We start from the raw sequence: 98,754 nt of genomic DNA on the forward strand, positions 1-98,754 counted from the left end.
GAATTACGTTCTACCCCGGCTACCGTAATAATAAAACCATATAAAAAATGGTCAACCAGAAATATCTGGCTGACCTTATAATACGAAGCGGAATTATTCCGCTTAACAGCTCCAAATATGGCAAAATCCAACGTTTTTAGTAATATAAGCGGAAAAACTCCTCTTATTTTTAAGGAAATATAGGTATTTCCCAAAATAGACGGAATTTTTCCGTCTATTTTTTAAACATAGTAAAAACAAAGCCGATCAACAATAAAAAAACTACGATTTTTATAAAAATCGTAGTTTTTGTTAATTAATATCCTATATTTGCTTTTCCTTTAAGCTTAGCTTCAGGCCTCTTCTTTCGTATTTACAGGTGCTGTTTGGGGAACATACGCTTTCCATTTAGATAGATCTAAGTTTTCCTTTGTAATCGCTGATTCTGGGAAAACGAATGTCCATGGCTTGCATGTTTGGCTTTTGACTTCTAGATTATTTAATGGGAAGCCTGCCTGTGCGACTGCCTCGCCTGAAGCATCTTCAAATACTAATGGGAGATTCTCGATTTTAATGCTGCGGTTGCTTGCGTTTCGGATTAATAATGTTGCTGCTAATCCTCTGCCTTCAATCATTTTTGCCTCTAGGCCCATAAAGTTCACTTCGCCTTCACGTAAAGGTGGAAGATTCTTTATGATGTTTTCTAAGTGCTGCTTTTGCTCATCACTAAAAGCTTCTTTCCAGCTTTCTTCAAGATCAAGTGGAAGAACGCCTGGCGCTTTTTGCTTTAGTTCAAAAACAACCTTCCAATTATTTTTCGGAATTTCATCAACAAGCTTATTCTCATTTTCGAATAAGAATCTCCAAGGTCTGCAAGAATTAGAAGGAAGTTCGCCGAATAAATCCATTTCAAAGCTCTTTCTTGCTAATCGTTCGTTCTCGCTATTCACAATGACTAAGTCAATGACTTCAAAGCTTATTGACTTAGGAAGGGAGCTCCTTAAGAAAGCGGTAATGACGAAACCACCATCGTATTCGTACAAATTCACACCATTTATTGCAATTTGATTTGGTTGAAGTGTTGGAAGCTTTTGGTGGTTGTATTGGAATACATATTTTTCTTGAACACTCAAGTCCCATTCGGGGTGATAAGAAAGCTCTGTTTTAATGCCCTCTTCATTGTTTGTTTCCTGAATATCTAATGATTTATTTTCTTCTTGCTCGTTTACAGCTTTATTTCCCTTATTAAAAATCCCCATTCGTAGCTCAGTCCCCTTTTATAAAAGGAATAAGGCGTGTTCGCCTTATCCTTTCTCTTTATTCTTTCTCCTCATCAGAAAGAAAATGCTGAATAATCATTCTCGTTTGCTTACTTGCTTGTGCGTCTAATTCTGCTAAGAAATGCTTGAATGCCTCGAAGCCTTCGAATTCATATAAGCGGTATGGATCTTCTTGTCCATAGCCACGTACACCAAAGCCTTCTCTTAAATGCATCATCATTTCCATATGAACAACCCAAGAACGATCCAAATTTTGCAGGTACAATAATTTAACCTGAATTTGGAAATCATCATTTTCCTCAAGTGTCTTTATTACATTGACATAGTTCTCATATAGCTGGTCAATTTTCTCTTTAATGGCTGACTTTTCAAGGTCAATTAAATCCAATACCTCGAATGGCAGCTCTCCAAAAATAAGTGTCAGTTCTTCATACAATCCATCTGCTGCGGAAGAATCGGAAATGATTTCTGCTGGGCAGTATGTTTCTAAAATCACCTCAAGATGGTTTTGTAATGACTGAATAATTAATTCGACGGAATTTGTATTTGCTAGTAATTCATCTCGTTTTGTATAGATGATCTTTCTTTGCTGATTAACGACATCATCAAGCTTCAATAGATGGTTTCTAGCAGAGAAGTGAGCACCTTCCACGATAGATTGAACTTTAAGCACGAATTTCACTGGATTTGGTGAAATAATCAGGCCTGTTTCATCGGTTTTAATTTTCTTTTTCCATTTATCCATTTCTTCTTTATCATAACTATTAAAGATATCATCTTCAATTGATATGATAAATTGAGTAGAACCAGGGTCTCCCTGTCTTCCGGCCCTTCCTCTAAGCTGCATGTCAATTCTTTCACTCTCATGGAGTTCAGTTCCGATAATATGCAAGCCGCCGAGTTCTCTGACAGCTGGATCCAAAATAATATCTGTTCCTCGGCCAGCCATATTTGTAGAAAGCATTACCTGATTCAATTGTCCAGCTTGAGAGATAATATTTGCTTCATCTTCTTCTGTTTTTGCATTTAGAATCCGGTGTTTGATCCCAGCTTTTTCAAGATAAACGGAAAGCTTTTCTGACTGTTCAATGGAGGTTGTCCCAATTAAAACAGGACGGCCGATTTGATTAAGCTTTTCTACTTCACTAACAATTTTCGCTACTTTTGATTCATAATCCTTATAAACTAAAGGTTCTTCATCTTTTCGTGCATTTGGTTTATTTGTTGGTACTTCAACGACTCGTAGATTATACGTTTCGAAAAATTCTCTTTTCGATGGTGCAGCACTTCCGGTCATCCCAGCGAGAATTTTATAGATTCTGAAATAGTTTTGGACAGTAATGGAAGCTTGTGTCTGGTTTTCTTCTTTTACTGTTACGCCTTCTTTTGCTTCGATTGCTTGGTGTAAGCCGTCGCTAAATGTTCTGCCTTCCATGATTCTTCCGGTGAATTGGTCAACAAGCATGATTTCATCTTTTTTCACAATGTAATCAACATCTTTTCTCATAACGACATTTGCTCGTAAGGATTGCATGATGTTATGTAAGAGCTCCCGATGTTCAGCGTCGTATAAATTTGCTAAGCCGAATGCTTGTTCAAATTCTGTTGCCCCATTGTCGGTTAAGACAATTTGCTTTGTTTCAGGATAGAATTCATATTGGTTGCCATCCTCGAAGTTTTTTACGATTTCAGCGGTAATATAAAATAATTCAGTGGCAATATCTGATTTGCTCGCAATGATGAGTGGTGTTCTCGCCTCATCAATTAAAATGCTATCTACTTCATCAACAATTGCGTAATATAAAGGCCTTTGAACACGTTCCTCGAAGCTTGTCGTCATATTATCACGCAAAAGGTCAAAACCAAATTCCGTGCCTGTACCATACGTAATGTCAGCGTTATATGCGTCTCTTTTTTCAGTTTCTGAGATTTGTGATACATTTAATCCAACGTTTAAGCCGAGAAAATTAAATAGTTTTCCCATTTGCTCAAAATCACGTGTAGCTAAGTATTCGTTCGCTGTGATCACATGTACGCCTTTTCCTTCTAATGCTCGTAAATAGGAAGGAAGTGTAGCAACGAGTGTTTTCCCTTCTCCCGTTCGCATTTCTGTGATTCCGCCTTCAAGAAGAACCAATCCTCCAAGTAACTGTACATCATAATGGCGGAGACCAAGTACGCGTTTTGACGCTTCTCTAACTGTAGCGAACGCTTCTTCCTTCATATCAAGAATCGATACGCCCTCTGCGACTTTTTCTTTTAAATATTGAGTGGCCTCTTTCAATTCCTCGTCACTTAAAGCCGCCATTTTTTCTTCTAATTCATTAATTTTCGTTACATGTTTATATAATCGTTTTAGTTCGGCAGAATCCTCATTAAATATGCGCTTCATTAAAGATAGCATGTTGTTCTCTCCTAGAAATTTATTGAAAAGTAGTACGATATGTATAAGATTAGAAACGAATTTGCTTCTACATTTTTCCCTATCTAATTATAGCATATAATGTAGTATAATATAATTTGGAAGGGAAGCAGCAGTTAATTTTTGACAGAATCTATTATTCTTCATTATTTGAAACTTTTTACGATAATATTCGTCAACTTTAGAGGATACTTCCATTTTAGGTCGAAAACTAATAAAGACTTTCTAGTGAAAGAGGTGATACTATACATAAGCAGTTGATTATTCACACGATAGAATATTAAAAAAAATGAAATTAATTGAATTCTTATTGATATATGGTAGTATAAACTTGGCTGCATAAATTCAAAAACTAAAGGTGATATCATTGGATATTAAATTTTTAGCTGCATTTATTGCGGCATTAGTGACGTCCTTGCTAATCACTCCGCTTGTCATTAAATTAGCCATGAAAATTGGTGCAACTGACAAGCCGAATCAAAGAAAAGTGCATGTAAAGATCATGCCTCGACTTGGTGGATTAGCAATCTTTGCTGGTGTAATAATCGGCTATTTTGTGGGCGGGCTTTACAATGAAAAGATAACTGGGATTTCCGTAGGTGCGATTATTATTATTATTACTGGAATTCTTGATGATAAGTATGAACTTTCAGCGAAATATAAGCTTATTGGTCAATTGCTTGCTGCAGCAGCTGTTGTAGGGAGCGGGTTGACAATTGATCATTTGACGATTCCGTTTATCGGTACATTTGATGTTGGTTTATGGACGTATCCGATTACGGTGTTCTGGATTGTAGCGATTACGAATGCAATTAATTTAATTGATGGGCTTGATGGGCTTTCAGCAGGTATTTCTGCGATTGTCATTGCGACAATTGCGATTATGGCAGGAGTGGCAGGCAAACCGCTTATTTTAATGCTGAGTTTAATTTTATTAGGAAGTACACTCGGGTTTTTATTCCATAATTTCCATCCGGCAAAAATATTTATGGGTGATACGGGTGCCTTGTTTTTAGGCTATGCGATTTCTATCCTGTCATTATTAGGCTTGTATAAGAGTGTTACCTTATTTAGTTTTATTGTTCCAATCATCATTCTCGGTGTTCCTGTTTTTGATACGACCTATGCAATTATTCGACGAATTGTAAATAAAAAGCCGATTTCAGCTCCAGATAAATCGCATTTGCATCATCGACTGCTTGCACTTGGTTTATCCCACAGGAAAACAGTGCTATGTATTTATGGATTTGGAATTATTTTTAGTATCAGTGCCATACTATTTTCAACGGCAACGCTTTTGGTTAGTATCTTTATTATTTTTGGGTTATTATTAATCCTCGAAGTATTGGCTGAAACAATTGGCTTAGTGCACGAAAAGTATAAGCCTGTTATTAAAATCTATCGAAAAGTTACTGGAAGACAATAACAATAGGCCGTTTGTGGACGACTCGCAAACGGCCTTTTTCGAAAGATTATTTTGTTTGTCGAGCAGGCAAGTGTTCCATTCGACAGTATCCTTCGAGCGCCTATGTCATTTCTGTTCGAAATTTGTCATTTTACAGCAGTGTTAAAATACTATTTCAATGACTTTTTATGTTAAAATAACTTAGTATTTCATTTAGGAAGTTGGAGGAAATGATTATGAAAATTCCAATGTTAGATTTAAGTGAACAATATCAATCATTGAAGGATGAAATGCTTATAGCTTTAGATCAAGTGATGAGCTCTTCACAATTTATTTTAGGAAATAATGTGAAAAAGCTTGAATCTGATGTAGCAGAGTATAGTCAAGTTCGTCATGGAATTGGTGTAGCAAATGGAAGTGACGCGATACATATTGCATTACAAGCAGCAGGAGTAAAAGCAGGAGACGAAGTTATCACAACACCATTTACGTTTTTTGCAACGGGTGGTTCGATTGTTCGTGCTGGTGCAACTCCGGTTTATGTTGATATTGATCCGATTACATTTAATATTGATCCGAAGAAAATCGAAGCAGCCATTACAGAAAAAACAAAAGCGATTATCCCTGTTCATCTATATGGACAAACAGCAGATATGGAAGAACTTTGTGCGATTGCCGATAAACATCAGTTGGCTGTTATTGGTGATGCAGCTCAGGCAATCGGTGCAAAGCATAAAGGGAAAACAGTTGCTGAATATGGGACTGCTGCAACATATAGCTTCTTCCCAACAAAGAACTTAGGTGCATACGGAGATGCAGGCATGGTTGTAACGAATGATGACCAAGTTGCAGAAAATAGCCGTGTAATCCGTGTTCATGGTAGCAAGCCGAAATATTATCACCATGTCCTAGGCTACAACAGCCGCTTGGATGAGATGCAAGCTGCGGTTCTAAATGTGAAATTCCCTCATTTGGATAAGTGGAGCGAGCTTAGGAGAGAACGAGCTGCCATTTATACAGCGCTTCTTACTGAGCAATTAGGAGACTTAGTAAAAACACCAGTTGAAAAAGAAGGCAATTATCATGTGTTCCACCAATATACAATCCGTGTGGATAAGCGTGATGAATTACAGGCTTACTTAAAAGAACAAGGTGTCCAAACAATGATTTACTATCCGCTGCCACTTCATGTACAGCCTGTATTTAAAGACCTGGGCTATCAGGAAGGCGATCTTCCAGAATCAGAAAAAGCGGCAAAAGAGGCATTATCATTGCCGATGTTCCCAGAGCTTAAAAGAGAACAGCAAGAATATGTAGTAGCGAAAATTGCGGAGTTTTTCAATAAATAAAATATAAAGTGGAACGTCGCCGAGAGAGGGGGCGTTTCTTTACTTGCTTCATGTTCTATCTATAATTTTTAAAGGAATGGTGGTCTTTTTGGCTGAACAAAAAAGGTTTGCGTTATATGAGTATTTAGTATTCTTTTGGAAGAAGAAGGTTTTCTTTCTGATTATTCCTCTTCTATTTGCACTATTAGGATTTGGCGCTTCATATGTCATACCTAAAGATGGCAAATATGTAGGAAGTGCAACTGTTTTTACAGGTTCAATTAAATTAAAAGGTTTAACGAATCCATCTAATGTTGTTGCTACATATGGCAAGGATGTTCATGGCGTAATTGATGCGTATGTATCTAGTGAGAGTTATGTGAAAATCAAAATTTTTGATGACAATCAAGAGCGCCTCGAAAAGGATCTTGAAAAAATGGCAGCAGGGATTGAAAAAGGTTTAGTCGATAATTTTCAACTAAGATATGAGATCACAGAGGATAATATTAAAAACAACGAAACAATATTGGACGAGCTAAGTGATGTATTGAAAGTAAGCACTGATAAGCTTGATAATAATGAACTAACGATAGCCCAGACATCTGATGTAACAAGCTTGCTTGAATGGACTGAAGTCGAGGCATCTAAAGTGAAAACGTCTATCCAAAACATGAAGTCAGATCTGGCCTTTTTTGAAAAGCCAGGCATTGTTTCTCAGGACGTAGGTCCAACAAACACATATAAGTTAGAGCTAACTTTAGCTGGCCTTGTTTTAGGTGTGATCGCTGCAATCCTTATACTTATGCTTTGGAACTACATAAATGAAGCAAGGAGGCATTATAAACATGATTAATTTTGCGATCGTCGGTATGGGGCATATTGCAAACAAACATATAGAAGCAATTGAACAAGCTGATAATGCAAATTTGTATGCCATTTGTGATACAAATGCTGCGCGTCTGGAGATTGACCATCAAAATGTTAAAAAATACACAGATCTAGCACTTATGTTAGAAGAAAATCCAGAAATCGATGTTGTTAATATTTGTGTGCCTTCTGGCTTGCATGCGCGCTTAACAAAGATTGTTGCCGAGCATAAAAGACATGTTATCGTTGAAAAGCCGATGTCCTTAAAGCTTCAAGATGCGGAAGATATGATTCAATATGCGAACGAAAATGGCGTCAAGCTTGCGGTTGTTCATCCAAACCGCTTCCGACCTGCGATTCAAAAGCTGAGAGAGCAGATGGATGCAGGTTCATTCGGAAAACTAAGTCATGCAAACGCAACGGTTCGTTGGAATCGAAATCAAGCATATTATGATCAAGCGGAATGGCGTGGAACGAAGGAATTTGATGGTGGCGTTCTGATGAATCAAGCGATTCATGATCTTGATTTAATGCTTTGGTTAATGGGACCTGTTGAATCAGTTCAAGCAATGGCAGCTACTCGCCTGCGCAAAATTGAAACAGAAGATGTCGCAGCAGCTGTTGTCCAATTCAAAAATGGGGCACTTGGCGTGATTGAGGCGGCAACAACGATCTATCCGAAAAATCTTGAAGAATCACTAGCGATATTTGGTGAAACGGCATCCGTGAAAATTAGCGGCAGAAACGCGAACTTCATTGAAACATGGGATATCGAAGGGGTCACTGAAGAAGAAGCGGATAAAATAAAAAGTGAGATTCAAGCTGATCCGTTTGGCAAACCAGGTCATCAATGCATCATCGAAGACATGGTGCTTGCTGTGAAAGAGAATCGTAATCCAATTGTAACTGGAGATGACGGTCTCGCTCCTGTAAAATTAATATTGGCTATTTTGGAGTCTGCAGAAACTGGAAAAAAAGTCGTTCTATAAAAGGAGAAAGAACATGGACGTATATACTTCATTAATTAATAAAATTGAAAAAAAGGATGCTGTCATCGGTGTAGTTGGATTAGGTTATGTTGGTCTTCCATTGGCAGTTGAGAAAGCAAAAGCAGGATACAAGGTAATTGGCTTTGATGTGCAGGCAGCACGTGTGGAGCAAGTAAATATGGGGATTAACTATATTGGTGATGTCGTTGATCAAGATTTAGCAGATATGATTAAATCTGGTCAATTAGTTGCAACAACGGATTATGCACGTATTCAAGAAGTAGATGCAGTGGCAATCTGTGTACCAACACCGCTTGATGTTTATCAACAGCCAGATACATCTTACGTGAAAAGCTCTTCTAAGGAAATTGCGAAATATGCACATGAAGGCATGCTTGTTGTATTAGAATCAACAACTTATCCTGGAACGACTGAGGAAATTGTTAAGCCTGCACTTGAGGAAAAGGGCTTGAAAACGGGTGAAACGGTATTTATTGCTTATTCTCCAGAACGTGTGGATCCAGGTAATAAGCAATTCAAAACAAAGAATACACCGAAAGTTGTCGGTGGGATTACAGAAAATTGCACAAAAGTTGCAGCTGCTCTATATCGAAACGTTCTAGAAGGGGATGTCCATGAAGTATCTTCTCCGGCTGTAGCTGAAATGGAGAAAATCTTCGAAAATACATTCCGTCATATTAATATTGCCTTAGCAAATGAAATGGCGATTCTTTGTGAAAAAATGGGCATTGATGTATGGGAAGTTATTGATGCAGCAAAAACAAAGCCATACGGATTCATGGCATTCTATCCAGGCCCTGGCTTAGGCGGTCACTGTATTCCAATCGATCCATTCTACTTAACATGGAAGGCTCGTGAATACAACTACCATACAAGATTAATCGAGCTTGCTGGCGAAATTAACAACAGCATGCCTGAATATGTAATTACACGTGCGATGCAAACATTAAATGAAGATGGCAAGGCGCTTCGCGGTGCGAAAGTAGCTGTTCTTGGTGTAGCTTACAAAAAGGATATTGATGATGTGAGGGAATCTCCAGTTCTTAAGATTGTTGAGCTGTTAGAGCATCACGGTGCCGATTATACAGTTGTCGATCCTTATGTGAAGTCATTTAGATCATGCGATCAAATGGTTGAAACAGTTGCATTATCGAAAGAGCTGCTAAATGAAGCCGATCTTGTTCTTGTCACAACAGACCATACTGATTTTGATTATGAAATGATTGCTCAAGAAAGCAAAGTTATTTTCGATACACGTAACGCAATGAAAGACATTGCAAAGCCGAACAAGTATATTAAATTATAATGAATTGGTAAAGGGAGATTTTCTTATGAATTATATTGATCCTTCCGCTATAGTAGATGAAACGGCAAAAGTCGGATATTTTTCCGTCATTGAAAAAGATGTAAAAATCGGTAAAAATGTGATCGTTGGCAACCGCGTAACGATTCATGAAGGAACAGTAATTGGTGATCATACGACAATCGCAGATGGTGCAGTTGTTGGAAAACCGCCAAAACCAGCCAAAACGAGTACAGTCAAGCTAACTGACACGATTCCTGCTTTAGAAATAGGGGAAGAGGTAACAATAGGTGCAAATTGCGTGATTTATCGTGGAGCGAAAATTGGCTCAAGCACGTTAATCGCTGACCTTGCTAGTGTAAGGGAAAATGTAGAAATCGGAAATTTTGTCATTGTTGGCAGAGGGGTTACAGTCGAGAACTTTGTGAAAATCGGTGATCGAACAAAAATCCAATCCAATTCTTATATTACTGCGTACACAACATTGGAGGAGCAAGTGTTTATCGCTCCTTGTGTAACGACGACAAACGATAATTTCATGGGCCGTACGGAAGAACGTTTTGACAAGATTAAAGGCGCTCACGTGAAAAAAGGTGCTCGTGTTGGTGGCGCATCGATCATTCTTCCTGGCATCACAATTGAAGAAGAAACATTTGTTGCTGCTGGAGCATTAGTAACGAAGAATACAGATGCAAAGACTTTAGTGAAAGGGGTTCCCGCTAAGTTCGTCAAGATGGTAGACGAGCGGGAGCTGTTATAGGGTGTTCGCCCAAATTAAGCGTTTAGGAGCGGATTCGCTCCTTTACGCATTTATGAATGTTGGAACGAAGCTAATTGCCTTTATTATGCTTCCGATCTATATGACCTTTCTTCTGCCTGCAGAATATGGGGTGATTGATCTTTTAGATCGGTTTACATCTATGCTCACGTTTTTAATTATATTTGGAACGGATTCTGCATTAGCTTTTTATTACTTTGATACGAAGGATAAGCAGAAGAAGCTTGATTATGTTCGCTCTGTTATGACTTTTCGATTAGTGATTGTGTTTATCATTGCCATCGTCTTACTTTTAGGTGGAAATTGGTTTGCACAATTGATTTTAGAAGATGCGAGCTTATATTATTTATTTTATATAGCGATTGGTGTGCTTGCGTTAGACACGGTTATTGCCTTAATCCTAACTGTCTTACGGTATGACTTTTTTACAAAAAAGGTAGTCATAATGACAGTTTTAAAAATGCTATTAATCGCGCTATTTTCTTATGCGTTTTTAGCTTTTGTTACCCCAACCATTGATAGCATTTTATATGGCCGATTAGTCAGTGTGCTGCTCGTTGTTTTGCTATTAATTAAGCCACTAATGAAATACATTAAGTTCAACTTTAATAAGCAAATTTTAAAGGAAATTCTAGCTTATGCTGTGCCGCTCGTGCCTGCATCACTTGCTTTTTGGGTGATTGTGAATGCTAATTCCTTTATATTGGTGGCCTATACATCTATGCATGAAGGCGGGATTTACGGTGCAGCCGTTAAGTTTGCGTCATTAATTACGTTGTTAACGAGTGGTGTGCAAATGGCATGGCGACCATTCTCGATGTCTCTCAAGGATAAAAAGGATAGTGCAACCTTATTTGCTAAGCTATACTATGGGATTTTATTAGTTGGATCGATTGGAATCCTAATGGTAGCGACAATTATGCCATGGATTTTTAAGCTTCTAAGCAATGACTTTTATGAAGCCTATCAATATGTAGCGATCTTATCTGCTGTTACCTTCTTGAATTTCTTCTATATGATTATTTCAGTTGGGATCTTTTTCACGAAACAAACAAAGATCATTTCGTATGCATTTGGCATAGCAGCAGTCGTCAATATCATTTTGAACATCGTGTTTATCCCTTTCTATTCAATCTGGGGAAGTGTCGCAGCCTATTTGATTTCGTACCTGATCGCAATTACGTATATTTTCTTTAAAAGCCAAAAGCTTTATCATGTCCCAGTGTCATTTGGCAAAATGACCTTTTTATTTATGTCCTCGCTGTTAGCGGTCATTTCGATTATTTATATTCAAGAGAGTGGCTTATCCAATTGGAATATTGCCTATGCTTGGATTGGCTTTATTGTCGTTGTCTTGCTTTCACGGATAGATAAAGATCTCTTGCGGAAAAAATCTGCTGCAAGTTAACATGAAAGCTTGGCAGGTGCAAAGGCATCCCTGGCTTTCCATGTACCTAACCTAACAAAAAAATAGGTGATTCGTTTGTTAAAAGTAGTTATTCAAAACAGTAATCTAATAAAAACAGTAGCCCTCCCATTTGGCCAAGTATACTTTGGAGGCTATATTCTTTACAACGGAACATGCTATGATGCCGAAACGCTTCAGGACGTTCTTAAAGATGAAGAATTTTTCCTGCGTGAGCTGAATGAGATTCAAGGTGAGTTTGTCTTTATACAGGTTGGCAAAAGTGAGATGACTGCAATTGTTGACAGAAAGCGGAGTATTCCGCTTTTCTACTATAAAGATGGATCAGACTGGATTGTATCCGATAAAGTCGCTCATCAAGCAGACAATTCAATGAATCAAACGGCTGTAAAGGAATTTTTACTCACTGGCTTTACCGCAAATGAAAAGACACTTTATGATGGGATTTACCAAGTGGAGGCTGGTTCATACATTCAGCTTCAAGAAGATGGGAAGAGTAAGAGCAAAGAGTATTACCAATTTTACCATCACCCTGTTGAAAAGGATGTAGAACAATTCAGTAAAGAGCTCGAGGGTGTCTTTCATCAAATTTTTAAAGACCTTATCGTTCGTTTAGAAAATAAAGTGCCGATTCTTCCTCTTAGCGGTGGCTATGATTCAAGAATTATTGCCTTATTGCTGAAAGAATATGGCATGGAGAATATTGCTTCCTTTACATATGGGAAACGGGAAAATAAAGAAGCTTTGGTTAGTAAAGATATTGCTGACCGATTAGGGCTGAAGTGGGATTTTGTTGAATACAAGAAGGATGACTGGCATCGCTGGTATCATTCAGATGAGTGGAAGCAATATGTTGAATTTGCTGTCAATGGCTCTTCGATGGCTCATCTTCAGGATTGGCCTGCAGTTAGAGAAATTGTTAATAAGCAAGATCGCGACTATGTGTTCATTCCTGGTCACTCAGGTGATTTCGTTGCAGGGAGCCATTTAGCATATGAAATTACGGAGGACCGCTCGTTTACAATCGAGGATGTCGTCCAGTTTAGCTTGAATAAGCATCATAAGCTTTGGGAGATTGAAAAAGGAATCCACGCCTCTGCTGGGGATGTGCTTGCAGAAATCAGACGATCGTTTAAGGATTTGCCTTATCAAACAAATGAGCAGGCGAGTGCATTATTCGAATATTGGGATTGGAGAGAGAGACAGGCGAAATTCATTATTAACTCTGTCAGAGTATATGAATTTTATGAAAAGGGCTGGGAGATCCCATTATGGGATGACCGGATGATGGAATTTTTCAAAACAGTTCCTGTTGATCTTCGTTTTAAGAAGTATTTATATGATTATACGCTTCACCAGATGTACCCAGATTATTTTCCGAAGCCTGTAAAGCCTGTTGGCAAAGACACTTCTTTGAAAGAGAAATATGGTATTTTTTACAATACAGCAAAGAAAGTATATAACAAGAAGAAGCTTTATCAAAGATATTATACGGAGCCGATGGAATGGTATGGGATTTATAAGAGTTATCCCGAATATGTGGGGGCTTTAACCTTTAAGGATGATCGTCTTAAATACTCGCAGCCGTATAATATTAATTCATTTTTAGCGAAAGACTATATTCAAAGCTTGAAAGGTGAATCTAAATGAAAATAGTAACGATTCTTGGCGCTAGACCACAATTTATTAAAGCTGCTCCTGTATCAAGGGTATTACGAAAGCATATGGAAGAAAAGATTGTTCATACAGGTCAGCATTATGATGCAAATATGTCTGACATATTCTTTGAAGAGCTTCATATTCCAAAGCCTGATTATCACCTAGGCGTAGGCTCAGGCAATCATGGAAAGCAAACAGGTGAAATGCTTGCGAAAATTGAGGAAATTGTTCTTAATGAACAGCCTGATTACTTAATGGTGTATGGGGATACGAATTCAACATTAGCAGGCGCATTAGTGGCTGCTAAATTGCACGTTCCTGTTATTCATATTGAAGCAGGACTAAGAAGCTTTAATAAAAAAATGCCAGAAGAAATTAATCGTATTATGACAGACCATGTATCTGAATTTTTATTCTGTCCGACAGATACAGCGATTGAAAACTTAACAAATGAAAATGTTACACATAATGTGTTTAATATCGGTGATGTGATGTATGATGCCGTTCTTTATAACCAAGAGCTGGCGAAGGAAAAATCAAATATTCTCGCGGAAGCTGGATTAACAGCAAAAAATTATCATTTAATTACGATCCATCGTGCGGAAAATACAGATGATATTGAGAATATGAAAAATATTCTAGAAGCCTTTTCAAAAATCGATGAAGTAAAGGTATGGCCGATTCACCCGAGAACGAAGCATAAATTGGCTGATTATGGTCTTAACTTGGGCGATGTGCCAAACTTGAAAGTGATTGATCCTGTTGGATATTTAGATATGCTGACGCTTGAGGCAAATGCGAAGAAGATCGTGACGGATTCTGGTGGCGTTCAGAAGGAAGCCTATTTCATGAAGGTCCCATGTGTGACGATTCGTGAGCAGACGGAATGGGTGGAAACACTTAGTGGAGAGGCAAATATCTTAACGGGAACAGATACAGAAAAAATCTTAGCTGCTGTGCAAAAAGAGGTAAATCCAGAATACAAGGAAGTATTTGGTGATGGACAAGCCTCTGAAAAAATTGTTGATTTGATCAGCAAAAAGTAGGTGCTGACGGATGTTAGCTATAATTATTTGGATAGCTGTTTTAACGATTTCAGTTATCTTATTTAAAAATGTATCTGGGAGCTTGTCTCTTTTTAAGCCAAATCTTAATTCGTTAATCTTTTACTATTCTTTGTTCGTATCTTGTTATATTGGCAGTTTATTAATTGCGCTTGATATAGACAATTATTATATGATTAATAAATTGGACCATGAGATTTATCGGTATATCGGTTTCGCTGCTGTCTCTTTTGTAATGATCATGCTGCCCCTTTCGATGTTTATTGTCAGTAAGCTGGCAGGGTTTGACGCGAAGAAAGAATTTAATCATTATTTAAAAAAGCCTATAGAGAACACGTTTACCGAGAAAAATGAATTTTACCTTATTTTTCTTGCGCTTTCACTCATCAGTATGCTTGCGGTTGCTTATACGATTTTGAAGACGAGCCAGGTGCCTATTTTTGCACTATTAAAAGGGAATATTTCTGATTTGGGTATGCTTCGTATTGATGCAGCTAGGAATTTCCATGGTCACGTATTAATAAGAAATATTTTTGCACTTGCGTTGACTCCTTTGCTGTCTTTAATTGCGTATGTATATGCGGTAAAAACAGCACAGTTAAAATGGATCTTCTTATTCTTGCCATTATTTGCTTGTGCCGTTTTAATCAGTGTGTATGATTTATCGAAGTCACCGATTATTTTTTACATCATTATGTTTATTTTTGTTCAGCTTTATGTTGGAAAACTCAAGCTTACCCGCAGACGAATGAACTTTTATGTCATATGCGGTGCGACATTAATCATTTTGATGTATGTATTTATTCAAGGTGTAGATGATCTAGGCTCTTATTTGTCTTACTCATCAGGACCAATAGGCCGAATCATCCTTGCGCAAATTTCGCCTACCTTTCTGCATTTAAATCTTTTTGGTGAGTCGATTCCATTTTTGAATGGGAGCAGTCTTCCATCGATACTCATTAGCTGGTTTGATATCGAGCAAGTACGATCCGCTCGATTAGTGATGGCGAATGCATTCCCTAACCGAATTGAAGATGGGACAGGGGGCGTACTGAATACGCTATTCATTGCAGAGGCATATGCGAATTTTGGTTATTTAGGGATCTTATTCGGGACGATTTATGTCGGTGTGCTTATCCAATTTTTGTATATTATCTTTATTAGACTGCCGAAAAACCCGGTATTTCTATGCCTGTTTATATACTTTTCCATTAATATTCCTCGGACATTAGTAGGTGGCTTTGCCGATTTTCTCTTCAATCCAATTTGGATCTTTATCACTTGCTTATTCGCTGGAATTCTACTGTTTATAAGAATTCGTTTGGATCTGTTTTCATTCTATTTCAAGAAGAAAGCGAGAAACGAGCTATAAATAAGTGTTCAAAAAGGAGGACAAAAAGAGCCGAGAAGGTCAAGGAAGTGTAGCTTAGAGCACCGAAGCGTACGTTTTTGGTACGTGAGGAGCGGATAAGCAAACTGACGCAGACATTTGACAGCTATTTTTTCCGGACTTTTTGAATATCCTCTATAAGGAGAAAAAATGATGAAATCAGTTTTACTATACTATCCATTTGAAGTGGCAGAGAATGCGAATAGCGGTTCGAAGCTTCGTCCGAAGGAAATTTATAAAGCATTTCAGCAATGGGGGAGCAGGGAAGGAGTAGACATTCTCTTGCTGTCAGGAAACTCCGCTGAAAGAGAGTCTTTATTCGAGCAATGGAAGACAGAAGGGAAGCTCGATCATCTTTGGTTCTGCTATATGGAGAACCAAACGATTCCCTTTTGGTTGACCGATCAAGGCCATATCCCGAAAAAGCCGTTCATTGATTCGAAGGTCATGAAATTTCTAAAAAAGCGTGATGTGCCTGTTGGTGTTTTTTACCGTGATGTGTATTGGAAATTTGATGAGCTTTATCCTTTAAAGGGTGCGAAGAAAACAATTATGAAAACCATCTACCGGATGGAGGAAAATTTCTACAATAAGTATTGCCACGTGATTTTCCTGCCAAGTGATGCGATGGGGAAATTTGTAGACATTAATAGGGAATTGGTTTCCCTTCCTCCAGGCGGAAAGGAGAGCCCATCCGTTCGAAGTGAACAGGTGAACGAAACGGCTCAAGGCCTATATGTCGGTGGGATTAATAATGAAGATTACGGATTATTTCTCCTGCTTGATGCTCTTCAACAAGCAAATAATGAACACATCATTTGCGAATTGACAGTTGTATGCCGTGAGGATGAATATCAAGGATTGCCCGAGGAAAAGAAAGCGCGCTTGAAGGAAATGAATGTAGCAGTCAAGCATGTGAGCGGAGAAGCATTAAATGAGCTCTATCGTGAAATGGACTTTGCCTTTATTCCAAGATACCGAAGCACATACAATGATTTCTCTGTCCCAGTTAAGCTCGTCGAATATCTTTCCAATGAGCTTCCTGTCATCGCCACATATTGTCAGGCACAACAAGAAATAATAGAAACAGATGGCTATGGCCTAATATGTGAAGACAATGCCGAATCAATGGCAAAAGCAATCGAAAAAATGGCCATCGATGCTCTGCTTTACCGAGAAAACATCCAAAAAACATTCCTGCAAAAGCATTCATGGCTAGCAAGAGTTGAGAAAATAAAAAGCAGCCTTATTAAATAATTCTTTATTGTAGTGGCGGCGTATTTCTAAAAGATTGTTGTTTTAAATGAATGAAAGAACAGGGCCTGCAAAAAAGGTCGGTTGATTGGAGCGAAAGGTGCGAGACTCCTGCGGGATGCGTGGGACAGCTGAGACCCCGCAGGCGCAAGTGCGCCGAGGAGGCTCAGCGCCCACCCCGCGGAAAGCGAGCATCCTGTAGCGGAAATCAACCTTCACTAACTAAATCTTAAATCGCAACAATATTTAGGAATACAAAAACAGTGCTAGAAACATTGCAAGTGGACAAAATAGGCATATTTTTGTCCACATAAATACGTATTTTAACGAAAGACTTTCTGAGGAGGACATATGAAAGTTTTAATTTTGGCTCCAAGCCGATCGATACATACGCATAAGTGGGCCTTGTTTTATAAAGATAAAGGAATTGACGTGAAGGTCGTTACGTTCTTCGATCATTATTCTGAGGAAAATGCGAAAGAGGTAGATACGATTACCCTTCCTAAGCTTTTGCCAGGGAAGCTTTCGTATATTTCAAGTGTTTTTGCCCTAAAGAAGATCTTGAAACAATATAAGCCAGACATTCTGCATGCCCACTATGTTTCAAGCTATGGGTTGATTGGTGCAATGGCAAATTATAAGCCTTATTACGTTTCGGTTTGGGGGAGAGATATTTTCCAATTCCCTCAGCAAGGCAGCCTCAATCGGAAAATGGTCGATTACACATTATCGAAGACCGATGTTGTCTGTTCTACAAGTCATATCATGGCTAAAGAAACGAATAAGTATACAGATAAAAAGGTTTTTGTTACTCCATTTGGGGTTGATATGAACAAATTCAAGCCGCTGCCTGGACTCAAATCAGATGATCAAATTACGATTGGTACGGTAAAGGCTTTATCCGATAAATACGGGATTGGGGATTTAATTAAAGCATTTGCTACGATTTACGCTAGCAAGAAAAATGCCCAATTGCTTATTGTTGGTGATGGACCACAAAGAGCCGAATATGAACAATTAACAAAGGAATTGAAAATTGATCATGTGACTACTTTCACAGGCAGAGTACCAAATGACAAGGTGCCTGAATACATAAATAAAATGGATGTGTTCGGCGTTCCTTCAACAGAAGATAGTGAAAGCTTTGGGGTGGCTGCGGTAGAATCAATGGCATGTGGAGTACCTGTTGTTGTTTCCAATGTGGGCGGCCTGCCTGAAGTTGTTTTGGAAGGTGAGACAGGGTATGTCGTGCCAAAGGAAAACCCAGAACAATTAGCAAAAGCGATCCTCTCTTTAGTAGAAGATAAGGAAAAAAGCAAGGCAATGGGTCTTGCTGGCATTGACCATGTAAAGGCAAATTATAATTGGGTCGATAATGCGAATAGCATGCTAGACCTATATGAACAAACCTTGAAAAAGGGGATGAGATCATGATTAAAAAAGCAGTGATTCCTGCGGCAGGCTTAGGAACAAGGTTTTTGCCCGCAACAAAGGCACAGCCGAAGGAAATGCTTCCAATCGTAGATAAACCGACGATTCAATATATTATTGAAGAAGCAGTGGAGTCGGGAATTGAAGATATCATTATTGTTACAGGAAGAAGTAAACGAGCGATTGAGGACCATTTTGATAAATCAGTTGAACTAGAACTGCTTCTTGAGCGAACAGGCAAACATGAGATGCTTGAAGTAGTTGAAAATATTTCTAACCTCGTTGACATTCACTATGTAAGACAGAAGGAGCCATTAGGCTTAGGCCATGCTGTTCTTTGCGCGAAGAAATTTATTGGCAATGAACCATTTGCTGTATTGCTTGGGGATGATATTGTCGATAGTGAAGTTCCTGCATTAAAGCAAATGATTGATCAATATAATGAAGTACATTCAAGTATTCTCGGCTGTAATGAGGTGCCTCGTTCAGAAGTGAATAAGTATGGGATTGTGAACTATTCTGAAAGTACCGGGGATCTTTTCAAGGTGAAGAGCTTGGTTGAAAAGCCTGCGATTGAAGAAGCGCCATCTACTCAGGCAATCGTTGGACGATATATTTTATCCCCAGCCATTTTTGATTTGCTGGAACAGGTTCAGCCTGACAAAAAGGGTGAAATTCAGCTTACAGATGCGATTGACCGCTTGCTTGGACAAGAATCGATTTACTCGTACATCATTCAAGGCAACCGCTATGATGTTGGGGATAAATTTGGATTTTTACAAGCATCCATCGATTTTGCACTAAAGCGTCCAGATTTAAAAGATAAGCTAGAAGCTTATATTAAACAAATTCATGTTAAGTAATGGAGATGGGAAAATGAGAGTGATCTATCTATGCCAGCATTTTCCCCCTGAAACAGGTGCCCCTCAAATTCGAGTATATGAAGTAAGTAAAGAACTACTAAGCAGAGGACATCAGGTGGAAGTATTGACAGCATTTCCTCATCATCCTCATGGCATTATCCCTGAGGAATATAAAGGAAAATTCTATATGTATGAGGACTGGGATGGGATTCCTGTTCACCGTTCGTGGATATACCCGTCTCCTAAAGGAAGCTTCTGGAAGCGTCTTGCTTCTTATTTTTCCTTTACCTTTAGTGCGTTTTATTCGCTTATGAAAGCAAAGCCAACCGATGTAATTATTTGTAATTCACCGCCGCTTTTTCTAGGGATTACAGGTTATTTAGGGGCAAAAATGAAGCGGGCGAAATTTGTTTTTAACGTGGCTGATATTTGGCCAGAGTCAGCTGTCGAATTAGGTATTTTAAAAAATAAATCGTTTATCCGCTTAGCAGAGTGGCTTGAAAAATTTCTATATAAGAAATCATGGAAAATAGCAACAGCAACAGAGGGAATAAAGGATTATATGATCCGTAAGGGGAAGAATGAATCGGACGTCTTTCTACTTCCTAATGGCGTAAATACGGATACATTTCAGCCGCTCGCTAAGGATGAAAATCTATTAAGTGAGATAGGCATTCAAGGGAAAAAGGTCTTTATGTATGCGGGAGCACTTGGCTATGCACAAGGATTGGATTCCGTATTGGAAGCGGCTCTTTTATTAAAGGACAAGCAGCCTGATGCTCATTTTCTATTTGTTGGAGATGGACAAGAGCGTGAGAAGCTTGTGAAAATGAAAGAAGAGCTTGGCCTAGATAATGTGACCTTCTATGGTTCCGTTCCAGTTTCGGAAATGCCGAGAATGTTTTCAATCGCAGATTTTAGTGTCGTGTCCTTAAGAAATATCGAGCTGTTCAAAGGAGCAAGGCCTTCGAAGATTTTCCCAGCGATTTCTTCGGGTGTGCCTGTTCTGTATTGTGGAGATGGAGAGAGTGCAGCCATTCTAGAAGAATATAACTGCGGGAAAATTGCGCCTCCAGAAAATCCAGAAGGCATTGCACATGCCATTTCTGACTTAATGAAGATTACAGACAGTGACTATCAATTAATGAGTGAAAATGGCCGTAAGCTTGCAATCGAACAATATTCATGGAAAAGCATCGTGGATGAAATCCTTGATAATATTGAAGTGAAGGAAAAAAAGAAAGGGACTGTCTGATAAGTCTCATAGAATAAAAGGGGCATTCAAAAGTCAATACCGTGACTTTTGAATGCCCCTTTTAGCTTTTTATTTCGATACCGTTGTTCCTTGGAAGTAGTGGGTAAGGATTTGTTCAGCAGTCCAGCCCTTTTCTGCATATCCTCGTGCTCCGTATTGGCTCATGCCAATTCGGTGGCCCCAGCCTTTTCCATTTAGGGTGACAGAAGTAATGCCTGTTCCACCTTCATTGGAAACGATCTCGCCAGCTGTTTGAATCGATACGTTTGAATCTGAAAGGGAAACTTCGCCATTGGCTGTTTGCACTTTTTGTCCCTTCAGATCGCTAATTGTTTCAGTACCGTTCACGGTTTGAACAGATAACTCTGTTGGTGCACCTTGTACCTGAATATCAAACCAGTTTGTATATAATTGATTATAGAGATTTGCATCTGGAAGAGGGAATAGTTTTCGAATGACTGATTCGTTTCCAGTGACTGTTTTTTCTCCAGCGGAAGTTTTTAGAGTGACCCCACGAACTTCGCCGTTTGCCCCTGTTTTAGCTAAAGTAATAGTAAGGATTTGAGCTGTTTCAGCAAATCCGAATGATTTTAAGATTTGTGCAGAAGTAAATGTTTCACTCCAGCTGCTATATGGAGAATTTTCATAGGGATCGTCAACAGAAACTAGATATGGAAAATCGGATTGTCTAGAGTTCCATACGTCCCCAACATTTGCTGTTCTGCCGCCACTTGTTGAAAAGAAGAAGGTTTGTATTGGTTTGCCATTATATTTAACTAATAGCCCTTCTGTTTCTTTGATGGCTGCATTTGCTCGAGCATCTTCACCTGAATATCCTCGGTATACTTGACTTGCAGCTGTATTCGTTAACATGAGTAAATTCGCTGCATAGCTTCTTGCAGAAATGGCTTGTGCTTTTAAAGCCTCTTTATGCCATGAGGCAGGCATTTCGCTAGGGACAACGCCCTTTAAATAGTCTTCCATATCGAGCGTGTTGATTACTTCAACTTTGCTGCCATTTGGCTTTAGAAAGAAGCTGCCTCGGTACGTTACGCCATTGCTTACTCTGGCTAATGACTGGCTGCTTGTCACCTGCTCTTGAACATCAAAGCCAGATGCTGAACTTTCGGTAAAACCAGTATAACTTACAGTGATTCCCGCGCTATCCCTTTTCACATTTATTGTCGTGCTTGGTGGAATTTGCGTCACATTTCCTGTATCTTTATTGCTAAGCTGATAAGAGCCATTTAAAGTAAACGTCACATTCGTATTTAAATAAACAGAGACATTTACTTTAGATGGATAGTTTACTAGTTCTGCCGCTTTTGAGTATGTTGGTAAATAGACGAATAGCATGAACAATGCAGCTACTATCGAAATAAATTTTTTCAATTTATTTCACCTCGCTAAGAGTGCCAATTACCCATCCTTTAATTCCAGCTGATGTTTGGACATTATGCCAAACTTCGCCAGCAGCATTTGTGAAGGATGAAATGTATTTTAAGCTTGTCCCTTTTGGAATTACTTGAAGGGAAGCATAGCTTGTTGTTGCTCCTTTACGCAAATTCACATCGCCGAATGTAGTAACAGTTTTCTCTGCATTAGCTGGCTTCTCAACAGACACATCCCCAGAAAATACCCAGCCTTTTAATGTAGAAGAAAGCTCTACTCGATACCAAATGCCAGTACCTGAAGTATGAGAATCGATTACTTTTAATGATGAACCACTTGCTTTAGTCGCCACTACTTTATAGTCCTTTGTTGCACCAGAATGAATATTTACTGTTCCTTTTGCATAAACAGCTGAAGGCAGATCTCCCGTTACTGGTGGAGTAACGACTGGCGGTGGTGTTGTACCTGGATTTGATACTTGAGCTTTAAGATTATTAATCTCCTGCTGTTGTGAGGCAATCTTAGATTCTAGCTCGGTCATTTTTGATTTCATCGGATTAAGCTGTGAAGTTACCCAATCAACACTTGCTAGAACAACATTACTAGATGCCTTCATTACTTGAGGAGTCGAAATAATTGCACCCGCTCCGAGGCCAACTGTTAATACACTAGCCGCAATGATCTTTTTTGATCGATTCATTTTTTTTCCTCCTTTTATATAAAAAACAAATACTATAAGACACTCAATTATGTAAAAAAAATTGGGTAACGATTCATTACCCAATTTATTTACTATAGTAGATTAGCATAAATATTCATATTGGAAAATAGTTTACAAGTAATTAGAAACTGTTAAAGTATTCCTCTAAGCCATTTGTGATTCCAACTGCTGCCTTTTTGCGGAACTCGCTATTATTTAATAGCTTTTCTTCATTTGGATTAGAAATAAAGGCAAGTTCTACTAGAACACTAGGCAATTGGTTCATACGGTTCACATAGAAGTTTTGTTCTTTCACTCCACGATTATAAGTATTTAGAGAAGATACCATGCTTTTTTGAATGGCACTTCCTAATGTCTTGCTTCGAGGGCCGTTAAAGTTCACCGTTGAATTATAATAAGTCGTTGACCCATTTGATGAAGCAGAGAAGGAATCGGCATGAACGCTAATAAATGCATCCCCATTAGAATTATTAGCAATGGCTGTACGCTCAGATAATTCAAGAAAAACATCTGTACTGCGAGTGAGAACTACCGTTGCACCGAATCTTTCAATTTCCTCTTTAAGAGCTAATGCAGTTGCTAGAACAACATCTTTTTCTTTGATGCCAGTTGGTCCTACTGCTCCAGGATCCTTTCCTCCATGACCTGCATCAATAATAATCGTTTTTCCTTTCAAACCGAATGGAACGATTTTAATCGATAACTTGTCATTATAATCTCTCATCGTAAAGGAGTACCCAGGCTCGAAAGTGATAACAATTGATTTTTCAGCACCAGATGTAAAGGTTTCAACAGATTTGACTCCTGGAATCGTGCCAGTTGGTAAGTCAACATCTGTTATTCCGCCTGTTAGTTTTAAACGGTTGGAGGATAATGTTGTGTAAGATACAGAAAAATTGCTAGCCTTTTGCCAATTTAAAAATTGCTCTCCATTTGACGTAGTGACTGTCGGAGATAATAGTTTCTTAGAAACTAATTGGAAGGAAGCCATATCTGAGCTTAGTACCCATCCTTTTTTCCCTGAGGAGCTCATGATGTTTATCCATTGCTGACCAAGGGTATTATTAAATTCACCAAGAATCGTAATGACCGTATTTTTCTTTAACACTTCGACCACTTTATATGATGTAGTTGCACCTGAACGAAGATTTGTATTGGATGTAGTGACCGTATACTTTGAATTAACTGCATAACCAGCAGCCTTTGTGGAGACAATGGTTTCACTGATCCATGCTAATTGATTGGAGCTTGTCAGTACTTGGTACCAAAGGTTTCCATCAGTGCCCTTTTCAGATTTAATTGCTGTTAATTGTGTGCCTTTTGTTGTTTGATCGATGACTGAAGTGCTTGTAGACGGACCGCTTCTCAAATTAGCAACGTCTGCGGTTACATATAAATCAAGATTTAATGACTCGGACGTACTAATCGCATCGGCTGGAACCCAGCCCTTTATTGACGCATTAACTTCTACTCGAAGCCATGCTGTACCATCTGCATGTGTAAAGTGATCAATCACCTGTATTTTTTGATTGTTTGAAAGCTTATAGACGGATGCATAGGAGGTCGTTGCTCCTTTTCTAACATCTAATCCATTTTGTCCACTAAAGACATAGCTGCCAACTTCGGGAAGATTTGGTGTTTCAGAACTAGGTGGACTTGGCGGATTTGCAGTTGAATCAAAAGCATCCTCATGAATCCAGCCTTTTACCGATCCTAAATCTGCTCGGTACCATGTTTCACCAGCAGCATTCTTGAATGTATCAATAATTGTTACTTTTTGATTCTGATAAACATATGAAACGATGGCATAAGACTCTGTTGCGCCCTTTCTAACTGGCGCCTTTGCAGTATAGACTGTTTTGGCTTCTGTGCTTGGCGGAGCGGGCTTATAGTCGTCGGATGGTGCCACATAATCTTGGATGACCCAGCCTTTTATCGAACCATGCTCAATTCGATACCAACGTTCACCTAAGCTATTTGTGAAACTATCAATCACTTTGACTACTGTATTTTTTGAAAGCTTTGTAACTACTTGATAAGAAGTAGTTGCTCCTTTTCGGATGTTTACATTATTTTCAGAAATCAAAGCGTTCTTACCAGTTTGAATAAGGCTGCTGTTTGTTTGTTCTACTAACAACGTACTTGCCGGTGTATCTAGGCTTTCTGCTTGTACGATGGCAGGAAAGAGAGCAGCGGTAGCAAGAACAGATGATGCAATTAGTTTTTTCAAAGTTTTTTTCCCCTCCGTCGACAAAAATTAATTATCCGTATCCTATTCTAGCGAACTTTGTCAAATGTTCCAACTATAAATACGAAATATAGTCATATATTATTAGAAAAATATTTAGGATATGGATTTGAGGGGGTTTTCTTACAAGAAAAAAAAAGCCTGGGCAGCATACACCCTGGCTCTTACTATTCTAATCTACCAATCTTTGTTATCCGTATTTACCTCTGAGTTCTGTGAAGAATTATTATTTGTTACTTTTACTTTTTTCGTATTTGTTAAGCTGTCATTTAAGAACGTGCTCAATTCTTCAATTGAGTCTTCATCAGCAATAAAATAAGAACCGCCATTAATGTATTGATCTTTTCCTTCTAAAGTAAGGTTTTGAATTTCTGAATTCTTTATTTTTGTGTAAAGTTTTACGAAATTTATCAATTCAGACGGGGGAATGTTCGTTTTCACATTCTCTCCTAAATCACCTAGAATATCATTAATTTTTGGAATAGTACTGACGGATGCGCCTTTATCAATAATGGCTTTAATGACTTCTCTTTGTCGTTCATTTCGCCCTTTATCCCCTTCAGGATCCTTTTTTCTCATTCTTACATACGCAAGCGCTTCATTTCCGTTAAGTTCCATTGGACCTTCAGTGAATGTTTTCCATTTAAGACTGCCTGTTAGCTGTGATTTAAATGTAAAAGGAACATCTACTTCTACTCCGCCAAGTGTATCGACGATATCTTCAAATCCTTCAAAGTTCGTCGTTATATAATAATCAATTGGCACATCTAGCAGCTCATCAATTGTTTCAATTGTAGATTCAACGCCGCCATAGCTAAAGGACTCAGTAATTTTTGTTTTTCTATTTGCAGCTGGTACCATTATTCGTGTATCACGAGGAATACTTAACATCGATATTTCTTCTGTAACAGGGTTAACGGTTACGAGCAGCAACACGTCAGACCGTTGCCCGCCACCTTGCTCCTCAATCCCTAATAATAGGATATTAAAAGGCTCCTTCGTGATTTTAACTTCTTCTGTCCGATGGTTTTCAACTTTTTCGCGATCAATTTCTTGGTAAATATTATCAGAAGCGTTTTTTGCATGATAAGCAATATCAAATGCAAAATACGATCCGCCACCAACTAAAAGGAGTAGAACTAAAAGGATAAAGCTTCGCCAAAAACGCTTCTTTTTGCTTTTTCTCCTTTGTGACCTCAGATTAGACATTTTATCCCCACTTTTTGTTTTAATAGTAAAAAAACTTTAGTGACTTTAACTTTTGTGTATTCTTTATGTTTCACATATATGACAGGTGGTTTATTTCTACGTTCATAAATCAATTGTTAATTTTACCGAAATTATTAGTAATCGTAAATATATTTATTTTTCCACATCTTCTTCTAAATAAACGAGAGCACCTTCTGTAATTTCTCCCTGCCCATTCGTCAACTCCACCATCCACTCCGTAAAATGGCCCGTTTCTTCTTCGATGACGTATGTTTCGATTTCGACTGTATCTAAATAATGGATTTCTTTAAGAGCGTAGACGGAGGAGCGTAATTCATTTTCGAGTTTGCCAAGCCAAGTGTAGTCGACTTTTGTATGCATGACACGCATTAATTTTCGTTCGACTACCCCAGTTGCGTCAATTCCTTCAGAGGTTGCTTTGCCATATGCGCGAATGAGGCCGCCTGCACCAAGCTTAATGCCACCGAAATAGCGGGTGATGACAACGACCGTGTCTTTCAGCTGTTTTTTCTTTAATACTTCTAGAATCGGGACACCTGCTGTACCACTTGGTTCACCGTCGTCATTTGCTTTTTGAATTTGGTCATTTTCACCAATCATATAAGCTGAGCAATTATGAGTCGCATCCCAATTTTGTTTTTTTATTTTTTGGATGAAAGCTTGGGCTTCTTCCTCCGTTTCTGCTCTTGCAATATATGCGATAAAACGTGACTTTTGAATGTTGATTTCATGATCGCCATAATTTTTCACCGTAAAGTATCGGGGCAGCATCAATAAACCGCTCCTTTCAATCATTTTCACCTTTCTTCATTATAATTCGACATGTACTGAAACTTCAATTATAAGCTGATTGTAATGAAACTTTAATGTTGTAAAGAAGTCCCCATGATATAATTACACTATTGATGTAGTTAAAAAGTAAGTATTTGTAGAGAAATGTTAGTAGTGCAAAAACGATTATGCTTTATGAAATTATACAATCGCAAGTTATATATGAAAGTGTGAAAGTTTGTTTTACGTCCAGCTCCACAAGGAACACTTCGGCAGCGTATGCATCGCACGAGTATAAGTGTTTTTCTTATAGGAGGAGCGCCTATCGCCTATCAAACTTCAGTACTGCCCCCTACGATAAGTCAACATCGGTTCGCTATCACTCACCGTGTTTCCTTTATCTCAGTCGCAGTCCTTCCAGTTTGTACGGCGATGACCAAGGCGCTTGCGCATTTGTTATTTTGCACTGGATTTTCTCGCCTAGCCATGAAAAATATTGGACATATTATAGGATATAAGACTTATGGTTGAAATTCAATACTAAGTCTTTTTACGTGATTTCGTTCGATTTAGTGTAGTTTTCACAGGTTGGAGATAGTATATCGGGACATTTCAAGATAAAATAATGAAAAAGAAAAATAATAGCTGTTTAACTTTTCTCTAGTTAGGGTATAGGGTAAGAAAATTTATCTATGGTTTAAAGAAAGTGTCACATGCTTTTCTAAAATCATTGGAGGATTTCTGATGAGTAAAAAGAAATTAGATATTAAATCACTTGATTTTATTCTGGAGAAAATGATCGATACGGTTGGCATTAGTAAAGATGAAATCTTCCGTATTGGCGAGCAATGCCGGACAGATCATATGACCTTGAGCGATCAGCTAAAGGAAATGAAAGAACAGGTGACGAAGACGATTGCTGAAGGGGACCGATTAGAGGTTCAAACGAGATTTGCTCGGAAGCGGCTATCAGAGGTGAGCATGCACTTCAAGGATTATACGGAAGTGGAAGTTCGTGAAGCCTACGAAAAAGCGCATCAGCTGCAAATGGATTATTCAATGAACCAGCAGCTAGAAAAGCAGCTGCGCGATCGTCGGGATGACATTGAACGAAGACTCGTTGGTCTGCAAGAAACAATTGAACGGGCAGAGCATCTTATCTCGCAAATTACAGTTGTCATGAACTATTTAACAAGTGACCTGAAGCAAGTGGGAGAAATGCTCGAGGATGCCAAGATGAAGCAAGAATTTGGTTTGAAAATTATTGCTGCCCAAGAGGAAGAACGAAAAAGATTATCACGAGAAATTCATGATGGCCCAGCCCAAATGATGGCCAATGTGATGATGCGTTCAGATTTAATTGAGCGTGTCTATCGTGAGAAGGGCAGCAAGGATGCGTTCACGGAAATTCGCGACCTGAAAAAAATGGTCCGTAATGCGTTGTATGAAGTGCGGAGAATCATTTATGACCTGCGTCCAATGGCGCTAGATGATTTAGGTTTAGTTCCTACCCTTAAAAAATACTTGCAAACAACCGAAGAGTATCATAAAAAGATAAAAATTCCCTTTTTGAACATGAAGGCAGAGAAGAGACTTCCTGCTAATTATGAAGTGGCATTATTCCGCCTCGTCCAAGAGTCAGTCCAAAATGCGATCAAGCATGCAAATGCAACTGAAATACAAGTAAAGCTGGAAATTGATCGTACAAAGGTAACAGTCGTCATTAAAGATGATGGAAAAGGCTTCAATCCTTCAGAAAAAAATAAGGACTCCTTCGGCTTAATTGGCATGAAGGAACGGGTCGAGCTGCTTGAAGGGGAGTTATCCATCGATTCAAAAATCGGAAAAGGCACAATCGTGCTCATTCAGGTACCGATTAATTTATAAAAAATAATCATAGAAAAGAGATAAAAAGATGATTACATTAACGGAAAGAGCGCAGGAGGGAAAGAAATTGGCTACAAAAATCGTTATTATTGATGACCACCAATTATTCAGAGAAGGTGTCAAACGAATATTGGATTTTGAAAAATCATTTGAGGTTGTTGCAGAAGGCGATGACGGAAGTGAAGCCGTTTCGATTGTTGAACAATACCATCCAGATGTCATTATTATGGATATCAACATGCCGAATATCAATGGGGTAGAGGCAACTCGCCAACTAATTGAAAAATACCCTGAATCAAAAGTCATCATCCTATCCATCCATGATGACGAGAACTATGTTTCACATGCACTAAAAACAGGGGCAAGCGGATATCTCCTAAAGGAAATGGATGCTGACGCACTCGTTGAAGCGGTTAAAGTTGTCGCAGATGGTGGTTCTTATTTGCATCCGAAAGTTACGCATAATCTTGTAAATGAATATCGCCGACTTGCAGCAGAGGAAGCAAACCAAGGCCAATCTTACATACCGCAAATGGAAATTCGCCGCCCACTTCATTTACTTACTCGCCGTGAATGTGAAGTCCTACAGCTCCTAGCTGATGGAAAAAGCAATCGTGGCATCGGTGAAGCGATCTTTATCAGTGAAAAAACAGTAAAAAACCATGTAAGTAACATTCTCCAAAAAATGAATGTAAACGACCGTACCCAAGCCGTTGTCGTAGCGATTAAAAATGGCTGGGTTGAAGTGAAATAAGGATAGAAGAGAGCTGTTGCATATGCAATGGCTCTTTGTTTTGGCATTTTATACGAAAAAAAATAAACCGTCCGTTGGAGTTTCAGTTCAAAGAGTCTTTAATAAGCCCGATAGAGGACTCAACGATCGAAATATCCGCTCAAAGAGTCTTCAATAAGCGGGATAGAGGACCCAACGAGCAAAATATTCGCCCAAAGAGTCTTCAATAAGCGGGATAGAGGACCCAACGCCCGAAAAATCAGCTCAAAGAGTCCTCAATAAGCGGGATAGAGGACCCAACGACCGAAATATCTGCTCAAAGAGTCGTCAATAAGCCTGATAGAGGACCGAACGCCCGAAAAGTCAACTCAAAGAGTCCTCAATAAGCCTAATTGAGGACCCAACGCCCGAAAAATCAGCTCAAAGAGTCTTCAATAAGCACGATAGAGGACCGAACGCCCGAAAAATCAGCTCAAAGAGTCTTCAATAAGCGAGATAGAGGACCGAACGCCCGAAAAATCAGCTCAAAGAGTCCTCAATAAGCGGGATAGAGGACCCAACGCCCGAAAAATCAGCTCAAAGAGTCCTCAATAAGCCTGATAGAGGACCGAACGCCCGAAAAGTCAACTCAAAGAGTCCTCAATAAGCCTAATTGAGGACCCAACGCCCGAAATATCTGCTCAAAGAGTCTTCAATAAGCACGATAGAGGACCGAACGCCCGAAAAATCCGCTCAAAGAGTCTTCAATAAGCCCGATAGAGGACCGAACGATCAAAATATTCGCCCGAAGAGTCTTCAATAAGTCCGATAGAGGACCGAACGCCCGAAAAATCCGCTCAAAGAGTCCTCAATAAGCGAGATAGAGGACCGAACGCCCGAAAAATCCGCTCAAAGAGTCCTCAATAAGCCTAATAGAGGACCCAACGCCCGAAATATCTGCTCAAAGAGTCTTCAATAAGCCCGATAGAGGATCGAACGCCCGAAGAATCCGCTCAAAGAGTCCTCAATAAGCCTAATAGAGGACCCAACGCCCGAAAAATCTTCTCAAAGAGTCCTCAATAAGCTTGATAGAGGATCCAACGCTCGAAAAATCCGCCCGAAGAGTCTTCAATAATCCAGATAGAGGACACTCCCACCGAGATATTCGCTCCGCCCAAGTCCTTTCCCGCCTCTCAATGTGAAAGTATCGTGAAGTTTTCGATTTATTATTTACAAATCATGGGTTTTCCATCAAAATGGGTATAAAGTAATTGTTAAGGAGTGTGTGAATATGACTGGTTTGGTTCAATTGCCGGATGAATTATTAGTCGAAACATACTATAAAGCAGTAAATTGTAATCTTGAGCCATGCTTTCTTCAGTATTTACTAGATGAAATCGAGCGAAGAGGGATAGAAGTTTGTCTGGCAAAACAGGTGAATTAACCCCGTTTATTTATCAATCCTTTCCTGCTCCGAAAGAATCCTCTATTTTCCACCCAAATTTAATGCATTTCCATTCACTATCATTTAAAATGGAGAATAGAAAACAGACTAAGGATGGTATCTAAAATATGAAAACGGCAGTAGTCACGGATAGTACAGCCTATATCCCAAAGGAACTTCGAGAAAAGTTAAATATATACATGATTCCACTCAGTGTAATTTTTGGAAATGAAACATACCGGGAAGAAATAGATATTAGTGCTTCTGCATTTTACGAAGAAGTAAAGGTTAAGGAGCTTCCAACGACATCCCAACCACCCGTTGGGCAATTTGTGTCGCTTTTTGAACAATTGGCCAATGAATATGATGCCGTGATCAGTATCCATTTATCAAGTGGGATTAGCGGAACATACCAGGGATCAGTGACGGCTGGCAATATGGTAGAAGGAATTGATGTGTACTCCTTTGATTCCGAGATTAGCTGCATGGTGCAAGGCTTTTACGTCCTTGAAGCCGCAGAAATGTCCGCTGCTGGAAAATCCCCTCAAGAAATTATGGAGAAATTAAAGGAAATGAAGACATCCATTCGCGCTTATTTCATGGCGGATGATCTTTCCCATCTTCAGCGTGGAGGCCGGCTATCTAGTGCCCAAGCATTAATTGGCAGCCTGCTGCAAGTGAAACCGCTTCTTCATTTTGAAAACAAAGTCATTGTGCCGTTTGAAAAAATCCGTACACGAAAAAAAGCAATGAAGCGCATTGTTGAAATGCTAGGGGAAGATGTAAAAAACGGCGAACCTTATCGTGCGGCCATCATTCATGCGAATCGAGAAGAGGAAGCATATGAATGGAAAGCAGAGCTTGAAGCACAATTTCCGAATGTTGAATTCATGATCAGCTATTTCGGTCCGGTTATTGGTACACACCTAGGTGAAGGCTCCATGGGACTCGGCTGGGTAAAAAGATAATTAAACCATTTTCGCCATTCCATCTTAATGGGATGGCGTTTATTAAAAAATGAGGTGATCTATTTGCGATTTGCATGCATTGATTCAAAACTCATCCCAGAAAAACTGCTCACATCCCCTGAACAAACATCCCCAATTTCTACGTTTGAACAAGTTCCCGCTCAACCACTTAACCCTGATTACCCTTACAACAAAGACCTCCAACAACAACTATCCGGAAAACAACTTTTAATCGAAGACCTAATCTTCCCACTATCTGAGCTCCAAGCACACTACGAAAATGGCTACCTCCTATACCGAAAAGGAATCATCAGCACAAAAAACAAACCAACCTGCACACGCTGTGGCAACCATGATCCCCATTACTTTGCCGCATTCCCATGTGCCCGATGCAAAGAGGAATGCACATATTGCCGGAAATGCCTTATGATGGGGCGGGTGAGCGCATGTACCCCATTACTTAGCTGGACTGGCCCGCTGATTGCGCATGAAACAAATCCCCCCCAACTCTCATGGGATGGCACACTTTCAACTGGACAGCAGTTAGCCTCAGAGCGCGTCGTTCAGGCAATCAAAGAGAACAAGGAGCTATTATGCTGGGCCGTTTGTGGTGCAGGAAAAACAGAAGTTCTTTTTCAAGGCATAGATGCTGCCCTAACCGCTGGAAAAAGAGTCTGCCTTGCCACCCCAAGAACCGATGTCGTTCTCGAGCTCACACCAAGACTGAAGAAAGTGTTCCCATCAATTCCAGTGGCTTCCCTTTATGGCGGAAGTGAAGATCGCCATCTCAATGCCCCATTAACAATCGCCACAACTCACCAGCTGCTCCGCTTCTATCAAGCATTTGATGCCGTCATTCTCGATGAAGTCGATGCCTTTCCATATTCAGTCGATGAATCCCTGCAATATGCGGTCCGCCAAAGCCGTAAACCAACCTCTTCCATGATCTATCTCACCGCTACCCCGAATGAAAAATGGCAGGCCGACTGCCGCCAAGGGAAAAGAGACTATGTCACCATCCCCGCAAGATTCCATCGCCACCCGCTGCCAGTGCCTGTCTTTCATTGGTGTGGGAATTGGGAAAAAGGGCTAAAAAAAGAGCGGCTCCCTGCGAATGTTCTCCAATGGATAAAGAAGCGTCTCCTTGATGGGAAACAATGTCTCCTCTTCGTACCCAAAATCGAGCGAATGAACGACATCCTTCCGCTTGTCCGAAAGCTCCACCCAAAAATAGAAGCTGTCCATGCAGAAGATCCGAATCGCAAGGAAAAAGTACAGGCGATGCGAAAGAAGGACATTCCGATACTCTTAACGACCACGATTTTAGAAAGAGGGGTTACTTTTCCGAATATTGATGTCGCTGTCCTTGGTGCAGAGGATCGAATCTTTACCGAAAGTGCGCTTGTTCAGATTGCAGGCCGTGTTGGCAGGAGTGCACAGGCGCCAAGCGGTGAAATTATCTTTTTTCACTATGGAAAAACAAACGCCATGATTCGAGCACGCAAACAAATTACACGTATGAATGAGGAAGCGAGAATGAAAGGACTGATTGATCATTGAGCCATTGTCAAATTTGCATGACAGACATGATGCCGCAAATCGGCTGGCGTGCATTGTTTTTGAAAGAGGATCCATTCTCTATATGTAGGGAATGCGCCTCTAAATTTGAAGAGATCAAAGGCGAAACTTGCCGAAGCTGTGATCGCTCACTTGAGAATGTCGCTCCGCAATTTAAAGTAGATGATCAATGCGCAGACTGCATTCGTTGGGAGACAGATGCGGAGTGGGCAGGCGTTCTTGATCGAAATTACTCTCTACTTACGTATAATACGTTCGCAAAAGAAGTGCTGGCCCGTTATAAATTCCGGGGGGATTATGCGATTGCTTTCGCATTTGTCCCCTTCATCAAGCAAAGGCTTCAATCCATCCCATTTGATGCCCTTGTTCCCATTCCCCTCAGTGAAGAACGCCTATATGAAAGAGGCTTCAACCAATCAGAAGCACTCATTATCGCCTCTGGCTACAAGCCAACCAATCTTCTCACACGCATCCACTCAGAAAAACAATCGAAAAAGTCTCGTGCAGAACGGATTCATCTGCCACAAGTTTTTCAAACAGAGGCCAGTCTCTCGAACGAGAAAGTCCTTCTAATTGATGATATTTATACAACTGGCTCCACCCTTAGGCATGCCGCCAAGCTACTGAAATCAGCAGGTGCACAATCTGTTTGCTCCCTTACCCTTGCAAGAGGCTAAGAAAATTTCGAAAATCTTCCATTTCTTAAATGAAGCAGTCAAGCTATAATGATAAAAAAAGCCATCTTTCTAGAAACAAGGAGGAGCAAGAATGGATCAGCTTTCAAATTGCCCCAATTGCAATGAAATCTTTCTAAAAACAAAATTCCGTGAAATATGCCAAAATTGCTGGAAGGAAGAAGAAAAAGCATACGAAACCGTCTACCAATTCATCCGCAAACGGGAAAACCGCGCAGCGACGATGGATCAAGTTGTCAACGCAACGAATGTAGACGAAGAGCTTATCCTAAAATTTATCAAAAGCGGCCGCCTAAAATTAACCCAATTCCCAAACCTCGGCTACCCATGCGACAAATGCGGCCACATCATCCGCACCGGCAAGCTCTGCGACAGCTGCACAGAAATTCTCAAAAAAGAGCTTGATATCCATCACATGGAAGAAGAGCGGAGAGTAGAAATTGAGCGTCGTGAGAAACAGCGGACTTATTTTGCGGTGGATGGGAAGTTGAAGAGGGACTAAAAAGCCTAAGCGACATAGATGCAGCTAGTTGATTCTAATGATGGATCACTTTCTGAACTGTGTCCCCTAGGCTTTTTTTAATTGTTAAATTGAAGTCATAATCCATTTCAATAGGTATTTAGACGCGAATATAAAAATAATAGTTAAAAATTGTCCACTTCTACCGATAATATAATTAAAGAATTTCACTCGGAATGAAAGGGAGTGATGGGAATGAAAATCAATAATTTCGGTACATCAGGGATTAATCCATATAAAAGCCAAATGAACAAGCTTGATAAAGCGGCTAAAACGACAGCAAATGCAACAGATAAAATAGAAATCTCATCAACAGCAAAGGAAATGCAGCAGGTTTCCCATTATGCTGCTAGTCGACAAGCAAAAGTAGATGAGCTGAAAATTCAAATCGAAAATGGCAACTATAAAGTCAATCCAAACGAGATCGCTAACAGCATCCTTAACTTTTATAAAAAATAATGAGGGGAGGGAATCACATGTCTGCCGAAGTGCTAATTACATCTATGGAAAAGCTATGCAAGCTCCATGAAAGTCTCTATGATCTTGCGGTGAAAAAAACGGACATCATGAAAATCGGGGACATGGATACCCTAAACCAATTATTAATCGACGAGCAAACACATATTGCTGCTATTGATCGAATGAAAAAGGAATGCCAGAATGCATCGCGAATTCTCACACCACATATTGATCAGCCTACAGTTTCTGATTGTATGGATTATCTTACAACTACTGAGCAGGAAAAAATAAAAGAAGTTACAAATGAACTAGTTCAACTGGTTCTTAGTTTAAAGGAACAGAACAATTTAAATCAGCAGCTTATTCATAATTCCTTACAATTCGTCAATGTTTCTTTGAGCTTACTGCGACCACAGCCAGAAGAAATAAACTATGGCCCACCAACAAAAATAAAAAAGTCTTCCAATATAAATACCCAAGGAATGTTTAGCTCAAAAGCATAAGAGGACGGAGGAATAATCATGAGACCAACTTTTATGGGACTCGAAACAGCTCGGCGTGGCATGTTTACACAACAGAGCGCGCTGTATACAACAGGGCATAATGTATCTAATGCGAATACTCCAGGATATTCAAGACAAAGAATTAACTTCCAGACAACTCTGCCATACCCACCGATAGGTATAGATAGTCCTTACATGCCTGGGCAAATAGGTACTGGTGTAGAAGCTGGCTCTGTTCAAAGAATAAGGGATGGGTTTCTAGATGCACAGTACAGAAACGAGTATAGTAAGTTTGGCTATTACGGGACTTTAAGTGAGTCTCTTACGAAGATGGAAGAAATCATGAATGAGCCTTCAGATACAGGCTTACACTCAGCAATGGAGAAGTTCTGGAAGTCGTTGCAAGATCTTGCAAGCCATACAGGAAATACTGGAGCGCGTGATGTTGTGGCTGCATCGGGTCAAATGGTTACAGATACACTCAATTATTATTATAATTCTTTAACTCGAGTACAAGACGATATTGGAAAGCAAATTGAGGTTAAACAAAATGAGATAAATTCTCTTATTGACAGTATTGCTCAAGTTAATCAACAAATTTCTGAAGTAGAACCAAACGGTTATTTGCCGAACGATCTATACGATCGACGTGATTTACTGGTAGATAACCTTTCTAAACTAATTAATATTAAAGTAACAAATGTGAAGCCAACTAAGTATGGAAATGCGAAAGATATTGCAGAAGGCCTATATAATATTGAAGTAGTAAAAGAGGATGGAAAATCTTATAACCCGCCTATTAACTTAGTGAGTGTGAACAAGTCGGGAATACTAGGTACAAATAAAGTAGAAGTAGTTTATGAAAATCCTAATGATCCAAAAGGTATGGTTACTGGAGTGAAATTTGGGAACGGACAACCTGTCACAGATAATAGCTTTAAAGGAGATCTTGCTGGATTAATTGAAAGCCATGGGTATGAAGATGGAGCCGGAAACATCAAAGGATCCTATCCGGATATGATTGATAAGATGAATAAGATGACTGAAGCCTTTGTGAATGAATTTAATCATATTCACAAACAAGGTTATGCGTTGGGAGCGACTACTCAATCTACAGATGACTTTTTTGTTTGGGATCCTAGTAAGTTTGACCCAGCGAAAGGAAACTTTGCACAAGCTGTGATAGTGAATGATAAGCTGAAAAAGGATCCAAGTTTAATTGCAGCAGGTGGTGCGAGTGGTGCTTCAGGTGATAATAAAAATGCTCAGGCATTAGCAGACTTAAAAACTTTAGGTTTTGATAAATATGGCAATCCGTTTGGGAATAATTCCTTAACCGGAAACCTAGATACATTCTATTCCGGAATTATAGGAAAACTTGGAGTCGAATCACAAAGTGCAGCGAAAAGTACTGAAAACTCCGCAATTCTAGCGGATGCTGTTGACGTGAATAGGCAATCTGTTAGTGCTGTTTCAATGGACGAAGAGATGACAAATATGATAAAATTTCAACATGCTTACAATGCTTCAGCAAGAAATATTACCGTCATTGATGAAATGCTCGATAAAATAATTAATGGTATGGGTGTAGTTGGAAGATAAGGAGTGAATACTAAAGAATGCGCGTAACTCAGTCAATGCTTTCAAATAACATGTTAAGAAACCTTAGTAATAACTATAACAAACTTGGTAAACTCCAAGAACAAATGAATACCCAGAAGAAATTCACAAAGCCTTCAGATAATCCAGTGGCTGCGATGCAGGGGCTTGGATATCGAACTGATTTAGAAAGAATCCAACAGTTTCAAAGAAATATTGGTGAAGTACAAAAATGGGTAGATAGTACAGATAGTGCATTAGATAATGCGATATCTGCATTACAAAGGATTAGAGAACTTACTGTTAAAGCAAGTAATGGTACGCTTGAGGCAGACCAGCGAGAAGCAGTTACAAAGGAAATTCAGCAGTTGAAGGAACAAATTGAAACTATCGGGGATACAGAAGTTGGGGGTCAATATATATTCAACGGAGTGGATACGAATAAAAGACCTTCTGATGGGTATAGTGATGGAGAAATTAAATTAGAAGTATTCTCAGGCATTAAATTGCCAATCAATACTGTAGGAAAAGATCTATTTGGACCATTAGTTGGAGGTATTGATACAGCTACTGGACAACCAATCGATTCGTATCTTGATAAACTGATTAATACTATAAATACAGGAACAGAAGCCGATATTAGTGGGGAACTTAAAAATATTGATGACCATATAGATAAGTTTATAAGCGAACGTGCAACAGTTGGTGCAAGACAAAATCGGGTAGAGATGATGGATGAAAGACTTGGTCAGCAGGAAGTTTTCTCCACAAGAATCCTTTCTAATAATGAGGATCTTGATATGGAAAAGGCAATCATAGAAATGACTACAGCAGAAAGTGTCCTCCGCGCATCATTAAGTGTAGGATCTCGAATCATTCAGCCAACATTAGTTGACTTTTTAAGATAAGGCTATCTATTTATAGATAGCTTTTTTTATAGGGAGTGTTTAATATGCAGTTACCCCAAATTAGGCTACAATCGAACTTTATTAAGATTGGGCTAAATATCGAACAACCAGTTCAGGAAATTGAACAGCCTAAGGCGATTCAATCAATTGAACAGCCAAAGGCCATAGTAGAAATCAAAACAATACCTGGCATGTTAACAATAGATCAAACAAAAGCACGTGCAGATATGGATTTAAAAAGTATCGCGGTAAGAATACAAGAATTTGCCCAAAACGGATACAGCGACTCTTTAAAGGGAATACAAAGAAGGATGGTGCAGGGGGATGAATTGATGAGAATTGAAAACAAAGGAAACCCGCTTGCTGCACAAGGAAAGGAAAATGGAGAAAAGCCAATGAAGCAATTTAATATTGGTTGGATCCCTTCTCATTTTAGTGTAAAACTGGACTATGAACCTGCAAAGGTTAATATTCATGTAGAACCACAAAAGCCGATTATTAATACACAAGTCCAAAAACCGATCCATAATTATACTCCTGGTAAAACAACCGTTGAAGTATTGGAAAGAAATAGTTTGGAAATCGACTTTATCAATTTGTTTCCCGAAAAAAATAAGTAAGTGGTGAAAAAATGATTATACAAACGAAATTTCATGGCGAGCAGGAAATTGTTGCAGAACAAATCATATCATTTCCTGCGGGTATTCCTGGTTTTTTAGAAGAAAAGGAGTTTTACCTTTTTCCGCTTGAAGAAACGGCTCTGGTTGTTTTGCAATCGATTCATACAAAAGAGGTTGCGTTTATCATGACAGATCCTTTTAGTTTTTTCCCACAATATGAATTTGAGCTACCTCAGGATTCAGTTGATACTCTAAAAGTGGAAGCAGAAAAGGATCTTGCTGTATTTGTTATTTTAACGATAAATGATCCATTTCATCAAACAACAGCTAATTTGCAGGCGCCCATTATTATTAATCAGAAAATTAAGCAGGGGAAACAAGTAATTCTAAACAATACGACTTACATAACTAGACATCTTTTTATTGAACCTCTGAGCACGCAACAGGAGGGGGAATAAATGCTAGTATTAACAAGAAAGCAAATGGAGTCCATTATTATTGGGGATGACATAGAAATTATTGTGCTGTCAATAGATGGGGAACAGATAAAATTAGGAATTAACGCACCAAATAGCATTGAAATCCATAGAAAGGAAGTCTATCTTTCGATTCAAGAAGAAAATACAGTTGCTATTAAGGCAGAAAAAAAATCCTTATCAGTAATTAGTAAATATTTCAAAGAAAAAAATAATTAATTTTAGCTAAATAAATGTCACTTCATGTCGATATAAGTAATGTAAGGTTGAATAGAGGAAAAGGCGGCCGACTTAATCACTATTCAAATCTCAAATCTCAAATTTAATGACCACATGGATGTGGGATATAAAACTCAAGGAGGAAACAAAAATGATTATCAATCACAATATTCCAGCAATGAACACACACCGTCAATTAACAGGTGCAAACAATGCACAAGCTAAATCAATGGAGAAATTAGCTTCAGGCCTTCGTATCAACCGTGCTGGTGACGATGCTGCAGGTCTTGCGATCTCTGAAAAAATGCGCGGACAAATCCGTGGTCTTGATCAAGCATCACGTAATGCTCAAGATGGGATTTCTTTAATTCAAACAGCTGAAGGTGCTTTAAATGAAACACATTCTATCCTTCAACGTATGCGTGAGTTAGCAGTACAAGGTGCAAATGATACTAATACTGATGGAGATCGTACAGCAATTCAAGATGAGTTTGATGCACTTGTTAACGAAATCGACCGTATTAGTACTACTACTGAGTTTAATACACAAAAACTTCTAAGTGGCGGTATTTCTAATACTATTTTCCAAATTGGTGCCAATGTAAGCCAAACAATTACGATTGCTATTAGTAATATGGGTGCAAATAATCTTGGTGTAGACGCATTAACGATTGATGGTAATGCTAATGCAAACTTAGCAATTAGTGCTATCGATGCAGCTATTAGTTCAGTATCAACTCAACGTTCTAAATTAGGTGCATTACAAAATCGTTTAGAGCATACAATTAATAACTTAGGTACTTCTTCAGAAAACCTTTCTGCTGCTGAATCTCGTATTAGAGATGTTGATATGGCAAAAGAAATGATGGCACAGACAAAGAATTCAATTCTTTCTCAAGCAGCTCAAGCAATGCTTGCACAAGCTAATCAACAGCCACAAGGAGTTCTTCAATTACTTCGTTAATTTGTAATTTGAAAACAAAAATAGATAGCCAATTGATGGCTATCTATTTTTTTAAATGGAGGGAATAACATGATTTACATCAATGATCAGTTGATTGTAGAAGATACAAGTCAGAGTGATAGTAGTATTATAGTAAAAAAGTACTTACACAAGAACAGGCTTGTTTTAGTTAATAATGATGGACAGCCAATGAGTGACGAAGAATTGAATACATTTTTATCCCATCTGAATGGAGTTCAAAAGTTAAAGGCAGTAAGCATTTCTAACCTTCTTAGAGATTTAAAGCAAGAATTGCAGCTTTATATTAAGAAGGTAGAAGCGTATATAGAAAATATCCGTGATAATGAAGACTTTTCAAGTGTTAACACTGGTTTTGCTCAAGTAATGGAGGGTATTTTAGAATTTTCTGTGGTAGCGTCTTTCCTACAAAAGGATTTAATTGACCCTTCATATATGCAGCAGCTTTCAGAAAAGGCATTTGCAAGGGCAGAAACGGGTGAAGATGAATATGTACTTGATATTATCGAGTATGAATTATTGCCAATACTTAACCGTCTTTATGATGAAATAAATGAGGAAATGTAAGATGACTTATCAAATTTATAAAGAACAGGCAGATTCAGGACAGCCTATTTATATTTATGAAAATAACGAAATAAAAGTCCCTTTAAATTCGCGTTATTCTCCTGAAAAAGAAGCCCAACGGTTCCTAAAAAAAATTTGCAATATAAAAAGGCATTTCGTGATTTTAATAGGTTTTGGGAATGGGTCTCTCCTTAATTGTCTCGTAGAAAGTAATGTATTAGAACAAAATGTCCATTATTTTTTTATTGAGCCTTTTTCTGAAATTGAACTTAGCAGTAAACACTGTTCTTTAATTAAAGAACATAATAAATTATCATTTGTGAAATTTGCGGATTTTTCTGCAATGACGGTTGCAAAATACCTTTCTAAATTTAGTTCGGTACCTGTAAGTATACATGTTCATCCCAATTATTTAAAAGCTAATCAGTCTATGATTAAAGATTGTTTGAAAGTGATTCAAGAAGGAATAGAGACAAAGCAAATCTTTAACAACACTGAAATGCAATTTGCATTAGATTGGATTATTGAACCTTTAAAAAATACTGAGCATATACCAAACTCTATAAATTTAAAAAAACTTAAAGGGAAGTTTCAAGGAGAACGAGCTATTCTAATTGCTGCAGGCCCATCACTTCAAGATGATATTGATTTTTTGAAAAAGAATCAGAATTCCTTTCATCTCTTTTCAGTAGGGTCAGCATTGAGAGCCTTACTAACGAATGGAATCAATCCTGATTATACATTAAGTATTGATGCGAGTGATCGTAACTTTGAAACACATTTTAAAGGACTAAACTATAATGGGACCCTTGTATACGAAACGATGTCTAACTCGAAAATTCAAGATGGACATAGCGGATCGTTAATTGTCTCGAAGTCTTCCGCAGATCATGTTACTTCCCAGTTTTTTAATGATCTTTTTACCTTTTCTCAATCATCACCCTCTGTAGCGGTATATGCTTTACAAGTAATTGTATATTTGGGTTTTTCTGAAATCTACTTAGTTGGACAGGATCTAGCGTTAGTAAACGGAAATTACTATTCGGAAGGGATTAAGCATCATGAAGGAATGACAGATTTGAAAAATGAATTATGGGTAAAAAATAATGAAGGTGATTTAGTTGGTACTACTCGCTCTTTAAAAATCTTTTTAGACACTTTTGAAGCTCTAATTAAAACCTTGCCAGAGAGTATAACAATTTATAATTTATCAAGATATGGTGCTAAAATAGAAGGTACCACATATATTTCCTCAAATATGATAGAACCATCTCATAAAAAAACAAATATGTTTGATAAAAATACAGTTCACCCTTCTTCAAGTCTTACTGTTACAGATTTTCTAGAAAAATTAGATCTACTAAGAAAAGAGGTTAATGAAGCTAGCAGAAAATTAAATAGATATATTAGTGTAGGATTAGTGTCTTCTGTTGATATGAAGAAAGTTGTAAAAGGATTTCACAAGGTGACGAAACATAAAATACTAGAAGAAGTCATATTATCGAGGTTAACCTTTATGTTCGATAATATTATAAATAAATTTGTTTATTTTGATGAAAAGGCGAAGTATATAAGTGATGATTTACTTCTACTAGTTAATGAATTAAATCATTTTTATGAACTTATTGAGAAATATATAAATAGCCTATTGGTAGATGAAAGAATAACTAAGTATAAATAAAAAAGACTGGCTATAAATAGTCCAGTCTTTTTTATTATTAGCATTCATTTAATACAAGTTAAAGATAGAGCTATTTTAATAATACAATTAATTGTAAGTATATTGAATTGATGCTTGTGCACCTGCTTTATCAACAGTAATATCAACTGTGCCAGCAGTTTCGGCTGCAGGCATTGATATACGGATTCGATTAGCTGCCAAGTAAGTATACTTCACTTCTTGACCATTAACCGTAACAGTCATTGAATTACTAAAGTTTGTCCCATATATCGTAACCGAATTTCCACCTTTTACAGAGCCGCTTGTTGAAGAAAGACTGGTAACTGTAATAGGTATAGGTGTGTAATGATAGCTGTCATTTAGGATAAATTCCTGTAAATCTGGATTAACGACTTTTACTGATATTAAACCAGTAACTGAAGAAACTGGAGTTTTTACTTGAATCTCTGTATCAGTAATAGAAACAATTGTAGCTGCCCTATCACCAAAATATACTTTAATCCCCTTTTTAAAATTATAACCTGAGATAGTAATTGATTCATTTCCAGCAACTGTTCCAGAACTACTAGAAAGTGATGTTATGCTAGGTGATGGATCCATAACTGGCTCAGTATATGTGAAACCCCCTACTAAAATGGCAGATTGCCCATCAGGATTTACTAATTTTACATCAACTGTCTTAGCTTGGGTACTAATAGGGATTTTAATTCGGACTTTACTATTTGTAACAAAATCCATAACGATTTCTTCATCACCAAGATATACTTTAGCAGAAGAAGAAATATTTTTTCCGAATAAGTATACTGTTTTTTGTTCTCCAGTTAATGCAGCAGCATCAGATAAATTGCTAATCTCTGGTGCAGGCGTTGGAGGTGGTGCTAAATATTCATAAGCATTCACTAATTCAGAAGAAGAACCATCCGGGTTTTCGGCTTTAACCATAACAAAACCTTCAGATACTGCTTCAGGGACATTAACTCGAATTTTACTTGAATTTGCATAGTAGTTTACAACGGCTTCTTTATCTCCAAAATAAACTTTAACATTTCTGTCAAAATTTGCACCAAATAGATAAACAGACTCTCCTCCTGTTAATTTACCAGAATTAGCTGAAAGGCTATCTAGTTGAATGATTGGCGGAGGAGGAGGTGTCAAATACGTATATGCATTTGCATGTTCCACTTCTGTGCCATCAGGGTTAACTACTTTTACATCAACTGTGCCATCTATTAGTGAAGCTGGAACAGTTGCATAGAGCTTGCTTGTAGTAGAAAACTGTGTTACTGCTTCAATTCCATTAATAAACACTTTTGCTCCGTTCATGTAATTTGAACCGATTACAGTAACTCTATTTCCGCCAGTCATTTCACCTTCTGCAGGAGAAATAGATGTAATTGTAGGATCGGCATAATATTGAAAGTTGCCTAGAGCAAATTGGCCATCAATATTTAATACTTTAACTTCTACTAATCCTTGTGCTCCAACAGGTGTGGTGACTACTATCTCATTAGGAGTTTCCGAAATAACGGTAGCTTGATTAGTACCAAAGTATACTTTTGCACCCGGTAAGAAGTTCTTCCCAGTTATGGTGACTGTCTCTCCACCAGTCGTTAATCCCTTCTCAGGATTAATTGAAGAAATAACCGGTTTTGGGTTAAGGACCGCAATAGAAGGGTTTACAGTATCTAATGAATAGCTAGTTTTCTGGTGATCCTCAAAAACTGTTGATGTCTTTCCTAAAGGATATTTTCCTGCTTGTGTAGTATTCTTTGCGCGAATTTGATAAGTAAATGTAAGTTCTTTTGATTTTAATTCCTGTACATCCCATTCTAATGTGTTTCCATTAACGGTAGGCTTTGGAATGTTATTATCATATGAACCAGGAACGATTTCAAATTCAGGTGAAACGGTGTCAGTTATTTGCACATTATATGCGCTTGCTAATCCAATTTCCTCTACAATTTTCTTGTATACATCAGATAAACCAACTGAACCTAGTACAAAATGATGGTGGTCTGCTGATGTAGACATATCTTCTAATAATTTGTTTGGTGCACTTGCAGCTGGGTCTTCATTGGGACCTAATAAAGCAATCGAATAAAAGATAATCCCTGCATCTTTAGCAGCCTTAGCACTTGCAAGTGCATCAGGAGTACTATTTGCAGCACCATCTGTAAGAATTACGATGGTTGGCTGTGCATCAGGGCGATGATTTGCAAGCATAGCGGTAGCTTTTCTTACAGCATCTCCCGTATTCGTGCTTCCCGCAAGTTGGATCGTATCCACATAAGCCTTTGCAGCTGCTGCATCAGTTGTTAATGGGTAGGAAGATGCATTGTCGCTGAAATCAACAATACCCACTTGATGTTTAGTTAGATCCATTAAATCAATAAATTCCTTCGTTGCATTTTTGGCTGCAGTTAAGCGATTGTCACTTTGCATACTTCCAGATTTATCAACAATTAGAATAACATCATTTGGTCTAACAATTGTGGAATCTTTTGGGGTTCCTTTAATTGATAATGTTACATTTGCAATATCGTTTTCTACCAAACTATTAACATCAACTGTCTTTGTGATCTTCATTAAATCACTTCCAGAAGGTGTTGCTGCATTTGTAGAGTATGGTAGAATGAAGCTGAATAAAAGAGCTACAACTAGAAGTGTAGTTCTTATGTAATGCTGCCTTTTCATTAAATTCCCACCTTTTATAGTATTTTCTAACCATTTATTATATCGTCAAAAATTGGGATAGTTTAATGGAAAAGGCGGAAAAATATGTATGGTGTTTTACAAATTTTTATATGTTGTAAAGGAGTTTTAAATAATGAGAGCAAAAAAGGTATTAATTACAGGGGCAGATGGATTTATTGGTTCTCATTTAACAGAGGAATTAGTGAGGCAAGGATATGATGTGAAAGCATTTGTATACTATAACTCATTTAACTCATGGGGATGGTTAGATTCATCACCAGATCAAATAAAAAATGAGATAGAGATCTTTGCAGGGGATATTCGTGATCCGCATGGGGTAAAAGCAGCGATGAATGGGTGTGAAATTGTACTTCACTTAGCTTCTCTTATAGCTATACCTTATTCCTATCACTCTCCAGATACTTACGTTGATACGAATATTAAAGGAACTCTCAATGTTTTGCAGGCTGTTAGGGATTTGGGTATTTCTAAAGTAGTCCATACATCAACAAGTGAAGTGTACGGAACAGCAAAATATATTCCCATTGATGAAGAGCATCCATTACAAGGTCAATCGCCTTATTCTGCTTCAAAAATTGGTGCGGATCAAATGGCATTATCATTCTATCGGTCATTTGAGACACCTGTTTCAATTATCCGTCCGTTTAATACATATGGACCAAGACAATCGGCGCGTGCAGTCATACCAACAATTATTACACAGCTTGCCTCTGGCAAAGAGAAAATTAAACTTGGTGCATTAAGCCCTACTAGAGATTTTAATTATGTGAAGGATACCGTAAGCGGATTTATCGCGGTTATGAATAATGCAAAATCAATTGGCGAAGTTATTAATATCGGGAGCAACTATGAAGTTTCTATTGGTGAAACAGCGGAAGCCATTGCGGAAGTGATGGGGAAAAAGGTAAAAATTGAAACAGATGAAATTCGCTTGCGTCCAGAAAAGAGCGAGGTAGAGAGATTATGGGCAGATAACCAAAAAGCAAGAGAATTGCTTGGTTGGGAGCCATTATATGGTGGAATGGACGGATTTAAGCATGGTTTGAAAGAAACGGCTGATTGGTTTATGAATCTTAAGAATTTATCTCAATATAAGGCAGATGTATACAATATATGAGTAGTGAGTGGCAGGGAATAGTGCAAAGTATAAAAGAGATTTATGGCAATAAAGAATTTATCCCTTTACATGAGCCTACTTTCGATGAAAAAGAGATTGAGTATGTGACAGACTGTATTCGAACGGGATGGGTATCATCTGTTGGGAAATATGTCGATGAATTTGAAAAGAGGCTTGCAGAATATACAGGGGTGAAACGTGCGGTTGCTGTTGTTAACGGTACTGCTGCTCTCCACATTGCACTTAAAGTTGCTGGGGTACAAGCGAATGATGAAGTTTTTATGCCGGCGCTGACATTTATCGCAACAGCAAATGCGGTTTCTTATCTGCAGGCAGTTCCACATTTTGTTGATGTTTCAGAACAAACATTAGGAATGGATCCGGTAAAGCTTGAAGAACATATTCGTGAAATTGGTGAAATGAAGAATGGCCACCTTATTAATAGACTAACTGGACGTGTCATTCGTGCAGTCGTTCCAATGCATACATTTGGTCATCCTGCTGCTCTTGATGAATTAATAGATGTCTGTAATCGTTACAATCTTGTACTTGTCGAAGATGCAGCAGAATCATTAGGCTCTTTCTATAAAGGGAAGCATACAGGGGGATTTGGTGCGGTCAGTGCACTCAGCTTTAATGGCAATAAAATTATGACAACGGGTGGAGGAGGAGCAATCTTAACGAATGATGAGAAATTAGCAGACTATGCAAAGCACATTACAACAACAGCTAAAATCCCCCATTCTTGGGAATATTGTCATGATGAAGTAGCTTTTAACTATCGGATGCCAAATATTAATGCTGCTTTAGGATGTGCACAACTTGAGAAGATGGATAAGTTTATCCTTTCTAAGAGAAATCTAACACAGAGATATCAAAATTTATTTGAAACAATAGAAGGAGTCACAGTATTTACTGAACCTTCTTTTGGGACGAGTAATTATTGGCTGCAAACCATTGTATTGGATACTGAGAAACATAACAGGGATGCAGTGCTTGAAATCTTAAACAGCGAAGGAGTAATGACTAGACCGATATGGATACCAATGAATAAATTGATGCCGTACAAAGACTTCCCAGTAGGTAATTTATCAGTGACCAATGAGCTAAACGATAAAATCATTAATATTCCATCTACACCAATAAGGAAAGACAGATAATATGAACAAACGCAAAATTTGTGTTGTCACCGGAACTAGGGCAGAATATGGATTGTTGTATTGGTTGATGAAAGAAATCCAAGCAGATAATGAATTGGAATTACAGTTAATTGTTACGGGAATGCATCTATCTCCTGAATTTGGGTTGACCTATCAGCTGATTGAGAAAGATGGATTTGTCATTGATGAGAAAGTGGAAATGCTTCTGTCATCAGACACCCCTGTTGGTGTAGTGAAATCGATGGGACTTGCAACAATCGGATTTTCGGATGCACTTGACCGATTGGAGCCAGATGTACTTGTGATTTTGGGTGATCGATTTGAAATGCTAGGTGTGTCACAAGTGGCATTAATTATGGGCATCCCAATTGCACATTTACATGGTGGAGAGTTAACATTCGGAGCATATGATGACTCGATTCGTCATGCGATTACGAAAATGGCGACATGGCACTTTACCAGTACTAATGAACATAGAAAGCGTGTGATACAACTTGGTGAATCACCGAATCGAGTTTGGAATGTTGGAGCATTAGGAATTGAGAACATTTTGAGATTGCCACTTTTATCAAAGGATGAGTTATACACACAGTTAAATCTCGATAAAAACAAATCACTTTTTCTTATTACCTATCACCCTGAAACGAATGGAGATGGGGAAGGGGTATATTCGTTGCTATCAGCATTAAATGGATATTCCAATATGAATCTTGTCTTTACAAAGTCCAATGCGGATAATGGTGGTAGAATTATAAATAAGGCAATAGAAAGGTATACTGCACAAAATGAACATGCCCATTTGTTTGATTCGCTAGGGCAATTGCGCTATTTAAGTGCAGTGAAACATGCAGATGCTGTCATTGGTAATTCTTCTAGTGGACTTATTGAAGTACCATATCTTCAGTCTCCTACTGTGAATTGTGGGAATCGGCAGGCTGGGAGACAAAGACCATCCTCCGTTTTTGATACTGAGTTAAATGAAGAATCTATTAGAAGCGGCATTGAAAAAGCTCTGCAATTTAATAAAGCTTATGAACAGATTTTTGGTGACGGAAATGTTTCTCATAAGATAGTGGACATTCTCAAAGAAGTGCCTTCCTATTGGATTCAGAAGGGGTTTTATGACTTATGAATAAACATACACACATAATTGCCGAAGCGGGTGTGAATCATAATGGTTCACTTGAGCTTGCTTTTGCTTTAGTAGATGCAGCGGTAGAAGCTGGTGCAGATGCAGTGAAGTTTCAAACCTTTAAGACAGAGAATCTTGTAACGAAAAAGGCAAAGCAGGCTGCTTATCAGGTAAATAATATTGGGGAAGAAACGTCACAATTTGCCATGTTGAAGAAATTGGAACTTTCTTATTACGAGTTTGTGCGGCTTAAATCATACTGTGATGAAAAAAATATAGAATTTCTATCGACACCTTTTGATCGAGAAAGTGTTGACTTTTTGGTAGATGACTTAGGGATTCTTACAGTGAAAATTCCATCAGGTGAATTAACAAATGCGCCGTTCGTTCATTACATTGCAACAAAACGAAAGCCAATTATTTTATCCACAGGTATGGCAACGATGGAAGATATCCATGAAGCTTTGTCTTTTATGGCATACGGTCTAGCCTATCCAGATAAACAAGTGGAAATGGAGGCTATTCAGGAATTTTATCATTCGGCAGAAGCGAAGAAGTGGTTAAAGGACTATGTAACGATTTTACAATGTACAACTGAGTATCCAACGCCGTACTCCGATATTAATTTACGGGTGATGGACCAATTAAAAAAAGATCTTCAAGTTAATGTTGGTTTTTCTGATCATTCAGAAGGTATTTATGTTCCGATTGCTGCAGTAGCCCTTGGTGCCAGAGTGATTGAGAAGCATTTTACCATTAGTCGCCTTTTGCCAGGTCCAGATCATCGTGCTTCTTTAGATCCAGATGAATTATCGGAAATGGTAAGAGGGATTCGCATCATTGAGCAGTCGTTAGGAAATGGTGATAAGAAGCCGACGATGAGTGAGCAGCGTAACCAAACAGCTGCACGTAAAAGCTTAGTGGCTGCAATGGCGATTGAAGTAGGAGAAATGTTTACGGAAGAAAATGTAACTATTAAACGTCCAGGCTGTGGCATGTCTCCTTCTCAGTATTGGACAATAATTGGAAAGAAAGCATCTAAGAGTTATGAAGAGGATGAGCTCATTGGCGAATAAACCAGTTATTTTGATTGGGAATGGTGGGCATGCGTCTGTACTAACAGAAATTTTACTGCAGCAAAACTGCCCTATTATTGGTTTTACAGCACCAGAAAATCAGGAAAATCGTTTCAAGATCCCTTATATTGGCACAGATGATGTCATTGATTTCTATAATCAGAAGGATATTAACCTTGTACTTGGTTTAGGTTCAATAACTGTTTCAACGGTAAGGGCAAAAATGTTTCAATTATTTAAAGAAAAAGGATACACTTTTTCTTCTGTTATACACCAAAGTGCAGTCATTTCTCAATATTGCATGTTAGGAGAAGGAGTGCAAGTAATGGCAGGAACTGTAATTGAAGCTTTTGTGGAAATTGCCGATAATACTATTATAAATACCTCTTCTAGCATTAATCATGACTGTCGCATCGGGAAGCATTGTCATATAGCACCAAGTACGACGCTATCAGGCAATGTAACCGTGGGTGATCTTACACATATCGGTACAGGGTCGACAGTCATCCAAAATGTTCAGATTGGTAGTCAAGTATTAATTGGTGCTGGATCGCTTGTGCTTCGGACTATAGGAGATAATAGCAAAGCTTTCGGGGTGCCTGCTAAGGAAGTGTAGATGATGGAAAACTGGAAAGATATATTGATTACTCCTCATACATCTATTATGAAAACGATGAAAATAATTGATGAGACTACCTTGCAATTTGCTGTTGTTGTTGATGAATATACTCATATATTAGGGACAGTAACTGATGGTGATATTCGGCGCGGGTTATTGAAAGGGTTGTCTTTAGACACATCGATTCAAGAAGTTATGAATGATCTACCTGTGTATGAACAAATAGGTAAGAAACGATTATATTATTATGAATTGATGAAAAAGCTAAAACTGAAACAATTACCGATTGTGAATCAGGAAAAGCAGATTCAAGATATTCTTTTTTTAGATGATGCAGAACAACAAGCATTTCAAAAAAAAAATACGGTTATTTTAATGGCAGGTGGTCTTGGGACAAGGCTCCGGCCTTTGACCGATCATGTACCAAAGCCCATGTTGAAAGTGGGGGACAAGCCCATTTTGGAAACAATTATCGATAGTTTTAAAGGTTTTGGTTTTACTAATTTTATTTTATCGGTGAATTATAAGAAAGATATGATTAAAGATTATTTTCAGGATGGTAGACATCTTGGTGTAAATATATCGTATATAGAAGAAACAAAAAGACTTGGAACAGCAGGAGCCTTATCACTTTTATCAGACAAGCCAGGTCATCCCTTTTTTGTCATGAATGGTGATCTCTTGACAAAAATTAATTATGATCAACTGCTAAACTTTCATAATGAAACGAATTCAGCTGCAACGATGTGTGTTCGTGAGTATGAGTATCAAATTCCATATGGTGTTTTAGCAACAGAGAATCATCGTCTTCTATCGATTGAAGAGAAACCGATTCATAAAAGCTTTGTCAATGCTGGTATTTACGTATTGAGTCCAGATGTCCTGAAATCTGTTCCTCAAAATGAATTTTTTGATATGCCAGACTTATTTAAACAGTTGATGAATGAACAACAAGAAGTTTCGGCTTTTCCATTGAGAGAGTACTGGCTTGATATTGGCCGTATGGATGATTACGAAAAGGCCAATTATGAATTCAGCGGAGGCTTTTTATGATACAGGATAAAAAAGTATTAGCAATCATTCCAGCACGAGGTGGCTCTAAAGGGGTGCCACGAAAAAACATTCGTAGTTTAGCTGGTAAGCCATTAATTGCATGGACTATTGATGAAGCAAAGAAATCAAAATATATTGATAGACTTATACTATCTTCTGAAGATGAGGAAATCATCGAAATTGCAAAATATTATGGGTGTGAAGTACCATTTGTACGACCATCTAACCTTGCAGAAGATACAACACCAGGGATTGACCCGGTAATCCATGCTTTGAGTATTTTACCAAATTACGAATATGTTGTAGTACTTCAGCCGACTTCACCATTAAGGAGTGCAGAAGATATTGACGGGAGCATAGAACAACTTCTGGTTTCAGGTACTCCTGCATGTGTTAGTGTCACAGAACCTGGTAAATCGCCATACTGGATGTATACGTTGCAGGATAATAATATTTTAAAACCATTAATATATAATGAAGAAGCAATTGTAAGGAGACAGGAACTACCTATAACCTATGCTTTAAATGGGGCGATTTATGTTGCAGAGACAAAGTGGCTTAATGAAAGCAGAACTTTTTTATCTAATGATACTACGGCATATATAATGCCAAGAAATAGATCTTACGATATTGACACAGAGGAAGACTTTATGTTTTGTGAGTGGATTAAAAATAAGTGAGGAGTATCCGCCCTTAAATTTGGTTTTATTAAAGGAATTATAAATTTATAATATTTGAAAAAAATTAGAAAGATGGTGTGGCAAAAGTCTATATTAAATTGACCTTTGATACACCATCTTTTTTAAAATTGGGAAAGCTAATACCTTTATTTTTTCTAGAAGAGACTGGTTTTTATTTTTTAAACAAGCTTAGTATCTCAGTTAAGGATTGATTAACTTTTGATACCAAAATTTTGTCGCTATTTTGACGAATAGATAAGCTGATATTATTTATCATTTCTTTAGCAATGTCAGTGTCTTTCAATTTTGAAAAAGAGGTAGTTAAGTTAGATTCATTGATAAGAGAATTGTACATATGATGTTCGATCGCTTCATAATATGAGCCAACTTTAGTTAAATTTCTTGTTGTAATCTTTATGGCTGAATCAAATTTCGAGATTGAATTTTCAGCGTCTGCTCGTGTTGCTAAAGAAACATTGTCTAGGTTTAGTGCAGTTGTACTCGTATCCATAAGTTCAATATTAATTTGCTGTCCGGGATTGGCACCTACTAGTAACGCTAATGACTGGTTAGCACCTAAAATACCTTTTGTGTTGAATTCCAGTGTATTTGCAGTGTCGTTTATCGATTTCATTAATTGATCTAGCTCTAATTGGCTTGCCTCACGATCTGCAGTAGACAAAGTATCAGTTGCATTCATAACCGCAAGTTCCCGCCCTCTTTGAAGGAGAGTGTTCACATTATTAAGCCCCTCATTAGCTACCTGAAGAACAGAAAGCCCATCCTGCATATTGCTTTGCGAACGTGATAACCCTCTTAATTGTGCACGCATAGTTTCAGAAATTGCTAATCCAGCAGCATTATCACTTGCACGACTAATAGAGGTGCCTGATGCTAGTTTCTCGATTGAATTCCCCATCAATTTTTCATTTTTTTGATACCGGTTAACAGAGAAAGAAATCATTGCTTGATTGTTTATTTTCATTTTTACACCTCATTTTTATAAAATAGAACAGCTATATTTTATATCGACTCTTTTATTTGATATTTAATTCATAGGCTTAATTTACTAGGAAAATAAAAAAAATAATAGGAAGGAGACGGGTAAGTATATGAAAAATTATCGAAAAGCCCTGCATTTATATAATCAAACAAAAATTATATCTGCTCCCTTGGAAGAAATAATGATTACTTTCATTGATAAAGCCATATCCTTAATTAAATTAGGCAGAGACGCCATAGATACCAAAGATTTAGTGGTTCAAAATCAAAGCTTGCAAGTAGCACAGGAATGTGTGCTCCAACTAATTACATTTGTAATTATAGAAGAGAAACAAGGGGAAGAATTAATTATCATTTATGATTATTTGAATCGACAATTAATAAAGGCAAATTTAGAAGGTGACCAGAAGATACTGGATGAAGTATCCAATATTTTATTAGAGCAGAAAGATGATTGGGAAATAGCTATGAGAAGCAGGCGGAATAAGTATAGAAGGAACTTTATTTAATTAGGATATTTTATATGTTGCTTACTTTACATTTAATTTAACTAAATAGGTTTATTTCAAAATCACTTTTGAATATTACAATATTATAGGACAATACTTAAATATTTTCAGCTTTCTCCGATATATAAAGTAATTAAATATATTGGAGGCAAAAGTGATGCTTGAGAGTCTTTCAACTAATGTCCTTTCCTCTCAGCTTAGAACCACTACATCAGAAGGAATAAGTTCATATTACCAAGGGAAAATTGATAAGATTGCCTATTCAGAACAACAAAATATTGAAGAGGGATATAAACCGAAAGAAAAGGAAGTACGGGAAATTGTAGATAGTATGAATACATTCTTGGAACCTGCACAGACTTCTATTCGATTTGAGTATCATGAAAAATTGAATGAGTATTATGTACGGATAGTAAATGATACAACAGAAGAAACAGTTAAAGAAATACCTTCTAAGAAATTACTGGATTTTTATGCGGCAATGACAGAGTTTGTCGGGCTTATGGTAGACGAAAAAATATAAGTGGGTGATTGGGAATGGTACGAGTAAGTGGATTTGCAAGTGGAATGGATATTGATGATATCGTTAGTAAGATGATGCAGGCACAAAGAGTGCCGCTTGATAAAATGGTTCAGAAGAAACAGTATTCTGAATGGCAGCGTGATGACTATCGTTCATTAAATTCAGCAATGCTAGAATTTGATCGATTTATTTTTGATGGAATTGGTATGGAAAGTTCATTTGCAAAGAAAATAGTAAATGTGTCAAATCCGAATGCGCTATCGATTAAGGGTGTAAATGCGACTAGTAATTTTTCTGGAACGATAACAGTGAAAGAGTTGGCTTCATCGTCGACGCTAATAGGTGATACATCTATAGATAATGCTACAAAAAAGTTATCTGATTATGGAATAACTCCAGGGGAAAATATAATAAAAGCGATAAATGAAAAAGGAGAAATGCAGGAATACAAGTTCCAAATTACAGCGGATGATACGATGGATAGTGTGATCAATAAAATAAATTCCCAGACAGGTGTTACAGCTTTCTTTGATGGGACGGGTAAACTCTCATTCACATCAAAACAAACAGGAAATGTGTCTGGTAAGGGAATTGAATTTGTCAGTGGAGATTTTGTTAATAAAGTGTTTACCAACGTGACAAGCACAGTAGGTGGAAATGCACAAGTGACTTATAACGGGGTGGACATTGAACGAACATCGAATGTCTTCACAATCAATGGCGCAGAATTTACTTTAAAGGAAAAAACAACTGGTCCGATCACATTCTCTTCTACTACCGATGTAGATGCTATTTTAGATACAGTTACACAATTTGTGAATAAGTACAACGAATTAATTGAAAAAATTAGTGATAAAACGACTGAAGCTAAATACCGAAGTTTTACACCATTGACTGCTGAACAAAAGAAAGCGATGTCTGAAGATGAGATTAAGATGTGGGAAGAGAAAGCAAAGAGTGGAACTTTAAGAAGTGACCCTACTTTAAAAAGTTTATTATCAACAATGAGAACATCGTTGTACACTTCAGTTAGTGGGGCAACAGGTATACAAAATTTAAGTGAGCTTGGAATTACCACAACGAAAAACTATCTTGAGGGTGGTAAACTAACGATTGATGAGAAGAAGCTGAAAGAAGCGATTTCAAAGGACCCAGGTGCGATTTATAAGTTATTTATGACTAAAGGTGAACCGGTTGATCCGGCTAAACCGGCTGGTCCATTTAAGAAAGAGACTCAAGGATTAGCATACCGTTTAAGAAGTGATCTAGATTCAGCTATGAAATCGATTACTGAAAAGGCTGGAAAAGCAGGCTATGTAAACGACAAGTTTTCAATTGGAAAATCTCTTAATGATTTAGATAAAAGAATCTCTGCTTTTGAAGTAAAATTAACAAGACTTGAAAACAGATATTATAGTCAGTTTACTGCTATGGAAAAAGCTATACAAAAAGCAAATAACCAAAGTACCTCACTTATGCAATACTTTGGATAAGGTTAATTAGGAAGGAAGTTAATAAATGGCCATCAATAATCCATATCAATCATACCAACAAAATTCTGTAAATACCGCTTCTCCAGGGGAGCTAACTTTAATGCTTTATAATGGCTGTCTTAAATTTATTACAATAGGAAAGAAAGCAATAGAAAAGGGGAACATTGAAGATAAAAATACCAATCTTCTAAAAGCACAAAATATTATAAGAGAATTAATGGTTACCTTGAATATGGATGTAGCTATTTCTAAAGATATGATGGCATTATATGAATTTATTAATCGTCGTCTAATGGAAGCAAATATGAAAAATGATCTTTCTGCTTTAAATGAGGTTGAAGAACTGATTACGAATTTCCGTGATACATGGAAGGAAGCGATTCAGGTGAATCGTCAAAAACAATTTGGACAAAGTGGTCGGGTGTAATGACAGATCTTCATCAATTCAATGTAATAACATTGCAGCTACTTGAGCTTTTAACTACTTCGTTAGAGATTGACCGAGAAGAGAATATAATTAAAATTAATAGATTACTCGATCAACGTGAGGTTTTGATGGAGTCAATTCACCCTCCTTTTTCGGAAGAAGACATGAAGATAGGGCAGCAATTATTGCAGCTAAATATGCAAGTGAACAATCTTTTAGTTTCAAAAAAGCAAGAAATTCAACGTGATATGAAGGAATTAGATGCAAAGAAAAAGTCATCGAATAAGTATGTAAATCCCTATGGGAATTTTTCAATAGATGGTATGTTTTATGATAAGAAGAATTAATTCTCTGCTAGTAATTCTTGTTTCATGGAAACTCACGTTTGTAACTGAATAATGCGAAAGTTGACTTTGTCATTTAGATATTGGAAAATGCAAATTTGAAGTTTACAGCATATTTTACAGCTATAAATTGGTGGTAACATTGATATAAATGGATAGATTGATAAAAGGAGTAACCAAACGGTTACTCTTTTTAGTTATAAAACCAATAATTAATCTTCGGTCTCAGTAGGAGTATTTAGTTATAATTAGTCATCTCTTTAGGCGACTCATCCATTAGACTTACTATTTTTAGTGAAGATTCTTTTCGTAAGTCAATATACACCTCTTGGAATTTGACTAAAGGTTGATGTGGTTCATTTTCATGAATAAATATAATCTGTGCCTCTTTGCCGTTACTTAATGTAACATATTGATGAAGGTTCTGTCTCATTATGTATCTAACAAATGGAATAACAATAGCCGGGTTTAAATGACTTTCAGATACAGCATTTATAAGTTTATATACGCCAGTAAATGGGTTCCATTTTTTACTAACACCCTCTAAATCCATACATATAGCATTAAAGGAAGATGCTACTGAAATAATCTGGACAAAATATGGAATTTCTGATTCTTTCAATTGATTGGGATACCCATTACCATTTAACCTCTCATGGTGTTGAAGAGCAGATAATGGAACAAGTTGATTTAATTCTGGGATATCTTTTAATAAATTATATCCCAATTCTGTATGGTATTGAGCTGTATTATGTTCTTCAATATTGCAAGATTCCACAACATCATACAGATTATTATCTATGCCTAATATACCAATGTCGTGAAATAGACCCATTTCCGAAAGTAGTAAGCAATCATTTTTTTTATACCCTAATAGTTTTCCAATCATCGCTGAGAGAATTCCGACATTTATACTATGTTGATATAGGTTATCATTCTTCTTTCCGTTATTTTGAATTACCTTTAGTATGGAGAAGTCGCAGAGTGATATTTCGATAAGCTCATGATATTGCATTCTTAATGCCAATAAATCAATTTCTTTGTATGAATATAAGTTATGAAACACATTTTTAATATAGTCTTGAATTGATTGATAATACTTGGCACTTGGTGAATTATCTTCTTTTGTTGAAGATTTATTTGTATTCAAATCTACGCGTACTTTTTTGCCAAAACGGTATTTTTGAAGTAATAAAACATGAATTTCTTTTAGAACTGTTCCTTTTTTTAATAATAGAATCTCCTGTTCAGAAAAAATATCTTCACCAAGCTCACTTCCTACAAGATCAAAGGAAATTTGAACTTCCTCCATTTTTATCCCCCTTAAAGTAGCTAACATTATTTGTATATATTATATATATAGCCTAAATTTACCATGTGAATCAAAAAAAATGTACTAAAATTATCTTTCTTTTTAAAAAGGGGCTAAATGTCCTATGATATAAATCACATATTGACATTTTTGGGCATTATGGGTATATTATCCAACGGAGGAATTATTTTATAAAAGTATTTTAAAATATATTTTAAAATTGTAAAGGTGATAGTATGAATTCATTAAACGTAGATTGTATAAATAAAGAGAAAAATATAATTTTGACAAAATATGACTATCATAAAAATCTGCTTAAAAACGAGATTAAAACTATTAAATCCATTAAAATACCAACTCAAGATTACTCGATTAAAAATATTGAATTAGTGGATTGGATTATAGAAGAATTTACACCGAAAGAGCTTGAAAGTCTTTTAGAGGAGATTAAAATTGTAAAAAAACGAACACAGAATATAAAACCATTCCTATCAATTATTGCGGTCGGATTATTACATAAGGTCTAGTAGTAATAAGACCCTTTATGTTGTATTAGTTTATCGTATATAATATAATTCATTACTGAAGTACTCCTCTTTACAAAGGTAAAAGGAGGTATTAAGTATTAGAGTAAAGTAATTGTATAAGATTATCACATCTACTTAGCACGATAGTATTCAGGCAAAGAAAGGGAAGTCAGCATTTAAAAGGATATCGAGTTCCTTATGCAATTTCATCTTTTGTGGCTATTATTTTGATAGATAAAACATTTATAGTAATAAAATTTGTAATGAAATAGTTCCTTTTCTTCATTCTGAATGATTTGAAAGTTATCATTATTTTTTGTATTGGCAGGTGATTACATGGATATCGCATTACTATCAATGGCACTAAGCCAAGGACAAGTGCAGCAGCAAGCATCCATATCTGTCATGAAGAAGGCAATAGATCAAGCAGATCTAAAGGTTGACTTCATTAATCAAATGATGGGTGGAGCTGATTTACAGGCTTTACAACGAGCTGCAGAGCCGCATCTTGGGGGCAATATCGATTTAAGAGGGTAATGAAGACTAGGAGCAGCCAATTGGTTGTTCTTTTTTTTGGGCTGAAATTTATCAACTAAGGCTACTCATAAAAAGTGCAACTCCATATATTGCCTCCATCCTTTCTTCATATTCCCTTCACATTCCCCCGCTCTTGCCGATAAAAACAATAGAATGAATAAGTACGGAGTGATTCCCCAATGCAAATAAATAATCTATTTCTTGGAACGCAATTACAACTAAATGAAGGCCCTTCGCTTGTACGTGCAGGCGATGTATTTCAGGCTGTTATTAAGGATCGATCGGATCAAAATAAAGTGACACTGACGATTAAGGGGCAAGAGGTGCCTGTTAAGTTTGAAGGGGAAATCCCAGCGAATGATCGTGTGACGCTTGAAGTGGTTCGTATCGATGAAAAGGGACAGTTGGTCGTTAAACCAGTGGAACAAGAGGCAACTCCTTCTAATAGTCAACAGGATGGGAAAGTAATGAAAGCTGGCTCTGAACTTGCTTTATCGAATGAAGTAAGGGAAGCGGTCCAATATATGTCGAGTAAAGGGTATCGCTTAAGTAAAGAAGATGTGGCTGCTCTGCAAAAGTTTATGAAGAATGAAAAGGGAAGTCTGGAAGAAAAGATGGCAACGATTCAAGCCTTAGTTCAGAGGAAATTAGAATTAACCTCTACCCATCTTGCTTCGATCCACAGTGCTTTGCATGGCGAGTCAGCAACTAGTCTATTACTCAATTATTTAGATGGCTTATCGATCTCGATGGAGCAAGAGGTTGAACTGCAAATGCCAACTGATAAAAAAGTAAATCAGCAAGTAACTGCCAATGAGAAGGAATCTAAGTCAACGGATAAGATTGAGAGCACCCAGCAGATCCGAGTCAATGAAGCTGGTCAGGGAATTGATATGGCGGCAGAAGAAATAGATGCAACGCTTGACGATGTTACTGATAAATTAACACAATCAGAAAAGATGATTGTTGCAAATGCAGTTCAATCGTTAAATTTAGATTCAAAAACTGTCATCGTTACTGAAATAACAGCGAAGCTTTCCCAACTGACGATGGATTTTAAAAAGGCGAAGCAAGAAGTGATGAACTTTTTAGAGCATCTGACAAAGGATCACCGAATACAAGCGCCACAGGCAAGGCAATTTCTTGAATCATCCATAAGTAAGTTGGACAATGCGATTTTAAAGGGAAACTATATGCTTTATGCAGATATGAGTACGGAGAAGGAATTATTGTCTGCAAGTTCTCAATTAGCAAGAGCAAAGGACTTAGTAATGAAGGGGAGTTATCCAGAAGCTCAGCAAATTGTTAAAGAGGTCCATGCATTGTTAGAACGTGTGAATTTTAAGCCATCAAACACAAAAATGATGCATTTCGTTTCTGAACAAAGTCTGATCCAAAAGGAAGGAAATCCTTCTAAACAATTAATCAATGAGCTTCAGCAATTAACGAAGCCATTGCCTCAACAAGATTATTCAGCTAGACAGGTGTATGAAACGGTTAAACGATTAGGCATCAGTCATGAAAACCAACTGGCTCACTTTCTTACAAGATCGACTAAGGGAGAGATGGAGCCTAATATAAAGTCGATTTTACTGAAAATGGTCCAGCTTGAGAATGGTGTAAAGGACGGGGCACAGCCTTTAAATCAGGCGTTAACGAATTTGACAGGTCAACAATTACTGAATAAGCCAGATTCGTCAGGCATGCAAAATACCTTTATGCAATTCCCTGTTATGGTTGAACATCAAAATGAACAGGTGAAAGTATTTATCAATGCGAAGAAGAAAGGGAAAGGGATTGACTGGGAAAATTGCCAGTTATATTTCGTTCTTGAAACGAAGAAATTAGGAGAGATCGGGGTTTCTGTCAAAGCAACGAATCGTAATCTTTCTATTACATTGAAAAATAATAATGAGCAATTTATAAGAAAAGCAGAACTGTTGAAGGAAGATGCGGCTGAACGACTGAATGAGATTGGCTATAAGGTTGCTGCGATTCATTTTAAGCCGTTTGCGGAAAAATCGAAGGAGTCGATGAATGAGGAAATCGTGACCCCTCAGGAAGCTTCTGATGAGAGAGGATATGATGTGAAGATATGATGCCTCAAAGTAAATATAAGATGAATCGGCCAAAGCAACCAATTGCTCCATCTGCTATTACTAGCTATAATAGAGAAAATAGGAATCCATTAGTGGAATCGGATCAAGAGAAATTTGCTCGAAAAGTGATTGAATCTGCTGATAAGCAATCGATTCCACTGCAAGAGGACACGACATTAATCAAGAATCTTCTTGAAGTGGATTTAGGGGATTCGGTTCCCCCGCAATTATATGCCCTTATAGCAGAAGTATTAAAACTAATGGAAGAAATTGACGACTAATTGTTAATAAAGGTGTGGGAATATGGAAGTTAATCGAGTATCTAAAGCCTCCCTATCGAAAGTTGACTTGAAAGAGAAGGTAGCAAAAGGTTCGATTTCATTTCAATCCGTAATGAATAAAAATCAAAATGAACAGACGTTAGAGACTTTGTATGCGAAGATGAAGGACATTGAACAGCAGGGAGAGAAGCTTGCTGAACAGCGCACAGTTGAAAGTCTCCGTAAATATAAAAAAATGGTGAAAGACTTTTTAAACTATGCTTTAAAAAATGGCTTAGAGCTGCAAGAACAATTCGGCTTTAGCCAGCAAGGGACAACACGCATTCATCGAATTGTAAAAGAAGTGGACAAGAAACTAATCGATTTAACAAATGAAGTGTTAGACAAGGAATCGGAAGGCTTGAACATTTTAGATAAGGTTGGAGAAATTAAAGGGATGCTGATCAATATTTATACATGATCGGTACTAAAAAAGGACTCAAAAGAATTTTATTCTGCTGAGTCTTTTTCTTTTAAACGATATGATAGTTTCTTGCATCTTCTGGAGTCTGATCAATTAAATGAACAAGTTTGATGTCTGACTCCTTCCGCAAATCCACATACTCCCCATTCATTTTTACCAACGGCTGATACGGCTCATTCTCATGAATGAAAACAATTTCAGCTTCTTCCCCATTGCTGAGCATCACTTTCTCAGAGATGTTTTGTCTCATTAAATAGCGGACAAAAGGAAGGACGATGGCTGGGTTGAGCAGATTGACTTGTGACTCCTCAATGAGGTCGTACACACTTGTGAAATGTGGGTTGTCCCCTTCTTGATGGAGATTCATATAAATATCATTGAAATGATCAGCGACGGATACAATTTGAACGAAATAAGGGATGCCGCCTTCTTTGCGATTCGTTGGATAGCCGCTTCCATTCATCCTTTCATGGTGCAAAAGGGCAGATAATGGGACAAGCGGATTGATGTTCGGGATTAATTTCAATAATTTATAGCCGTTTTCTGTATGTTTTTCGATTTGTGTTTGTTCATTTTCTCCATCCATTCCGATCATGCCGATTTCATGGAATAGCCCCATTTCGGCAAGCAGGTAGCAATCTTTCTTTTCTAGACCTAATAGCTTCCCTATAATCGCGGAAAGGATGCCGACATTGATGCTTTTCAGTGTAATTAGATCCTCGCCCTTTGTGTGCAGGACTTTGAGGATGGCAATATCTTCAAGAGCTAATTGAATGAGGGAATGATAGCGCTTCCTTAACTCAGGCAGGTCGATCTCCTTCATCTGATGAAATTCTTGAAATGTTTGACTTATATAAGATTGAATGGATTGATAGGGTTGTGCACTTTGTAGCTTTCGCTGAATTGGCTTGCTTTTGCTGCTTTGTTCCATGGCAACCTTTGTACCAAAGCGATATTTTTGAAGCAAAAGGACATGAATTTCTTTAAGAATTGTTCCCTTTTTCAATAACAAGATCCCTTGTTCAGAGAAAATGTCCTCTCCTAGCGCACTCCCAACTAGATCAAATGAAATTTCGGTCTGCACCATGTCTAATTCCCCCTTACGCTCTATATTACTATAATTAAAATTTATCATTTTTTGCAGGAAAAATATACTGTATTTAACCTTATTTGGTAAAATGGGTAAAGTATCCTGCGCATATTGGCCTAGTATTGACAATTTTAATAAACAATGGTTATATTATCCTCTGAAAGAATATTTTTCAATAAAGGTGATTAAAATGACTAACTCTCATATATGTGAAAAACCTGTGTTAACAAAGCATGAATACTATCAAAATCTGTTAAAAAGTGAATTGCATTCTGTGAAGTCGGTAAAGATTCCGACAGTAAATGACTCGATTTGCATATTGGAGTTGGTGGACTGGATCATTGAAGAATATTCGCCAAAGCAACTGGAATGCCTTGTGACCGAAATAAAAATTATGAAGAAACGAACAACGAATATTAAAGCTTTTTTAGCAATTATTGCTATTGGGTTAATGAATAAAAACTAATCATTATTTTTAGAAAATGGTTAGTTTTCTCGCATCTCCCCCTCAACTTATGAATCTTCATTACTTTCCAAGAAAAATAAATCTTCACGATTCCGACAAATTTTTTAAAGTTTTTTCATGTACTAGCAGGAGAAATGTGGGGTAAAATAGAAATGTAACTACATAGTCTTTTTTATAAAAGGCTAAGCACATTTTTATACGTGCAGTATTTGGATAATGAAAAGGAGGAGTTCACTTATGAATTATAACATTCGTGGTGAAAACATTGAGGTAACTCCAGCTATTAGAGAATACGTAGAGAAGAAGATTGCCAAGCTAGAGCGGTATTTTACCGAATCTCCAAATGCAAATGTAAATGTCAATTTGAAAACATATCAAGATAAAACATCTAAAGTAGAAGTAACGATCCCAATGCAAGGTCTAGTGCTTCGTGCGGAGGAAGTTCATAATGATATGTACGCTGCGATTGATTTAATTTCAGATAAATTAGAGCGCCAAATCCGGAAGCACAAGACGAAAGTCAATCGTAAATTCCGTGAAAAGGGCAATCTGCCAGATATGTTTGTGACGTTAGAAGACACTGAAAGAACGCTAACAGATGATGAGAATGATTTAGAAGTTGTTCGCCAAAAGAGCTTTGATCTAAAGCCGATGGACAGCGAAGAGGCCATCCTGCAAATGAATATGCTCGGTCATAATTTCTATGTATTCACAAATGCAGAAACAAGCCTAACAAACGTAGTATACAAGCGAAAAGATGGCCGTTATGGTCTAATTGAAGCTCAATAATATGATTATAGAAAGCCCCGCTGTCAAAAGCGGGGCTTTCATCATTATCTATGAATGGAATCCGTTATTCCTTGTGATCCATATATTTGAATCCTTGGTGGATTTTTCACCTCCAAGGTAATTGCTGAGTGATAGGATGTTTCAAGTATACTTCAAAAGGTAAAGGCGAATAGCCACTTTTTCCATGCTGCGATTTTCAATTAAATGAGTTCTCCTCTTTTTTTATCATTTTTCTAATAAGAGGGATCTTTTACACCGTGATTGCTCCTTTATACTTACTTATTTTGTTTGTGCGTGTTTTTCATCCATTTTTCTTTCAATTTTTTCTAGTTGCTGCTTATCTTTTAACAACTCTTCTTTATTCTTCTTTGTTAATTCCTCAAGTGAAAGTCGGAATTTTCTATTCATGTGAATCCTCCTTTATAGTTAAAAAAGGCCTTTACCACAATAGGTAAAGGCCAAAAATAAAGACCATTACCGCTCGGTAAAGGTCTGGCTAACAATTTTTTAGGTTGCCAACAATGCCGAGAGCAAATGCTCTGAAATGACGACAATGCTGTAAAAGCTACTCCCCTTTAGGGAACAACTATTCAATTAATAAAAATAGTATATAAATTTTATTGTTTTATGTCAATAATGGAGTTTTAGAAACTAGTAAAAATGTTAAAACTTAAGATAAATAAGAATGATAGAATAAAGGGAAGATAGATGATAAAAGAGTGGAGAGGACGCTTGAAATGACAGTTGTAAAAGTAAGCCGGAATGCGCCATGTCCGTGTGGAAGTGGAAAGAAATACAAAAAATGCTGTGGGAGCAAGGATGCAGTGTCGATTACTGATGTCATCGATAAAGAAATTGTCGAACTTCAAAAAGAAGCAAGAGCGTTTGCCTTTCAACGCTATGAATTCGAAATGCGAATGGATTTTGATGATTTGCTTGATGTGCTGGAAGAGGCAAGTGAGGAAGATGTCAATTTCTATGAGTTTTTACACCCCTTTTGGTATCTTGTTTTTGAACCATTAGAAGGTGAAGAAACGATTATGCAGAAATTTATTGCCCAGAAGCTTCGGAAGATTTCTAGATTAAGGGTGAAGGACGTTTTAGCATCTTGGAAAAAAGGTTTTGCCGTTGCGGGGGTGGTGAGGGAATCGAATGGCAGCAGCCTGCTCCTTGAAGATGCATTGACTGGAAAACAGTATCCGATTATTCTTTTTGATCATTCACAAGGGTTTGAAGAAGGGGTATTTGCCTTTGCAATCCTGCATCGCTATGAGGATAAATTTACTGCATTTCCAACCCTTTTTGACCTATCAATTGAGTACACAGCTGATTATGAAGCTTTTATTCAGAATGAATTTATGAATTCAGGGTATGACAATCCAGAGGAATTTCTGGAGGAGATGTTTCTTGAACTCATGCATGATACACCTAAGGCTGGGTTATCGCTTAATCTTCAAGAGGTTGAATGGCCTAATAATGGAGCAAAGCAGGTGGCTGAACGATTTGAAAAAGATATGAAAGCTGCTGGAGAGCTCGGCTGGGTCATTAATTTGGGAATTTTGCTTTGGATGGAATATTGCGAGCAAACGAATAAGAAGATTCAGAAGCCTGAAAACTATGCGGCAGCACTACGTTATCTTGTTTCCACGCTGGCTCCAGTGAACGAAGAGTTAACGCAAAAGCAGCTAGGTGAGATGTATGGATTGTCAGCAAACCGTGTGTCTAGCTACTATAGTGAAATCTATTATGTGGTAGAGGATCAGATTGATCATATGTTGGAACTGGAGCACCAGATAAACAGTCCTGTTCTAGAAGCGGAATTTCAAGACGTGCTAAAGGAAATAGAGGACAATCAATTTGACAATATCGAGGAAATAAGTGATTTCCTGCAGGCGAGATTAGATGGCGGTCCAAAGCCGAAAAAGAATAATCAAAGCAAAAAGGATAAAGCCCAAGAACTGATTTATGCAGCATTTGAAGCGGCTGGAGCAGAAAGATACAAGCTCGCGCAAAAAGCCCTGGAGCTAAACCCGTCCCATGCCGATGGCTATACAATTCTAGCTGAACAGGCAGATTCTCTCGAGACAGCTGCCGGGTTACTTGAAAAGGGCATGCGCCTTAGTCGTGCGGAGTTAGGTGAATCCTTTTTTCAGGAAAATAAAGGGTACTTCTGGGGACTACTCGAAACACGGCCGTTTATGCGCGCAGCCATGAGTTATGCTATGGCTTTACGAGGTCTTAATGAAGGAGAAGCAGCGATTGCCCTATATGAAGAGCTGCTCGCATTAAATCCAATGGACAATCAAGGCGCACGCTATCTGCTCTTCGTCGCCTATTGTGAGGATGAACAATTGCGAAAAGCGCAGGAACTTTTGAAGAAGTTTTCTGAAGACGATGCTCAAGGCGCCTATAATCAAGTCTTGATTGAAACTTTATTAAATGGGGTGACCCCAAAAGCGGATAAACTACTGCAAAAGGCAAAAAAGGCAAATAAACATGTCATCGATTACCTAACAGGCAAGAAAAGGCTTCCAGCCACAATCCCCGCTTATTACAGCTTTGGGGATAAAAACGAAGCGGCTGAATACGTAAATGAACATCAACATCTTTGGGATAGAATCCCTGAATTGCAGAAATGGCTGAGTAAGTAAACGGAGAGCATTTAGTGCTCTTCGTTTTTATCAAAAAAACCGTCAAAGAGTCCTTAATAGAGGTCCTTGAATCCCGAGCGGGCGAAAAGAGTTGTTAAAGAGTCCTCGATAGGGGTCATTGAATCCCGAGTGGGCGAAAAAAATTGTTAAAGAGTCCTCAATAGAGGTCCTTGAACCCCGAGTGGGCGAAAAGAATTGTTAAAGAGTCCTCAATAGAGGTCCTTGAACCCCGAACAAGCAAAAAAAATCGTCAAAGAGTCCTCAATAGGGGTCCTTGAACCCCGAACAAGCGAAAAAAATCGCCAAAGAGTCCTCAATAGGGGTCATTGAACCCCGAACAGGCAAAAAAAATCGCCAAAGAGTCCTCAATAGGGGTCATTGAACCCCAAACAAGCGAAAAAAACGGTCAAAGAGTCCTCAATAGTGGTCCTTGAACCCCGAACAAGCGAAAAAAATCGCCAAAGAGTCCTCAATAGGGGTCATTGAACCCCGAACAAGCGAAAAAAATCGCCAAAGAGTCCTTAATAGGGGTCCTTGAACCCCGAACAGGCAAAAAAAATCGCCAAAGAGTCCTCAATAGGGGTCCTTGAACCCCAAACAAGCGAAAAAACGGTCAAAGAGTCCTCAATAGGGGTCCTTGAACCCCGAACAAGCGAAAAAATCGCCAAAGAGTCTTCAATAGAGGTTATTGAACCCCAAGCAGGCGAAAAAAAGTAGCAAAAAGTCTCCAATGGAGATCATAGAACCCCGAGTAAGCGAAAAAAGTCGCCAAAGAGTCTTCAATAGAGGTCATAGAATCCCGAACTAACAAAAAAATCCACAAAGTGTCTTCAATAAGAAAAGAAGGTATCGATACGGTTCACCATGCTCTGTTTAAGTGCAGTTTTTCGTTAAAACACCTATAATAAAAATAAGGTGGTGATAGCATGCTAAAAAAAGAAATTCAGCAGCAGTTAATTCATATGATCAATGAAAAACTAAATCCCTACTTCATCATACTCTTCGGGTCATTTGCGAAAGGGATCGAACGAGAGGATAGCGATATTGATATTGCTTATTTTAGTGCCAAGCAGCTATCATCGTATGAACGTTTTATGCTTGCGGGAGAGCTAGCTTTAATAACTAGGCATGAAGTCGATTTAGTTGATATTAATCAAATCGACACTGTGTTTACAATGCAAATTTTTTCAGAGGGCGAGCCGATTTATATAAAGGACGACAATGAATTTATTCGTCAAAAGATGCGTGCTTACAGTATGTACACAACACTAAATGAGCAGCGCGCTTCTATCATTGAAGCAATTAAAGAGCGAGGAAGTGTTTTTGGCGATGAATGATGTTATTTTAAACAAAACAACGACAATCGAACGCTGTGTGAAACGGATTCACGAAGTGTATGCAGGCAATCGAGCGAACTTAAAAGACTTCACAAAGCAAGACAGTATCATCTTAAACATTCAACGTGCTTGCGAAGCGAGTATTGATTTAGCGATGTATCTTGTCAGTAAGCATAAGCTTGGTGTGCCAAAAGCAAGTCGTGAAGGATTTAAGCTGTTACAAGAAGCCGGATTAATTGATGATGCTCTAGCAAAGACGTTAATGAATATGGTCGGTTTTAGAAATATTGCAATACATGATTACCAAACACTAAATCTCGATATTTTACAAGCAATTTTAGATAACCATATTAGTGATTTTAAAGAGTTTGCGAAAGTCATTTTACAATTAGAAAAGTAACTAAGTATCTGAAAAACTTCTTCCAGATTCATCTATTCCCCTCTCTGCCTATTTCAAACGATAAGGGTACCCTTTACTTCGTCCTTTGCTCAACTAGCAAGCACATTCAAACGAAAGTAAATAGGGAAGGGAGGGTTATCCGAATCTGATTGAATAAGAGAATGGTTTGAAAAACGCAATCTGTCTCTTCCAATTGACATCCACATTATTATAAGCAAACCCTCAACAATCATCCAAATAGCCCCTGCCGTATGAAACTATTGCAAAAAACTCTCCCCTTCAATGAAATGGTCATTAAAAGGTTAACGCAAGAACTGCATCTATTTTCCCCAGGCCTGAAAGCTCCCTCACTCGCATAAGTTGTCACTCAAAAGTGAAAGTGGTAATATAAATAGGTACAAATCGAGCCTCTATGGGAGGATTCTACCAAAAAAAAGCGAATCACTTGATGTATGATTACTTACTTAAAAAATATACATAGTCAAATATAAAGGAGCGTTTTAAATGCTTGGGATTTTAAATAAGGTGTTTGATCAAAATAAACGCGAACTAAAACGTCTCACCAAAATAGCTGAACAAGTGGAAGCACTTGCTGCTGATACAGAAAAATTAACGGATGATGAACTGCGTGGAAAAACAGACGAATTTAAAGCACGTTATCAAAAAGGTGAATCATTAGACGATTTGCTTGTAGAGGCATTTGCGGTTGTTAGAGAAGGTGCCAAGCGTGTTCTCGGCTTGTATCCATATCCTGTTCAACTAATGGGGGGCGCTTCCCTCCATGACGGAAACATTTCAGAAATGAAAACGGGGGAAGGGAAAACACTGACTGCTACGATGCCAGTTTATTTGAATGCGATCTCAGGCAAAGGCGTTCATGTTGTCACAGTCAATGAATACCTTGCTAGTCGTGATGCGAATGAGATGGGGCAGCTATATGAGTTTCTTGGATTAACCGTTGGGTTGAACTTAAATGGCCTAACGAAAGAAGAAAAGCAAGCGGCATACGCGGCAGATATTACGTATAGCACGAACAATGAATTAGGCTTCGATTACTTGCGTGACAATATGGTGCTTTACAAAGAGCAAAAGGTTCAGCGCCCGCTTTTCTATGCGGTAATCGATGAGGTTGACTCGATTTTAATCGATGAAGCACGTACACCGCTTATTATTTCGGGAACGGCACAAAAGTCAGCTGCTCTTTATATTCAAGCCAATGCTTTCGTTCGTACATTGAAAGTAGAAACAGATTACACTTATGATGAAAAAACAAAAGGGGTTCAGCTGACAGAAGAAGGAATGACAAAGGCGGAGCGGGCATTTGGCATTGAAAACCTTTTTGATATCTCACATGTGACGTTGAATCATCATATTACTCAAGCGTTAAAAGCCCATTCAAGCATGCATTTGGATGTGGATTATGTCGTTCAAGAAGGCGAAATTGTCATTGTTGACCAATTTACAGGTCGTCTAATGAAAGGGCGGCGCTATAGTGATGGCCTCCACCAAGCAATCGAAGCAAAGGAAGGGCTTGAAATTCAAAATGAGAGTATGACTCTTGCGACGATTACGTTCCAGAACTACTTCCGTATGTATGAGAAGCTTGCTGGAATGACGGGTACGGCAAAGACCGAGGAAGAGGAATTCCGCAATATTTATAATATGAATGTTATTGTTATTCCAACGAATCGTCCGATAGCCCGTGATGACCGTGCCGATTTAATTTATTCTTCAGTGGATGGGAAATTCCGTGCTGTTGTTGAAGATATTGCTGAGCGTCATAAAAATGGCCAGCCTGTACTTGTTGGTACAGTGGCAATCGAAACGTCAGAAATTATTTCGAAATATTTATCAAAAAAAGGTGTACCGCATAATGTCTTAAATGCGAAAAACCATGGCCGAGAAGCAGAGATTATTCTTGATGCCGGTAAAAAGGGTGCAGTCACGATCGCAACAAATATGGCTGGTCGTGGGACAGATATCAAGCTTGGCGAAGGGATCAAAGAAGTCGGTGGACTTGCTGTTATTGGGACAGAGCGTCATGAGAGCCGTCGGATTGATAATCAGCTTCGTGGTCGTTCTGGACGTCAAGGGGATCCAGGGGTGACACAATTCTATCTTTCAATGGAAGATGAACTGATGCGCCGCTTCGGTTCTGACAATATGAAATCGATGATGGAACGTCTAGGCATGGATGATTCCCAGCCAATTCAAAGCAAAATGGTGTCAAAAGCGGTTGAGTCTGCACAGAAACGTGTGGAGGGCAATAACTTTGATGCCCGTAAGCAGCTTCTATCCTATGATGATGTTCTTCGTCAGCAACGTGAGATTCTTTACGGACAGCGTAATGAAGTATTGGAATCAGAAAATCTTCGTGAGATTGTTGAAAAAATGCTTATGACGTCCTTAGAGCGCAATGTTCATGCATTTGCTCCTGGTGGCGATGAGGAAGAATGGAATCTTCAAGGGTTAATTGATTATGTCAACGGAAACCTTTTATATGAGGGAGACATTACAATTGATCAATTGAAGGGCAAAGATACGGAAGAAATCATTGAAGCCATTTACGCAAAAGTGAAGGAACGCTACGATGAAAAAGAAGAGCTCCTTCAGCCTGAACAAATGCGTGAATTTGAAAAGGTTATCGTTCTTCGCGCGGTTGACTCGAAATGGATTGACCATATCGATGCGATGGATCAGCTTCGCCAAGGGATTCACCTTCGTGCATATGGACAAATTAATCCACTCCAAGAGTACCAGCAAGAAGGCTTCTCTATGTTCGAAAATATGATTGCTGCAGTCGAAGAGGATGTCGCGAAATACATCATGAAAGCAGAAATCCGCAACAACCTACAGCGTCAAGAAGTAGCGAAAGGACAAGCCGTTAACCCGAAAGAAGACGGGGAAAAGGTAAAGAAAAAGCCTGTCGTCAAACAAATGGACGTTGGCCGCAATGATCCATGCATATGTGGAAGTGGCAAAAAGTATAAAAACTGCTGCGGCATTTAATAGGGAAGAATACCGGTGAGCTGAAGGACAGGCTTCGCCGGTATTTTTTTCGAGGCTCTGTTGTTCTTCATTGTTGATTTTCGTGTATGTATGAGAATTCATAAACGGAGGATTCTGCCCAGAAAGCTGAAGAAGCAAAATATAAGCGGAATAATTCCGGTTAATGTAAAAAAGAAAGCTTAAACTGTGAATATAAGCGGAGAAATTCCGGTTAACTGCTTTAATTAAGACAAAATCCACCCATTTGGACAAAATAAGCGGAAAAAATCCGCTTATTTTTAAGGAAATAGAGGTATTTCCCAATATAGCCGGAATTTCTCCGCTTATTTTTTCAAACATTGTAAAGTCAACATTCAGTTTTAACAGAGCTTTTTTCTAGAGAATTATTGCTCTTGGTCAAAAAAGCTCAAGCGGATACCCCCGCAAAAAGGGAGCAATCTAGAGAGAAAATCACCTTTTTCCAAGTAGATGTTCATTCGATTACAAGGTTTTCAAAAATGGCCCGAATAAATTCTTCGCCCATTTTTCATCCATATAGGTGTGATTTATCGGTGTAAACAAGTATAATAATGAATGGGTTTTTTATCGGGAAAATTGACTTTCAGGTAATGAAATGTTACTAATTTTTCAAAGCTCTATTTAAAATACACAATGAGGTGAAGGCATGGAATTAGCAGATATTCGGAATGAACTTGAGAAAATGGCTAAACGATTAGCGGACTTTAGGGGGTCTCTTTGACTTAGAAAACAAAGAGGCTCGAATTGCGGAGCTTGATGATACGATGCTCCATCCAGGCTTTTGGGATGACCAGCAGAAAGCACAGGTCGTCATTGGTGAATTAAATGGACTGAAGGATCAGGTTCATGAGTTATACGATCTAAATGAAACATTTGAAAACCTTGAATTAACGTACGAGCTTGTGAAAGAAGAGGCAGATGAGGAGCTTCAAGCAGAGCTTGAAAGTGAATTAGCCGATCTTGCGAAGCGTCTGAACGATTTCGAGCTTCAGCTTCTTCTAAGTGAGCCTTATGATAAAAATAATGCCATCCTTGAGCTTCATCCTGGAGCAGGTGGAACAGAGTCACAGGATTGGGGTTCGCTGCTGCTGCGGATGTATACGCGCTGGGCAGAGAAAAAGGGCTTTAAAGTGGAAACACTTGATTATCTGCCAGGGGATGAAGCTGGGATTAAAAGTGTCACACTTGGAATTAAAGGACATAATGCATATGGCTACTTGAAGGCGGAAAAGGGTGTCCATCGTCTCGTTCGAATTTCGCCATTTGATTCATCTGGCCGCCGTCATACATCCTTTGTTTCATGTGATGTCATGCCTGAATTTAATGATGAAATTGAGATCGATATCCGTACGGAAGATTTAAAAATAGACACATACCGTGCAAGTGGAGCGGGTGGCCAGCATATTAACACGACAGATTCTGCGGTGCGAATTACTCATACACCAACAGGAGTTGTCGTTACTTGCCAAACTGAACGTTCCCAAATCAAAAACAGGGATCAAGCGATGAAAATGCTTAAATCCAAACTTTATCAGCGTAAAATTGAAGAGCAGGAACAGCAAATGGCAGAGATTCGTGGAGAGCAAAAGGAGATTGGCTGGGGAAGTCAAATCCGTTCCTACGTCTTCCACCCGTATTCTATGGTCAAGGACCATCGGACAAATACAGAAAGTGGAAACACACAAGCAGTCATGGATGGCGAGCTTGATCCATTTATCGATGCATACCTTCGCTCGAAATTAAGTTAATTTTAAAAGCCTTTGCCGATTAAAGTGATCGGCAAAGGCTTTTTATTTGGAATTATAACGATTGCCAAGTGGTTGAAGAGTACTAGACGTGGATTCTTTTCTTCAGTTGATTGATTTCTGTATCGTGGACCCCAGTTTTTCCGCTAAGGTGTTTAATATCAATTTTCGTACCGATTATTTGATCTGATAAAATCTGGAATTGTTTCTCGTGTTGATCTAGCTTTGTTTCAATTTGTCTGAAGTGGCTTTTGAATTCTGTGGCATGGTTATTTATTATTTCCTCTAAGCTGTCAAGTTTATTCTCGACATTGCCTAATCGCTGATCAACATTGTCTATCCTGTTCTCGACATTGCCTAATCGCTGATCAACATTGTCTATCCTGTTCTTGACATTGCCTAATCGCTGATCAACATTGTCTATCCTGTTCTCGACATTGCCTAATCGCTCATCAAGTTGACCAAGCCGCGAATCAATTGCATCAAAACGCTTGGAGTGTCCCTTTACCTGTTCTAATATTTCTTTTAACAGCTGCTCCATGACTTCACCTCCTTTTTCAACATTATACCACGAATTTCTACAGTTCATTCTCCTCTTTAGTTATAGTTCATGATATAAATCCACAACCTAAGTTAAAGCTATTTATCCCTTTAACACATCACATGATTGGCATTTACACATAGTATGCGGCATGCTATACTCACTGTCGGTATCTGTCGAATTAACAGTGGGAGCAACCACTATGAAGGAGAAGGGCTATGCAAAAAAATATAAAGCGAACAAAGAAAGAAGTATGGATGGAATATGTTTATACCTTAATTGGTGCCGCGATTGTGGCAATTACCTTTAACGTGTTTCTACTGCCTAATAAGGTAGCTTCGGGTGGTGTGAGTGGAATTAGTACCATTCTTGATTCTACACTAGGCTGGGAGCCTGCTTATGTACAATGGGCATTTAATATTCCCTTGTTTATTGCAGGCGTTATTTTTCTAGGCAAACAGTTTGGTGCGAAGACGCTTGTTGGAACAATTTTTTTGCCGTTTGTCGTGTTTTTAACAAAGGACTTAGAGCCATGGACGAATGAACCATTGCTTGCTTCCTTATTTGGCGGCATTGGGGTCGGACTTGGACTGGGGATTGTCTTTCGGGGGAAGGCTTCTACTGGAGGAACGGACTTAGCAGCGCAAATCATTAATAAATACACAGGGCTTTCTCTAGGAACATGTGTGGCAATCATAGACGGACTAATTGTTCTATCAGCAGCGATCGTATTTGATATCGAAAGAGGGCTATATGCTTTGCTGGCGCTCTATGTGACAAGCAAAACGATTGATCTTGTCCAATTAGGTTTTAGCCGAACAAAGATGACTTTAATTATTACAGAAAAACAATTAGAAGTTCGTGAAGGAATTTTGAATAAAATTGATAGAGGTGTGACAAAACTAACAGCATACGGTGGTTATACTGATTCAGAGCGCCCAATCCTTATGTGTGTAGTGGATCAAACGGAGTTCACAAAATTGAAACAATTGGTTCAATCTATTGATCCGACAGCCTTTATCGTCGTTACTGATGCATCCGAGGTATTAGGTGAGGGTTTCAATCGCTCGTAGAATTGGTATAATATAGCTGTAGTATGTAAAATTACCAGAGGGGGATTTTTAAGTGAAAAAGAAGCTTCTAGCATTACTTTTAGGCTCTTCTCTTGTTCTAGCTGCTTGTGGCGGCGGGGATGACGCAAAAGAGGAGACAACAGACAAAGGTTCAACTGGTGGCGAAACAACGACAGCTAACGCTGGCGATGCCGAAAAGTTTTATAATCAAAAGTGCTCTAGCTGTCATGGCGGAGACCTTACAGGTGGAGTAGGTCCAGCTTTAGATACTGCTGGTGCTAACTTCTCTAAAGAAGATATCGAAGGAATTATTGCAAACGGTCAAGGCGCAATGCCTGCTGGATTACTTAGCGGTGACGAAGCATCTCAAGTTGCTGAATGGTTAGCTGCTAAAAAATAAAAAAACAATAAGTAAATATATACTACAAGGAATGCTCTGTTTACCGACAGGGCGTTTTTTTTATTGTTTAGGAAAGGGTGAAATCTCGCATGTAAACAAAACGCAGCAGTTAGCATCTGCGTTTTTGTCTAAGGAAAAAAGCATGTCTTCTCCTTAAACAAGTAACTAGCAAAAGTATAATAAGCGGAAATATTCCGCTTATTCGTAGAATGAAGCTCATTTTGGGTGAAATAAGCGGAAATTTTCCGCTTATTCAATGCAAAACCCCTCAATTTCGAACTTTCTGAGTGAATAGGCGGAGTTTTTCCGCTTATTTAGGCTTTTTTTATTAATAATTACGAAATAAGCGGAGTTTCTCCGTCTATTTCTCTGCTTGGCTGCTTAACCTAATCCACTTTGATATGGGATTCAGCACCTTTTCATCTCTGCCCTAGATCATTAAATGATTCCCCCATTCGCCTCGTTTTTGACAATGCTATTAATTTGTGACTTATAGGGGATTAAAACCTGTTCTGCATCTGTAACCCTTCAATAAAAAGAAGCAAGCGGAAATCTGAAACACTTTTATTTTTCTACCGAACTTCATAGTTTTTTGTACGATCGCTTTTTAGTAAACAAACAGAATGGAGCTAGGATCGGCCTAGCCATTTTTTTATTTCCCTTCGCAAATCAAGGTGTTATAAGCTTGTCATGTTATGAAAAGAAACTGTAATAATTTTTCAGAGATATTTGCTGAATGATAGTGTTATAATGGAAAATGTAAAAACATGCGTAGATTATGTTGGATATTGTCATTAATTGGCGAAAATCATATGCGCTCTTTAAGCGTGTTTCTTTTTGAGAGAATAAGAAAGAAATTATTGACTAAGAAAACTGTCTAGCTCAAGCGTCTATCGCCTATCAAACGATAATTCTCCTCCGCAACGATTGCGTCAAGTTCACGCTTACCGTGTTTCCTTTATCGATAGGAAGAGACCTTCTAGTTTGTATAGCGAGACATAAGGCACTTGTGCTTTTCTTAACATAACACAATAGATATTGGGTGTGATATAAATGATCGTAATGCAAGATGTGTATAAGAAGTATCCGAATGGGGTCGTTGCTGCGAATGGGATCGACGTACAAATTAAGGCAGGAGAATTTGTGTATGTTGTAGGACCAAGCGGCGCCGGAAAATCGACTTTTATAAAAATGATGTATCGAGAAGAAAAACCAACAAGTGGGACTATTATTATTAATGGGATTAATCTTGAAAAATTAAAAGCGAGTAAGGTTCCGCTATTACGACGGAATATCGGTGTTGTTTTCCAAGACTTTAAATTGTTACCGACATTAACTGTCTATGAAAATGTGGCCTTTGCGCTAGAAGTAACGGAAGAACAACCGAAATATATTAAAAAACAGGTCATGGAAACATTAGACCTTGTTAATTTAAAACATAAAGCCCGGATGCTGCCAACCGAATTATCAGGTGGAGAGCAGCAGCGTGTTTCGATTGCGAGATCGATTGTTAATGCACCAAAAGTAGTGATTGCGGACGAACCAACAGGGAACCTTGACCCTGATACATCTTGGGAAATTATGAATATCTTTGAAGAAATTAATACAAGGGGTACAACTGTTGTTATGGCTACACATAATAAAGACATTGTAAATAAAATTAAACATCGTGTGATCGCAGTTGAAAGCGGGAGAATTGTTCGTGATGAGTTGAGGGGAGATTATGGCTATGAAAGCTAGAACCTTACGCCGTCATTTGAAGGAAAGTGGGAAAAGCCTTGCCCGCAACGGCTGGATGACATTTGCTTCAGCGAGTGCAGTAACTGTAACACTTATTTTAGTCGGTGTATTTTTCGTCATTATGATGAATTTGAATAAGGTAGCGACATCGATTGAGCAGGAAGTTGAAATTCGTGTGCATATTGATGTAGCGGCAAATGAACAAGACCAAAAGGTTTTAGAGAAACAAATTGATGAAATTAAAGAAGTGAAGTCCGTCCGCTTCTCACCAAAGAAGGAAGAACTAGATAATCTGATCGAAAGCTTTGGTGAAGAAGGAGAAGCCTATAAATTATTTGAACAGGACAACCCGCTAAATGACGTATTCGTTGTAAAAACGAAGATCCCTGAAGATGTCATGAAAGTAGCAGAAAAAATCGAGAAGTTCGAGTATGCTGCGAAAGTAAAATATGGCCAAGGAGAAGTGGAGAAGCTCTTCACCTTCCTAAATGGAGCTAGAAATGTGGGCATCGTACTAATCGTCGGATTGCTCTTTACAGCAATGTTTTTAATCTCCAATACGATCAAGATTACAATCGTTTCGAGAAAAAGAGAAATAGAAATTATGAGATTAGTAGGGGCCACAAACGGATTTATCAGATGGCCATTCTTTCTTGAAGGTTTATGGTTAGGAATCATTGGTGCCATCCTTCCAATTACACTTATCGCAATTTCTTATAACTATATTCACGATTTCCTTGCACCAAAGCTTGAGGGCAATTTCATGGAGATTCTTTCCTTTAATCCATTTATCTATCAAGTGTCAGGATTATTGCTCCTAATGGGTGCACTAATCGGTGTATGGGGAAGTCTTATGTCCGTACGGAAATTTCTTAAAATATAAAAAAAGTGGAGAAGGCCTAGCTTTCTCCATTTTTTGTCTATTTTTAAGGATTTAGTGAAGGTCTTTTTTTAAAAAGGAAATGGAAAGCGCCCCAAGCAAGAATCTACCTCCCTCCAGCAGAAACCAATCATAACTCGTCCTTACATTCATATAATGAAATAGCATCCCTAAATGAAAGGTGAATCGAGCAAAATGCTAGAATACTTAAAAGTGACGCCAAAGAAAGGGAGATGGGGATGAATAAAAAGTGGATTGTGCTATTAATGACAGGATCTCTGTTGACAGGAGCTGGCGGGACATATGCTGGATTACAGTGGATCAATAATAGTGATTCAAAAGCAAGCAGTGAGAATCAAACGTCCCTTACTGAAGATGAGTTTAATTCTCCAACAGATCTAGAAGATTTAAAGAAGGTAGAAAAAGCATACAGTCTGATATTAAATAGCTATGTATCAGATGTAGAGGAAGAGCAGTTGATTGAAGGGGCCATACAGGGCATGCTTTCTACACTTTCTGACCCGTATTCCATTTATATGGACAAGGAAACGGTGAAGCAATTTAACGAAACGCTCGAATCATCCTTTGAGGGAATTGGAGCAGAAGTAAGCATGGTAGATGGGAACGTTGTTATTGTTTCCCCATTTAAAAATTCACCTGCTGAAAAGGCTGGACTGAAGCCGAAGGACCAAATTTTAAAAGTAGATGGGGAAAGTGTTGAAGGATTGGATTTAAATGAGGCCACCTTAAAAATCAGAGGAGAAAAGGGCTCGAAGGTGACACTTGACATTGCTCGGCCAGGATTAGCGAAGCCGCTTGTTATCGAAGTGACTCGAGATGAAATTCCGCAAATTACCGTCTATTCTGATATGAAAAAACAAGATGGAAAAGCGATTGGGTATATCGAGATTACTTCTTTTTCAGAGGATACTGCAATTGAGTTTGAAGAACAGTTGAAGGCTTTAGAGAAAAAGGGGCTGCAAGGATTAGTCATTGATGTTCGCGGAAATCCTGGCGGCTATTTGGAAGCTGTGCAAGAGATTTTAAAAGGACTGGTGACAAATAGCAAACCTTTTGTTCAAATTGAAAGCAGGAATGGGGAAAAGAAGCGATTTTTCTCAAGCCTGACGGAAACAAAAGAGTACCCGATTGCTGTACTCGTTGATAATGGAAGTGCGTCTGCCTCAGAAATTCTAGCAGGAGCACTAAAAGAAGCGGAAGGCTATAAGATTATTGGTGAAAAAACATTTGGAAAAGGAACGGTTCAGCAGCCTGTACCAATGGGAGACGGCAGCAACATTAAGCTTACCTTATTTAAATGGCTCACTCCTGACGGCAACTGGATTCATGATGAAGGAATCGAACCGACGCTAGCAGTGAAGCAGCCAGCCATTTTTCATACCCATCCATTGCAATTAAAAGAGGGTTTAGTCAAAGATATGAACAATGAACAAGTAAAAAATGCACAGCAAATCCTCGAGGGCCTAGGTTTCACTCCTGGCAGGCAGGACGGCTACTTCAGTGACTCCACAGCAACTGCCGTCATGGCCTTTCAAAAATATAATGACCTAGAAGCAACAGGCACAATCGATCAAAAAACTGCTCTAGCACTCGAGCAAGCCATTCAAGACGAAATGAAAAAAGAACAAAATGACATCCAACTCCAAACGGCCTTAAGAATCCTCGCACGATAGCCTAAAAATAGAGGGCATCCGAAAGTTATATTTATACCTTTTGGATGCTCTTTTTTATCAGCATTGTAATGCCGATAATTCATCAAGAAACAATCCCTCAGTAAGAGAGGGGAGATCAGGTTGAGCACCTGAGCGAATAAATAAACGGAGAAATTCCGCCTATTTCGTAATTATTCATAAAAAAGGCCCAAATAAGCGGAGAAATTCCGCCTATTGGCTCAAAAAATTCAAAAGTGAGTGATTTTTTATTGAATAAGCGGAAAAACTCCGCCTATTTCACACAAAACGAGCTCGATTTTGTATTTAAGCGGAAAAACTCCGCCTATTTTGCTTTTGCTCATTATTAGTTTAAGGCCAAGCCACCAAATTGTGAGGTTATAAACCGGGACATTCTGCTCATTAACTAAAGATGCGTTAGTACTAGTTATCAGACTAAAAACGTGGAGGATGCAACCTTACTGCGTTTTACTATGTGAATTTTCATTCTAAAGGTATGCAATTTAGCTTGCTATTGACCATATGAATTCAGTTTTTCTCCTTCACAACCTGAACTACTTCCTTTTCATCCTATGCTCGCTTTTTTTGCGGGGCAAACCAGCCGAGCAGAGCAATGCCGACTAATACACCATAGAAAATCAGTGTCCATAAGGTGCTGTGAGGGAAGTCATGTTCAAGGATGCCAATATCTTCATGGGCAAGGGTGATGACCACTAATTTCACTCCGACCCAAGCCACTATCGCATAAGCAGTTGTTTCCAGTGCAGGACGTTTTTCAAGAAGCTTCACAAACCAGCCGGCTGCAAACTTAATTAAGATCAGACCAGCAATCCCTCCGAGAAGGACAACAATGAACTGACCACCGTCCATTCCGCCGAAATTGCCTAATGGTGAATCGGGAAGACCGAGGGCTAGAGCGACTGCAGCTAGAATCGAATCAATGGCAAATGCAAGGTCAGCCAATGCAATCTTTCCGACTGTTGGCCAGAAGCCTTTCCCAGCGGATTCCTTTTCCTCCTCCTTATGAATATTTTCATTTCTTTTCCCGAATTTGGCTTTGATCACATGTTTTAATCCGAGATAAAGAAGATAAAGTGCGCCTACTGCTTGTATTTGCCAGATATCCGCAATAAAAGAAATAGCAAAAAGTGCAATAAATCTGAAGGCGAAAGCCATAATAATTCCATAATTGATCGCCTTTTTTTTCTGATTTACAGGTAAATGCTTGGCGATAACGGCAAGTACTAGGGCGTTATCCGCTGATAGCAAACCTTCTAACCCAATCAGAATGAGTAATGTCCAAGCATACTGTAGCCAGATTGACTCCATCAGCTTCTCCCCTTTCTATGGCAAAAATGTCATGTAATATTTACGCTAACATTATAATTTCCTAATCAGCGACAAGTATTCTTCGATCATTTAGGTGTTAGCTATATTTATTCAACCTACGCTTTTTTTAATTCCAGAAATATTGCAATAGGTTTTATGTGGACATTTTGGTAGAATAAAGAGTAATAGTGAAGGAGATTGGTCGGTTGTCATCCGACATTTACATATGGCAAAAATGAATCAATAAAGGTAGGTGGCTAAGTTGGCTCTTGAATGGCTGTTTGAAATTGGCAAGGGGATAGGAAAGTTATTCCTCCATCCTGTGTTCTATTATCTTTTTTTTCTTGCTGCTGTATTAGGTGTGTCACGGGTAAAACGGGAGCGACGCGATTTTCATGTTCGTGCAGAGAATGCGTATTTCGAACTTCGCCAGCTACTTCCACTTGGCATCCTCATTGGACTTGGGGTTTCGCTTCTTTCGATTGCCGCTGGACTAGTCATCCCATTAGAAGCGATTGCGCTTACGGCAGTATTCACTGTACTACTAAGCTTTACAACAAAGATTCGCTTAATGGCACCCGCTTATACAGTGGGTTTGGCCTTTTTTGCAACGATTTTTGCTGTTGAACAAAAATGGCCATTGCCAAAATTTTTGACGACATCTACAGAAATGGAAGCATCGGTTTTTCCTGCAATTGCGGTGCTGCTTGCTTTGCTATTAATTGGCGAAGGAATTCTTATTTTCCGAAATGGAAGGAAAGGGTCCTCTCCAAAGCTAATCAAGAGCAAGCGTGGCCAAAATGTTGGTGCGCATGAGGTGAAGCGTCTTTGGATGGTGCCGCTGTTTCTCGTTATTCCTGGAGATGCGCTCCAAAGCCCGTTTGAATGGTGGCCGGTTTTCACGGTTGCTGGTCAAGCCTATTCGATTATTCTTGTTCCTTTTGCTATCGGATTTTTCCAACAGGTTCAAGGAAATCTACCGATCGATGCAATCAAATCAGTTGGCAAAAAGGTGATCTGGCTTGGGGTCATCATGACGCTCTTATCCATTTCAGGCTTTTGGTCTCCGCTCGCATCGATTGCGGTTGTAACAATGGCAATCGTTGGCCGAGAGTTTATTACTGTAAGGCAGCGAATGATGGACGAAAATCAATCCTTCTATTTTTTAAAACAAAATCAAGGGGTTATGATTCTTGGAATTATTCCAGAGTCCCCAGCTAGTCTGATGGGGCTAAAAGTAGGCGAGCTGATCGTGAAAGTAAACGGCATCCCTATTCATGATAAAAAGGGCTTATACGAGGCCCTGCTGAAAAACCGTGCCCACTGTAAACTAGAAGTGCTTGATACAAATGGACAAAATCGCTTTACACAAAGAGCTTTATACGAGGGCGATCACCATGAACTAGGCATCCTATTTGTGCAGGATGAGAGAGGCAAGGGCAGTGAAGCGGTTTGATGTTGTGACCAAATGAAGCCTTTTCCTAAGGCAGCGGTGAAATGATTAAGTAGTTCGGCTCGAAGGTAGAAAAATAAAAAGAAGCAAGCGAATAGTTCAATCTGCTTGCTTCTTTCTATTGGTATGACGTGGATTATGGTCGAAAATAGCAACAGAATTAGCATAGGCTAGGTTAAGTTAAGAGATTCCGCACTTACCGAGCTGAGAAATAGACGGAATTTCTCCGCTTATTTGTTCCTTTTTCTTGTTACTCGATCTTAGAATGATAGTAAAATGGCCTGCATAACAGGGCAACTCTTAACTGCAACTATTTCATTTCTCATTTTGAAGAGCTTCAAAGTCCTGCTTTAACAATGAATACAAATATAAATCATCAAATTTACCACAAGTAAATTCATAATTTCTCAATAACCCTTCTCTTATAAATCCCTGTTTTTCTGTTACCTTTTGTGATGGCATATTTGGCGGTTCAATTAAAGCTTCTATTCTTTGGAAATTTAAATGGCTGAATCCATATGTTATGACAGCTTCCAATGCCTCACTTGCTATTCCTTGCCCCCAGTAACTTTTACTTAGCTCAAAGCCAATTTCAGTTCGAAAATGTTGAGGAACCATGTTAAGAAATCCGCAACTGCCAATAACCTCATCTTCCCCTTTTAAAGTAATTCCCCATCTGATTCCAGTTCCTTCATTAACAATCGATTGATACCATGATATCTCGTTTAAAGCATCGTCAACTGTTTTAAAAGGTTCTAACCCATAAAATTCCATTACCTCTTTATCAGACAGATATTTCAAGATACTATTTGCATCGCTTTTTTCAATTTTTCTTAATATTAATCTATCAGTTTCGAGTACCGGGAAGGTTTCTACTTCATTGGTCATGATCGATCACCTCTTAATTCATTCTTCTGTTAGTTTATCATCAATTTTCAGATAAATGGGTTTTTAACCCTTTCTTTAAGCAAAAATGTTTTGTCCATACAATAACTACTGCCGATACAATAGAAGGATTTTATTTTTACTAGAAAGAAATACAATAGAGAGGTGGTAATATGAATGGAATTAAGACATGTTTAGGGTGTAATTTAGCTAACAAAATTTCGCCTGTAAATATAGTCTACGAGAATGATTTTGTTTGTTGTATTTTAGACCACGACCCATTTAATGAAGGGCATATTATGATACTTCCAAAAGAACATTTTGAAGATGTTGATGAACTAGATGTAGATACGGCAAATGCAATTATCCAGGCGGCAAGGTTACTTTCAAAAGTGGTAAAGCAACTTTATAATCCTGATGGAATAACCATTTGTCAAAATGGAGGAGTATTTAGTGAATTATCTCACTTTCATATGCACGTTGTACCAAGATACAAACATCAGTCATTTGCTAAGTTTTATTTAGATGAGCCATTGGATAATGATAGTTACAAGAGAAGAAATGGAAGTGGCAATAAAGAAAATTATTTCATCTTTTGTCAAATAGCAGCTCTTTTATTATGATGCTTTTTAGAACAGGACTATGCTTGTTTAAGCTTTGAAATAAATAGCCTTTATATGTTCCATAGTTAACTTAAAGAAGCTGTTAATCAAAAAGGGTTAACGCTTTTTTTGAAGCTATTAAGCTAGAAAAGCAATCATATTTATTTTATTTGAAACAAAATCGATGAATACCCGACTTGTTAATAAGGGGGGATGATAATGGGCGAAGGCTTAGATATAGAGAGCTTGTATAGAGAATTTCATAAAGATGTTTATCATTTTTCTTTCTATTTTTCTAGTAATAAACAAGATGCAGAGGATATTACACAGGAAACGTTTATTAAAGCGATACGAAATCAACATACGCTAAGGGATCAGGCTCGGGCAAAGTATTGGCTGCTTTCGATCGCCAGGCATACGGCAATTGATCATTTGCGGAAAAAGAAGTTGAGGTCTACGTTCCCTGCCTTAATAGAGAAAATCTCCAGTCAAGATCGAAAGGACTCTTTGGATGCGTATCTTCTTGAAAAAGAGCATTGGCAGGACATTCAAGATGCGCTGCTTAAAATAAAGCCGCATTATCGGGGGGTGCTCATTTTGCGGGGGATTCAGGAAATGACCATTAAGGAAACAGCTGAAATATTGACTTGTTCCGAATTAAAGGTGCGAGTCGATTTTCATCGTGCTGTTAAAGTGTTGAAAAAGGAATTAGGTAGATTGGAAGGAGTGGATCAAGGTGAAACAGACTGAAAATCTAACTGAAGAGGCTAGACAATTGCTTCGTCCTTTGAAAGAAAGGCCAGACTTAGAGCCTAGCCAAGATTTTGTAAAAGAACTGCATCAGCAAATAAAGCTGGAAGGAAATAAGAAAAGACGTAGAGTGAAAATGGCTCCTCTTTTCGCAGCTGTTGCCGCAATTTGTATTCTTCCTTTAGTTATTTTGCCCATTCTAATTGAACAGGAAAAGGCAGACGCCTTTCTAATCGAGGAAACCTCAACCATCCACTTAGTGGATACGATCAACTATGGAAGTGAAGAAGGGGAAATTGGTTTATATGCTCAAGGCTTGAATCCCGTTAGTAGCTTTGATATCGAGGACGGCACTTTATATCTTTTAGATGAAGCAAGAGCTCAAGTAGTTATTCGAACGAGTGAAGGGACGACCAGATCATTTCCGATTCAAAAAGATCAAAATATGGTGGGGGATCTGGAGGATATTTTGGTCACCAAGGATGAAAATATTTATATTTTAAACGCGTTGGAAAAGTTTGTGTATCAATACGATTCCGATGGAGTGCTGGCAAAGACATATGATTTGTCAACATTGGATTTGTTTTTTCCAGACTCCTTACATGAAGCGGATAACAATGAAATAATTGTGAGTCAAAATCAAGAACGATTTGCTAGCGTCAAAACGAGCACATTCATTGAGGATGAGCATTTGCGCTTTCAATTCAAACGAGAGAATCGCAAGGCAAGTCAATTGCTTCTTAATGATGGGACGGAAATTCCGCTGTACTCCGATTTTGGAATAGGCAATCTAGCATTCCTAAAGGCAACAGAGGAACAAATTATTTATATGCAGACGGTTATTCCTCCTGTATACAGCCCGATTTCAGAGACACATGTAATCGGAATTAATAAACAAGGTGCGACTCTTGGAAGTGTACGTATTCCAGTCGAAAACTTTATCGATAAACCTCAAAGGGTGGAGAACTATATTAAAACAGACAAGAATGAACTGTATCTGCTTATTCCTGAAAAGGGCCATGTTGCCTTATATGAACTCACACTAGGAAAAACGTATGAAAGCTTGATTAAGGAACAAACTGAAAAAGCAATGATCGGCTTTGATTACCAAACATTTGGCAAGCGATTTCCGGAATTAGAGACAGAAATAGGCAAGCTTTTTAAAAATGGCAAAATCCAATATGGAAAGGGAGATTCTTTAAATGGGGCAGCAATCGATGAGCAAGGAACGGTTGTGATTGATTTTAAAGATTTCCTAGCAGGGAGTCCAGCAAGTGCTGAAGCACAAGCATTATTTGAGGCCCTAAACTCAGCTACCTTTGAGAAATTTCCCGAAATCCAACAAATTTATTTTCAGTTTGATGGGAGCTTTAGTGCATGGGTTTATTGGTTAGGAAGCACTGAAGAACCTTGGAAAAGAGAATAAACGAAGGTCCTATTTCTTCCAACGATTAATGTAGGTGCTTCTGGATTTGGGCTACATGAAGCGGTTGAATGGGTGGATATCGAGTCTGTCATACTGAATACCCATTTACTAATAGATACGACAACTAGATTCCTTCATGAAAAAAAGCCGATTTAGTTTTGTAAAAATCCTCATGTTTATCTATTAACCGAGCTATAATGAAAGGGTGAAGGTAAGTAGATAGGAGGAGGCATTTGGACTATGCATAAACTAGACTATCAATCACCGATTGGCGTACTAGAAATAATCGGTACAGATGAAGCGATACATGCGATTCTTTTTTCTGAAAGAGAAACGGCACAGCCCCAAAATGGCGAAGTACCTGAAGCATTAATGAGTTGCTATCGGCAGCTGGATGAATATTTTCAAGGGAAGCGTCAGGATTTCACCTTTCCATACACGTATGAGGGGACCGATTTTCAGAAACAGGTGTGGAATGAATTAACATCGATTCCGTATGCGGAAACAGGATCATACAAAAAGATTGCTGAACAAATTGGCAATGAAAAAGCCGTTCGGGCAGTTGGAACAGCAAATGGGAAAAATAAGCTAAGCATTGTCATCCCATGCCACCGAATTATTGGCGCAAATGGGAAATTAACAGGGTATGCTGGGGGACTTTGGCGGAAAGAATGGCTCCTTCAGCACGAAAAATCAATAAAGAAAAAAGATTCAAAAAAGAGTTGACTTTTTAATGGATGCTATGTAAAGTATAAATCAAGTTAAGAATCGAATAGGAAAAACCTTCTTATCAAGAGAGGTCGAGGGACTGGCCCGATGACACCTCGGCAACGGACATTACTGTACCGTGCCAAATCCAGCAAGCATGTCTTGATAGATAAGAAGAGGCGCCAACCGTGAAATTCTGCCCTCTTCTTTTATAAGAAGAGGTTTTTTGTTGGATCGAAGGGCTATTTTGAAAAAAATGGTTGTTTTTATATCAAATGCAAATAGGTCAGTTGAAGTTGAAATCAACCTTTACTAACAATACTTTATTAAAAAGGAGAAATAGATATTTCTTTATGCATTAAACATAGTTTTCATATTGGAATAATTAAATAAATTCTTATCAAGAGAAGCTGAGGGACTGGCCCAATGAAGCTTCGGCAGCGGATTCCATCAGAGTCTATGCCAAATCCAGCAAGCAATCATGCTTGAGAGATAAGAAGAGAACCTTGCTTTGATTTATTAAGCTAAGCCCTCTTCTGTTTCTAGGAAGAGGGCTTTTTACATTTACTTAGGGGAGTGAACATAGTGATTGAATTTCAACAGCTGAAAAAAGTTTATAACAGCGGGGGACAGGAGGTTGCAGCACTGAATGGCATTGATTTGCTCATTAAAAAAGGGGAGATCTTTGGTGTCATCGGGTTTAGTGGTGCAGGAAAAAGCTCGCTCATCCGCTGTGTGAATTGGTTGGAGCAGCCGACTTCTGGAAAAGTGATTATCGATGGAAAGGACCTGACGGCATTAACTTCGGCACAAATTCGGGAGGTGAAGAAAAACATTGGAATGGTCTTTCAGCATTTTAATCTTTTAAATTCAAAAACTGTATTTGCGAATGTGGCGATGCCTTTACTCCTTTCTAAAGTGCCAAAGGAAGAAATAAAGAAACAAGTCACAGAGCTTCTCGAATTTGTTGGCCTATCAGATAAAGCAAATTATTACCCTGATCAGCTGTCAGGTGGCCAAAAGCAACGGGTCGGGATTGCAAGGGCGCTTGCCACAAACCCTTCGATCCTTCTATGTGATGAAGCGACTTCAGCGCTTGATCCGCAGACAACAAGCTCGATTTTAGAGCTTTTAAGAAAAATTAATCAGGAATATGCAATTACTATATTGATCATTACCCATGAAATGGCTGTCATTCGAGAGATTTGTGACCGGGTTGCCGTCATTGAGGCGGGGAAAATCATTGAGGAAGGCACGGTGTTCAATGTCTTCTCCTCACCGAAAACAGATACAGCGAGAAACTTTGTCAGCTCAGTTATGAATGATCAAATCCCTGATTCGATTAAAGAAATCATTGAGAAAAATGATGGATTGCAAAAAGTATTTCGCATCCAATTTATCGGTCAAACCGCGGGGCAGCCGTTGCTCTCACAAGTAGCAAAGAAATTTGATATTCACATTAATGTCCTATTCGGAAATATCACAGAGCTTCAAGGCACCCCTTTTGGCAATCTCATCGTTGAATTTCAAGGGGCAGATCGTGAAATCAATCGTGCATTAATGTACATCAACCAAGAAAAAGTTTCGATTAAGGAAGTGAAAGCACATGCTAGTTAATTTTGATCAAATTATTGAAGCACTGATTGAAACAGTCCAAATGGTAGGCTTTTCGCTATTATTCTCTGCAATTCTGGGGCTGCCATTAGGCATTCTGCTTGTTGTTACGAGAAAAGGCCATTTGCTGGAAAATCTGCCTGTTTTCAATGTAATCAACGGAATCATCAATATTTTCCGGTCAGTCCCATTCATTATTTTAATGGTGGCGATTATTCCCATTACGAGGTTCATTGTCGGAACATCAATCGGCACGGCGGCAGCAGTCGTCCCACTCGTTTTCTATGCGGGTCCTTATATTGCGAGATTAATAGAGAATTCCTTGCTTGAGGTTGATCCTGGTGTCCTTGAAGCAGCACAAGCAATGGGAGCCACCCCAGCGCAAGTCATTTTCAGATTTCTGATTCCAGAGGCGCTTAGCTCATTAGTATTAGCCTTTACGATTGCGACGATCGGCTTAGTTGGCGCTTCTGCGATGGCAGGGGCAGTTGGCGGAGGGGGACTTGGAGATTTGGCCATTACATATGGCTATCAGCGATTTGACACAATGGTTATGCTCATCACAGTCGGCATTTTAGTCGTCATGGTTCAAGGGCTGCAAACATTTGGCAATCTTTTTTCAAAACGAATTAGAAGACGTTAAGGAGGAAATTAAACATGAAAAAGCTGTTATTATCGATCATTATTTTTGCATTTGCTGTGGTTAGTGTTGCGTGCTCAAGTGAAACAAGTGGAAGTGAAAAAGTAAAGGTGAAGGTTGGGGTTAGTGGATCAGATACACGTATTTGGGATTTTGTTTCAGAAAAGGCGGCGAAGGAAGGCATTGAGGTAGAAGTGATTAGTTTCTCAGATTATGTTCAGCCAAATATTGCTCTTGCTGAAGGGGAATTGGATGTAAATGCGTTTCAAACCGTTGCCTACTTCGACACATTCATTGAGGAGCATAATTTGGATTTGAGCCCTATTGCCACAACTGTTCTTGCACCGATGGGCTTATACTCAGACAAATATGAATCAGTCGATGACATTCCCGAAGGAGCGAAAATTGCTGTGCCGAATGATGTATCCAATATGGGAAGAGCGTTACTTCTTCTAGAGGAAGCTGGACTGATCAAGCTTACCGACGATTATGATGGCAATGGGTCTTTAGATAAAATCGTCGAAAATCCAAAGAATCTAGAAATTATTGAAATGGTTGCCGCTCAAACACCGCGAGTGCTACCGGATGTGGCAGCTTCCATCATTAATAATGGCATTGCGGTGGATGCTGGATTCACACCAACAAAGGATTCAATTTTCCACGAGAGTGAGACAGCAACCCCATATGTAAATATAATTGCAACGAGAACAGAAGACAAAGACAACAAGCATTTTCAGAAACTTGCCTCACTTTATCAAGAAGATGACGTCGCTGAATTCATCAAGAAAGAATACAAAGGGAATACAATTCCTACATTTATCCCGTTAAGTGACATTGGCTGGTGAGAATTTAATAAGCTTCATTTTTAATTAGAATGAATGGTTTACTAAATTAACTTTTACTAAATAATGTAAATTCATATCATTTTTTACGAAAATACGATAAATCCGATCAATCAAGGAGGAAAAACAAATGACAACCCCATTAAAAACAATTGAAGAGTTAAAAGAGGCCATTATTGAAAATGTAGAAAGCAAAAGAGCACTTTATCTTTCAACAAGCCATCAAATTCATGCAAATCCAGAAATAGGCAATGAAGAATATTTCGCTTCTGGTTTGCTCATTCAACTACTTGAAGAGGAAGGATTCACTGTTGAGAAAGCGGTCGCTGGACATGAAACAGCTTTTCTCGCTCGTAAAAAATCATTTTTGGAGGGGCCGACGATTGCCTTTTTAGCAGAATATGATGCACTTCCAGGGATCGGTCATGCATGTGGCCATAATATTATTGGAACGACAAGTGTAGGAGCAGCGATTGCCTTAAGTAAGACACTGGATGAAATTGGCGGAGAGGTCGTTGTGCTGGGTACTCCTGCTGAGGAAGGGGGACCAAACGGTAGTGCGAAAGGCAGCTTTGTGAAGCATGATTTACTCGAGGGAATTGATGCTGCACTAATGATTCATCCATCCAACCAAACGAGGCTTACAAGTACATCGCTTGCAGTGGATCCACTGGATTTCGAATATATTGGGAAGCCAGCCCATGCGGCAGCTGCTCCTCATGAAGGGATCAATGCGCTAGATGCTGTTATTCAGCTATTTAATGGAATTAATGCTTTACGACAGCAGTTGAAGGATGATGTTCGCATCCATGGCATTATTACGCATGGAGGGGATGCGCCAAACATCATTCCTGAATATGCGAAGGCAAGATTCTTTATTCGTGCAGCAACAAGAACGCATTTAAATGAAGTAACAGAAAAGGTGAAGGCAATTGCTGAAGGTGCTGCATTATCAACAGGTGCGAAGCTTAATATCATTGCTTTTCAAAATGAAGTCGATAATCTTCTATTAAATAGAACGTTTGATGAAGCATTTCAACATGTGATTGAGGAGCTGGGAGAAATAGTGGTTCTTGATGATAAGGATGGCATTGGCTCAACAGACGCTGGAAACATTAGCCAAGTTGTTCCAACCATTCATCCCTATATCAAAATTGGGGCAGATGATCTTGTCGGCCATACGGTTCCGTTTAGAGAAGCAGCCGCTTCTAAAAAGGGCGATGAGGCATTATTAACTGGAGCGAAGGCACTCGCGCTCACAGGGCTGCGCTTAATTATTGAGCAGGACCTGCTAGCTTCAATTAAAAAAGAGTTCAGTGAAAGAAAAGCAGCAGATAATAAATAACTTAAAACGGAGCGATCCATCACCGGATCGCTCGATTTCATTTCCGCATCTGTTCCTGTGCCATACGTACAAGCTCTTTCACCATGTTGCCGCCGATTTGCCCACCAACTTTTCCAGCATCTTTGGAAGTTAAATGGCCATTATACCCTTTTTGAAGTGGTACACCGACTTCATTTGCAATCTCATATTTCACTTGATCGGGATGTTCTTGATCAATCTTGTATCCTTTATTTTTCATCACCTGGTTTTTTAATTGATCCAATGCTCCCCGTGATTCGGGAACGAGCGGACGCCGTTTTCTTTTTGCCATCTTATGCAAGCCTCCCAATCCATCGATATATAATTAGCATGTCTGACTAACAAGGAATCATTCCTCTATAGCAGGTGGTGTATGTTGCCAAAATACGCTATTCTATTGATAGGTGAAATTTGTAAAAGAAGGTGTAAAAAGTTGGAGTTGAAACTATTATCCGCGTTATTTATCCCTGGTTTGCTCGTTCTGCTCTTCACGAGGGTAGCTTATAATCATGTGATCGCTCTAATTCTTACTGTTGCCTTAATTGCAGCTTCCGTATACAAAAGCTACACAGATTCCTTTTTCTTAATTGTGGTCGATGCCTTTTCATTAACAGTTGGTTTTTGGTACGCGCAAAGAATGAAAAGAAAATATCAGAAGAAGGCTTAGAGATGCAAAGATCCCTAAGCCTTTTTTTATGAAACCAAGCATAGGCCATCAGATGTTTTCAAGATAAGCGGAAAAATTCCGCCTATTTTGAAAACAATATTGAAAATAGCCTAAATAGACGGAAAAACTCCGGCTATTGACTAGAAAAAGCGAAAAAATACGTAATTTTTCATTGTTTAAGCGGAGAAATTCCGCTTATTCTCCTCGAAAGAGCTCTATTCTGCAGAATAAGCGGAAAAGTTCCGCTTATTTGTTCCTTTCTATGCTTCGGAGAAATCAAAATTATTTCATTTAGATGCTTTGAGGGACTTTTGCGATAATTATCTCCTCAGCCACACAAATCCTGAAGAAGTCTTTATTCCATGGAGGCTTCCCGTTAAAGTAATCGTATAATCTACGTACTAAATCATTCTTTATCCAATAATTATCCCATCCTCTAAGATTTACTAATTGAATAAGATTGTGAATTCAAGTGATGTTTGCCCATCCAAAGTAAACCGTTACACTCTTTCGACAGGCTTCTTGTTCTCCTTTTTATTAATCAAACGTTTGATTAACTAAAACTCGACAAAACCATTCAAGATCTTTCAGAAAATCTTACCGCAAAAACGAACATTCGCTCGAAAAAAACAACCAAGATGAAGTGCAGAATATAGCGAAAAAAAGTGTTAATCAAACGTTTGATTAACGATGCATCGGCACCTCTCGTGAAAAAATGTCAAAAACTGATCCATTTCGGGTGCGAAAAGGATGGAAATGGGTCGAAACAAATACCTCCCCTCTCTCGACTAACGATATGAAAAACAACTAATCAAACGTTTGATTAATGAAATCTCGACAATTTTCTACCGATCTAAATAAAAAAACGAATGTTCGTTCGTATATTGCTGGTTAGTTATTACAGTTTTGTGGTAGAATGTTTGTATAAGAGTAAGTGGAAAAAATAACAAATCAGCCACACCCAGTCCACGTTCATCATGAAGATTGATTAATAAAGAAAAGAATAAATGAACTGGAGGCATTTTAGTGAAAGATCAATTTACACTTGTTTCAAAATATACACCACAAGGAGATCAGCCTGAGGCAATTAAACGAATTGTGGAAGGGCTGCATGCAGGGAAGCGGCATCAAACATTGCTTGGTGCAACTGGAACCGGAAAAACCTTCACGATTTCAAACGTCATAAAAGAAGTAAATCGCCCGACTTTAATCATTGCGCATAATAAAACATTAGCTGGTCAGCTCTATAGTGAATTTAAAGAGTTTTTTCCAGACAATGCGGTCGAGTATTTTGTTAGTTATTATGATTATTATCAGCCTGAGGCTTATGTGCCTCAGACAGATACATTTATCGAGAAAGATGCGAGCATTAATGATGAAATTGACAAGCTGCGCCACTCTGCAACATCCTCGTTATTTGAACGCAAGGATGTCATTATTATTGCCAGTGTTTCCTGTATTTACGGCTTAGGTTCGCCAGAAGAATATCGAGAGCTTGTTTTGTCGCTTCGTACAGGAATGGAAATTGAAAGAAATCAATTGCTTCGAAAGTTAGTTGATATTCAGTATGAACGGAATGATATTAATTTTCAGCGTGGAGCGTTTCGAGTCAGAGGTGATGTCGTTGAGATTTTCCCAGCTTCAAAGGATGAACATTGTCTGCGAGTTGAATTTTTTGGCGATGAAATTGATCGGATTCGTGAGGTTGATGCGCTTACAGGAGAAATTATCGGTGAACGTGATCATGTAGCGATTTTTCCAGCTTCCCACTTCGTTACCCGTGAGGAGAAAATGCTTGTGGCGATAGAAAATATTGAAAAAGAGCTGGAAGAGCGTCTTGCCGATATGCGTGAAAATAATAAACTGCTTGAAGCACAGCGTTTGGAGCAGCGGACTCGTTATGATCTGGAAATGATGAGAGAAATGGGCTTCTGCTCAGGAATCGAAAACTATTCAAGGCATTTAACATTAAGGCCATCAGGCTCCACGCCGTATACATTGCTTGATTATTTTCCAGAGGATCTCTTGATTGTAATCGATGAATCCCATGTGACACTGCCGCAAATTCGCGGAATGTATAATGGGGACCAAGCAAGGAAATCAGTCCTTGTTGAACATGGCTTCCGCTTGCCCTCTGCGATGGACAATCGGCCACTCATGTTCTCAGAATTCGAAAAGCATGTTAACCAAATTGTTTATGTTTCCGCTACACCTGGACCATATGAGGCAGAGCATTCACCAGAAATGATTGAGCAAATCATTCGTCCAACAGGGCTGCTCGATCCAACAATTGAAGTTCGGCCGATTGAAGGACAAATTGATGATTTGATTGGTGAAATTCAAGAACGTATTAAGAGCAAGGAACGGGTGCTTATTACGACCTTAACGAAAAAAATGTCGGAGGATTTAACCGATTACTTGAAGGAAATTGGCATTAAGGTTCAATATCTTCATTCTGAGGTGAAAACATTAGAACGGATTGAAATTATTCGTGAATTGCGCCTCGGTACATATGATGTGCTCGTTGGGATCAATCTTTTAAGAGAAGGGCTTGATATTCCTGAGGTCTCGCTTATTGCGATTCTTGATGCGGATAAAGAAGGCTTCCTTCGCTCAGAACGCTCACTCATCCAAACAATTGGCCGTGCTGCTCGTAATGCAAATGGCCATGTCATTATGTATGCAGATCGCATAACGAATTCAATGGAATTAGCGATTAGTGAGACGAAGCGTCGTCGCACCATTCAAGAGGAGCATAATCGAAAATATGGCATTACCCCACAAACGATTCAAAAGGCGATCCGTGAATCGATTCGTGCGACACATGCGGCTGAGGAGCCGGAAGAATACAAAGCAACAACAAAAACAAGCAAGCTGACCAAGAAAGAACGAGAGAAGCTGCTTGCGAATATGGAAAAAGAAATGAAGGAAGCGGCAAAGGCACTCAACTTCGAGCGTGCTGCTGAGCTTCGTGATTTGCTATTAGAGTTGAAAGCGGAAGGATGACGTACGAATGGCGATGGATAAAGTAATTGTAAAAGGCGCCAGAGCTCATAATTTAAAAAATATTGATATTACAATTCCAAGAGATAAGCTTGTCGTGTTGACAGGGCTTTCTGGTTCTGGAAAGTCTTCTCTTGCCTTTGATACGATTTATGCGGAAGGCCAGCGTAGATATGTGGAATCCTTATCTGCCTATGCCCGCCAATTTCTTGGACAAATGGATAAGCCGGATGTCGATTCGATCGAAGGATTATCTCCTGCAATTTCAATCGATCAAAAGACAACAAGCAGAAATCCCCGTTCCACAGTAGGGACGGTAACAGAAATCTATGATTACTTGCGATTATTATATGCAAGAGTCGGTCGCCCTACTTGTCCGATTCACCATATTGAGATTTCTTCACAAACAATTGAACAAATGGTTGACCGAATTCTTGAATATCCTGAACGGACAAAGTTACAAGTGCTTGCCCCACTCGTATCTGGCCGTAAAGGTGCACATGTAAAGCTTTTAGAGGATATTAAGAAGCAAGGATTTGTTCGTGTTCGAATCGACGGTGAGATGTATGATCTTGGCGAAGAGGTTGCCCTCGATAAAAACAAGAAGCATACGATAGAGGCCGTAATTGACCGGATTGTAGTGAAAGAAAATGTGGCGACAAGACTAGCGGATTCATTGGAAACGGCCTTGAATCTTGGGGAGGGCAAGGTGTTAATCGATGTAATCGGCGAGGAAGAGCTATTATTCAGTGAAAACCATGCCTGCCCACATTGTGACTTTTCCATTGGGGAGCTAGAGCCACGGATGTTTTCATTTAATAGTCCGTTCGGAGCCTGCCCAGAATGTGATGGCCTTGGTTCGAAGCTTGAAGTAGATGTGGATCTCGTTATTCCTGATTGGGAGCTATCTTTGAATAAAGGTGCGATCGCTCCATGGGAACCGACAAGCTCTCAATATTACCCACAGCTGTTGAAGGCGGTCTGCACTCATTATGGGATTGATATGGACATCCCTGTAAAGGACATTCCAGAGCACCTATTAAACAAAATTTTATATGGGTCTGATGGAGAAGAAATCTTCTTTTATTATAAAAGTGATTTTGGGCAAGAAAAAGAAACGACGATTGTGTTTGAGGGAGTCATTCGAAATGTGGAACGGCGCTATAAGGACACAAGTTCAGATTATATTCGTGAACAAATGGAGAAATACATGGCTCAGCACGATTGTCCATCCTGTAAGGGCTATCGCTTAAAAAAGGAAACATTGTCTGTGCTCATTTCAGGCCAGCATATCGGGAAAATTACCGAATTATCGATCGAAGAAGCGTATCGCTTTTTTGAGAATATCAATCTGACAAAAAAAGAAATGCAAATTGCTAATCTTATTTTTATGGAAGTGAAAGAACGTCTAGGCTTCTTAGTCAATGTGGGTCTTGATTATTTATCATTAAGTCGGACAGCTGGGACACTCTCGGGTGGAGAAGCACAGCGGATCCGTCTGGCTACTCAAATTGGCTCAAGGCTAACAGGGGTTCTTTATATTCTGGACGAGCCCTCGATTGGTTTGCATCAACGCGATAATGATCGATTAATTGAAACACTGCAGCAAATGCGTGATATCGGCAATACATTAATTGTAGTGGAGCATGATGAGGATACGATGCTTGCAGCCGATTACTTAATTGATATTGGACCAGGAGCAGGCGTGCATGGCGGTGAAATTATTGCATCTGGAACACCAGAGGAAGTAATGAATGATCAACATTCGCTAACTGGCCAATATTTAGCTGGTAAGAAATTCATTCCAGTACCTGTCGAGCGCCGAAAAAATGATGGCCGTTTTATTGAAATTAAAGGGGCGAAAGAAAATAACCTAAAGAATATTAACGTGAAGCTCCCACTCGGTACGTTCATTTCAGTGACAGGTGTTTCTGGATCAGGGAAAAGTACACTCATTAATGATATTCTACATAAAAGTGTAGCGAAAGAGCTTTATCGATCCAAAAGCAAGCCAGGTGCACATAAAGAAGTAAAGGGGATTGAGCATCTTGAAAAGGTGATTGATATTGATCAGTCACCAATCGGAAGAACACCACGATCTAATCCTGCAACTTATACAGGGGTGTTTGACGATATTCGGGATGTATTTGCAACGACGAATGAAGCGAAAGTTCGCGGGTACAAAAAGGGCCGGTTTAGCTTTAATGTGAAGGGTGGACGCTGTGAAGCTTGTCGAGGAGATGGAATCATCACAATCGAAATGCATTTCCTCCCAGACGTCTATGTTCCATGTGAAGTATGCCATGGAAAACGGTATAACAGGGAAACACTTGAAGTAAAATACAAAGGGAAAAACATCGCAGATATTCTTGAAATGACAGTGGAAGATGCGGTTGTCTTTTTCGAAAATCATCCAAAAATAAGCAGAAAGCTGCAAACGATTTATGATGTAGGCTTAGGCTATGTGAAGCTTGGCCAGCCAGCTACTACACTATCTGGTGGGGAAGCACAGCGGGTGAAGCTTGCTTCTGAGCTCCATCGCCGTTCATCAGGCCGTTCATTATATATTCTTGATGAACCAACGACAGGCTTGCATGTAGATGACATTTCTAGATTACTTGTAGTTCTTCAGCGTCTTGTTGAAAATGGAGATACCGTTCTTGTCATTGAACATAATCTCGATGTAATTAAAGCATCCGATTATATTGTCGATCTTGGGCCTGAAGGCGGAGACAGAGGCGGAACGATCGTTGCAACCGGCACACCTGAAAAAGTAGCTGAAGTTCCAGAATCTTATACAGGAAAATATTTAAAGCCAATCTTAGAACGTGACCGTTTGCGGATGAAAAAAGAAATTGAAGCAAAAGAAGCAAGTGTAACAAACGCGTAAGAAGCAGTCTCTGCGTAGTTCAGTTTTTGAGTGGAAATTAGAAAAACACATCAAACTAACTGTATTTTTCACCAATTTAGTCATTATTAAGAGGCTGGGACATAACTAATTTGGCTGTGATAAACTCATTATTTTATTATCTAAATACTGAAAGCCGAACTATTGCAGAATGCTATGTTAGCATTTCTAATAATAGTTCGGCTTATTTAGTTGCTGAAAACCTTATGTCCCAGCCCCTTTCATTTTTGTTTTTATCCGAGTTTAATTTACCCATTCAGAAATTTAGTTCAATAAATTAGTTGCTTTTCCATGTCTTTGATATTTTGCAAGTACATCTAAATCAATAGAGGTTATTGAACCCCGAACAAGCGAAAAAAACCATCAAAGCGTCCTCAATAGGGTTCATTGAACCCCGAACAAGCGAAAAAAACCGTCAAAGCGTCCTCAATATGGGTCATTGAACCCCGAACAAGCGAAAAAAACCGTCAAAGGGTCCTCAATAGTGGTCATTGAACCCCGAACAAGCGAAAAAAACCGTCAAAGGGTCCTCAATAGGGGTCATTGAACCCCGAACAAGCGAAAAAAAACGCCAAAGCGTCCTCAATAGGGGTTATTGAACCCCGAACAAGCGAAAAAAGCCGTCAAAGCGTCCTCAATAGAGGTCATTGAACCCTAAACAAGCGAAAAAAACCGTCAAAGCGTCCTCAATAGGGTTCATTGAACCCCGAACAAGCGAAAAAAACCATCAAAGAGTCCTTAATAGAGGTTATTGAACCCCGAACAAACGAA

General features: G+C 38.6%; 88 protein-coding genes and 2 riboswitches. Of the genes, 72 read left to right on the forward strand and 16 right to left on the reverse strand.

Features of this window, described 5'->3' with window-relative positions:
• Positions 1 to 332: 332 nt before the first annotated feature.
• Positions 333 to 1,238: an accessory Sec system S-layer assembly protein gene (locus J2Z40_RS12330; RefSeq protein WP_066397899.1), complete on the reverse strand. Its 906-nt coding sequence runs from the start codon at positions 1,236 to 1,238 to the stop codon at positions 333 to 335.
• Positions 1,239 to 1,296: 58 nt separating this feature from the next.
• The gene (gene secA2, locus J2Z40_RS12335) at positions 1,297 to 3,663 is read right to left on the reverse strand and encodes an accessory Sec system translocase SecA2 (RefSeq protein ID WP_066397896.1); all 2,367 of its coding nucleotides are present in this window, start codon (positions 3,661 to 3,663) and stop codon (positions 1,297 to 1,299) included.
• 385 nt (positions 3,664 to 4,048) lie between these two features.
• Here secA2 and J2Z40_RS12340 point away from each other — a divergent pair, with 385 nt between their 5' ends.
• The 14 genes from J2Z40_RS12340 (at position 4,049) to J2Z40_RS12405 (ending at position 20,714) form a co-directional block, all read left to right on the forward strand.
• A complete protein-coding gene (locus J2Z40_RS12340) occupies positions 4,049 to 5,107 on the forward strand; it encodes a glycosyltransferase family 4 protein (RefSeq protein ID WP_066397893.1) in 1,059 nt (352 codons plus the stop codon).
• A 215-nt stretch (positions 5,108 to 5,322) separates the two neighbouring features.
• On the forward strand, positions 5,323 to 6,435 hold the full coding sequence (locus tag J2Z40_RS12345; RefSeq protein ID WP_066397890.1) for a DegT/DnrJ/EryC1/StrS family aminotransferase: 1,113 nt from the start codon (positions 5,323 to 5,325) through the stop codon (positions 6,433 to 6,435).
• Positions 6,436 to 6,523: 88 nt separating this feature from the next.
• A complete protein-coding gene (locus J2Z40_RS12350; protein WP_157087853.1) occupies positions 6,524 to 7,267 on the forward strand; it encodes a hypothetical protein in 744 nt (247 codons plus the stop codon).
• Positions 7,260 to 8,270 (forward strand): Gfo/Idh/MocA family protein, encoded by a 1,011-nt coding sequence (locus J2Z40_RS12355; RefSeq protein WP_066397888.1) that lies wholly within the window; start codon positions 7,260 to 7,262, stop codon positions 8,268 to 8,270. Before J2Z40_RS12350 ends, J2Z40_RS12355 begins: the two co-directional genes overlap by 8 nt.
• A 13-nt stretch (positions 8,271 to 8,283) precedes the next feature.
• On the forward strand, positions 8,284 to 9,597 hold the full coding sequence (locus J2Z40_RS12360; protein WP_066397886.1) for a nucleotide sugar dehydrogenase: 1,314 nt from the start codon (positions 8,284 to 8,286) through the stop codon (positions 9,595 to 9,597).
• Between the two features lie 25 nt (positions 9,598 to 9,622).
• A complete protein-coding gene (locus tag J2Z40_RS12365; protein ID WP_066397884.1) occupies positions 9,623 to 10,354 on the forward strand; it encodes an N-acetyltransferase in 732 nt (243 codons plus the stop codon).
• Between the two features lies 1 nt (position 10,355).
• The gene (locus tag J2Z40_RS20115) at positions 10,356 to 11,780 is read left to right on the forward strand and encodes an oligosaccharide flippase family protein (protein WP_066397883.1); all 1,425 of its coding nucleotides are present in this window, start codon (positions 10,356 to 10,358) and stop codon (positions 11,778 to 11,780) included.
• Between the two features lie 75 nt (positions 11,781 to 11,855).
• Complete coding sequence (locus tag J2Z40_RS12375) at positions 11,856 to 13,448, forward strand: asparagine synthase-related protein (RefSeq protein WP_066397881.1); 1,593 nt, start codon at positions 11,856 to 11,858, stop codon at positions 13,446 to 13,448.
• Entirely contained in the window at positions 13,445 to 14,503 is a 1,059-nt protein-coding gene (gene wecB, locus J2Z40_RS12380) for a non-hydrolyzing UDP-N-acetylglucosamine 2-epimerase (protein WP_066397880.1), read from the forward strand. Before J2Z40_RS12375 ends, wecB begins: the two co-directional genes overlap by 4 nt.
• Before the next feature lie 10 nt (positions 14,504 to 14,513).
• Positions 14,514 to 15,893 carry an O-antigen polymerase gene (locus tag J2Z40_RS12385; protein ID WP_066397876.1) on the forward strand — a complete coding sequence of 460 codons (1,380 nt, stop codon included), beginning with the start codon at positions 14,514 to 14,516 and terminating at the stop codon, positions 15,891 to 15,893.
• Positions 15,894 to 16,061: 168 nt separating this feature from the next.
• Positions 16,062 to 17,168: a glycosyltransferase family 4 protein gene (locus tag J2Z40_RS12390; RefSeq protein WP_066397875.1), complete on the forward strand. Its 1,107-nt coding sequence runs from the start codon at positions 16,062 to 16,064 to the stop codon at positions 17,166 to 17,168.
• 348 nt (positions 17,169 to 17,516) lie between these two features.
• Complete coding sequence (locus J2Z40_RS12395) at positions 17,517 to 18,599, forward strand: glycosyltransferase (protein ID WP_066397874.1); 1,083 nt, start codon at positions 17,517 to 17,519, stop codon at positions 18,597 to 18,599.
• Positions 18,596 to 19,459: a UTP--glucose-1-phosphate uridylyltransferase GalU gene (gene galU, locus J2Z40_RS12400; protein ID WP_066397873.1), complete on the forward strand. Its 864-nt coding sequence runs from the start codon at positions 18,596 to 18,598 to the stop codon at positions 19,457 to 19,459. Before J2Z40_RS12395 ends, galU begins: the two co-directional genes overlap by 4 nt.
• Before the next feature lie 13 nt (positions 19,460 to 19,472).
• Positions 19,473 to 20,714 carry a glycosyltransferase family 4 protein gene (locus J2Z40_RS12405; protein WP_066397871.1) on the forward strand — a complete coding sequence of 414 codons (1,242 nt, stop codon included), beginning with the start codon at positions 19,473 to 19,475 and terminating at the stop codon, positions 20,712 to 20,714.
• A 69-nt stretch (positions 20,715 to 20,783) separates the two neighbouring features.
• On the opposite strand, the gene J2Z40_RS12410 is transcribed toward J2Z40_RS12405, so the two are convergent.
• From J2Z40_RS12410 to J2Z40_RS12430, 5 genes are all read right to left on the reverse strand, one after another.
• Positions 20,784 to 22,106: a SpoIID/LytB domain-containing protein gene (locus tag J2Z40_RS12410; protein ID WP_066397869.1), complete on the reverse strand. Its 1,323-nt coding sequence runs from the start codon at positions 22,104 to 22,106 to the stop codon at positions 20,784 to 20,786.
• A 1-nt stretch (position 22,107) separates the two neighbouring features.
• Entirely contained in the window at positions 22,108 to 22,806 is a 699-nt protein-coding gene (locus tag J2Z40_RS12415) for an SH3 domain-containing protein (protein WP_066397868.1), read from the reverse strand.
• A 142-nt stretch (positions 22,807 to 22,948) separates the two neighbouring features.
• Positions 22,949 to 25,057 carry an N-acetylmuramoyl-L-alanine amidase gene (locus J2Z40_RS12420; protein WP_066397867.1) on the reverse strand — a complete coding sequence of 703 codons (2,109 nt, stop codon included), beginning with the start codon at positions 25,055 to 25,057 and terminating at the stop codon, positions 22,949 to 22,951.
• A 195-nt stretch (positions 25,058 to 25,252) separates the two neighbouring features.
• The gene (locus tag J2Z40_RS12425; RefSeq protein WP_066397865.1) at positions 25,253 to 26,284 is read right to left on the reverse strand and encodes an LCP family protein; all 1,032 of its coding nucleotides are present in this window, start codon (positions 26,282 to 26,284) and stop codon (positions 25,253 to 25,255) included.
• A gap of 153 nt (positions 26,285 to 26,437) precedes the next feature.
• On the reverse strand, positions 26,438 to 27,076 hold the full coding sequence (locus tag J2Z40_RS12430) for a YigZ family protein (RefSeq protein WP_066397863.1): 639 nt from the start codon (positions 27,074 to 27,076) through the stop codon (positions 26,438 to 26,440).
• 744 nt (positions 27,077 to 27,820) lie between these two features.
• Between J2Z40_RS12430 and J2Z40_RS12435 the strand changes: the two genes are divergently transcribed.
• From J2Z40_RS12435 to J2Z40_RS12515, 17 genes are all read left to right on the forward strand, one after another.
• Positions 27,821 to 28,963 carry a sensor histidine kinase gene (locus J2Z40_RS12435; RefSeq protein WP_066397861.1) on the forward strand — a complete coding sequence of 381 codons (1,143 nt, stop codon included), beginning with the start codon at positions 27,821 to 27,823 and terminating at the stop codon, positions 28,961 to 28,963.
• A gap of 28 nt (positions 28,964 to 28,991) precedes the next feature.
• Positions 28,992 to 29,717: a response regulator gene (locus tag J2Z40_RS12440; RefSeq protein WP_157087852.1), complete on the forward strand. Its 726-nt coding sequence runs from the start codon at positions 28,992 to 28,994 to the stop codon at positions 29,715 to 29,717.
• 1,249 nt (positions 29,718 to 30,966) lie between these two features.
• Entirely contained in the window at positions 30,967 to 31,119 is a 153-nt protein-coding gene (gene sda / locus J2Z40_RS12445) for a sporulation histidine kinase inhibitor Sda (RefSeq protein ID WP_083953966.1), read from the forward strand.
• A 128-nt stretch (positions 31,120 to 31,247) separates the two neighbouring features.
• Positions 31,248 to 32,087, forward strand: a complete 840-nt coding sequence (locus tag J2Z40_RS12450) for a DegV family protein (RefSeq protein ID WP_066397859.1) — start codon at positions 31,248 to 31,250, stop codon at positions 32,085 to 32,087.
• 63 nt (positions 32,088 to 32,150) lie between these two features.
• Positions 32,151 to 33,647, forward strand: coding sequence for an ATP-dependent helicase ComFA (locus tag J2Z40_RS12455; RefSeq protein WP_245350089.1), 1,497 nt, complete (start codon positions 32,151 to 32,153; stop codon positions 33,645 to 33,647).
• Positions 33,644 to 34,342: a ComF family protein gene (locus J2Z40_RS12460; protein ID WP_245350090.1), complete on the forward strand. Its 699-nt coding sequence runs from the start codon at positions 33,644 to 33,646 to the stop codon at positions 34,340 to 34,342. Before J2Z40_RS12455 ends, J2Z40_RS12460 begins: the two co-directional genes overlap by 4 nt.
• A 91-nt stretch (positions 34,343 to 34,433) precedes the next feature.
• Complete coding sequence (locus tag J2Z40_RS12465; RefSeq protein WP_066397855.1) at positions 34,434 to 34,862, forward strand: TIGR03826 family flagellar region protein; 429 nt, start codon at positions 34,434 to 34,436, stop codon at positions 34,860 to 34,862.
• A gap of 213 nt (positions 34,863 to 35,075) precedes the next feature.
• Positions 35,076 to 35,339, forward strand: coding sequence for a flagellar biosynthesis anti-sigma factor FlgM (gene flgM, locus J2Z40_RS12470; protein ID WP_066397853.1), 264 nt, complete (start codon positions 35,076 to 35,078; stop codon positions 35,337 to 35,339).
• Between the two features lie 17 nt (positions 35,340 to 35,356).
• Complete coding sequence (locus tag J2Z40_RS12475; RefSeq protein ID WP_066397851.1) at positions 35,357 to 35,842, forward strand: flagellar protein FlgN; 486 nt, start codon at positions 35,357 to 35,359, stop codon at positions 35,840 to 35,842.
• A gap of 18 nt (positions 35,843 to 35,860) precedes the next feature.
• On the forward strand, positions 35,861 to 37,444 hold the full coding sequence (gene flgK / locus J2Z40_RS12480; protein WP_066397843.1) for a flagellar hook-associated protein FlgK: 1,584 nt from the start codon (positions 35,861 to 35,863) through the stop codon (positions 37,442 to 37,444).
• Between the two features lie 17 nt (positions 37,445 to 37,461).
• Positions 37,462 to 38,349, forward strand: a complete 888-nt coding sequence (gene flgL, locus J2Z40_RS12485; protein ID WP_066397841.1) for a flagellar hook-associated protein FlgL — start codon at positions 37,462 to 37,464, stop codon at positions 38,347 to 38,349.
• Positions 38,350 to 38,393: 44 nt separating this feature from the next.
• Entirely contained in the window at positions 38,394 to 38,969 is a 576-nt protein-coding gene (locus J2Z40_RS12490; RefSeq protein ID WP_066397837.1) for a DUF6470 family protein, read from the forward strand.
• Positions 38,970 to 38,980: 11 nt separating this feature from the next.
• Complete coding sequence (fliW, locus tag J2Z40_RS12495) at positions 38,981 to 39,427, forward strand: flagellar assembly protein FliW (protein WP_066397830.1); 447 nt, start codon at positions 38,981 to 38,983, stop codon at positions 39,425 to 39,427.
• Positions 39,428 to 39,664 (forward strand): carbon storage regulator CsrA, encoded by a 237-nt coding sequence (gene csrA / locus J2Z40_RS12500; RefSeq protein ID WP_066397828.1) that lies wholly within the window; start codon positions 39,428 to 39,430, stop codon positions 39,662 to 39,664.
• Positions 39,665 to 39,815: 151 nt separating this feature from the next.
• Complete coding sequence (locus J2Z40_RS12505) at positions 39,816 to 40,628, forward strand: flagellin N-terminal helical domain-containing protein (protein ID WP_066397826.1); 813 nt, start codon at positions 39,816 to 39,818, stop codon at positions 40,626 to 40,628.
• A gap of 69 nt (positions 40,629 to 40,697) precedes the next feature.
• Positions 40,698 to 41,213, forward strand: a complete 516-nt coding sequence (locus J2Z40_RS12510; RefSeq protein WP_066397823.1) for a hypothetical protein — start codon at positions 40,698 to 40,700, stop codon at positions 41,211 to 41,213.
• 1 nt (position 41,214) lies between these two features.
• Entirely contained in the window at positions 41,215 to 42,894 is a 1,680-nt protein-coding gene (locus J2Z40_RS12515) for a motility associated factor glycosyltransferase family protein (RefSeq protein ID WP_066397821.1), read from the forward strand.
• Positions 42,895 to 42,981: 87 nt separating this feature from the next.
• Here the strand turns inward: J2Z40_RS12515 and J2Z40_RS12520 are convergent, their stop codons facing one another.
• Positions 42,982 to 45,588: an IPT/TIG domain-containing protein gene (locus tag J2Z40_RS12520; protein WP_066397819.1), complete on the reverse strand. Its 2,607-nt coding sequence runs from the start codon at positions 45,586 to 45,588 to the stop codon at positions 42,982 to 42,984.
• Positions 45,589 to 45,721: 133 nt separating this feature from the next.
• On the opposite strand from J2Z40_RS12520, the gene J2Z40_RS12525 reads away from it, so the two are divergent.
• From J2Z40_RS12525 to J2Z40_RS12555, 7 genes are read left to right on the forward strand one after another with little or no spacing between them, the layout of a single operon-like run.
• Entirely contained in the window at positions 45,722 to 46,726 is a 1,005-nt protein-coding gene (locus J2Z40_RS12525) for an NAD-dependent 4,6-dehydratase LegB (protein WP_066397817.1), read from the forward strand.
• On the forward strand, positions 46,723 to 47,886 hold the full coding sequence (locus tag J2Z40_RS12530) for a LegC family aminotransferase (RefSeq protein WP_066397815.1): 1,164 nt from the start codon (positions 46,723 to 46,725) through the stop codon (positions 47,884 to 47,886). The genes J2Z40_RS12525 and J2Z40_RS12530 overlap by 4 nt, the downstream gene beginning before the upstream one ends.
• Before the next feature lies 1 nt (position 47,887).
• Entirely contained in the window at positions 47,888 to 49,018 is a 1,131-nt protein-coding gene (neuC, locus tag J2Z40_RS12535; protein WP_066397807.1) for a UDP-N-acetylglucosamine 2-epimerase, read from the forward strand.
• Positions 49,015 to 50,094: an N-acetylneuraminate synthase gene (neuB, locus tag J2Z40_RS12540; protein WP_066397804.1), complete on the forward strand. Its 1,080-nt coding sequence runs from the start codon at positions 49,015 to 49,017 to the stop codon at positions 50,092 to 50,094. The genes neuC and neuB overlap by 4 nt, the downstream gene beginning before the upstream one ends.
• Positions 50,084 to 50,710 carry an acetyltransferase gene (locus J2Z40_RS12545; protein ID WP_066397801.1) on the forward strand — a complete coding sequence of 209 codons (627 nt, stop codon included), beginning with the start codon at positions 50,084 to 50,086 and terminating at the stop codon, positions 50,708 to 50,710. Before neuB ends, J2Z40_RS12545 begins: the two co-directional genes overlap by 11 nt.
• Positions 50,711 to 50,713: 3 nt before the next feature.
• Complete coding sequence (locus J2Z40_RS12550; protein ID WP_066399561.1) at positions 50,714 to 51,766, forward strand: nucleotidyltransferase family protein; 1,053 nt, start codon at positions 50,714 to 50,716, stop codon at positions 51,764 to 51,766.
• Entirely contained in the window at positions 51,763 to 52,446 is a 684-nt protein-coding gene (locus tag J2Z40_RS12555; protein ID WP_066397798.1) for an acylneuraminate cytidylyltransferase family protein, read from the forward strand. Before J2Z40_RS12550 ends, J2Z40_RS12555 begins: the two co-directional genes overlap by 4 nt.
• A gap of 172 nt (positions 52,447 to 52,618) precedes the next feature.
• Here J2Z40_RS12555 and J2Z40_RS12560 read toward each other — a convergent pair whose 3' ends face one another.
• Positions 52,619 to 53,431 carry a flagellin N-terminal helical domain-containing protein gene (locus J2Z40_RS12560; RefSeq protein ID WP_066397796.1) on the reverse strand — a complete coding sequence of 271 codons (813 nt, stop codon included), beginning with the start codon at positions 53,429 to 53,431 and terminating at the stop codon, positions 52,619 to 52,621.
• Positions 53,432 to 53,558: 127 nt separating this feature from the next.
• Here J2Z40_RS12560 and J2Z40_RS12565 point away from each other — a divergent pair, with 127 nt between their 5' ends.
• The 5 genes from J2Z40_RS12565 (at position 53,559) to fliT (ending at position 56,747) form a co-directional block, all read left to right on the forward strand.
• On the forward strand, positions 53,559 to 53,957 hold the full coding sequence (locus J2Z40_RS12565) for a flagellar export chaperone FliS (RefSeq protein ID WP_066397794.1): 399 nt from the start codon (positions 53,559 to 53,561) through the stop codon (positions 53,955 to 53,957).
• A 157-nt stretch (positions 53,958 to 54,114) separates the two neighbouring features.
• Positions 54,115 to 54,480: a flagellar protein FlaG gene (gene flaG / locus J2Z40_RS12570; protein ID WP_066397792.1), complete on the forward strand. Its 366-nt coding sequence runs from the start codon at positions 54,115 to 54,117 to the stop codon at positions 54,478 to 54,480.
• Between the two features lie 14 nt (positions 54,481 to 54,494).
• Positions 54,495 to 55,973 carry a flagellar hook-associated protein 2 gene (locus J2Z40_RS12575; protein WP_066397791.1) on the forward strand — a complete coding sequence of 493 codons (1,479 nt, stop codon included), beginning with the start codon at positions 54,495 to 54,497 and terminating at the stop codon, positions 55,971 to 55,973.
• Between the two features lie 25 nt (positions 55,974 to 55,998).
• Positions 55,999 to 56,400 carry a flagellar export chaperone FliS gene (fliS, locus tag J2Z40_RS12580; protein ID WP_066397790.1) on the forward strand — a complete coding sequence of 134 codons (402 nt, stop codon included), beginning with the start codon at positions 55,999 to 56,001 and terminating at the stop codon, positions 56,398 to 56,400.
• Positions 56,400 to 56,747, forward strand: coding sequence for a flagellar protein FliT (fliT, locus tag J2Z40_RS12585; protein ID WP_066397787.1), 348 nt, complete (start codon positions 56,400 to 56,402; stop codon positions 56,745 to 56,747). Before fliS ends, fliT begins: the two co-directional genes overlap by 1 nt.
• Positions 56,748 to 56,982: 235 nt before the next feature.
• On the opposite strand, the gene J2Z40_RS12590 is transcribed toward fliT, so the two are convergent.
• A complete protein-coding gene (locus tag J2Z40_RS12590; RefSeq protein WP_066397785.1) occupies positions 56,983 to 58,056 on the reverse strand; it encodes an HD-GYP domain-containing protein in 1,074 nt (357 codons plus the stop codon).
• Positions 58,057 to 58,292: 236 nt separating this feature from the next.
• Here J2Z40_RS12590 and J2Z40_RS12595 point away from each other — a divergent pair, with 236 nt between their 5' ends.
• The 5 genes from J2Z40_RS12595 to J2Z40_RS12615 all read left to right on the forward strand — a co-directional run bounded on the left by J2Z40_RS12595 (position 58,293) and on the right by J2Z40_RS12615 (position 61,960).
• Positions 58,293 to 58,583, forward strand: a complete 291-nt coding sequence (locus J2Z40_RS12595; protein WP_083953963.1) for a hypothetical protein — start codon at positions 58,293 to 58,295, stop codon at positions 58,581 to 58,583.
• Positions 58,584 to 58,919: 336 nt separating this feature from the next.
• Positions 58,920 to 59,120 (forward strand): YjfB family protein, encoded by a 201-nt coding sequence (locus J2Z40_RS12600; RefSeq protein WP_066397783.1) that lies wholly within the window; start codon positions 58,920 to 58,922, stop codon positions 59,118 to 59,120.
• 179 nt (positions 59,121 to 59,299) lie between these two features.
• Positions 59,300 to 61,219 carry a hypothetical protein gene (locus J2Z40_RS12605; RefSeq protein WP_066397770.1) on the forward strand — a complete coding sequence of 640 codons (1,920 nt, stop codon included), beginning with the start codon at positions 59,300 to 59,302 and terminating at the stop codon, positions 61,217 to 61,219.
• The gene (locus J2Z40_RS12610) at positions 61,216 to 61,500 is read left to right on the forward strand and encodes an EscU/YscU/HrcU family type III secretion system export apparatus switch protein (protein WP_066397768.1); all 285 of its coding nucleotides are present in this window, start codon (positions 61,216 to 61,218) and stop codon (positions 61,498 to 61,500) included. Before J2Z40_RS12605 ends, J2Z40_RS12610 begins: the two co-directional genes overlap by 4 nt.
• A gap of 22 nt (positions 61,501 to 61,522) precedes the next feature.
• Complete coding sequence (locus J2Z40_RS12615) at positions 61,523 to 61,960, forward strand: YaaR family protein (RefSeq protein ID WP_066397765.1); 438 nt, start codon at positions 61,523 to 61,525, stop codon at positions 61,958 to 61,960.
• Positions 61,961 to 62,012: 52 nt separating this feature from the next.
• Here the strand turns inward: J2Z40_RS12615 and J2Z40_RS12620 are convergent, their stop codons facing one another.
• A complete protein-coding gene (locus J2Z40_RS12620; protein WP_066397762.1) occupies positions 62,013 to 63,050 on the reverse strand; it encodes an HD-GYP domain-containing protein in 1,038 nt (345 codons plus the stop codon).
• 193 nt (positions 63,051 to 63,243) lie between these two features.
• On the opposite strand from J2Z40_RS12620, the gene J2Z40_RS12625 reads away from it, so the two are divergent.
• Entirely contained in the window at positions 63,244 to 63,519 is a 276-nt protein-coding gene (locus J2Z40_RS12625) for a hypothetical protein (protein ID WP_066397759.1), read from the forward strand.
• Positions 63,520 to 63,756: 237 nt separating this feature from the next.
• Positions 63,757 to 64,308: a ribosome hibernation-promoting factor, HPF/YfiA family gene (gene hpf, locus J2Z40_RS12630; protein WP_066397756.1), complete on the forward strand. Its 552-nt coding sequence runs from the start codon at positions 63,757 to 63,759 to the stop codon at positions 64,306 to 64,308.
• A 279-nt stretch (positions 64,309 to 64,587) separates the two neighbouring features.
• On the opposite strand, the gene J2Z40_RS12635 is transcribed toward hpf, so the two are convergent.
• On the reverse strand, positions 64,588 to 64,716 hold the full coding sequence (locus J2Z40_RS12635; RefSeq protein ID WP_083953961.1) for an FbpB family small basic protein: 129 nt from the start codon (positions 64,714 to 64,716) through the stop codon (positions 64,588 to 64,590).
• 329 nt (positions 64,717 to 65,045) lie between these two features.
• On the opposite strand from J2Z40_RS12635, the gene J2Z40_RS12640 reads away from it, so the two are divergent.
• From J2Z40_RS12640 to prfB, 5 genes are all read left to right on the forward strand, one after another.
• The gene (locus tag J2Z40_RS12640; protein WP_066397755.1) at positions 65,046 to 66,959 is read left to right on the forward strand and encodes a YecA family protein; all 1,914 of its coding nucleotides are present in this window, start codon (positions 65,046 to 65,048) and stop codon (positions 66,957 to 66,959) included.
• A 926-nt stretch (positions 66,960 to 67,885) separates the two neighbouring features.
• Positions 67,886 to 68,296, forward strand: a complete 411-nt coding sequence (gene mntA / locus J2Z40_RS12645) for a type VII toxin-antitoxin system MntA family adenylyltransferase antitoxin (RefSeq protein ID WP_066397752.1) — start codon at positions 67,886 to 67,888, stop codon at positions 68,294 to 68,296.
• Complete coding sequence (gene hepT / locus J2Z40_RS12650; protein ID WP_066397747.1) at positions 68,289 to 68,696, forward strand: type VII toxin-antitoxin system HepT family RNase toxin; 408 nt, start codon at positions 68,289 to 68,291, stop codon at positions 68,694 to 68,696. The genes mntA and hepT overlap by 8 nt, the downstream gene beginning before the upstream one ends.
• A 504-nt stretch (positions 68,697 to 69,200) precedes the next feature.
• A complete protein-coding gene (gene secA / locus J2Z40_RS12655) occupies positions 69,201 to 71,705 on the forward strand; it encodes a preprotein translocase subunit SecA (RefSeq protein WP_066397745.1) in 2,505 nt (834 codons plus the stop codon).
• Between the two features lie 664 nt (positions 71,706 to 72,369).
• A protein-coding gene (prfB, locus tag J2Z40_RS12660) for a peptide chain release factor 2 (protein ID WP_157087851.1) occupies positions 72,370 to 73,471 on the forward strand; the annotation gives its coding sequence in 2 pieces (ribosomal slippage) (positions 72,370 to 72,441 and positions 72,443 to 73,471; 1,101 coding nt in all).
• A gap of 82 nt (positions 73,472 to 73,553) precedes the next feature.
• Here the strand turns inward: prfB and J2Z40_RS12665 are convergent.
• A complete protein-coding gene (locus J2Z40_RS12665; protein WP_066397732.1) occupies positions 73,554 to 74,009 on the reverse strand; it encodes a hypothetical protein in 456 nt (151 codons plus the stop codon).
• 218 nt (positions 74,010 to 74,227) lie between these two features.
• On the opposite strand from J2Z40_RS12665, the gene J2Z40_RS12670 reads away from it, so the two are divergent.
• The 5 genes from J2Z40_RS12670 (at position 74,228) to J2Z40_RS12690 (ending at position 79,796) form a co-directional block, all read left to right on the forward strand.
• Positions 74,228 to 75,082, forward strand: a complete 855-nt coding sequence (locus J2Z40_RS12670) for a YitT family protein (RefSeq protein ID WP_066397730.1) — start codon at positions 74,228 to 74,230, stop codon at positions 75,080 to 75,082.
• 52 nt (positions 75,083 to 75,134) lie between these two features.
• Complete coding sequence (gene cccB, locus J2Z40_RS12675) at positions 75,135 to 75,482, forward strand: cytochrome c551 (protein WP_066397727.1); 348 nt, start codon at positions 75,135 to 75,137, stop codon at positions 75,480 to 75,482.
• A 1,053-nt stretch (positions 75,483 to 76,535) separates the two neighbouring features.
• Complete coding sequence (ftsE, locus tag J2Z40_RS12680) at positions 76,536 to 77,222, forward strand: cell division ATP-binding protein FtsE (protein WP_066397725.1); 687 nt, start codon at positions 76,536 to 76,538, stop codon at positions 77,220 to 77,222.
• The gene (gene ftsX, locus J2Z40_RS12685) at positions 77,212 to 78,105 is read left to right on the forward strand and encodes a permease-like cell division protein FtsX (protein WP_066397723.1); all 894 of its coding nucleotides are present in this window, start codon (positions 77,212 to 77,214) and stop codon (positions 78,103 to 78,105) included. Before ftsE ends, ftsX begins: the two co-directional genes overlap by 11 nt.
• Positions 78,106 to 78,341: 236 nt before the next feature.
• The gene (locus J2Z40_RS12690) at positions 78,342 to 79,796 is read left to right on the forward strand and encodes a S41 family peptidase (RefSeq protein ID WP_066397722.1); all 1,455 of its coding nucleotides are present in this window, start codon (positions 78,342 to 78,344) and stop codon (positions 79,794 to 79,796) included.
• Between the two features lie 567 nt (positions 79,797 to 80,363).
• On the opposite strand, the gene J2Z40_RS12695 is transcribed toward J2Z40_RS12690, so the two are convergent.
• Positions 80,364 to 81,122, reverse strand: coding sequence for a TerC family protein (locus J2Z40_RS12695; RefSeq protein WP_066397721.1), 759 nt, complete (start codon positions 81,120 to 81,122; stop codon positions 80,364 to 80,366).
• Positions 81,123 to 81,384: 262 nt separating this feature from the next.
• Between J2Z40_RS12695 and J2Z40_RS12700 the strand changes: the two genes are divergently transcribed.
• Positions 81,385 to 82,578: a PDZ domain-containing protein gene (locus J2Z40_RS12700; RefSeq protein ID WP_066397718.1), complete on the forward strand. Its 1,194-nt coding sequence runs from the start codon at positions 81,385 to 81,387 to the stop codon at positions 82,576 to 82,578.
• Between the two features lie 312 nt (positions 82,579 to 82,890).
• Here J2Z40_RS12700 and J2Z40_RS12705 read toward each other — a convergent pair whose 3' ends face one another.
• On the reverse strand, positions 82,891 to 83,463 hold the full coding sequence (locus J2Z40_RS12705; protein ID WP_066397716.1) for a GNAT family N-acetyltransferase: 573 nt from the start codon (positions 83,461 to 83,463) through the stop codon (positions 82,891 to 82,893).
• Positions 83,464 to 83,633: 170 nt separating this feature from the next.
• On the opposite strand from J2Z40_RS12705, the gene J2Z40_RS12710 reads away from it, so the two are divergent.
• From J2Z40_RS12710 to J2Z40_RS12745, 8 genes are all read left to right on the forward strand, one after another.
• Positions 83,634 to 84,083: an HIT family protein gene (locus tag J2Z40_RS12710; RefSeq protein ID WP_066397707.1), complete on the forward strand. Its 450-nt coding sequence runs from the start codon at positions 83,634 to 83,636 to the stop codon at positions 84,081 to 84,083.
• A 198-nt stretch (positions 84,084 to 84,281) separates the two neighbouring features.
• Entirely contained in the window at positions 84,282 to 84,812 is a 531-nt protein-coding gene (locus tag J2Z40_RS12715) for an RNA polymerase sigma factor (RefSeq protein ID WP_162840502.1), read from the forward strand.
• On the forward strand, positions 84,799 to 86,238 hold the full coding sequence (locus tag J2Z40_RS12720) for a hypothetical protein (RefSeq protein ID WP_066397702.1): 1,440 nt from the start codon (positions 84,799 to 84,801) through the stop codon (positions 86,236 to 86,238). Before J2Z40_RS12715 ends, J2Z40_RS12720 begins: the two co-directional genes overlap by 14 nt.
• A gap of 240 nt (positions 86,239 to 86,478) precedes the next feature.
• Positions 86,479 to 86,964 (forward strand): methylated-DNA--[protein]-cysteine S-methyltransferase, encoded by a 486-nt coding sequence (locus J2Z40_RS12725; RefSeq protein ID WP_066397698.1) that lies wholly within the window; start codon positions 86,479 to 86,481, stop codon positions 86,962 to 86,964.
• A gap of 58 nt (positions 86,965 to 87,022) precedes the next feature.
• Positions 87,023 to 87,122: riboswitch (SAM riboswitch) on the forward strand.
• A 218-nt stretch (positions 87,123 to 87,340) separates the two neighbouring features.
• Positions 87,341 to 87,445, forward strand: a riboswitch (SAM riboswitch).
• An 86-nt stretch (positions 87,446 to 87,531) separates the two neighbouring features.
• Entirely contained in the window at positions 87,532 to 88,563 is a 1,032-nt protein-coding gene (locus J2Z40_RS12730; RefSeq protein WP_066397695.1) for an ATP-binding cassette domain-containing protein, read from the forward strand.
• Complete coding sequence (locus J2Z40_RS12735) at positions 88,553 to 89,203, forward strand: methionine ABC transporter permease (RefSeq protein WP_066397694.1); 651 nt, start codon at positions 88,553 to 88,555, stop codon at positions 89,201 to 89,203. Before J2Z40_RS12730 ends, J2Z40_RS12735 begins: the two co-directional genes overlap by 11 nt.
• A gap of 14 nt (positions 89,204 to 89,217) precedes the next feature.
• Positions 89,218 to 90,045 carry a MetQ/NlpA family ABC transporter substrate-binding protein gene (locus J2Z40_RS12740; RefSeq protein ID WP_066397691.1) on the forward strand — a complete coding sequence of 276 codons (828 nt, stop codon included), beginning with the start codon at positions 89,218 to 89,220 and terminating at the stop codon, positions 90,043 to 90,045.
• Between the two features lie 127 nt (positions 90,046 to 90,172).
• Complete coding sequence (locus J2Z40_RS12745; protein ID WP_066397689.1) at positions 90,173 to 91,387, forward strand: M20 family metallopeptidase; 1,215 nt, start codon at positions 90,173 to 90,175, stop codon at positions 91,385 to 91,387.
• Between the two features lie 37 nt (positions 91,388 to 91,424).
• Here J2Z40_RS12745 and J2Z40_RS12750 read toward each other — a convergent pair whose 3' ends face one another.
• Positions 91,425 to 91,697: an alpha/beta-type small acid-soluble spore protein gene (locus J2Z40_RS12750; RefSeq protein ID WP_066397687.1), complete on the reverse strand. Its 273-nt coding sequence runs from the start codon at positions 91,695 to 91,697 to the stop codon at positions 91,425 to 91,427.
• 141 nt (positions 91,698 to 91,838) lie between these two features.
• On the opposite strand from J2Z40_RS12750, the gene J2Z40_RS12755 reads away from it, so the two are divergent.
• The 3 genes from J2Z40_RS12755 to uvrA all read left to right on the forward strand — a co-directional run bounded on the left by J2Z40_RS12755 (position 91,839) and on the right by uvrA (position 97,965).
• Entirely contained in the window at positions 91,839 to 92,072 is a 234-nt protein-coding gene (locus J2Z40_RS12755) for a CsbA family protein (RefSeq protein WP_066399555.1), read from the forward strand.
• A 1,026-nt stretch (positions 92,073 to 93,098) separates the two neighbouring features.
• The gene (uvrB, locus tag J2Z40_RS12760; RefSeq protein ID WP_066397684.1) at positions 93,099 to 95,078 is read left to right on the forward strand and encodes an excinuclease ABC subunit UvrB; all 1,980 of its coding nucleotides are present in this window, start codon (positions 93,099 to 93,101) and stop codon (positions 95,076 to 95,078) included.
• Between the two features lie 7 nt (positions 95,079 to 95,085).
• Positions 95,086 to 97,965: an excinuclease ABC subunit UvrA gene (uvrA, locus tag J2Z40_RS12765; RefSeq protein WP_066397682.1), complete on the forward strand. Its 2,880-nt coding sequence runs from the start codon at positions 95,086 to 95,088 to the stop codon at positions 97,963 to 97,965.
• Positions 97,966 to 98,754: the final 789 nt, after the last annotated feature.

It is taken from the genome of Cytobacillus eiseniae, assembly GCF_017874625.1.
GTDB lineage: Bacteria > Bacillota > Bacilli > Bacillales > Cytobacillaceae > Cytobacillus > Cytobacillus eiseniae.

What these genes read in the sequence shown, in the direction of transcription:
- J2Z40_RS12600 (WP_066397783.1), top strand. Translation starts at nt 58,920, where the DNA reads ATGGATATCGCATTACTATCAATGGCACTAAGCCAAGGACAAGTGCAG.
- flgK (WP_066397843.1), top strand. Translation starts at nt 35,861, where the DNA reads ATGAGACCAACTTTTATGGGACTCGAAACAGCTCGGCGTGGCATGTTT.
- J2Z40_RS12510 (WP_066397823.1), top strand. Translation starts at nt 40,698, where the DNA reads ATGATTTACATCAATGATCAGTTGATTGTAGAAGATACAAGTCAGAGT.
- J2Z40_RS12440 (WP_157087852.1), top strand. Translation starts at nt 28,992, where the DNA reads ATGATTACATTAACGGAAAGAGCGCAGGAGGGAAAGAAATTGGCTACA.
- mntA (WP_066397752.1), top strand. Translation starts at nt 67,886, where the DNA reads ATGCTAAAAAAAGAAATTCAGCAGCAGTTAATTCATATGATCAATGAA.
- J2Z40_RS12715 (WP_162840502.1), top strand. Translation starts at nt 84,282, where the DNA reads ATGGGCGAAGGCTTAGATATAGAGAGCTTGTATAGAGAATTTCATAAA.
- J2Z40_RS12725 (WP_066397698.1), top strand. Translation starts at nt 86,479, where the DNA reads ATGCATAAACTAGACTATCAATCACCGATTGGCGTACTAGAAATAATC.
- J2Z40_RS12690 (WP_066397722.1), top strand. Translation starts at nt 78,342, where the DNA reads ATGAATAAAAAGTGGATTGTGCTATTAATGACAGGATCTCTGTTGACA.
- J2Z40_RS12670 (WP_066397730.1), top strand. Translation starts at nt 74,228, where the DNA reads ATGCAAAAAAATATAAAGCGAACAAAGAAAGAAGTATGGATGGAATAT.
- J2Z40_RS12735 (WP_066397694.1), top strand. Translation starts at nt 88,553, where the DNA reads ATGCTAGTTAATTTTGATCAAATTATTGAAGCACTGATTGAAACAGTC.
- J2Z40_RS12695 (WP_066397721.1), bottom strand. Translation starts at nt 81,122, where the DNA reads ATGGAGTCAATCTGGCTACAGTATGCTTGGACATTACTCATTCTGATT.
- J2Z40_RS12430 (WP_066397863.1), bottom strand. Translation starts at nt 27,076, where the DNA reads ATGCTGCCCCGATACTTTACGGTGAAAAATTATGGCGATCATGAAATC.
- J2Z40_RS12740 (WP_066397691.1), top strand. Translation starts at nt 89,218, where the DNA reads ATGAAAAAGCTGTTATTATCGATCATTATTTTTGCATTTGCTGTGGTT.
- J2Z40_RS12560 (WP_066397796.1), bottom strand. Translation starts at nt 53,431, where the DNA reads ATGAAAATAAACAATCAAGCAATGATTTCTTTCTCTGTTAACCGGTAT.
- J2Z40_RS12475 (WP_066397851.1), top strand. Translation starts at nt 35,357, where the DNA reads ATGTCTGCCGAAGTGCTAATTACATCTATGGAAAAGCTATGCAAGCTC.
- J2Z40_RS12635 (WP_083953961.1), bottom strand. Translation starts at nt 64,716, where the DNA reads ATGAATAGAAAATTCCGACTTTCACTTGAGGAATTAACAAAGAAGAAT.
- J2Z40_RS12565 (WP_066397794.1), top strand. Translation starts at nt 53,559, where the DNA reads ATGAAAAATTATCGAAAAGCCCTGCATTTATATAATCAAACAAAAATT.
- flaG (WP_066397792.1), top strand. Translation starts at nt 54,115, where the DNA reads ATGCTTGAGAGTCTTTCAACTAATGTCCTTTCCTCTCAGCTTAGAACC.
- J2Z40_RS12750 (WP_066397687.1), bottom strand. Translation starts at nt 91,697, where the DNA reads ATGGCAAAAAGAAAACGGCGTCCGCTCGTTCCCGAATCACGGGGAGCA.
- J2Z40_RS12385 (WP_066397876.1), top strand. Translation starts at nt 14,514, where the DNA reads ATGTTAGCTATAATTATTTGGATAGCTGTTTTAACGATTTCAGTTATC.
- fliS (WP_066397790.1), top strand. Translation starts at nt 55,999, where the DNA reads ATGGCCATCAATAATCCATATCAATCATACCAACAAAATTCTGTAAAT.
- flgL (WP_066397841.1), top strand. Translation starts at nt 37,462, where the DNA reads ATGCGCGTAACTCAGTCAATGCTTTCAAATAACATGTTAAGAAACCTT.
- J2Z40_RS12490 (WP_066397837.1), top strand. Translation starts at nt 38,394, where the DNA reads ATGCAGTTACCCCAAATTAGGCTACAATCGAACTTTATTAAGATTGGG.
- J2Z40_RS12365 (WP_066397884.1), top strand. Translation starts at nt 9,623, where the DNA reads ATGAATTATATTGATCCTTCCGCTATAGTAGATGAAACGGCAAAAGTC.
- J2Z40_RS12330 (WP_066397899.1), bottom strand. Translation starts at nt 1,238, where the DNA reads ATGGGGATTTTTAATAAGGGAAATAAAGCTGTAAACGAGCAAGAAGAA.
- wecB (WP_066397880.1), top strand. Translation starts at nt 13,445, where the DNA reads ATGAAAATAGTAACGATTCTTGGCGCTAGACCACAATTTATTAAAGCT.
- J2Z40_RS12640 (WP_066397755.1), top strand. Translation starts at nt 65,046, where the DNA reads ATGACAGTTGTAAAAGTAAGCCGGAATGCGCCATGTCCGTGTGGAAGT.
- J2Z40_RS12465 (WP_066397855.1), top strand. Translation starts at nt 34,434, where the DNA reads ATGGATCAGCTTTCAAATTGCCCCAATTGCAATGAAATCTTTCTAAAA.
- J2Z40_RS12745 (WP_066397689.1), top strand. Translation starts at nt 90,173, where the DNA reads ATGACAACCCCATTAAAAACAATTGAAGAGTTAAAAGAGGCCATTATT.
- neuC (WP_066397807.1), top strand. Translation starts at nt 47,888, where the DNA reads ATGAACAAACGCAAAATTTGTGTTGTCACCGGAACTAGGGCAGAATAT.
- J2Z40_RS12710 (WP_066397707.1), top strand. Translation starts at nt 83,634, where the DNA reads ATGAATGGAATTAAGACATGTTTAGGGTGTAATTTAGCTAACAAAATT.
- secA2 (WP_066397896.1), bottom strand. Translation starts at nt 3,663, where the DNA reads ATGCTATCTTTAATGAAGCGCATATTTAATGAGGATTCTGCCGAACTA.
- J2Z40_RS12505 (WP_066397826.1), top strand. Translation starts at nt 39,816, where the DNA reads ATGATTATCAATCACAATATTCCAGCAATGAACACACACCGTCAATTA.
- J2Z40_RS12550 (WP_066399561.1), top strand. Translation starts at nt 50,714, where the DNA reads ATGGAAAACTGGAAAGATATATTGATTACTCCTCATACATCTATTATG.
- flgM (WP_066397853.1), top strand. Translation starts at nt 35,076, where the DNA reads ATGAAAATCAATAATTTCGGTACATCAGGGATTAATCCATATAAAAGC.
- J2Z40_RS12625 (WP_066397759.1), top strand. Translation starts at nt 63,244, where the DNA reads ATGACTAACTCTCATATATGTGAAAAACCTGTGTTAACAAAGCATGAA.
- J2Z40_RS12530 (WP_066397815.1), top strand. Translation starts at nt 46,723, where the DNA reads ATGAGTAGTGAGTGGCAGGGAATAGTGCAAAGTATAAAAGAGATTTAT.
- J2Z40_RS12615 (WP_066397765.1), top strand. Translation starts at nt 61,523, where the DNA reads ATGGAAGTTAATCGAGTATCTAAAGCCTCCCTATCGAAAGTTGACTTG.
- ftsX (WP_066397723.1), top strand. Translation starts at nt 77,212, where the DNA reads ATGAAAGCTAGAACCTTACGCCGTCATTTGAAGGAAAGTGGGAAAAGC.
- J2Z40_RS12345 (WP_066397890.1), top strand. Translation starts at nt 5,323, where the DNA reads ATGAAAATTCCAATGTTAGATTTAAGTGAACAATATCAATCATTGAAG.
- J2Z40_RS12665 (WP_066397732.1), bottom strand. Translation starts at nt 74,009, where the DNA reads ATGGAGCAGCTGTTAAAAGAAATATTAGAACAGGTAAAGGGACACTCC.
- J2Z40_RS12415 (WP_066397868.1), bottom strand. Translation starts at nt 22,806, where the DNA reads ATGAATCGATCAAAAAAGATCATTGCGGCTAGTGTATTAACAGTTGGC.
- J2Z40_RS12515 (WP_066397821.1), top strand. Translation starts at nt 41,215, where the DNA reads ATGACTTATCAAATTTATAAAGAACAGGCAGATTCAGGACAGCCTATT.
- J2Z40_RS12360 (WP_066397886.1), top strand. Translation starts at nt 8,284, where the DNA reads ATGGACGTATATACTTCATTAATTAATAAAATTGAAAAAAAGGATGCT.
- J2Z40_RS12605 (WP_066397770.1), top strand. Translation starts at nt 59,300, where the DNA reads ATGCAAATAAATAATCTATTTCTTGGAACGCAATTACAACTAAATGAA.
- fliW (WP_066397830.1), top strand. Translation starts at nt 38,981, where the DNA reads ATGATTATACAAACGAAATTTCATGGCGAGCAGGAAATTGTTGCAGAA.
- hepT (WP_066397747.1), top strand. Translation starts at nt 68,289, where the DNA reads ATGAATGATGTTATTTTAAACAAAACAACGACAATCGAACGCTGTGTG.
- J2Z40_RS12520 (WP_066397819.1), bottom strand. Translation starts at nt 45,588, where the DNA reads ATGAAAAGGCAGCATTACATAAGAACTACACTTCTAGTTGTAGCTCTT.
- J2Z40_RS12405 (WP_066397871.1), top strand. Translation starts at nt 19,473, where the DNA reads ATGAGAGTGATCTATCTATGCCAGCATTTTCCCCCTGAAACAGGTGCC.
- J2Z40_RS12395 (WP_066397874.1), top strand. Translation starts at nt 17,517, where the DNA reads ATGAAAGTTTTAATTTTGGCTCCAAGCCGATCGATACATACGCATAAG.
- J2Z40_RS12575 (WP_066397791.1), top strand. Translation starts at nt 54,495, where the DNA reads ATGGTACGAGTAAGTGGATTTGCAAGTGGAATGGATATTGATGATATC.
- J2Z40_RS12705 (WP_066397716.1), bottom strand. Translation starts at nt 83,463, where the DNA reads ATGACCAATGAAGTAGAAACCTTCCCGGTACTCGAAACTGATAGATTA.
- galU (WP_066397873.1), top strand. Translation starts at nt 18,596, where the DNA reads ATGATTAAAAAAGCAGTGATTCCTGCGGCAGGCTTAGGAACAAGGTTT.
- hpf (WP_066397756.1), top strand. Translation starts at nt 63,757, where the DNA reads ATGAATTATAACATTCGTGGTGAAAACATTGAGGTAACTCCAGCTATT.
- ftsE (WP_066397725.1), top strand. Translation starts at nt 76,536, where the DNA reads ATGATCGTAATGCAAGATGTGTATAAGAAGTATCCGAATGGGGTCGTT.
- J2Z40_RS12620 (WP_066397762.1), bottom strand. Translation starts at nt 63,050, where the DNA reads ATGGTGCAGACCGAAATTTCATTTGATCTAGTTGGGAGTGCGCTAGGA.
- J2Z40_RS12355 (WP_066397888.1), top strand. Translation starts at nt 7,260, where the DNA reads ATGATTAATTTTGCGATCGTCGGTATGGGGCATATTGCAAACAAACAT.
- J2Z40_RS12610 (WP_066397768.1), top strand. Translation starts at nt 61,216, where the DNA reads ATGATGCCTCAAAGTAAATATAAGATGAATCGGCCAAAGCAACCAATT.
- J2Z40_RS12425 (WP_066397865.1), bottom strand. Translation starts at nt 26,284, where the DNA reads ATGTCTAATCTGAGGTCACAAAGGAGAAAAAGCAAAAAGAAGCGTTTT.
- J2Z40_RS12390 (WP_066397875.1), top strand. Translation starts at nt 16,062, where the DNA reads ATGATGAAATCAGTTTTACTATACTATCCATTTGAAGTGGCAGAGAAT.
- sda (WP_083953966.1), top strand. Translation starts at nt 30,967, where the DNA reads ATGACTGGTTTGGTTCAATTGCCGGATGAATTATTAGTCGAAACATAC.
- J2Z40_RS12555 (WP_066397798.1), top strand. Translation starts at nt 51,763, where the DNA reads ATGATACAGGATAAAAAAGTATTAGCAATCATTCCAGCACGAGGTGGC.
- secA (WP_066397745.1), top strand. Translation starts at nt 69,201, where the DNA reads ATGCTTGGGATTTTAAATAAGGTGTTTGATCAAAATAAACGCGAACTA.
- J2Z40_RS12525 (WP_066397817.1), top strand. Translation starts at nt 45,722, where the DNA reads ATGAGAGCAAAAAAGGTATTAATTACAGGGGCAGATGGATTTATTGGT.
- uvrA (WP_066397682.1), top strand. Translation starts at nt 95,086, where the DNA reads ATGGCGATGGATAAAGTAATTGTAAAAGGCGCCAGAGCTCATAATTTA.
- neuB (WP_066397804.1), top strand. Translation starts at nt 49,015, where the DNA reads ATGAATAAACATACACACATAATTGCCGAAGCGGGTGTGAATCATAAT.
- J2Z40_RS12590 (WP_066397785.1), bottom strand. Translation starts at nt 58,056, where the DNA reads ATGGAGGAAGTTCAAATTTCCTTTGATCTTGTAGGAAGTGAGCTTGGT.
- fliT (WP_066397787.1), top strand. Translation starts at nt 56,400, where the DNA reads ATGACAGATCTTCATCAATTCAATGTAATAACATTGCAGCTACTTGAG.
- J2Z40_RS12450 (WP_066397859.1), top strand. Translation starts at nt 31,248, where the DNA reads ATGAAAACGGCAGTAGTCACGGATAGTACAGCCTATATCCCAAAGGAA.
- J2Z40_RS12435 (WP_066397861.1), top strand. Translation starts at nt 27,821, where the DNA reads ATGAGTAAAAAGAAATTAGATATTAAATCACTTGATTTTATTCTGGAG.
- csrA (WP_066397828.1), top strand. Translation starts at nt 39,428, where the DNA reads ATGCTAGTATTAACAAGAAAGCAAATGGAGTCCATTATTATTGGGGAT.
- J2Z40_RS12595 (WP_083953963.1), top strand. Translation starts at nt 58,293, where the DNA reads ATGAATTCATTAAACGTAGATTGTATAAATAAAGAGAAAAATATAATT.